95 protein-coding genes, 7 pseudogenes and 1 riboswitch are annotated in these 96,833 nt (G+C 59.3%); of the genes and pseudogenes, 52 read left to right on the plus strand and 50 right to left on the minus strand.

Going from position 1 to position 96,833, the window contains the following annotated elements; translation table 11 throughout:
• Positions 1-6 precede the first annotated feature (6 nt).
• Positions 7-516 (minus strand): transposase, encoded by a 510-nt coding sequence (locus tag WA237_RS16945; protein ID WP_336099173.1) that lies wholly within the window; start codon positions 514-516, stop codon positions 7-9.
• A 180-nt stretch (positions 517-696) separates the two neighbouring features.
• On the opposite strand from WA237_RS16945, the gene WA237_RS16950 reads away from it, so the two are divergent.
• The 4 genes from WA237_RS16950 (at position 697) to scpB (ending at position 4,725) form a co-directional block, all read left to right on the plus strand.
• Positions 697-2,325, plus strand: a complete 1,629-nt coding sequence (locus WA237_RS16950; RefSeq protein ID WP_286907415.1) for a transposase family protein — start codon at positions 697-699, stop codon at positions 2,323-2,325.
• A complete protein-coding gene (locus WA237_RS16955; RefSeq protein WP_286907413.1) occupies positions 2,303-3,160 on the plus strand; it encodes a TniB family NTP-binding protein in 858 nt (285 codons plus the stop codon). The genes WA237_RS16950 and WA237_RS16955 overlap by 23 nt, the downstream gene beginning before the upstream one ends.
• On the plus strand, positions 3,157-4,092 hold the full coding sequence (locus tag WA237_RS16960) for a TniQ family protein (RefSeq protein ID WP_336099175.1): 936 nt from the start codon (positions 3,157-3,159) through the stop codon (positions 4,090-4,092). Before WA237_RS16955 ends, WA237_RS16960 begins: the two co-directional genes overlap by 4 nt.
• Positions 4,093-4,206: 114 nt before the next feature.
• A complete protein-coding gene (scpB, locus tag WA237_RS16965; RefSeq protein WP_336099037.1) occupies positions 4,207-4,725 on the plus strand; it encodes an SMC-Scp complex subunit ScpB in 519 nt (172 codons plus the stop codon).
• Positions 4,726-4,820: 95 nt separating this feature from the next.
• Here the strand turns inward: scpB and WA237_RS16970 are convergent, their stop codons facing one another.
• From WA237_RS16970 to WA237_RS17005, 8 genes and pseudogenes are all read right to left on the minus strand, one after another.
• Positions 4,821-5,660: a hypothetical protein gene (locus WA237_RS16970; RefSeq protein WP_336099039.1), complete on the minus strand. Its 840-nt coding sequence runs from the start codon at positions 5,658-5,660 to the stop codon at positions 4,821-4,823.
• Positions 5,661-5,673: 13 nt separating this feature from the next.
• Entirely contained in the window at positions 5,674-6,591 is a 918-nt protein-coding gene (locus WA237_RS16975) for a nucleotidyl transferase AbiEii/AbiGii toxin family protein (protein WP_336099041.1), read from the minus strand.
• Positions 6,581-7,411 carry a type IV toxin-antitoxin system AbiEi family antitoxin domain-containing protein gene (locus WA237_RS16980; protein WP_336099043.1) on the minus strand — a complete coding sequence of 277 codons (831 nt, stop codon included), beginning with the start codon at positions 7,409-7,411 and terminating at the stop codon, positions 6,581-6,583. The genes WA237_RS16975 and WA237_RS16980 overlap by 11 nt, the downstream gene beginning before the upstream one ends.
• A 246-nt stretch (positions 7,412-7,657) precedes the next feature.
• A complete protein-coding gene (locus WA237_RS16985; protein WP_336099177.1) occupies positions 7,658-7,855 on the minus strand; it encodes an IS1096 element passenger TnpR family protein in 198 nt (65 codons plus the stop codon).
• Positions 7,856-7,891: 36 nt separating this feature from the next.
• Positions 7,892-8,851: an IS5 family transposase gene (locus WA237_RS16990; RefSeq protein WP_336099044.1), complete on the minus strand. Its 960-nt coding sequence runs from the start codon at positions 8,849-8,851 to the stop codon at positions 7,892-7,894.
• A gap of 32 nt (positions 8,852-8,883) precedes the next feature.
• A complete protein-coding gene (locus WA237_RS16995) occupies positions 8,884-9,486 on the minus strand; it encodes a replication initiator protein A (protein ID WP_336099046.1) in 603 nt (200 codons plus the stop codon).
• A gap of 366 nt (positions 9,487-9,852) precedes the next feature.
• Entirely contained in the window at positions 9,853-10,404 is a 552-nt protein-coding gene (locus WA237_RS17000) for a hypothetical protein (RefSeq protein WP_336099048.1), read from the minus strand.
• 17 nt (positions 10,405-10,421) lie between these two features.
• Positions 10,422-11,111: pseudogene (locus tag WA237_RS17005) on the minus strand (type IV secretory system conjugative DNA transfer family protein); the annotation flags it as partial.
• A gap of 333 nt (positions 11,112-11,444) precedes the next feature.
• Between WA237_RS17005 and WA237_RS17010 the strand changes: the two are divergent.
• The gene (locus WA237_RS17010) at positions 11,445-12,818 is read left to right on the plus strand and encodes an aminotransferase-like domain-containing protein (protein WP_336099050.1); all 1,374 of its coding nucleotides are present in this window, start codon (positions 11,445-11,447) and stop codon (positions 12,816-12,818) included.
• Between the two features lie 10 nt (positions 12,819-12,828).
• On the opposite strand, the gene WA237_RS17015 is transcribed toward WA237_RS17010, so the two are convergent.
• A complete protein-coding gene (locus WA237_RS17015) occupies positions 12,829-13,590 on the minus strand; it encodes an SDR family NAD(P)-dependent oxidoreductase (protein ID WP_336099051.1) in 762 nt (253 codons plus the stop codon).
• 164 nt (positions 13,591-13,754) lie between these two features.
• On the opposite strand from WA237_RS17015, the gene WA237_RS17020 reads away from it, so the two are divergent.
• The 14 genes from WA237_RS17020 to WA237_RS17085 all read left to right on the plus strand — a co-directional run bounded on the left by WA237_RS17020 (position 13,755) and on the right by WA237_RS17085 (position 27,750).
• Complete coding sequence (locus tag WA237_RS17020) at positions 13,755-14,078, plus strand: NIPSNAP family protein (RefSeq protein ID WP_336099052.1); 324 nt, start codon at positions 13,755-13,757, stop codon at positions 14,076-14,078.
• Entirely contained in the window at positions 14,075-14,947 is an 873-nt protein-coding gene (locus tag WA237_RS17025; RefSeq protein ID WP_336099053.1) for an FAD binding domain-containing protein, read from the plus strand. The genes WA237_RS17020 and WA237_RS17025 overlap by 4 nt, the downstream gene beginning before the upstream one ends.
• Positions 14,944-15,450 carry a (2Fe-2S)-binding protein gene (locus WA237_RS17030; protein ID WP_336099055.1) on the plus strand — a complete coding sequence of 169 codons (507 nt, stop codon included), beginning with the start codon at positions 14,944-14,946 and terminating at the stop codon, positions 15,448-15,450. The genes WA237_RS17025 and WA237_RS17030 overlap by 4 nt, the downstream gene beginning before the upstream one ends.
• Positions 15,440-17,845, plus strand: coding sequence for a xanthine dehydrogenase family protein molybdopterin-binding subunit (locus WA237_RS17035; RefSeq protein WP_336099056.1), 2,406 nt, complete (start codon positions 15,440-15,442; stop codon positions 17,843-17,845). The genes WA237_RS17030 and WA237_RS17035 overlap by 11 nt, the downstream gene beginning before the upstream one ends.
• Positions 17,842-18,819, plus strand: a complete 978-nt coding sequence (locus tag WA237_RS17040) for an amidohydrolase family protein (RefSeq protein ID WP_336099058.1) — start codon at positions 17,842-17,844, stop codon at positions 18,817-18,819. The genes WA237_RS17035 and WA237_RS17040 overlap by 4 nt, the downstream gene beginning before the upstream one ends.
• A 13-nt stretch (positions 18,820-18,832) precedes the next feature.
• Positions 18,833-19,297 (plus strand): CoxG family protein, encoded by a 465-nt coding sequence (locus WA237_RS17045; protein ID WP_336099061.1) that lies wholly within the window; start codon positions 18,833-18,835, stop codon positions 19,295-19,297.
• On the plus strand, positions 19,294-20,097 hold the full coding sequence (locus tag WA237_RS17050) for an alpha/beta fold hydrolase (RefSeq protein WP_336099064.1): 804 nt from the start codon (positions 19,294-19,296) through the stop codon (positions 20,095-20,097). Before WA237_RS17045 ends, WA237_RS17050 begins: the two co-directional genes overlap by 4 nt.
• A gap of 1 nt (position 20,098) precedes the next feature.
• Complete coding sequence (locus tag WA237_RS17055; RefSeq protein ID WP_336099066.1) at positions 20,099-21,550, plus strand: NAD-dependent succinate-semialdehyde dehydrogenase; 1,452 nt, start codon at positions 20,099-20,101, stop codon at positions 21,548-21,550.
• A gap of 41 nt (positions 21,551-21,591) precedes the next feature.
• Positions 21,592-22,692: a TRAP transporter substrate-binding protein gene (locus WA237_RS17060; RefSeq protein ID WP_336099069.1), complete on the plus strand. Its 1,101-nt coding sequence runs from the start codon at positions 21,592-21,594 to the stop codon at positions 22,690-22,692.
• An 81-nt stretch (positions 22,693-22,773) separates the two neighbouring features.
• Positions 22,774-23,976, plus strand: coding sequence for a cytochrome P450 (locus WA237_RS17065; RefSeq protein ID WP_336099071.1), 1,203 nt, complete (start codon positions 22,774-22,776; stop codon positions 23,974-23,976).
• Between the two features lie 12 nt (positions 23,977-23,988).
• Positions 23,989-24,312, plus strand: a complete 324-nt coding sequence (locus WA237_RS17070) for a 2Fe-2S iron-sulfur cluster-binding protein (protein ID WP_336099073.1) — start codon at positions 23,989-23,991, stop codon at positions 24,310-24,312.
• Positions 24,313-24,314: 2 nt separating this feature from the next.
• Positions 24,315-25,541 carry an NAD(P)/FAD-dependent oxidoreductase gene (locus WA237_RS17075; RefSeq protein ID WP_336099075.1) on the plus strand — a complete coding sequence of 409 codons (1,227 nt, stop codon included), beginning with the start codon at positions 24,315-24,317 and terminating at the stop codon, positions 25,539-25,541.
• On the plus strand, positions 25,538-26,113 hold the full coding sequence (locus WA237_RS17080; protein WP_336099076.1) for a TRAP transporter small permease subunit: 576 nt from the start codon (positions 25,538-25,540) through the stop codon (positions 26,111-26,113). Before WA237_RS17075 ends, WA237_RS17080 begins: the two co-directional genes overlap by 4 nt.
• Positions 26,113-27,750, plus strand: coding sequence for a TRAP transporter large permease (locus WA237_RS17085; protein WP_336099077.1), 1,638 nt, complete (start codon positions 26,113-26,115; stop codon positions 27,748-27,750). Before WA237_RS17080 ends, WA237_RS17085 begins: the two co-directional genes overlap by 1 nt.
• Positions 27,751-27,900: 150 nt before the next feature.
• Here WA237_RS17085 and WA237_RS17090 read toward each other — a convergent pair.
• Together WA237_RS17090 and WA237_RS17095 are read right to left on the minus strand one after the other, a co-directional pair.
• A pseudogene (locus WA237_RS17090) lies at positions 27,901-28,089 on the minus strand (IS3 family transposase); the annotation flags it as partial.
• A 158-nt stretch (positions 28,090-28,247) separates the two neighbouring features.
• Positions 28,248-28,859 (minus strand): recombinase family protein, encoded by a 612-nt coding sequence (locus tag WA237_RS17095; protein WP_047998388.1) that lies wholly within the window; start codon positions 28,857-28,859, stop codon positions 28,248-28,250.
• Between the two features lie 120 nt (positions 28,860-28,979).
• Here WA237_RS17095 and WA237_RS17100 point away from each other — a divergent pair.
• Together WA237_RS17100 and WA237_RS17105 are read left to right on the plus strand one after the other, a co-directional pair.
• Positions 28,980-29,354, plus strand: a pseudogene (locus WA237_RS17100) (DUF4158 domain-containing protein); the annotation flags it as partial.
• Positions 29,355-29,526: 172 nt separating this feature from the next.
• Positions 29,527-29,688: a hypothetical protein gene (locus WA237_RS17105; RefSeq protein WP_336099079.1), complete on the plus strand. Its 162-nt coding sequence runs from the start codon at positions 29,527-29,529 to the stop codon at positions 29,686-29,688.
• Between the two features lie 962 nt (positions 29,689-30,650).
• Here the strand turns inward: WA237_RS17105 and WA237_RS17110 are convergent.
• From WA237_RS17110 to WA237_RS17160, 11 genes are all read right to left on the minus strand, one after another.
• Positions 30,651-31,091 carry a hypothetical protein gene (locus tag WA237_RS17110; RefSeq protein WP_336099080.1) on the minus strand — a complete coding sequence of 147 codons (441 nt, stop codon included), beginning with the start codon at positions 31,089-31,091 and terminating at the stop codon, positions 30,651-30,653.
• 169 nt (positions 31,092-31,260) lie between these two features.
• Positions 31,261-31,977 carry a DNA-processing protein DprA gene (locus WA237_RS17115; RefSeq protein ID WP_336099081.1) on the minus strand — a complete coding sequence of 239 codons (717 nt, stop codon included), beginning with the start codon at positions 31,975-31,977 and terminating at the stop codon, positions 31,261-31,263.
• 68 nt (positions 31,978-32,045) lie between these two features.
• Positions 32,046-32,345, minus strand: a complete 300-nt coding sequence (locus WA237_RS17120; protein ID WP_336099083.1) for a hypothetical protein — start codon at positions 32,343-32,345, stop codon at positions 32,046-32,048.
• On the minus strand, positions 32,293-32,961 hold the full coding sequence (gene parA / locus WA237_RS17125; RefSeq protein WP_336099084.1) for a ParA family partition ATPase: 669 nt from the start codon (positions 32,959-32,961) through the stop codon (positions 32,293-32,295). Before parA ends, WA237_RS17120 begins: the two co-directional genes overlap by 53 nt.
• Positions 32,962-33,021: 60 nt before the next feature.
• Entirely contained in the window at positions 33,022-33,522 is a 501-nt protein-coding gene (locus tag WA237_RS17130) for a replication initiator protein A (RefSeq protein WP_336099086.1), read from the minus strand.
• Positions 33,523-33,542: 20 nt separating this feature from the next.
• Positions 33,543-34,502: an IS5 family transposase gene (locus tag WA237_RS17135; RefSeq protein ID WP_336099044.1), complete on the minus strand. Its 960-nt coding sequence runs from the start codon at positions 34,500-34,502 to the stop codon at positions 33,543-33,545.
• A gap of 63 nt (positions 34,503-34,565) precedes the next feature.
• Positions 34,566-36,068 (minus strand): TonB-dependent receptor plug domain-containing protein, encoded by a 1,503-nt coding sequence (locus tag WA237_RS17140; protein ID WP_336099087.1) that lies wholly within the window; start codon positions 36,066-36,068, stop codon positions 34,566-34,568.
• A 125-nt stretch (positions 36,069-36,193) separates the two neighbouring features.
• A riboswitch (cobalamin riboswitch) is annotated at positions 36,194-36,407 on the minus strand.
• Positions 36,408-36,716: 309 nt separating this feature from the next.
• On the minus strand, positions 36,717-37,886 hold the full coding sequence (locus WA237_RS17145; RefSeq protein ID WP_336099089.1) for a M24 family metallopeptidase: 1,170 nt from the start codon (positions 37,884-37,886) through the stop codon (positions 36,717-36,719).
• The gene (locus WA237_RS17150) at positions 37,876-39,069 is read right to left on the minus strand and encodes a diaminopropionate ammonia-lyase (RefSeq protein ID WP_336099091.1); all 1,194 of its coding nucleotides are present in this window, start codon (positions 39,067-39,069) and stop codon (positions 37,876-37,878) included. The genes WA237_RS17145 and WA237_RS17150 overlap by 11 nt, the downstream gene beginning before the upstream one ends.
• Positions 39,066-40,217 carry an amidohydrolase gene (locus WA237_RS17155; protein WP_336099092.1) on the minus strand — a complete coding sequence of 384 codons (1,152 nt, stop codon included), beginning with the start codon at positions 40,215-40,217 and terminating at the stop codon, positions 39,066-39,068. The genes WA237_RS17150 and WA237_RS17155 overlap by 4 nt, the downstream gene beginning before the upstream one ends.
• A 133-nt stretch (positions 40,218-40,350) precedes the next feature.
• Positions 40,351-41,097: a GntR family transcriptional regulator gene (locus tag WA237_RS17160; RefSeq protein ID WP_336099093.1), complete on the minus strand. Its 747-nt coding sequence runs from the start codon at positions 41,095-41,097 to the stop codon at positions 40,351-40,353.
• A 199-nt stretch (positions 41,098-41,296) separates the two neighbouring features.
• Between WA237_RS17160 and WA237_RS17165 the strand changes: the two genes are divergently transcribed.
• Both WA237_RS17165 and WA237_RS17170 read left to right on the plus strand, forming a co-directional pair.
• Entirely contained in the window at positions 41,297-41,977 is a 681-nt protein-coding gene (locus WA237_RS17165; RefSeq protein WP_336099095.1) for a maleate cis-trans isomerase family protein, read from the plus strand.
• A 26-nt stretch (positions 41,978-42,003) separates the two neighbouring features.
• Positions 42,004-44,454, plus strand: coding sequence for a GcvT family protein (locus WA237_RS17170; RefSeq protein WP_336099096.1), 2,451 nt, complete (start codon positions 42,004-42,006; stop codon positions 44,452-44,454).
• Positions 44,455-44,579: 125 nt separating this feature from the next.
• On the opposite strand, the gene WA237_RS17175 is transcribed toward WA237_RS17170, so the two are convergent.
• Positions 44,580-45,074, minus strand: coding sequence for an Lrp/AsnC family transcriptional regulator (locus WA237_RS17175; protein ID WP_336099097.1), 495 nt, complete (start codon positions 45,072-45,074; stop codon positions 44,580-44,582).
• A 184-nt stretch (positions 45,075-45,258) separates the two neighbouring features.
• Here WA237_RS17175 and WA237_RS17180 point away from each other — a divergent pair, with 184 nt between their 5' ends.
• From WA237_RS17180 to ehuA, 4 genes are all read left to right on the plus strand, one after another.
• A complete protein-coding gene (locus tag WA237_RS17180; RefSeq protein WP_336099098.1) occupies positions 45,259-46,107 on the plus strand; it encodes a transporter substrate-binding domain-containing protein in 849 nt (282 codons plus the stop codon).
• Positions 46,108-46,172: 65 nt separating this feature from the next.
• A complete protein-coding gene (gene ehuC, locus WA237_RS17185) occupies positions 46,173-46,838 on the plus strand; it encodes an ectoine/hydroxyectoine ABC transporter permease subunit EhuC (protein ID WP_336099100.1) in 666 nt (221 codons plus the stop codon).
• 3 nt (positions 46,839-46,841) lie between these two features.
• Positions 46,842-47,507 carry an ectoine/hydroxyectoine ABC transporter permease subunit EhuD gene (gene ehuD / locus WA237_RS17190; RefSeq protein ID WP_286909056.1) on the plus strand — a complete coding sequence of 222 codons (666 nt, stop codon included), beginning with the start codon at positions 46,842-46,844 and terminating at the stop codon, positions 47,505-47,507.
• 2 nt (positions 47,508-47,509) lie between these two features.
• Positions 47,510-48,325, plus strand: a complete 816-nt coding sequence (ehuA, locus tag WA237_RS17195) for an ectoine/hydroxyectoine ABC transporter ATP-binding protein EhuA (protein WP_336099103.1) — start codon at positions 47,510-47,512, stop codon at positions 48,323-48,325.
• 33 nt (positions 48,326-48,358) lie between these two features.
• Here the strand turns inward: ehuA and WA237_RS17200 are convergent, their stop codons facing one another.
• Positions 48,359-49,243, minus strand: coding sequence for a LysR family transcriptional regulator (locus tag WA237_RS17200; protein ID WP_336099104.1), 885 nt, complete (start codon positions 49,241-49,243; stop codon positions 48,359-48,361).
• A 122-nt stretch (positions 49,244-49,365) separates the two neighbouring features.
• Between WA237_RS17200 and WA237_RS17205 the strand changes: the two genes are divergently transcribed.
• Genes WA237_RS17205 through WA237_RS17235 form a run of 7 tightly spaced genes read left to right on the plus strand, consistent with a single transcriptional unit; the run spans position 49,366 to position 57,632 of the window.
• Positions 49,366-50,508 (plus strand): M24 family metallopeptidase, encoded by a 1,143-nt coding sequence (locus WA237_RS17205; protein WP_336099105.1) that lies wholly within the window; start codon positions 49,366-49,368, stop codon positions 50,506-50,508.
• On the plus strand, positions 50,508-51,302 hold the full coding sequence (locus WA237_RS17210) for a maleate cis-trans isomerase family protein (protein WP_336099107.1): 795 nt from the start codon (positions 50,508-50,510) through the stop codon (positions 51,300-51,302). Before WA237_RS17205 ends, WA237_RS17210 begins: the two co-directional genes overlap by 1 nt.
• 22 nt (positions 51,303-51,324) lie before the next feature.
• The gene (locus tag WA237_RS17215; protein WP_336099108.1) at positions 51,325-52,596 is read left to right on the plus strand and encodes a sarcosine oxidase subunit beta family protein; all 1,272 of its coding nucleotides are present in this window, start codon (positions 51,325-51,327) and stop codon (positions 52,594-52,596) included.
• Between the two features lie 12 nt (positions 52,597-52,608).
• Positions 52,609-52,893 (plus strand): sarcosine oxidase subunit delta, encoded by a 285-nt coding sequence (locus tag WA237_RS17220; RefSeq protein WP_336099110.1) that lies wholly within the window; start codon positions 52,609-52,611, stop codon positions 52,891-52,893.
• Positions 52,890-55,841, plus strand: coding sequence for a sarcosine oxidase subunit alpha family protein (locus tag WA237_RS17225; RefSeq protein ID WP_336099112.1), 2,952 nt, complete (start codon positions 52,890-52,892; stop codon positions 55,839-55,841). The genes WA237_RS17220 and WA237_RS17225 overlap by 4 nt, the downstream gene beginning before the upstream one ends.
• On the plus strand, positions 55,834-56,454 hold the full coding sequence (locus WA237_RS17230; RefSeq protein ID WP_336099114.1) for a sarcosine oxidase subunit gamma: 621 nt from the start codon (positions 55,834-55,836) through the stop codon (positions 56,452-56,454). The genes WA237_RS17225 and WA237_RS17230 overlap by 8 nt, the downstream gene beginning before the upstream one ends.
• 8 nt (positions 56,455-56,462) lie before the next feature.
• Positions 56,463-57,632 carry an aromatic ring-hydroxylating oxygenase subunit alpha gene (locus tag WA237_RS17235; protein ID WP_336099116.1) on the plus strand — a complete coding sequence of 390 codons (1,170 nt, stop codon included), beginning with the start codon at positions 56,463-56,465 and terminating at the stop codon, positions 57,630-57,632.
• A gap of 284 nt (positions 57,633-57,916) precedes the next feature.
• Here WA237_RS17235 and WA237_RS17240 read toward each other — a convergent pair whose 3' ends face one another.
• Positions 57,917-58,228, minus strand: a complete 312-nt coding sequence (locus WA237_RS17240; protein WP_336099118.1) for a hypothetical protein — start codon at positions 58,226-58,228, stop codon at positions 57,917-57,919.
• A gap of 836 nt (positions 58,229-59,064) precedes the next feature.
• Entirely contained in the window at positions 59,065-59,376 is a 312-nt protein-coding gene (locus WA237_RS17245) for a hypothetical protein (protein ID WP_336099120.1), read from the minus strand.
• Between the two features lie 695 nt (positions 59,377-60,071).
• On the opposite strand from WA237_RS17245, the gene WA237_RS17250 reads away from it, so the two are divergent.
• The 5 genes and pseudogenes from WA237_RS17250 to WA237_RS17270 form a co-directional block, all read left to right on the plus strand.
• Positions 60,072-60,479 (plus strand): MbcA/ParS/Xre antitoxin family protein, encoded by a 408-nt coding sequence (locus tag WA237_RS17250; RefSeq protein WP_336099121.1) that lies wholly within the window; start codon positions 60,072-60,074, stop codon positions 60,477-60,479.
• Positions 60,473-61,189, plus strand: a complete 717-nt coding sequence (locus tag WA237_RS17255; RefSeq protein ID WP_336099123.1) for an RES family NAD+ phosphorylase — start codon at positions 60,473-60,475, stop codon at positions 61,187-61,189. The genes WA237_RS17250 and WA237_RS17255 overlap by 7 nt, the downstream gene beginning before the upstream one ends.
• 134 nt (positions 61,190-61,323) lie before the next feature.
• Positions 61,324-61,898, plus strand: a pseudogene (locus WA237_RS17260) (IS6 family transposase).
• Positions 61,899-62,424: 526 nt separating this feature from the next.
• On the plus strand, positions 62,425-62,874 hold the full coding sequence (locus tag WA237_RS17265; RefSeq protein ID WP_336099178.1) for a DUF3394 domain-containing protein: 450 nt from the start codon (positions 62,425-62,427) through the stop codon (positions 62,872-62,874).
• Between the two features lie 44 nt (positions 62,875-62,918).
• Positions 62,919-63,255, plus strand: a pseudogene (locus WA237_RS17270) (SMC-Scp complex subunit ScpB); the annotation flags it as partial.
• Positions 63,256-63,373: 118 nt separating this feature from the next.
• Here WA237_RS17270 and WA237_RS17275 read toward each other — a convergent pair.
• Together WA237_RS17275 and WA237_RS17280 are read right to left on the minus strand one after the other, a co-directional pair.
• Entirely contained in the window at positions 63,374-63,697 is a 324-nt protein-coding gene (locus WA237_RS17275; RefSeq protein ID WP_336099124.1) for a hypothetical protein, read from the minus strand.
• A 259-nt stretch (positions 63,698-63,956) separates the two neighbouring features.
• Positions 63,957-64,139 carry a TRAP transporter large permease subunit gene (locus WA237_RS17280; RefSeq protein WP_336099179.1) on the minus strand — a complete coding sequence of 61 codons (183 nt, stop codon included), beginning with the start codon at positions 64,137-64,139 and terminating at the stop codon, positions 63,957-63,959.
• On the opposite strand from WA237_RS17280, the gene WA237_RS18685 reads away from it, so the two are divergent.
• Positions 64,118-64,381, plus strand: coding sequence for a hypothetical protein (locus tag WA237_RS18685; protein ID WP_442970282.1), 264 nt, complete (start codon positions 64,118-64,120; stop codon positions 64,379-64,381). The two genes, WA237_RS17280 and WA237_RS18685, sit on opposite strands and share 22 nt — an antisense overlap.
• A 686-nt stretch (positions 64,382-65,067) precedes the next feature.
• Here WA237_RS18685 and WA237_RS17290 read toward each other — a convergent pair.
• The 4 genes from WA237_RS17290 to trpS form a co-directional block, all read right to left on the minus strand.
• Entirely contained in the window at positions 65,068-66,762 is a 1,695-nt protein-coding gene (locus tag WA237_RS17290; protein WP_336099125.1) for a hypothetical protein, read from the minus strand.
• A gap of 13 nt (positions 66,763-66,775) precedes the next feature.
• The gene (locus WA237_RS17295) at positions 66,776-66,997 is read right to left on the minus strand and encodes a hypothetical protein (RefSeq protein ID WP_336099127.1); all 222 of its coding nucleotides are present in this window, start codon (positions 66,995-66,997) and stop codon (positions 66,776-66,778) included.
• Between the two features lie 313 nt (positions 66,998-67,310).
• Positions 67,311-67,496, minus strand: coding sequence for a recombinase family protein (locus WA237_RS17300; RefSeq protein ID WP_336099128.1), 186 nt, complete (start codon positions 67,494-67,496; stop codon positions 67,311-67,313).
• A gap of 162 nt (positions 67,497-67,658) precedes the next feature.
• Positions 67,659-68,726, minus strand: coding sequence for a tryptophan--tRNA ligase (trpS, locus tag WA237_RS17305; protein ID WP_442970279.1), 1,068 nt, complete (start codon positions 68,724-68,726; stop codon positions 67,659-67,661).
• A 68-nt stretch (positions 68,727-68,794) separates the two neighbouring features.
• On the opposite strand from trpS, the gene WA237_RS17310 reads away from it, so the two are divergent.
• Positions 68,795-69,406 carry a RidA family protein gene (locus WA237_RS17310; protein ID WP_336099130.1) on the plus strand — a complete coding sequence of 204 codons (612 nt, stop codon included), beginning with the start codon at positions 68,795-68,797 and terminating at the stop codon, positions 69,404-69,406.
• Between the two features lie 206 nt (positions 69,407-69,612).
• Here the strand turns inward: WA237_RS17310 and WA237_RS18690 are convergent, their stop codons facing one another.
• From WA237_RS18690 to WA237_RS17325, 4 genes are all read right to left on the minus strand, one after another.
• Entirely contained in the window at positions 69,613-69,870 is a 258-nt protein-coding gene (locus tag WA237_RS18690; protein ID WP_442970280.1) for a winged helix-turn-helix domain-containing protein, read from the minus strand.
• A complete protein-coding gene (locus WA237_RS17315; RefSeq protein ID WP_336099131.1) occupies positions 69,870-71,591 on the minus strand; it encodes a SulP family inorganic anion transporter in 1,722 nt (573 codons plus the stop codon). Before WA237_RS17315 ends, WA237_RS18690 begins: the two co-directional genes overlap by 1 nt.
• Before the next feature lie 76 nt (positions 71,592-71,667).
• Entirely contained in the window at positions 71,668-71,928 is a 261-nt protein-coding gene (locus tag WA237_RS17320) for a helix-turn-helix domain-containing protein (protein WP_336099133.1), read from the minus strand.
• A 358-nt stretch (positions 71,929-72,286) separates the two neighbouring features.
• Positions 72,287-74,554, minus strand: coding sequence for a Hint domain-containing protein (locus tag WA237_RS17325; protein WP_336099135.1), 2,268 nt, complete (start codon positions 74,552-74,554; stop codon positions 72,287-72,289).
• Between the two features lie 187 nt (positions 74,555-74,741).
• On the opposite strand from WA237_RS17325, the gene WA237_RS17330 reads away from it, so the two are divergent.
• From WA237_RS17330 to WA237_RS17355, 6 genes are all read left to right on the plus strand, one after another.
• Positions 74,742-75,581 carry a LysR family transcriptional regulator gene (locus WA237_RS17330; protein WP_336099137.1) on the plus strand — a complete coding sequence of 280 codons (840 nt, stop codon included), beginning with the start codon at positions 74,742-74,744 and terminating at the stop codon, positions 75,579-75,581.
• A gap of 464 nt (positions 75,582-76,045) precedes the next feature.
• Entirely contained in the window at positions 76,046-77,083 is a 1,038-nt protein-coding gene (locus WA237_RS17335; RefSeq protein ID WP_336099139.1) for an NAD(P)H-dependent flavin oxidoreductase, read from the plus strand.
• Positions 77,080-77,787 carry a 5-formyltetrahydrofolate cyclo-ligase gene (locus WA237_RS17340; RefSeq protein WP_336099140.1) on the plus strand — a complete coding sequence of 236 codons (708 nt, stop codon included), beginning with the start codon at positions 77,080-77,082 and terminating at the stop codon, positions 77,785-77,787. Before WA237_RS17335 ends, WA237_RS17340 begins: the two co-directional genes overlap by 4 nt.
• Positions 77,788-78,016: 229 nt before the next feature.
• Complete coding sequence (locus WA237_RS17345; RefSeq protein ID WP_336099141.1) at positions 78,017-78,436, plus strand: hypothetical protein; 420 nt, start codon at positions 78,017-78,019, stop codon at positions 78,434-78,436.
• Positions 78,433-78,963, plus strand: coding sequence for a plastocyanin/azurin family copper-binding protein (locus WA237_RS17350; protein ID WP_336099142.1), 531 nt, complete (start codon positions 78,433-78,435; stop codon positions 78,961-78,963). Before WA237_RS17345 ends, WA237_RS17350 begins: the two co-directional genes overlap by 4 nt.
• Positions 78,960-79,661 carry an RNA polymerase sigma factor gene (locus tag WA237_RS17355; RefSeq protein WP_336099144.1) on the plus strand — a complete coding sequence of 234 codons (702 nt, stop codon included), beginning with the start codon at positions 78,960-78,962 and terminating at the stop codon, positions 79,659-79,661. The genes WA237_RS17350 and WA237_RS17355 overlap by 4 nt, the downstream gene beginning before the upstream one ends.
• A 692-nt stretch (positions 79,662-80,353) precedes the next feature.
• On the opposite strand, the gene WA237_RS17360 is transcribed toward WA237_RS17355, so the two are convergent.
• On the minus strand, positions 80,354-80,503 hold the full coding sequence (locus tag WA237_RS17360) for a hypothetical protein (protein ID WP_336099146.1): 150 nt from the start codon (positions 80,501-80,503) through the stop codon (positions 80,354-80,356).
• Positions 80,504-81,202: 699 nt separating this feature from the next.
• Here WA237_RS17360 and WA237_RS17365 point away from each other — a divergent pair.
• Positions 81,203-82,441 (plus strand): APC family permease, encoded by a 1,239-nt coding sequence (locus tag WA237_RS17365; protein WP_336099147.1) that lies wholly within the window; start codon positions 81,203-81,205, stop codon positions 82,439-82,441.
• 275 nt (positions 82,442-82,716) lie between these two features.
• On the opposite strand, the gene WA237_RS17370 is transcribed toward WA237_RS17365, so the two are convergent.
• The 3 genes and pseudogenes from WA237_RS17370 to WA237_RS17380 form a co-directional block, all read right to left on the minus strand.
• Positions 82,717-83,907, minus strand: coding sequence for a hypothetical protein (locus tag WA237_RS17370; RefSeq protein ID WP_336099148.1), 1,191 nt, complete (start codon positions 83,905-83,907; stop codon positions 82,717-82,719).
• 280 nt (positions 83,908-84,187) lie between these two features.
• A pseudogene (locus WA237_RS17375) lies at positions 84,188-84,283 on the minus strand (DUF2493 domain-containing protein); the annotation flags it as partial.
• A 7-nt stretch (positions 84,284-84,290) separates the two neighbouring features.
• Positions 84,291-85,340, minus strand: coding sequence for a nucleotidyltransferase family protein (locus tag WA237_RS17380; protein ID WP_442970281.1), 1,050 nt, complete (start codon positions 85,338-85,340; stop codon positions 84,291-84,293).
• 468 nt (positions 85,341-85,808) lie between these two features.
• Between WA237_RS17380 and WA237_RS18695 the strand changes: the two are divergent.
• A pseudogene (locus WA237_RS18695) lies at positions 85,809-86,138 on the plus strand (hypothetical protein); the annotation flags it as partial.
• Here WA237_RS18695 and WA237_RS17385 read toward each other — a convergent pair.
• The 6 genes from WA237_RS17385 to WA237_RS17410 form a co-directional block, all read right to left on the minus strand.
• Positions 86,051-87,811, minus strand: coding sequence for a SulP family inorganic anion transporter (locus tag WA237_RS17385; protein ID WP_336099149.1), 1,761 nt, complete (start codon positions 87,809-87,811; stop codon positions 86,051-86,053). The pseudogene WA237_RS18695 and the gene WA237_RS17385 overlap by 88 nt on opposite strands.
• A gap of 7 nt (positions 87,812-87,818) precedes the next feature.
• Positions 87,819-88,736 (minus strand): MBL fold metallo-hydrolase, encoded by a 918-nt coding sequence (locus WA237_RS17390; protein ID WP_336099152.1) that lies wholly within the window; start codon positions 88,734-88,736, stop codon positions 87,819-87,821.
• Positions 88,736-89,176, minus strand: coding sequence for a YeeE/YedE family protein (locus WA237_RS17395; protein WP_336099154.1), 441 nt, complete (start codon positions 89,174-89,176; stop codon positions 88,736-88,738). Before WA237_RS17395 ends, WA237_RS17390 begins: the two co-directional genes overlap by 1 nt.
• Position 89,177: 1 nt before the next feature.
• Positions 89,178-89,612 carry a YeeE/YedE family protein gene (locus WA237_RS17400; RefSeq protein WP_336099156.1) on the minus strand — a complete coding sequence of 145 codons (435 nt, stop codon included), beginning with the start codon at positions 89,610-89,612 and terminating at the stop codon, positions 89,178-89,180.
• A 267-nt stretch (positions 89,613-89,879) separates the two neighbouring features.
• Complete coding sequence (locus tag WA237_RS17405; protein ID WP_336099158.1) at positions 89,880-91,088, minus strand: NAD(P)/FAD-dependent oxidoreductase; 1,209 nt, start codon at positions 91,086-91,088, stop codon at positions 89,880-89,882.
• Positions 91,089-91,196: 108 nt separating this feature from the next.
• Positions 91,197-91,874, minus strand: a complete 678-nt coding sequence (locus WA237_RS17410; RefSeq protein ID WP_336099160.1) for a hypothetical protein — start codon at positions 91,872-91,874, stop codon at positions 91,197-91,199.
• A gap of 260 nt (positions 91,875-92,134) precedes the next feature.
• Between WA237_RS17410 and WA237_RS17415 the strand changes: the two genes are divergently transcribed.
• Positions 92,135-93,220, plus strand: coding sequence for a hypothetical protein (locus WA237_RS17415; RefSeq protein WP_336099162.1), 1,086 nt, complete (start codon positions 92,135-92,137; stop codon positions 93,218-93,220).
• Between the two features lie 62 nt (positions 93,221-93,282).
• Positions 93,283-93,546: a hypothetical protein gene (locus WA237_RS17420; protein ID WP_336099164.1), complete on the plus strand. Its 264-nt coding sequence runs from the start codon at positions 93,283-93,285 to the stop codon at positions 93,544-93,546.
• A gap of 84 nt (positions 93,547-93,630) precedes the next feature.
• Here the strand turns inward: WA237_RS17420 and WA237_RS17425 are convergent, their stop codons facing one another.
• Together WA237_RS17425 and WA237_RS17430 are read right to left on the minus strand one after the other, a co-directional pair.
• Complete coding sequence (locus tag WA237_RS17425; RefSeq protein ID WP_336099166.1) at positions 93,631-94,059, minus strand: YybH family protein; 429 nt, start codon at positions 94,057-94,059, stop codon at positions 93,631-93,633.
• 76 nt (positions 94,060-94,135) lie between these two features.
• Positions 94,136-94,771 carry a sulfotransferase family protein gene (locus WA237_RS17430; RefSeq protein WP_336099168.1) on the minus strand — a complete coding sequence of 212 codons (636 nt, stop codon included), beginning with the start codon at positions 94,769-94,771 and terminating at the stop codon, positions 94,136-94,138.
• Between the two features lie 128 nt (positions 94,772-94,899).
• Between WA237_RS17430 and WA237_RS17435 the strand changes: the two genes are divergently transcribed.
• Positions 94,900-95,856, plus strand: coding sequence for a LysR family transcriptional regulator (locus WA237_RS17435; protein ID WP_336099170.1), 957 nt, complete (start codon positions 94,900-94,902; stop codon positions 95,854-95,856).
• 13 nt (positions 95,857-95,869) lie between these two features.
• Here the strand turns inward: WA237_RS17435 and WA237_RS17440 are convergent, their stop codons facing one another.
• Positions 95,870-96,655, minus strand: coding sequence for an SDR family oxidoreductase (locus tag WA237_RS17440; protein WP_336099172.1), 786 nt, complete (start codon positions 96,653-96,655; stop codon positions 95,870-95,872).
• Positions 96,656-96,833: the final 178 nt, after the last annotated feature.

Genomic DNA, 96,833 nt, shown 5'->3' on the forward strand with positions numbered 1-96,833 from the left:
GTGGGTCTACTCATGCATCGCAGCTACCACGCTGGATTCACGAAATGAATCCCTCACGCGATTTGTGCAACAGAGCCCATATCCGTTCCCACGTTTGCTGATGCCAAGCAGGTTTTGTTTGCCGCCTGATGAATGTTCAGCCGGAACGAGGCCAAGCCACGCTGCCATGTCTCGCGCCTTCTTGAACTGTTTGCCGTCTCCCGCCGCTGCAACAAGTGCTGTCGCACCGAGTGGTCCGATACCGGGGATCGTGAGCAGGCGTTTGATCGTCTCATCGCTATGCGCAATAGCTTCAATTTCTTTAGACAGCTCGGCGATACGGCGTTCCAATTGATCGAGATCGTCCAACAAACTGGTGAGCAAGGTGCGCATCGCACCCGACAGATCATTCTCTTCATTGCCGAGATGGCGGCGGATGTCTGAATGAAAGCCACCAGCGCCAGTGCGCATCGCCAAACCATACTCGATGCAAAACGCGCGCGCCTGGTTCATGAGGCCCGTGCGATTACGTACCAGCCGATCCCGGTGTCACTGTTCCCTAATTAATCAGAATCGTGTCTGAAATTATCCTATGAAATCAATGGTGGTTTGTACCCTTAATTTTCATATTGTACCGTTAATTACCATACTGTACCCTTAATTGCCGTACGGTCTGAGTTGTGGATAAGTGTCGGCCTATTGGGGCGGGGGATTTGAGTGGCAAACGAGCGTATTGCGAAACACCGTGCAGCGGTTCTTCGGCCGATCCTGGAGCTTGAGAAGCGAGGCGAGCCGATCAGCGCCGCTATCGGTGATGCCGCCTGGGAATTGGGTTTGGCAAAGAGCCACACCTGGTCGCTCTACCGGCGTCTCAGAGAGAACGATGCACGTGCCACTGCGTTGGAGTTGGAACGTCGAGGGCCGAAACCGGGATCGAGACGGATTGCTGAAGACGTCGAAATCATCATCGATGAGAGCCTGCAAAGATACTATCTGGTCCGCGAGCGCTCGAGCTTTCTTCGCATCTGGCGTGAGATCCGTGCCGAGTGCGAGGCGAAGGGGTTTCAGCCCCCGACCCGGAGAACGGTCAAAGCCCGTTTAGACGCTATGGATCAACGAGAGGTCTTCCGGAAACGGCGCGGGGCGCAGGAGGCTGACAAGGTCTTTGCCGCGCGTCCTGGCCGACTGGAAGTTTCAGCCCCGCTAGAAGTCGTTCAGATCGATCATACGATTTCGGACATCACGTTAGTCGACCAAGTCAATAGACGGCCGCTTGCGCGCCCCTATCTGACGGTTGCGATTGATGTTGCGACCCGGATCGTTCTCGGGGTCCATGTCACTTTCGACGAGCCATCTGTCTTGTCGATCGCCCTATGTCTCGATCATTGCGTGCGCCGGAAATCGGTGCACGTGCCAGGGACACTGGAAGAGGTGGGTTGGCCGACGGCGGGCATTCCGAAGGCGATCCACGTTGACAATGCGCAGGAGTTCCACAGCGACGCCTTCAAAATGGCCTGCGAAGATTGGGGCATTTCTATCGACTATCGTCCGCTTGGCGGCAAACACTACGGTGGTCATGTCGAGCGCTTGATCGGGACGACCATGGGCGCCGTTCATGTGCTGCCCGGGACTACACATTCCTCAATCGTCGAAAAGGGCGACTATGACAGTGAGAAGCATGCGGCCCTGACACTGACCGAGTTTGAGGATTGGCTTCATTTGGAAATCTGCCGATACCACAATACGGTTCACGAAGCTCTCGGACGAACGCCGCTTGCAGCATGGGCGGAGATGGGCGGGGATACTGCGGGACGGCAGGTTGTCGACATAGAAGCCTTTCGGACAAGCTTCCTGCCCTTCGAGTGGCGCCAGCTCGGGCGCACCGGGATCACGCTCTTCGGGGTCAATTACTGGAGTGATGCCTTCGCGTCGTTGGTTGGACGCGGGCAGGGTAAGGTACAGGTGAAATACGATCCGCGAGACTTGTCGCAGGTCTGGGTCATCACCGATGATGGCCGCGTAATCTCGGCGCGCTACCGGGATCTCAGCCACCCGCGGATATCGCTTTGGGAAAGTCGGCGGGCGCGAAAAGATTGGCAGGACAAACATGGTGGCCGGATCAACGAGCGGGTCCTATTCCAATTGATTGACGCGCAACGGCGGCTAGCTGAGGCGGCGCGCCAGAAGACGCGGACTGCCCGGCTGGAAAACGAACGAGGTGCTCGGCTTCCGCGGCACCAACCGCGCCGCGATCCATCGCGCGAAATGTTCGCGATCGACACGGGCAACCCTGATCTGCCAACCTATGAGATTGATGAGTTTAATGACCCCAGAAGAAAGAATTGACCGTATCCGCGGCGATCATTGGATCGCGTTCGACCGTGCCACGATTGTTCTCAACCGATTGACCTCCCTCATGGAAATGCCGCAACAGAGCCGGATGCCTGGCCTAATGGTCTATGGGAGTTCTGGCATCGGCAAGACGATGATCGCCAAACGCATGGCCAGCAAGTATCCCACGCAGTACAATGCCGATCTGGGCGTCACGAAGACACCCATCCTGCTGGTTCAGGCGCCGCCCGCGCCGGATGAGCGCCGGTTCTATCAACACATCCTGTCGACGATCGGCGCGCCGATGTGGGGGCGTCACACGGTGTCCGAACTTGAGGTGCGCGCGCTCAGCCATCTTCGAGACATGCACCTGAAAATGCTGATGATAGACGAAGTGCATAACCTGCTTGCCGGCAGTTACCGGGAGCAACGCCGGTTCCTGAACATGCTACGGTTCCTGTCCAACGATCTCTGCGCGTCGCTTGTCGTCTTCGGTGTCAACGAGGCCCTCGAGGCCGTCCGCGGCGACGACCAACTGGCCCGTCGGCTGGACGAACACTACCTGCCGCTCTGGGAGGACGACGTGGAGTTCTCCCGTCTGATCCAGACGTTGATTGCCGCGATGGCACTCGAGCAGCGGTCCGGCCTTACTGTGGCGTCGCTTCGGTCGATACTGAAGGTTACCGGGGGCGTGACCTCGCGCGTGTTCATCATGATCAAGTCCCTGGCGATCGATGCGATCGAGACCGGAGAAGAGCGGATTACCGACGAAGCGGTTCAAGCCTGGCAACCGGTTTGGACGAAGCACGCCTGGAACATCCCTCGCCAGCCCGCCGCTGCATTCGGGTGACTGTCAGACCGCTACCGTTTCGACCTCCACCCAGTCACGATGAGCTTCTGTCCAGCTGGATCGGGCGATTGGCGAAGGCCAATCACTGCTCCGCTGAAGAACTTTGCGGCTATCTCGGATTGGGGCAGGGCAGGGTGCCGGAGCGTATCAACGATCTCGGACAGGTGGACTGGGTCCGCCTCTGCTCGGCAGTTCAACGGACCCGGCATGAGATTGCCGCCATGACCCTTCCGGATGCGACGCATCATGCCGTGCGATACGTGTCGCTGCATTGCTTCCAGCATTGTCCGGGGTGCGCGGAGCAAACGCCCGGTCTCACTCTTCGTCATTGGCGCTTCGCGTGGTCGATGACCTGCGAAACCTGCGGTCAAGCCCTCGTAGCCAAGTATCCAGTCAAAGGTATCTCAGGCAGACTACGTGCTCGAGCTGTACGCGGCTCGGAAGCTCTGAGGGCAGCTGTTGCGAACAACGATCACAGACGGTTGCGTCGGATAGATTTGACCCTGCATCTCATGACAGTGCTGGGGACTGGGCATCTGGGGTCACTCACCTCCAAGAACGAGCATGAAAGGTTACTGGCTCTTGCCGCGGTCAATGTCGGCACGACCCATCCCTTGTTGGGTGCCGCCATCATCCTGCGAGGAAACGACGGGGCGGCCCAGGAGTTGCGCCGCGTCTTTCCTCAACATCGTCGGGTGATAGAGCGCATCCGCGCAATGACGCAGGACCTCGATCGACGGCTTCCTGAACTTTGTGAAATCGCGCATCCGACCGGGCATGAAACATATAGATCGTGCCGCTCAAATGCATCGGAGAGCGCTTTGCAGGCAGCTCGTCAGGCCATCTCAGAGCTTGGACACGACGCAAATCGTCATGCGCTTCTTATGCGCGCCGATACCATTTGGAGGCGACCTGATGGTGACAAATCCTGACGCGCGTGGCCTGTGGACATATTGTAATTAAGGGTACAGAAACTCCCCAAAATACACCGAATCCGCAGATTCCGATTAATTAGGGTACAGTGACAGCTGCGCTGGCGGGAATGGATGCGGCGGATCGAGGCGGTGCTCTTTGCCTCTGCGACCCCGGTGCCGCGCGAGGATCTGGCGCGGGTGGTGGGGCAGGGGGCCTCGGTCGATCTGCTCATCGGGGATCTGGCGGAAGTATTGACCGATCGTCCTTATGAAATTGCCTGCGTCGCTGACGCTTGGATGTTGCGGACGCGACCGGCCTATGCGCCGGCAATCCGTGCGGCGGCGGATGTGGGCGCTCAGCGCGTCGATCTGAATGAATTCGACATCGCCGTTCTGGCAGCCATCGCCTATCACCAGCCGATCACCCGCGATGGGCTCAGGGACATCTTTGGCAAGGAGATCAGCCGCGAGCTGATCGGCCGGCTGCATGCGCGAGAGCTCATCGGCACCGGGCCACGATCCCCCCGCCGCGGCGCGCCCTATACGTTTGTGACGACCGAGCAGTTCCTCGTGGCGTTTGATCTGGAGACTCTCGCGGATCTGCCAGAGCGGGAGCAGTTGGAGGACGCAGGTCTGGATGGCGGGTCATAGGTATGGTGGCGGGCTGGCGATCCCCTTGTTGGCCAAACGGTGAGGCATGTCGTGGACATTTCGTGACACTCCCAATCGTGACTTGTTGAGACAACTCAGGCTTCGATCCTGAGCCCTCTGAACAGAGCTTCCCAAGGGTCCCCATCCTCGGTCATCGCGCCCGGTTCCAGGTTTGCCAGGTTCTCGTCGATGACTGCGTTGTGGTAGTTCTTGAGCCAGCTGTATTTGCGCCGCACCGTCGCGTTGGGACTGTCGGCGAGACCGGTCTCCACCAACGTTTTGTGCCTACCCAGAAACTCGATCCAGCCGGCGTATTCGCCGTCGAGCTCGCTGAGACTGGCGCGAAGATAGTCGATGTAGTGGAGGCCTGACTCGTCCTGGCGCAGGAGGTTGTTCAGGTGACGCTCTTCATCCTCATAAGAATGTCCTTCCCGCCAGAGCGTTTGGTCCTGCCGGTGGCGTTCGATGACATCTTCATGGATCGCAATGCGCGGGAAGATGACCTCGCCTTCTTCCATGAAATAAGCCTGAACGAGGGCAGGCCCAAACACCGGACCACTGAAGTCGATGCCGAGATGCATGGGGCCGATCGTCATCGCGCCGCGCACTAATATGCCATTTGCCACGCATTCGATCTGGATGTGCAGCAAATCGATGAGTTCCCAGACCAAAGGACCGGCCTGGTACTGAGTTTCAATGGTTCTGGTTCTGACGATCGCATCAGACACAATCTCGGCATGGACTTCGCTGATCATCCGCATTTCATCGGAACGGGTCGGTGGCGTGGCATCCCCTTCGGATACCCGACGAAACATCGAAAGCAAGTGCCTGATCTCCGCGCCGCTTCTCGTGTGCAGAAGGTTCCGGAAGCCGAGGACATCAAAAAAGGTCACAAGGCATTCTTCATAGTCGGGATCGTTCTCAAAATCAGTCATCTATCATCCATCATCAGCCGAGGAGCTTTTCTAACTCTTCGCCTTGGGCGGCGTGCTTCTCGGGGTTCTCTGCTTTCAGCTTGTTCACGTTGATCAGCTTCCATCTGACCGCTGGAAGCTCGGCCGCTTGTGGGCGGTCGATCGCGTCGAAGTCAGGATCGCCTTCATGCAGGGTTCTCAGAAACCTCTTCGCGTTTTCATCCATGCGAGATTGGATGTCCCCAATCAGGCGGTCGCGCGTTGCGACCAATTCCGCAAGGTCGACCGCTTCCTTCGTCATGCCTTCGAATTCTCGCGCATAGGGTTGATCCAGATCGATCAGGTTTGGGTTCAGCAGTTCGTGCGGCGGGCGTGGTGAACTCGCGACGTAGATCAGAAAGGTGCGGAACAACGCGTCGGTAAACCCTTCGTTCTCGTAGAGCAGCTTGACGTCATAGAGATCCCGCGGGTGCTGGCGATCGACGGCCGCATGTAGCTTACCGCCGAACAAATCTTCGAAGGAGACGATGTTGATCGTCGCGTATCCGAACTCTTCTTCGACGGCTTCCGAGACTTCGCGTTGTTCCGGATCATGCACGACGCCGCGGGTGACGGGGGAGGTTTCGATCTTGATTTCGGCTGCGCCGAGGCGTGCGAGCGCGCGTGTGGCGCCTCCGCCACCGCCCGCAATACGCTGCGCTTTGGCGCCGGTGATGCCGCCTTCGATGGCAGCGGCAATCCGGTCCATCGCGTCGTTGATCTCAGCGAGGCTTTCGGCGCGGTCTTTGACAGGCAAATAGGTCAAATCGATATCGACCGAGAGGCGCGGAAGGTCGCGATAGAAGAGGTTGATGGCCGTCCCGCCCTTGAGAGCAAATATTTCCTCCTTGGCGACATATGGGAGTATCCGCACGAGCAGCGCCACTTGGGCGGCATAGTCTTCACGCGCCATCACCACGTTCCTTTCTGACAAACTCTTCGGGCACCATGATCCTGTAGCGCGGATGTATCTTGCCGCCTTTGACCAATGCGCGATCCCCGCTGCCGAGGTCGAACTCTTCCGGATCGAGACGCTTGCGCCAGGCATGGTCGTGGCGGTCGGCGAACACGAAGAACAGGCGTTTGACCTTGATCTTCTTACAACTTCTGAGCAGTGCCGAGAGGGTTCTCGGGCGCAACGTAGTCAGGCTTTCGAACGCCATGTCGAGGTTGTGAAAGCTCTCCTGATCCGGCAACTCGTCCAGCGCTTCGAGGATCGCGCGTTCTGGCGAGGACATCACCAGTTTCCAGTCCCATGGCAGGGACGATGCTGTCTCGTTGAGATTATCTCGCGCGTCATTGACACCCAACTCTGGATCGGTGATCAGCGATACGCTGCGTGTGCGGAGTTCGGCGTTGAGCGGCAGTTTTTCGAGCCAGTTGGGGATTTTTGAGCCGTAGAGCCAGACCGTGCTTTTGTCGCCGAGGGAGAGATAGTGCGCATAGCCTTGCAGGCCCAATGCCGTCGCGCCCCCGATGTGGACAGGGTAGCGCATGATGTGCTGGAGCGAGAGCAGGCAGGTCTTCCAGTCGAGGGTCTTCGTGGTGGCGCTGCTTGGTGAGGGGCGGCGGAAGACGCCGCGGCCAAGGCGTTCCAGCCAGCCGCGTTGGACATAGGCGTAGGACGAACGCCGGCCTATCCCGTGGTGCTCAAGCCAGACGGAGTCCACGAGGAACCCCGTGGGGACAGCCTCAAGAAGACTCTTTAGTTTTTCGTGTTCTTGTCCACTCATATACGACACAATGATGTATTTTTAAAGAGGGCGCCACTTGTTTCTGTGAAAACCTGTGAGATAGTCCGTCAAGGATCGACAAATTCTGAAATTCTCAAAGAAGCTGGTGGTTGTCGGCTCGGAAGCTTACCAGCAAAGCAGAGCGTGGATGCCCTCGAATAGCTGAAAAGCCACCCGGCCATTCGGATCGAAAAGTTGGAGCTTTGTGCCCATGTCGAAGCAGCTGCGCCAAACCAGAGTCAGGATTCACTTTCGATTGTGGCGTTCTTTTGCCCATACAAACATCGCACCGACGGCAGCATTGGCTTGCTGCGCGCTGAACACTTCCGGTTCGAACGCGCCGGCCCATTGCTTTGTTTCACGATGTTCCGGGTGGTGTTTGTCGGTCAGCGCGTCGAGAAATTCTTCGTAAGAGTAGGGTCCGCCAGACCGCGTTGCACGAATAGCGGTTGGGCCGCATTTGCCCCTTTCCCCGGTTCGTTATGCGACACGCTCATAGGCCGCACGACCGAGACGGGTCATGCGGTTGAGGGCGTTGACAGCGATGCGGGCTTCGGTTGTCTGGGTCTCCATGTTGCGGCTGCGCAGTTCCAGTCCGATGACCTGTTTGTATCGCCCGATCTGGGCCTCGCCGCGCGATCTCTGACCATAACCGGTGGCCTTCTGCCATGCCATTCGGCCAGTTTCGGTTATCATGCCGATATGGGCGTTACGTGCCTGGCAATCTCCGGGAACGGCGTTCTTCGGCGGCGGAATAATCAGCTCGACATCCGGGCCAAACGCGTGCCGGATGGTCGCGGCGGTTGGTACACCATCATAAGCCCCGTCACCGATGAAACGGCGCACCGGACCGGACACCTCGGCAAGAAGGTCGGGCAGAGCGCCGGTGTCCCCGACCTGCTGGGGTGTCAGGCAGGACGCCACAAGCTCGCCGCTCTCCAGATCGTAGCCGATATGCAGCTTGCGCCATATCTTGCGGGCCTTCGGCAGCCCGTGCTTCTCACGCATCCACTCGCGGCCACCGTGGACACGCAGCCCTGTGCTGTCCACAACCAGCGCGATCGGACCACTGGCTGTCCGGGTGTCGGGCGCGATCTGAAGCGATGGCGCACGCCGGCAAAGCGTCGAAAAATCCGGCACGGGGAGGTCCGTCTGCATGAGCCGCAGCAGACTGCGGACAAAGCCCTGCGTTTGGCGAAGCGGTAAGCCGAACACGGCGCGCAAGGTCAAGCAGGTCTCAATCGACAGATCAGAATATCGTTGTTGACCACCGCGCTTGCCGGAGCGCACTGCGCACCACCGAGACACCGCGTCTTCGCTGAACCAGACCGTCACGTCACCACGCTGGCGGAGCGCCTCGTTGTATTCGGCCCAGTTCGTCACACGGTACTTTGCCTTCGCAAACTTATCCCGCCGCGACGCGTTGAATTTGAAAGGCATCCCAGCATCCCGCAGTCAAATCAAAGGACCAGCTACGCATCGGAAACGATTTGTGCAACACGCTCGTTCAGCGTCAGAACGTGGTTGTTCTCTATGGCGTCGAAGACCCAGTCGGACAGGGTAATCTCGACATCCTGCATCCGCCCGTCGCGCGTCTCTCTTACGATTTCCGCAGACTCAATGAGACCGAAGACCCTGAAATACTCCTTTCCGCCCTGGCGGATATTCGTTTCGATCTGCGTGCCTTGCAGTCGTCGGAGTGCGTCCTTGAGCAGCTTGTAGCCTTGACCCGAAGCCTGCCGGTTCGTCGCTACGAGCAAATCATGCGCCTTGAACCGCAGCGTCCGACTAACCGTTTGCCCTTCATTGAGCGCGGCCATGCACTGGCTGATGCAGTAAATCAGCACATCACGGTCATGCACAGTGGCCAGACCGTACCGGGACGGCGACACTTCGATGAAGTTCTCGCCATTCTGATACCGCCGAGGCTTCATGTCCGGCTTAGTCGAGAGGGTGAAAACCGGGTGTTCCATCGAGGCCATGTCGCCTTTTGGGACGGCATCCACGATGTCGCACACGAACAGGTCTTTTTGCGGATGACGGTCAGGCAGCAGCGGGGAGCGTGAATTCGTCATTTCACACACCGCCGAGCACGTTCGAGATTCGTCATTTCACACACCATAGGTTACTATCGTCATTTCACACACCGCTCGTCAAGACTCGTCATTTCACACACCAAAGCGCCTGTGGATAACTTTTGGGGGATTCGTCATTTCACACACCGGGATTCGTCATTCTACACACCAAGATTCGTCATTTCACACACCAGACGTTCTGAATATGGTAAATTTTACAAATGCTTACAGGCCAAAATCCACAGTGTAACTCTATTATAACTCTATTTAACTCCCCTTGAACTTCTTCCCACAAACCCACATTACCACAATATGATGCGCCACTACCCGACAGCCTTCAAAACTCAAGGCATATGACCTCAACACTCACCGCTGGTAGAACACGCAGGCATCGACGCCCGTGGTTGTCGTCGTCCAAGAAGCTCCAAGGACAGCGCACATGGAAGCGTTGCTTGCTAAGAAACGAGGAAGCGTCACCGTTAGGGCAAGAGCCAGAACGACAGCACCCAGACCAAACCATGGAAGACGGCTTTTGAAGCGTTCCAGCTTCTGTTCCCGTTCCCAAAGCTGGCGCATGGTGTCCGACCTGACATCCTCTGCTTTCCTGAGAACCTCCTGAGTGTGGTTGGAGGCCCGGAGCAGATCACCGGCCATTTGACCAACGCGGGTCAGGGTATCGCCGATCCTGCCCTCGATGGTCGCGCCGACAATCTCGCCATAGTGTTCCGGGTTCGTCTGCTTTTGGGCAGCGAAAGCGGCAGAGCGCGCTTCCGTCGCCATCTTGTTCACCCGGTCGAGCACCCGTGTCTGATCATCAACCCGGTCCGAGATGCTGGCGACCGCCGTGGCGAGAAGATCGAGCGTCTCGCGCAGATCGTCATCTGAAAGCGGGACAGGGGAGGTGGGCGTGTCAGACATGGCGGTTTGCTTTCAGGTTATCGGGCTTCAGGCGTGAACAGCCCGGCAAATTCAGGATCGACGTAGTAGCGCAGTTTTTGCGCGACGGCGGTGGCCTGTCCCTGGACGCGCAGGAGCTGACGATCCGGGGGAAGTTGCATGATTTCATCGGGGGTGAGCAGATCGCGGCCCGTGAGGTTGTTGCTGAAGCTGGGGCCATCACCGGGTTTGAAGCTGTCGGTCTGGAATCCGGTGGTTTCCTGACCGATCATCTGGCTCAGCCACTTGGCTGTCTCAAAATCATTCACTCCGAAGACCTGTTGCACCCCGGCATTGGCAATGAATGTGCCCGCGCGTTCGCCGTAGAGGTCCTTGAGTTGGCTCATATCCTGCAGAATGGGCCAGAGCTGCAGCCCATAGCCCGCCATCAGCCCCATGGCGCGCTCCACGGCCTCCAGACGGCCTAGGGCGGCAAACTCGTCCAGGAGGAACAGCGTGGGCGTCTTGAGGCGCTGTGTGCCCCCCTGAGCGTCTGAAGGGCCGCTCAGGGGCCTCACGGACGCCTCAGCGTCCCGTGCGATGTCCTGAAGGGCCTGAGACACCAGAAGGCGCAGCCAGCGGCTGTAGGCGTCCATCCGGTTCGGTGGCAGCACCAGAAACACCGAAGCGATCCGGTGGCGCAGATCGGAAAAGTGGAAATCCGACCGCGATAGCACTTTGGCAATGCGCGGGCTGTCGAGAAAATGGGGAGTAGCTCAGATTTTGAAGAACAGGCTCCGCTAGAGTTGCCAGATCGCATTTAAACTCTTTGCGGCCAGCACTTTTCTATGAAGTACAACCCGTAGCTAGGTCTCGATCCCGACCCGCTCGCTGGAAACTAATCGGCAAAACCGCCGTGCTTCGAGCGTTCTTTTTTTGCTGACGTCATTAACCACACGACGGTGGCGTGTCTTCATCAGACTGAACGAGGCCATCGCTTCCGCATGCTGCTTGACTTTATACGATTGATGCATTTCCTCCAAGATGCTAACAATTGATCTAGGACAATTCGGAGTGCTGCGTTGAACGTATGGGTGCCAAGCGTCACAGGCGACGAGAAGCCACTGTATCAGGCGATTGTAAATGCGCTTAAAGCCGACATTCGAGAAGGGAGTGTCGCGCATGGGACTCGTCTTACGCCCCAGCGGGACCTCGCGGAGCAGCTCAACATCAGCGTCGGAACAGTGTCGCGTGCCTATGCCGAAGCCGAACGACTGGGAATTGTCACCGCCGGGGTCGGGCGGGGAACTTTCGTCAACGTTCAGACGCAAGCAAACTCTGCGCCTGCTGCCGCATCGGCGCGCCCTTGGAACTTTGCATTGAACGCTCCACCGCAAACCGGCGAAGATTCGGAAATTGCCCGTTGTCTCGCTGAGATCGGTGCTGAAAACCGGCTTGCGTCGTTGTTGGACTACCTCCCGCATGCCGGACACCCCGACCATACTGCTGCGCTGACACCGGTGGTCGCCTCCGTCGGGTTGGCCCTCGGGACAGATGATCTGCTGCTTACGCCGGGAGCACAGCACGGGCTGTACATCGCACTGCGTCTGGCCGCTGAGCAAGGCGGCCCCATTGCGACCGAAGCTTTCACCTTTTCAGGGCTGACCGCCATCGCAAAACTGGGCCGGCATAGTCTGGCCGGCGTCGCTGTGGACGATGATGGCTTGCTTCCCGAGGCCCTGAGCGAAACGTTAAACCGCAGCGGGGCCAAAGTGCTCTATGCAACACCGACGTTGCAGACACCAACCGGGACGGTCATGTCTCAGCAGCGCCGAGAGTCTGTGGCGGCAGTTCTCCAATCACGCGGAACCTGGCTGATCGAGGATGATGCTTATGCTTTCTTGCCTGATAAACCGGTCGCACCCATCTCCGCACTGATCCCGGATCAATCTTTCTATATTACCAGCTTCGCAAAGTCTTTGGCGCCCGGTCTGCGCCTTGGGGCATTGGTGCCGCCGAAAGCCTTGCGCGACCGTGCTGCGATGGCAATGCGTGCCACGGGTTGGATGGCGGCCCCGGTCATGGCAGAGGTCGTCACCCGCATGGTTCGGGATGGCTCCTTTGATGCGCAGGTTTCAGCCAAACGGATCGTGGCAAAACGTCGTACAGGCATCGCGCGTGACTTGCTGGATGGCCTCATGCCCTTTGACACGTCGACCGCCGGTTACCACGTCTGGGTCCAGCCGCCGGACACCAGCCAACTCCTGTCGATACTGAACGCGGCCAGCGCCCACGGCATCACGCTTGCGCCGCCGCTGGTGGCCAAGACACCTGATCCGATTACACCGGGCCTACGGCTCTGTCTTGGCGGTTTTGCAACGGACGAAGATCTTAGTTGCGCGTTGGGTGCGGTGGAGCGGGTCATCCGCTCCGCCACAGAATTATCCTACGTTTAAGCCAGCGGGCTCAGTGCATCACTGATCCGCCGTCAACGACGAGTGTCTGACCGGTTGCAAAGCCGCAGCCATCGCCTGCAAAAAACAGCAGAGCGCCGATCAAGTCATCGGGTTCCATGTCCCGCTTGATTGCCCGCGTTGCATTGATGGATTCCTTGACTTCGGCCCAGTCCGGATGGTTTTTAATGTTGTCACTCATCACCAGTCCCGGAGCGATTGCGTTGCAGATGATCCCGTCATTCGCCAATTCGCGGGCGATGGAGCGAGTCAGCGCGACGACAGCCCCTTTGGACGTTACGTAATGCAACATCATTGGCGTGCCCTTGAATACAGTGGCTGACGCAATGTTTACGACGCGCGGCGCATCTGACTTTCGCAGAAGGGGCAGGGCGGCGCGAATGCTTTCCCACGGGCCGCGCACGTTAACGTCCATGACTTTCATCCATTCCGCAGGGTCGATCTGATCGAACGGGCGCATGTTAAGCGTACCGAACAAAGCCGCATTATTGATGAGGCTGTCGATACGACCATGCTGATCGCCGACAAAAGTCATCAGCGCGGCCATGGACGCTGCATCCGTAATATCGGCGGCCTTGCCTGAAGCTGTGCCACCAGCATTTTGAATTGCTGTGACGGTCTCCGCCGGATCGGTGATGTCCGATGCGACGACACTTGCTCCAGCCTCGGCCAAGGCCATGGCGTATGTGCGCCCGATACCCTGTGCCGCGCCGGTGACGACGGCAACGCGACCGCCTAATGGCTTTGAATTCATAATCAATCCCCCCTTCTTGACTTGGCGCAAAATAGATCAAAGCGCCCTCTGTCTGCTAGAGTGCACTAGTTCAAAAATAAGTTCAATCTTATTGTTGCAGTAAAATACTGTAATTGTTACAGTTCAATTGGATGGTGAGTCGTGGGCTTGGGAGGGCGCGCATAGTGATCGAAGAGTTTAAAGTATACGAATCGACCCCCGGAAACTTCGAGAAGATGCGCGACCGGTTTATCGAGGAGGCAGCTCCTCGGTTGGCGCATCATGGGGTTACGGTTGTATTTGCGTGGGAAGAACACGGCGATGCGCCACGTCTCATCTACCTGACCCGCGCGACATCCGAGGATGCGCTCAAGGCCGGGTGGGCCGCTTTCGGCGCCGACCCGGGCTGGAAAAGCATCAAGGTGGAGAGCGAGCTTGATGGCCCGCTTCTCGCACAGCAACGTTCCATCCGCGTTCGCGCTCTGCCTCTTGATGGAGGGTCCAAATGAAGGCCGCCGCATTCGATTATATACGCGCAGCGAGCGTCGACGAGGCTTGCGCTGCGCTCGCCGCCGACCCCGACGCGCGCATCATAGCAGGTGGCCAGACACTGGTGCCGATGATGGCAATGCGCCTGGCCAGACCTTCAAAGATTGTCGATATCTCGCGCATTCCCGATCTGGTTGGGATCGAGGAGCGGGGCGAAGAGCTGCAGATAGGGGCAGCCACCCGTCAGCGCGCTGTTGAGCTTTCTAGCACAGTTGCGAAGCGCCTGCCCTTATTGGCCGAAGCGATCCAGCATGTCGGGCATCTCCCGACGCGGCATCGTGGAACGGTTGGAGGCTCTATTGTGAATGCCGACCCCTCAGCTGAGATCCCGCTTGTTGCTACTATTCTTGATGCAACCTTTCATTTCATCGGGCCCTACGGCGTTGAGCAGATGACACCAGACGAATTTTTCATCGGGCCGATGCTGACCTCGCTGCCCGAAGGCGCCTGTCTAACGCGGGTCGACTTCCCGATCTGGGATGCGCCACGTCTTGGCATCGGGTTCGAGGAGATCAGCGCTCGTAAATCCGACTATGCCTATGTCGCGGCGGGCGCGCAGGTAGCGTTGGCCGAAGACGGCAGCATTGATCGCGTAGCTCTCGGCCTTGGTGGCGTAGAGGACAGGCCCGTCTCGCTAGATCTCTCTGCGCTGGAAGGGGCGATATGGAGCGCCACGGCGGCGAGGGATTTGGTTGCCGCGGAGATCGCCGATTTCGATCCGCTTGACGATCTGCACGCCAGCGCAGCCTACCGGTCTCGCGTGGCCGTGACGCTTGGCCTGCGCGTTCTGGAGCGGGCTGTCATCGACGCAAAGGGAGAACCGGTATGAAAATCACGTTAAGTGTCAACGGGCAGGATCACGCGCTGGAGGTCGAGCCCCGCGAAACCCTGCTGGATGTCCTGCGCGACAGACTGCGCCTGACCGGCGCGCATGCCGGTTGCGAACATGGTGTTTGCGGCGCGTGCACTGTGATCGTCAATGGCGCAGCGGTACGGTCTTGCCTGATGTTTGGTGTGCAAGCTGAAGGTGACCACATTCAGACGATCGAAGGCATGGCAGACGGCCCGGGCCGTTTGGGTGTCCTGCAGCAGGCTTTTGTCGACACGCATGGTCTGCAATGCGGTTTCTGCACGCCCGCGATGATCCTGTCAGCGGAAACCTTGCTGCGTGACAACCCCGACCCATCCCATGAAGACATCGTCGAGGCGATCTCCGGCAATATTTGCCGCTGCACAGGCTATGGCCAGATCGTCGAGGCTATCGCGCTGGCTGCTGCTCGTTTGCGGCAAGACTCCGCGCTTGCACTGAAGGAGACCGCCGATGCCCGATAGCAGCAACCTGGAGGCACCGCGCGCCTTCAAATACATCTCACAAAACCGGACCGTGGCCGAGGATCGCCGCTTTGTCGCCGGGGCAGGGCGCTATGTTGGCGATTTGCAGATCGACGGCATGCTGCATGTGGCACTTGTAGCGTCGCAGCATCCAGCGGCAAAAATAAACGGGATCGACGGAACAGCAGCTCTGGCGATGCCCGGCGTGCATTACGTGCTGACCGGCGAAGAACTAGCTGCATCGGTTGAGCCGATGATGAACGGCCTCGACACGCCCGATGTCCGCCGTTTTGCACTCGCGGTGGGTCAAGTCCGCTATGCTGGCGAATGGGTCGCCGCCGTGGTGGCCGATAGCCGGGCGTTGGCCGAGGATGCCGCAGAAAAGATTGCCGTCGATGTAACGCCACTGGGTTTTGTGCTTGACCCTGAAGAGGCCTACGCAGGTGAAGCTACGCCGGTACATCCCGCACACGGCTCCAACATTCTGCTCGACAAGACCTTTCATTGGGGCGACGTCGATCAGCACTTCGCCGCCGCTGATCAGGAATTGAGCTTTCGCGTGCACTGGGGACGTAATTCCACCGTGCCGATCGAACCCTTTGGTGTCGTCGCGAAATGGGATGCCTGGGAAGAGGTCCTCGACGTCTGGGCCTCAATCCAGATGCCAAAATACCCCGACCAAATTTCCCGTGCGCTGCGGATGCCGACCAATGGCGTGCGTGTGCATCAAGACGTGGATGTCGGCGGCAGCTACGGCGTCAAGCGCGGGATCAAGCATACGGTTCTGGCGGGCTACCTGGCTCGCAAGCTGTGCCGTCCGGTGCGTCTGATGGAAGACCGGCTCGAGAATATGCGCGCCGGCGACGCCCATGGGCCAGACCGCATCTTCGACGTCGATGTTGCCTTCGACAATGATGGCCGCGTGCGATCGATGAAGATGCGTGCGCTTGACAACGCGGGTGCCTACGCGGGCCGTGCGCCGTTTCAATTGGGCAAACCCATTGGTGCCATCGTCGGCCCCTATCAGATAGAGAGCGTGCGGTACCAGGCGATTTCCGTCACCACAAACAAGGCCGCACAGGAGGCTGTGCGCGGTTTCGGGCAGGCGCCGACAAACTATGCCATCGAGACAGCGATGGATCGGATAGCGGCGCATCTGGGCCTTGACCCACTGGACTTGCGCCTGCGCAACTTCATCCGGTCAGATCAGTTTCCCTACGAAATTCCTTCAGGCACACGCTACGACAGCGGCGATTATCACGGGTTGGCCGAGAAGGTCACAGCGCATGCAGACTACGACGCGCTGAAGGCGGAACGGGATCGATTGCGCGGCGAAGGTATGCTGGCGGGCATCGGGATCGCAGCTGTTCTAGAGCCTTCGGGCGGGAATTCGTCGTTCGAGCCGCTGCTCAACCCCAAGAACAAGACGACGACATGGATGGATTCCTGTCGGATTAATGTGGATGCGCTTGGCCATGTAACCGTGACGATCCACACAACGTCATCAGGGCAGGGGCATGAGACGCTTGTCGCTACAGTGGTTGGTGAAGTGCTTGAAATCGACCCGGACAAAATCCGCGTCGTGCGCCCCGACAGCCTGTCGAGCCTACCGTCGAACACGCCGGTCGGCAGTCGCATGGCGATCATGTTGGGCGGTGCGGCTTTCCATGCGGCCAATGCCCTCAAGGACAAGCTGCTGGATATCGCAGCGCATGATCTGGGCAGTGATCGGGACCTGCTGGTTTATGATGGCGGACGTATCACAGGCGCTGGCGGTACGCTGGAGTGGTCCGATTTGGTCGATATGGGCCACCGGCGTTTCCATGATTTGCCAGACGGCATGACTCCGGGGCTTGAGGCGAGCCACGTTATGCAGGTGCCGACGGGCGATGCTCTGCCAAAGGACGACCGGGTGCAGATGTATCCCTGTCACAGCTTCGAGTTGCACATGATCCTCGTGGCGATTGACCCGGAAATCGGCAAGCCGGATATCCGCCGCTATGTCATTGGTCATGACTGCGGCACAGTCATTAATCCGCATATCGTAAAAGGCATGACCCTGGGTGGCATCGCCCATGGGGTCGGCGCGGCCCTGCTGGAGGAATTCGTCTATGATAGTGGCGGGCACCTCGCGACGCAGAGCTTCATGGACTACTTGCTCCCGTCGAGCCACGAGATCCCCCATGTAGAGATCGTGCATCAGGTCACGCCATCGCCGCTGACTGTATTCGGTCAGAAGGGGTCTGGCGAAAGCGGCTATTTGGGCGCTGCCGCGGCTGTCAGCAACGCGATCAACGCCTCCGTACGTCATCTCGACATCTCATTTGAAAAACTGCCCATCCGCGTGACCCATATCGGGGACGCCGTGGCCGAAGCGCAGGAGAAACGCGCATGATTATCGACGGGCACGCCCACCTCGTTCCACCCGCGCTCTTGGAGGCCGTACGCGACCGCCGGTCAGAATTTGCCTCTACAGAGGTGATCGACAAAGACGGCTCGGTCGCCTTCGCTTTTGCTGGAGGCAAACCTACGAGACCCGTCGCTGGCAAGCTGAGCGATCTGGACAAGCGGACCGCATGGATGGATGCGCAGCGAATAGATCGTCAGGTATTCGCCGGATGGTTGGACATGTTCGGTTACGAATTGCCAGCAGAGGAAGGCGCTATATGGTCGCGCATGATCAATGACGCGCTTATCGCTCATGGCAAGGCCGATGACCGGTTTATACCGATGGGTACGGTCCCGTTACAGGACGGCAAGGCGGCAGCGGCAGAGCTGGAGCATCTTGCGGGTCAGGGCGTTAAAGGGGTGATGATCGGCACCCAGCCCAAGGGAGTGGGCGGCGTTCTGGATGATGGCGCCCTCGATCCTTTCTGGGAGGCGGCGCATCGGCTCGGTTCCGTGATCACGATTCACCCAGTCTTCGACAGCGGTGACGCGCGAAATGGCGACTACGGTATGAACAACGCAGTAGGCCGGATTACAGACACTTTGATCGCCGTCTCGCGACTGATCTATGCAGGCCATGTGCAGCGGTTTTCCAACGCGAAGATCGTTGTGGGCATCGGCGGCGCCGCGTTGCCTTATGCACTCGGCCGTTTGCGCCGCAACTACAAGATGGACCCCGAGAACTTGGCCGATCCGGATGTTGCGGTGCGCGGCATGTATTACGACACCATCGTGCAGGATCATGGCGCGCTGCGCCTGCTGATCGACACGGTCGGCGCGGATCGATTGATGATGGGATCGGATATGCCCTTCCCAATCGGCGATCTGGAACCGCTGGATTTAATCGCAGCGCATGATTTCACTGATGCCCAGCGGACATCGATCAACGGCGGGCTCGTAGCCCGGCTTCTGGACTTGTAGGGAGAGCGAACCCATGGAACTGGCGATCAAGGGCGAAGAAACCATCGAAGCCAGCGCGGAGGCGCTCTGGGAGGCATTAAACGACCCAGAGGTGCTGACCCGCTGTATCCCCGGCTGCAAGCAGATGATCCCGGAAGGCGAAGACGCCTATAGGCTCGAGATGGAGCTGAAAGTGACCGCGGTGCGGGGATCTTTCGGCGGCGATATTGCACTCAGCAATAAGGTTGTACCACAAAGCTGCGACGTGACGGTGTCGGGCTCCGGCTCGCTGGGTACCGGCACCGGCAAGGCACGGTTTGAACTGGTCCCGGTAGACTCCGGCACCACACAGCTTCTCTACGAAGGCTCGGGCGAAGTGGGAGGACTGGTTGCCGGTGTCGGTCAGCGCGTCCTGAAATCTGTTTCCAAACACCTGATTGGCAAGTTTTTTACAGCGCTCAAAAAAGACTTCGCCGCAAAATCGGATCAGGCGGCATGAGCACAGCAAAACTACAAACCAGAGACGGTTTCACCCTTAAAACCCGCGTTTCCGGTGCAGGCATTCCGGTCGTGTTCAGCAATTCCCTCGGTGCGGACCTGAGCATGTGGGACGAGGTGGTTGCAGCTCTTGACGGGCGTGTCACTGCGGTCACCTATGACACCGCCGGTCACGGCGGCTCCAGCAACGGTTCCGGCACCTTGACCCTGGAGGCTTTGACGGACCACGCGATGGCGATCGCAGAGCGTCATTCCGAAGGGACATTCCTCTTTTGTGGTCTTTCGCTTGGCGGGTTGACCGGTATGAACTTGGCCGCACGCAAACCAGACGCGCTCGGCGGCATGGTTCTTGCAAATACCGCCACCGCTTTTCCACCAGCTCAGATGTGGATCGACCGGGCCGAAGCCGCTCGGGTCGACGGCATGGCTGATTTGGTTGGACCCACGCTAGATCGTTGGCTGACGCCTGCTTTCCGTGAAACATGGCCTGAGAGGGCCGAGGCAATTGCCAGTATGATCGCCGCGACGCCGGCCAAGGGCTATGCGGACTGTTGTGAAGTTCTTGCTGCGTCAGATGTATCGGCGCTCTTGCCGTCTGTTAGCTGCCCGACTGTCGTGATCGCCGGCGAACATGACCCTTCAACGCCGCCCGCCCGCGCCGAGGAAATCGCCGCCGGAATATCGGATGCGCGCGTTGAGATCGTTCCGGCGGCGCACCTGTCCTCTCTCGAATGTCCGGACCGCTTTGCCGAGATCATCCTGTCCATGGCCGATAAGGCGCAACAGAGAAGGGTTGCATGAGATGAAAGACCTCCCACAGACGCCGTATCCGGACACCGGCTTGCTCTTGGATGGCGAATGGAAAGCTGCGACTGATGCAGCCTCCGTGCCGGTGATCAACCCGGCAACCGGTGAGGCAATCGGCCATGTCGCCAAGGCCAGCGCCGCAGACCTTGAGAACGCTGTTGTATCTGCTGAGAAAGCGTTTGGCGCGTGGAAGCAATCCACCCCGCTGACCCGTTCCGCTGTTCTGCGCGGCGCAGCGGCGCTGCTGCGGGACCGCGTGGATGAGATCGCGCCGATCATGACGCTGGAACAGGGCAAGCCGGTGGCCGAGGCGTGCGCCGAAATCATGGCTTGCGCTGAGATTTTCGAGTGGTTCGCCGAAGAAGCGCGCCGCAGTTACGGTCGTATCGTACCATCACGCCTGGATGGATCGCTGCACATGGTACTGAAGGAGCCCGTTGGCGTGGTCGCCGCATTCACCCCCTGGAATTTTCCGATGAGCCAAGCCGCGCGCAAGCTAGGCGCGGCCCTCGCGGCGGGTTGTGCGGTTGTCATCAAGCCGCCGGAAGAGACCCCAGCCTCTCCAGCGGCCCTTATCCAGACGCTGATCGACGCAGGCTTGCCTGCAGGCGTGGTGAATGTGGTCTACGGCGTGCCATCGGAAGTCAGTGAGGCGCTTATCCCACACCCAAAGGTGCGCAAGATCTCCTTTACCGGGTCTACTGCCGTGGGCAAGCTGCTAGCCTCCATGGCGGGCGCACACATGAAGCGGATCACGATGGAACTGGGCGGCCATGCGCCTGCGCTGGTCTTTGACGATGCCGATCTGGAGCGTGCAGCTGACGTGCTGATCACTGCCAAATTTCGCAACGCCGGACAGGTCTGCATCGCGCCGACACGATTTCTGGTACAGCGCGGGGTTTATGACCGGTTTGTGGACTTGCTGAAGGAGCGGATTGAGGCACTGCATATGGGCCCGGGCATTGCGCCCGAAACCTCCATCGGAGCGCTTGCCAATCCCCGCCGCGTGGAAGCGATGAAAACGCTGGTGGCCGATGCCATAGAGCAAGGGGCGCGTTGCCTATGCGGCGGCAATGCCGGAGAGGGCAAAGGCTGGTTCTACGCGCCAACACTTCTGGTCGATGTGCCGCAGATGGCGCGCGCGATGAACGAAGAGCCCTTCGGCCCGGTCGTTCTTGTTGCGCCTTTCGACACCACCGAAGAGGCTATCACCGAGGCCAATCGACTGGACTACGGGCTTGCTGCCTTCGGCTTTACCGCTTCGCTGGAGCGCGCCGAGGCCATACGCACCCGGGTGCAGGCTGGCATGGTCAGCATCAATCACTGGGGCATTGCTTTCGCCGAACTCCCGTTCGGTGGCGTCAAGGACTCGGGCTACGGTTCGGAGGGGGGGCTCGAGGCAATCGAGTCGTATTTGAATACGAAACTGGTCTCGCAAATGGCGTGATCCATCGCCCTGCAAAGGGGCAAATCAAGAGGGAGGAAAACATGACTACATTCAACAAGGGGCGGCGGCAGATGTTGCTGACGGGACTCGGGGCCACGGCCGCCGCAGGCCTGGCGGCACCCGCCATTGCACAGTCCAATCCGTCGATCACATGGCGCATGCCCACCACCTTCGGGCGCAACCTGATCGCGCTGTATGGCTCGGCCGAACGCTTTAGCGCCGTGGTCAACGAGATGACGGAAGGGAATTTTAACATCCAGTGGTTCGGTCCGGGTGAACTGGTCCCGCCGCTTGGCGTGGCCGATGCAGTCTCAGAAGGCACAGTGGAAATTGGCCAGACGACAGGTTTCTACAATGTCGGCCAAGATCCCACCTGGGCGCTGGCGACGGGTCTTGTCTTTGGCATGAACGTACGCGGCCATGCGGCCTGGCTCGTGAACGGCGGCGGCAACGAGTTGATGCAAGATTTCTTTACAGAGCAGGGTGTCCACGCGCTTTTCACGGGCAATACTGGCGCGCAATCCGCAGGCTGGTTCCGTAAAGAAATCACCTCAATGGATGATTTCCAAGGTCTTCGGATGCGCATCGCCGGGCTTGCCGGGCAGGTCTTTGCCGAAGCCGGGGGCAGCCCGCAGCAGATCGCACCGGGCGAGATTTATACAGCACTTGAGCGTGGCACGATCGACGGTACGAAATTCACATCGCCGATCGACGATGAACAGCTCGGCTTTGCCCGCGTGGCGCCGAACTACTACTGGCCAGGTTGGAACGACGGCGGTGCGGCAGTACACACCTTCGTTAATCTCGGCCTTTGGAACGACCTACCGCCGCACTACCAGACGATCCTGACCGCAGCGGCTTCCCATGCGGCTGAATATATGCAGACGAAATACGACGCCGAAAACCCGGCGGCGCTGCGGCGGGTGCTGGATGCCGGTGCTCAGATCAAATTTCTGCCGCCCGACGTTATCAACGCGCTGAGCGAGGCCTCGGACACAGTCTATGGCCGGATCGCGTCCGAAAATGCGCGGTTTAAGGAAATTTACGATCATTACACGGCCTACCGGCAAGATCTCTACTTCTGGTGGCGTGTTTCGGAGCTTCCTTACGACACCATGATGGTGCGCAAGCTCTTCTCATAGGCGCGATCATCGCCTCGCGGCCACTTCCTGGTCGCGCGGCTCCCTATCTCTCCAACAGACAGACAGACCGGAGGACGGCCCATGCTGGATTCATTTTCCAAAAGCGCTGCACCATCGACTCAGATTGATCCATTCAGCCGCGACTACATTCTTGACCCCTATCCCTATCACGCACAGTTGCGCGAGATAGGTCGGGTTGTCTGGCTTGAGAAATACGGCTGCTGGTGCCTGCCAAAGCATGACGAAGTCAAGGCTTCGCTCATGAACTGGCGCGGCTTCAGCTCTAGTGCCGGTGTGGGCCTTGCCAATTTCCACAAGGAAAAGCCCTGGCGGCCACCCAGCGTGTTGATCGAGGCGGATCCGCCCGAACATACGCCGCGCCGGGCCGTGACGGGCCGCGTCATGGGAGCTGCAAATATCAAGCGCATGCGCCCTCAATTCGAGGCGAATGCGGCGGCGATGGTCGACAGAATTCTCGACGCAGGGACGGTGGACGGCTTTGCGGATGTGGCCAAGGAATACGTTCTCAAGGTCTTTCCCGATGCGGTCGGGGTGGCCCCCGGCGACCGTGACAATCTTTTGTTCTACGGTTCAATGGTGTTCAACGCCTTTGGTGTGCTCAATGACATCTTTGAGGAATCGGCCCGCCATGCGGCCCCGCTTACCGATTACATTCTGCAGGCCTGCAAGCGTGAGAACTTGACAAAGGACGGATTTGGCGCGCAGATCTACGAGGCTGCGGACAATGGCGAAGTCACCCATGACGAGGCCTTCATGCTGGTGCGGTCGCTCCTTTCCGCTGGGGTCGATACCACGATTTACCTGATCGCCAATGCCATCTGGTGCTTTGCCAAATACCCGCAGGAATGGGACAAGCTGCGCGCCGATCCGACCCGCGCCCGCGCCGCCGTTGAAGAGGTGCTGCGGTTTGAGTCACCCTTCCAAGGCGCCTTCCGCACAACGGGCGAAGACATGGAGGTGGCCGGTATCAAGATGGGGGCCGAGGAAAAGGTCTTTATCGTGTTGGGTTCTGCCAACCGGGACCCTGACCGTTGGGACAATCCGGATGTATTCGACATCGACCGCAAGACCGTCGGTCACATGGCCTTTGGGGCCGGCATCCACGGTTGTGTTGGTCAAATGATTGCACGGCTCGAGGCAGAATGCTTCGTGCAGGAACTGGCGCGGCGGGTCTCGAAGATCGAACTGACCGGTACGCCGATACACAAGGTGCACAACACGATCCGCGGCTTTGAAACGCTGCCGGTTCGCTTTGTTTCGTAAGGACAAGATACCATGACAAAGATTCACTTTCAGCACCCCGACGGTAGCGTCACCGAGATCGAAGGCACCGATGGCGATAGCGTCATGCAAACCGCGCTGGACAATGACGTAGACGGGATCGTCGCGGAATGCGGCGGCTCGGCCATGTGTGCGACCTGCCATGTCTATGTCGTTCCGGAATGGCGCGACAAGCTGCCCGCGATGAACGAGACCGAGGACGCCATGCTCGAGTCCGCTTCCGAAGAGCGGACAGAAGGCAGCCGGCTTTCCTGTCAGATCCCGCTTTCGCCTGACCTAAACGGGCTGCGCGTGATCCTTCCCGCAACGCAGGTCTGATCATGGAGTCTGGGGTTGTCATCGTCGGGGCAGGGCAGGCCGGGCTGCAAGCGGGGCTGTCGCTGCGCGAAGGAGGGTATTCTGCGCCGATCACGCTGATCGGGGACGAGGCTCATGCTCCTTATCAGCGCCCGCCGCTGTCCAAAACCTATCTGGCCAGCGATGTTGCTCCCGACACTTTGTTTATCAAGCCGCGCGCGGCTCTGGCATCCCGTGACATCACATTGCGCGACGGCACACGGGTCACGGCCATCGACCGCGACGCCCGGACAGTGACGCTGTCGTGTGGTGACGTTTTGGCGTTTACCTCGTTGATCCTTGCCACCGGGACACGCAATCGCCTGCTTCCCTTGCCTGGTGCCGAGGCGAAGGGCGTGCACGCGCTGCGCGGTGTCGATGACGCGCAGGCCTTGCGCGAGGCCCTGGGCGCGGCTCGCCGCGTTGCCATCATCGGCGGCGGCTTCATAGGGCTGGAGATCGCGGCAAGCCTGCGCAAGCGCGCCATCGCCGTCTCGCTGTTCGAAGCGGGTGACCGGCTTTGTGCACGAGCCTGTCTGCCGCAGACTTCCGAGCAGTTGTTTATGCATCAGAGGAACATCGGCACGGACGTCAATATCGGTGCGCAGATCGCGAGGATCGAAACCGAAGCGGGCAGGGCCGTCGGGATAGCCTTGCAAGACGGACCCATCGTACCGGCGGACCTCGTTTTGGTCTGCATCGGCGTGGTACCGAACACGGAACTGGCCGAAGCGGTGGAGCTGCCTTGCGATAATGGTGTTGCGGTCGACGCGCATTTGCGCACCGCCGACCCCGACATCTATGCGATCGGTGATTGTGCAAGCTTTCCTTGCCCGGATCACGGGCGGCGCGTCCGGCTGGAATCGGTGCCCAATGCCACTGCGCAGGGGCGTTACGTCGCGGGCTCTCTTCTGGGGCAGGACGCGCCATTCCGTGCGTTCCCGTGGTTCTGGTCCGATCAAGGTGATCTGAAGCTGCAGATGGCGGGCGTGTCCGACCCGCAAGGCTCAGTGGACCGGGTCGCCACCGCGAACGGGCAAGTGATCTTTAATTTTTCGGCTGGCCGGCTCTGCGCCGTGGAGTGTATAAACGCGCCCGCGGAATTTGTGACCGCGCGCAAACTGGTAAGCACTGGCGCGGCCCCCACTAGAGAAGCCTTGATTGAGGCTGACTGGAACCTGCGTGCGCTGGCCAAGGTCAAAGCAGCATGACTGGGCTTTTGCGCCTGTGCGCCGGCATCGACACGCTGAACACCGCGATCGGCCATGCGATGCGATGGGCGGTGCTTGCCGCCGTACTGATCAGTGCGGTGAACGCGGTAATGCGCCGAGTCTTCTCCATGTCCTCCAACGGGTGGCTTGAAGTACAATGGTATCTTTTCGGTGCGGTCTTCTTGCTGGCTGCGGCGCACACCCTTCGCCGCGATGAACATGTGCGGATCGACTTTCTATCTTCGCGAATGAAACCGCGTACCTTTGTAAGGATGACATTGTTCGGGCATTTGTTTTTCCTTTTGCCCTTTTGCCTTGTCATGCTGTGGCTATCGGCGCCTTGGGCTTTATCGTCCATTTTGTCCGGTGAAACTTCGGCAAACGCTGGCGGCCTTCCGCTTTGGCCGGCAAAGGCCATTGTCCCGCTTGGATTTATCCTGCTGAGCCTGCAAGCCATCGCAGAAATCATCCGCAGCAACGCCCGCCTTTCCGGCGCGCTGCCGCTGGTTGAACAAAAGGTAGGGGCGCATCAAGGCATGGCCTCCGCACGCCAGAACGAAGGACGCTCCTGATGTTTATCGACCTTATCGCGCACAACCTTGCGCCGATCATGTTCATCACTGTGATGGCTATGCTGCTTCTGGGCTACCCTGTCGCCTTTACTCTGGCCGCGGGCGGTCTGGGCTTCTTCGTCATCGGTGTCTGGCTGTCTGACTATTCTCCCGAAATCGGCCTGTCGTGGGAGCTTTTGGGTGCCCATCCCGAACGGGTCTTCGGCATCATGAGCAATGAGACCTTGCTGGCTATTCCGTTCTTTACCTTCATGGGGCTGGTGCTTGAGCGGTCAGGTATGGCTGAGGACTTGCTGAAATCCATCGGGCAGGTCTTCGGCCCCGTGCGTGGCGGCCTTGCCTATGCTGTGGTTGTCGTGGGCGCACTCTTGGCGGCGACAACCGGTGTGGTTGCAGCGAGCGTAATCGCGATGGGCCTGATCTCTTTGCCGATCATGTTGCGCTATGGCTATGATAGGGGCGTTGTTGCTGGCTCCATCACGGCGGCAGGGGCATTGGCGCAGATCGTGCCGCCTTCTCTGGTGCTCATCGTTCTGGCCGATCAACTCGGACGCTCGGTTGGGGACATGTATCTGGGCGCGCTTTATCCCGCGTTGATCCTTGTGGGCGCCTATTGTCTTTACATCTTGGCACTCGGCGCATTCCGGCCCAAAAAGGTTCCGTCCTTGCCGCCGGAGGCGCGTAATTTTGAGGGTGGTTTGGGCTCGCTCCTCTTCGTGGTCGCCGCGGCCGTGGTAGTCTATTTCGCGCTTGAGACGTTATCCATGGCTAGTGTGCGAGATGAGGTTCGTACTGTCTGGGCCGGTGCGTTCGCGGCTGCGCTCGCTCTTGGCGCCTGTCTCGCCGAGCGGAAGTACCGGTTCGGAATGATCTCTGATTTGGCGCAATCGGTTATCATCGCCCTATTGCCACCCTTGGCGTTGATCATGCTCGTACTCGGGACAATCTTCCTTGGGATTGCGACGCCGACCGAGGGCGGCGCGATGGGTGCGGTCGGCGCATTGGTGATTGCTGCGACCAAGCGCCGGTTGACTCGTGATGTGTTACGCGAAGCCTTGGACTATACCGTCCGTTTGTCGGCCTTTGTCATGTTCATCCTACTGGGTGCGCGTGTCTTCGCGCTGACCTTCTACGGCGTGAACGGCAACGTCTGGGTTGAGGAATTGATGCTTGCCTTGCCTGGCGGTGCGACAGGGTTCCTCATTTTCGTGACGATGCTCGTCTTTATCTTGGGTTGCTTCCTGGACTTCTTCGAGATTGCCTTCATCGTCGTCCCATTGCTGGCACCGGTGGCGCATGTGCTTGGGATCGACCTGATCTGGCTCGGCGTCATCCTGGCGATCAACCTTCAAGCTTCGTTCCTGACGCCGCCCTTCGGCTTCGCGCTGTTCTACCTCAGATCCGTCGCTCCCGTGGGACGATGGCACGACGCTGAAACCGGGCGCGAGTTCGACGGCCTGACCACCGGGCAAATCTACCGCGGTGTGGTGCCGTTCATTGCCATCCAAGTGGCTGTGATCGCCTTGGTGATTTGGCAGCCGGAGCTGGTCACGCATTACGCGGATATCGAGCCTACACAGGAAGGCTCTATCGATTTTGGAAGCGGTGACGGTGGGTTCGAGTTGCCAACCTTTTAGAAATAGGGCCCAAGGGAGAGAGAAATTGAAAATAGTTTTGGTACATGGATCGTGGCACGATGGCAGCCTGATGGAGCCGCTTGCCCAATGCGCTCTGAAGCTCTGACGGATTGAACCGCACCGGGTTTGCCGGAGGCCGATTGATGTAAGTTACGCTGCCATTGTTTCAGTTTCCAGAGCTGCGTAGAAGTTGGCTTCGGCTTCTGCTGGCGGGATGTTTCCGATGGGTTCCAGCAGGCGGCGGTTGTTGAACCAGTCGACCCATTCGAGGGTGGCGTATTCGACGGCGTCGAAGCTGCGCCAGGGGCCACGTCGGTGGATGACCTCGGCCTTGTAGATGTAACGGCCTGCAATCATCCTGAGTTCGGCTTGCAAACATCGTGATTTTTGGCCCGGATTATTTGCGTCTATCCTGGGTGCCGAACCCGCATTATTTGCGAATGAGCCCGAATTGTTTGCAACCAGGGGTCTGATGCCGGAGAGTGCAGTATCCTACGCTAAGCGCTGAGAACCCGTTTCCCGTAATCGCGTAGATTGCCGTTCGGGTCGACATATCTGTAGAGCGTGACTGGTTTCACCCCGAGCTCTTTGCAGAGTTCTGAAACCGACGTATCGCGACTGGCCATAGCGGCCTGCGCCATTCGCACCTGCGCTTTTGTCAGAGCAAACTTCCTTCCCCCCTTTCGGCCGCGCGCGCGGGCTGCTTGGAGCCCGGCCATTGTGCGTTCGCGGATCAACTCGGTTTCAAATTCGGCCAGCGCTGCAAAGATGCCGAATGACAGCCTTCCAGCCGCAGTCGTTGTATCAATCTGCGCCCCTTGCCCGGTGAGAACCTTGAGACCGACGCCACGCTCGGACAGCATGCTGACGGTTTTGACAAGGTGGTGGAGGCTACGCCCCATACGGTCGAGCTTCCACACAACCAGGACATCGCCCTTGCGCAATGCCTTGAGGCAGGCCTCAAGACCGGATCGGTCATCCTTCTTTCCAGATGCTAGGTCCGAATAGATCTGGCCTTCTTCGACCCCTGATCCGATCAATGCATCTCGCTGTAAATCGAGGGACTGGCTGCCGTCGGCTTTCGAGACCCGTGCATAGCCGATCAGCATGTTTCACAAACGTTCGTTTGAGACGATCTGGAAAACGACGCGCTTTCAGCCATCCGAACAATTCCCTATTCAGTATCTTAATCATCAATACGCAAACCATATGTAGAAAGCAAAAGGAACATGGCGCATCGTACTATCCTCACCGAGCGTCAGCGCTCAGTACTTTTTGATCTTCCGACCGATGAAACGGCGATGTTGCGCCACTACACCCTTGCGGACGACGATCTGGAAATCATCCGCGCCCGCCGCCGCCCCCACAATCGTTTTGGGTTTGCTCTCCAGCTTTGCGCATTGCGCTATCCCGGTCGGTTGTTGACCCCGGGCGAGGTCATTCCAATGGAGATCACGCGCTTCCTGGCTGCGCAGCTTGGGCTGAAATCAGACGATCTGGCTGGATATGCAAGCCGCGAAGAAACGCGTCATGAACATCTGGCGGCCCTGCGGGATCTCTATAGCTACAAGATGTTCACTGGCCGAGGATCGCGCGACCTGAAGGCCTGAGCGGCATTGGTTTCTCTGCCCAGCTCGGGGTTGCGGTCGCCGGGTTGCCATCCTCTACGGCGGGGCAATCTTCGCCTGCCGCCATTGCTACCGGCTCGCCTACCCTTCTCAGCGCGAAAAGCCAGGGGATCGAGCTGCACGGCGGGCAGATCGCATCAGGGACAAAATGGGCTGGCCTGGTGGCATCCTGGAAGGCGGCGACTGGGGCAAGCCCAAGGGAATGCACTGGCGCACCTATGAGCGGCTTTGCCGGGAACACGACGCCCTGTCAGATCGCGCCCTGGTCGGGATCATGGATCACCTGAACCGCCTGTCCGGTCGTTTCTAAAATAGAGAGATTTAGAAGGGTGAAGGTGGCAAGAAATAGGAACGTTAACTTCACACGCGGGCGAGCCGTCGCCCTGCCCTGTCGCGTCGGAGGCTGTGGGAAGGTGGCAAGAAATAAGGGCGCTTTCTTCGCATACCAGTCAGCTCGAAAACCGGCTGATTTGCCAAGGCATAACCCGTTTTAAAATGAAGGTGCGACATTGGCAGGATATGCCGCTTGTCTGCGGGTTTTGTCCGACCTGCCCCGCGCCCAAACCGCCCCGATAAATGGGGTCGGTTCGGTCTGGGCGCTTTCCTGAATGCTGGAAAGCACGGTGGTGTTTTTCACCGGCCAGACAACGGCTTGGCCGCTAACCTGGGCCGGTTTCCGGGAAGGGGAGTTAAAATCGGAAAATCGTTACTGGGGAACGGCTTGGCGAAGCAGGAAGCGCCCTTCGCCACTTCTGCTTGAGCAGAACGCTTTACTTTACGGCACTAATAATGCCAGGGGCAGCCTCTTGCTGTCCGGCGGCCCCTTTGGGCCAACACCATTGTTTCTCGGAAACGTATGAGACCGCTTGCTGAACAGCTTCAGGTGGAGGCCTGTACTCTCGACGATTATGCCATCAGGCGGAATACGCGGCACGAACATCATGCCCTCGCGATGCGCCACTTGGGGCTTTCCCCTTGAGCAAGTTGACCGCGCCCTGAAGCGCAATGCGCTCCCTGGTGTCCGCATTGAACACGGGCGGTTGGGAGCACGTCATTCTATCCGGCGACTTCGATTGGCATTCTGGAGCCGCAGACCGCAAAATTGCGCGACCACTGAACATCAGGCCAGCCAGAGACTGGGGAACCTGATTGTGTTCGCTGAAAGTTCTTCCTTAGCGTGGTTCTACGAAGAAACCTTCCGATGGGGCCTGCTTGTCTATGCTCTGAAGGTTAAAACAGTCACAATTACCACACAAACCCACATTTGTGCATTTATGGGTCGCGATGCGTTTTACCCGATGGATAACCCACAATGATGCCGGTGGACGGGTCCACTATCTTCTCGATGTCGTCTTGGAGGCCCTGCGTCCGTATCATCGCGAATATTCTGATTTCCGCGTTCGGGCAGACCGCTCGGAGCAATTCCGCACAGGCGAAGCTTGTTCGCCCCATCGTCAGCACGTCATCCACAATGGTGATTTTGTCCGGCACGAAGAACGGGCGTTCCGCCTCGATGCTATCAAGGTGAACCGGTACAAGCGGCCTTTCAGCCGCCGGAGAGTTAGAAGAACGCGGCACCGCTTTGGTCCGCGTCAGGTAGGTTTGCACCTCCTGGCCAAACCCGTGCTCGTGCAAAACATCGCAGATAACCTTGGCAGGCCATAAAGCGCCATCCGGCAGGGGCGCGGAGCGGGGTGCAGGCACCAAGGTCACATCCGACCCTAAGAATGGCCCAAGGACAGCCGATTTGGAATCTTGGAGGTGTGGAACTGCGGTTCCGAGAGTATGCAGCTTGCCCGCCTTGACCGCGCCACAAAGCGTCCGAGACTTTCGGGATAGGTCGGATTTGCCGCGCGGGGAATAATTGGCAAACGTGCCATACTCATAGCTCGAAGGCACGAACGCCCCCGGCTGTGTAGTTTGGGATATCGAGCAGGATATCCGGCAGGTTCTCACGGCGCAAAACCTGCGCCCCATACTCGATAAGCTGCTTTGGCCAGGTCAGGTTCGGGTCAGTTGCGACGTTCTCAAGGAGGTAGAGGTCGCGCCCAAGCCGAATTGCTTCCCAGCCCTGGTGGCGCGTCCCGCTCTTCTCGCTTGCCTCGATAACGATGGTCGCATCGCAGATGAGCGCCATCGTCCGATTGCGGCGCGGGAAGTTTTCGCCCCTGCCCGGATAACCTTCGGGAAACTGTGAAATCGCAAGGTGGTTGCGCTTTATCTCTTCGAGCAGCCCCGCGTTCTTCGCCGGATAGGCCTTGGACAAGGGGGTTCCAAGTACGGCAATGGTGCGTCCGCCCTCTTCAATCGCGGTTCGATGCGCCACCGTGTCGATGCCTTCGGCCAGACCGCTCACCACGATGATGCCTTGCTCTACGAGTGCCCGCGTCACGGCCTTTGCGCGTTTGATGCCGTCCGGCGTGGCCTTGCGAGAGCCAACGATTGCCACGCGGGAGCCTTCGGTCAGCAACGAGGGATCGCCCGCCGTGTATAACACGTCCGGGGCGTTCTTCTCTTCCACCGGGCCAAGTGGCCCAAGGGCTTCTCTCGTTCTTAGCTCTGCGTGCATTTCCGTCCTAGCGATGCCTTTTTGTGTCACCGCCCTCCCCTTTGTTTTTACATCACAAATATGGTTTAGTGCAATTTTTCACACAAACCCACATTTGTTCATTTGCGAGTTATTCCCGCCTCGTCTTCAAGTTCCTTCGTTCGCGCCTCGATGTATGCTTGCAGTTCACCGACCATCTTTCGGTCGGTCGCACTACAAGCGGTCTTGAAGCGCGTGTGCAGGCTGGCCGGTAGGTCGAGGCTCAGGCGCTTTGTCGGTTCATCCGTTGCCGCAGATTTCGCCACCGGCTTCGATGTCCGTGTCGTGTCATGCCCTGCCCCGCCTCGCTCGAATGCGAGGATTTGGTCATCCGTGGGCTGCTTTGGCTTCGGAGCCGCTGAAAATGTCTTCTTCGACATACCGCTCAATCTCTTTCGTTAGGTGTTCAATCTCACGGGCGGCATTGCTATCGCCTGCCCACTCGAAAATCGTTTGCCCCATGGTCATGCCTTCCGCGAAGGCGACCCGTTGCTCGATTTCGCTTTCCAAAATCGGCAAGCCCGCCTCTGCGGCCATGTTGCGGATATCCCGACCAATCACGGTTTTCCCTATTTTGCGGGAAACCACAAACCCACATTTAAGGGTTGGTTTGAATTCTTGCGCTTCCTTCACTTGGCGCACCGTCAGGTCGGATGCCCAAGTCGAAAGACCCGAAGGCTCAATCGGCAGCCCGACGAAGTCCGAGGCCACGATACAGGACCGGGCTATCTCTTCGGCATGGGGTGGCCCGTCGATGATTGTGTGGTCGTAATCTTGGGCCAGCTTGAGCGCGTCCCGTGCCATGTTCGCGCGCGCCATGCTCACGACCTGGAAGGGCGCATCTTCGCGCAGGCTCGCCCATGTCGTAGCCGAGCCTTGCTTGTCCGCGTCTATCAGCAACACCCGATGTCTCTGGCGTGCCAAGCAGCCCGCCACGTTCACCGAGAGGGTGGTTTTGCCGACGCCGCCTTTTTGGTTCAGGAAAGAAATTATCATGAATCAATCTCACCACATTCGTGGGAATGCGTAAAGGCACAAACCCACATTTGTGCGTACCTAGCGCTTGTACGCACCACGTTTCTTGCAGAACGCCAAGAAATGCTTGTCCGCGTCCTTCACGTCGATGGCCTTGTCGTAGACCCACGACCGCCACTCGCTTTCGAGCACATAGACATCCCAGCCAGGCGCGAGACGCCGTGCCTCATCGTGCGTGTCGAGCTTTTTGAACCGCAAAGCTTGGAAGGGCAGGGCGACGACCGACTCAGCCGCCTTGGGACGGAAGACGACATTGTCCCCCTCGATGCTCATCACGTAATCGGGCATGTGGTCGTGCGCGGCATCGTCCTCGATAATCTTGCCAAGCAGTCGTCGGAATTCTTTCGTGGTCGAACCGGAACCACACTTGTCGCGCAAGAGCTCGATGCCGCACTTCCATTTTGGCTGTGACCCGCAATGCTTTCGCGCCAGCTCGTAGAGCCGCCGTTCGAGGGGCTTGCGAAGGAAAAAATATTCTTTGTTCAGCGTGACCGCGTTGCACGAATAGCGGTTGGGCCGCATTTGCCCCTTTCCCCGGTTCGTTATGCGACACGCTCATAGGCCGCACGACCGAGACGGGTCATGCGGTTGAGGGCGTTGACAGCGATGCGGGCTTCGGTTGTCTGGGTCTCCATGTTGCGGCTGCGCAGTTCCAGTCCGATGACCTGTTTGTATCGCCCGATCTGGGCCTCGCCGCGCGATCTCTGACCATAACCGGTGGCCTTCTGCCATGCCATTCGGCCAGTTTCGGTTATCATGCCGATATGGGCGTTACGTGCCTGGCAATCTCCGGGAACGGCGTTCTTCGGCGGCGGAATAATCAGCTCGACATCCGGGCCAAACGCGTGCCGGATGGTCGCGGCGGTTGGTACACCATCATAAGCCCCGTCACCGATGAAACGGCGCACCGGACCGGACACCTCGGCAAGAAGGTCGGGCAGAGCGCCGGTGTCCCCGACCTGCTGGGGTGTCAGGCAGGACGCCACAAGCTCGCCGCTCTCCAGATCGTAGCCGATATGCAGCTTGCGCCATATCTTGCGGGCCTTCGGCAGCCCGTGCTTCTCACGCATCCACTCGCGGCCACCGTGGACACGCAGCCCTGTGCTGTCCACAACCAGCGCGATCGGACCACTGGCTGTCCGGGTGTCGGGCGCGATCTGAAGCGATGGCGCACGCCGGCAAAGCGTCGAAAAATCCGGCACGGGGAGGTCCGTCTGCATGAGCCGCAGCAGACTGCGGACAAAGCCCTGCGTTTGGCGAAGCGGTAAGCCGAACACGGCGCGCAAGGTCAAGCAGGTCTCAATCGACAGATCAGAATATCGTTGTTGACCACCGCGCTTGCCGGAGCGCACTGCGCACCACCGAGACACCGCGTCTTCGCTGAACCAGACCGTCACGTCACCACGCTGGCGGAGCGCCTCGTTGTATTCGGCCCAGTTCGTCACACGGTACTTTGCCTTCGCAAACTTATCCCGCCGCGACGCGTTGAATTTGAAAGGCATCCCAGCATCCCGCAGTCAAATCAAAGGACCAGCTACGCATCGGAAACGATTTGTGCAACACGCTCAGGCCATATAGAGCGAAAACCGTTCTGACATCGAGTACAGACCCGACAGCTCGATCCCCTTAGAGGTGGTTGTGCCAGGCACCTGATTGTAACAACCAAAGCCGCTGCCACAGGCGACAGCGGCCGGGTCATAATCAATCAGGTCTTCGACATCGGTATAGAACAGGGTTGCCTTTATCGAGCCGCGCCCAACGAATGTCTTTTCGACGCCGAGCTCATAGCTCAAGCTATGCTCGGGCTGCAAAGATGGGTCGCCGAAGGCGCTGAATCTTTCGTACAAGGAGGGCGCGCGATACCCCGTACCGACCGAAGCACGTACCGCAAGATCGTCCTGCGGGCGGTAAACAGCCGTCAGGCGCCCCGTAACCTGACCACCAAAGCTCGAGTTTTCATCGTGACGCAACGAGGCTGACAGATCGACCTGATCTGACGGGCTGATCAACAGCTCAGCCATGATGCTGGTATTGTCTTCAGAGCCACGGACCGTGCCGGAATTGACCTCTTCCTGCGTGTGGTCGAGACCAAGATTGAGCGATGCCGACGCGGTCAGTTGGGCGCTGCCCAAATAGGAAAGCGACCAGCGTTCGCCTTTGAACCGCGGGGTCGCGCCACCGGGATCTTTGCGGTCGATATCGAAATAGGCATAGCTGAGCGTATGCGTGATCGCCCCCGTATTGAGCTCGGTAAAAAGGCGCGCACCGCGTTCTTTCGAGGACAACGTTCCAGACGAATCCAGCGCGAAGGCGGAGCGATCAAACTCGCTCCGACCATCGCGATAGAGCAAAGCGCCGCCCACCGTGACGGCATCGGTAACGACATATTCCCCGGTGAGGTGAAGCGTGGATTGTTCGAACCCGTCATTTTCCGTATTGAAGGACTGCGCTGAGATTCCCTCCGATTCCATACGCCCATAGCTGAGGGCGACAAAGCCGCGCTCGGTTCTATGTCCGAGGCTCAACGATCCACTGTAGGTATCGAAACTGCCGGCCTCCGCTTGCGCGCGGCCTGAAAAGCCGAGCTCGGAAGGCTCAAAGGTCGTGATATTGACGACACCGGCAATCGCCTCCGATCCGAAAATAGCCGACTGCGACCCTTTGAGCAGTTCAATACGTTCGACCCCAGAAGCGGTGAACCCGCCAAAGTTAAACTGATTTTGTGTGCCCGATGGGTCGGACACATCAATACCATTGATGTGCACCCCGACATAACGCGCAGGCAACCCGCGCACCTGGATCGTACTCAGCGCCCCCAAGCCACCATTACTGATCAGGTTCACACCGGGAAGGCGTGCGAGCCGGTCGATCACGCGGGTGTCGTTCTGCCCCGCCTCAGCCCCTTCCAATATCTCGATATTTGCGCCGGTATGGGTCTGTTCGACAGGCAACAGAGAGGAAACTTGAACGATGATCGGCTCAAGATTAAAGGTAAGCTCCTGTGCAAAGGCCGGAGCTGCGAAAACAGCAATGCTCGCCGTTAAGGGCGCTATGGAATAGCGTGTCATAATTAATCCTCCAACCGCGACAATCGCGGCAGTCGTTGAATTAACTGACGGAAGAAAACAAACCGTCAGCGGTGCAAATGCCACCACGACGGAAGGTCCGTAGGCCATGACGCGCCCCGCGCCCGGACTGGGTGATCCCTTCGGCAGGTCTCCTGACTCGCGGGTCGAGGCTCGGTCGGGTCTTCCCACTGTGGTGTTCACAGCAGTGACAATTTCCGACTTCGCTTACCGCTTACAGTTGCGGGGGCAGTTACGGCCTTGGCAGATCACAGATCTTGCCGCACCGTATTCCCTATTATCCAGATCACGATGATCCAGACCGAAGTGCGAAATGCTATATCGCAGATCATCAACCTAGGGAAGACGGAATCAAGCGGTTGCACCTTTGGAGGGCCCGAGCTGGGCCTGTGGCAGATGCTAAACAGAGGCATCGCCGATAAGCAGTCGACATGCGTGCTTAGAATGAAATGCGCCGATCGGACGGAGGTCTTGAGCGACAGGGCTGTCTCATCACAAGCCCCTCCTGGGGCTGCTAAGCCTGAGCCATCATTATTCTCAATAATAAAAGCTTGGCCTGATGGCCGGGGAGCCATTATTCAGGCTGCTGCCCAAATCCAACGGGGGCCAGTTTCCCGCCCCCCGCCGAGATCAGATCACCGGCAGTTCGGGGGCGGCGCGTTTGGTCAGGAGGCGGCCGCCCTCGGGCGTCACGACGATGTTTTCCTCATGAACCATCATCCACCCATCCCCGTAGGAGAGCGAGGGCTCCAAGGTCAGCACCATGTTCTCCTGCAGCAACGTGTCGACGCCGGCCATATGCGAGGGCTGTTCCGTCAATTGCATGCCCAACCCGTGACCTAGCCGGCCGATGTCACCACCGCTGTCGTCCAATTCGGAAATGACTGCGGTCATGGCGGAAAACAGGTCATGACAGCTATTGCCCGGCCGCGCGGCGTCGAGCCCGGCCTCGGTGGCACGCCACAGCACGTCATAGGCGCGTCGGGCATTGTCATCGGCGTGGCCGATGGCCCAGTTCCGGTCGAAATCGCAGTAGTAGCCATCCCAGACACAGCCGGTGTCGAGCATCAGCACATCGCCTGCGCTCAGCGGGCGGCGCGAAGGCGGCGAGATGCAATCGGCATAGCCTCCCTGATCCGCTGCGCCGACCACATAGGGGGCGTCATCCGCGCCCTGCGCCAGCGCTTCGCGGCGGAAGCGGCGGAACAGCTCTTCGAAGGGAAGCCCCTCGCTCACCATTTCGGGAACCTGCTCGAAGGTGGCCGAGCCGATAGCGCAGATATGGGCGAGCTTTTCGATCTCGGCGGGTGTCTTGACCATGCGGAGCCCCTGAACAAGCCCGGTGGCATCCGCGATCTCGAGCCCGGGCAGGGCGGCGAGCAGCCGTTCCCAGTCGCCCAACGGCATCCGAAGCAGCGTTTCATGGCCCTTGAGCACCCCCAAACGGGACTTCGCTCGGGCGAGCGGCATCAACAATTCTGTCAGAAGGCTAACGCCGTCATCCTCGGGCACGGGGGCCGACCAGGTCCGCACCTCGTCGAGCCAGGACCGCCGCATAAGCTCGGCGCCGATTTCAGGGATCACGGCCACGGGTTTGCCCTCGGCCGGGACAAAGACGAACCAGGGCCGGGTCGGGCTCTGCCAGAAGAGGGTCTGGAAACCGGTGAAATACCGCACCTCGGGTTCGGTCATCAGCAGCAGGCCGTCGAGCCCGTCCTTGGCCATCAGCGCCTGGGCGCGTTTGGTTCTGGCTTCGAATTCCGCGTTGGGAAAGCCTCTGTCGAGCGTATTAGGCTGCATCTCGCCCCTCCATGATCATCTCGAAGATCGCCGGGTCGGTGACCCCTTCGGATCCGATCAATAGCACCCGGGAGGTGCTGTTGAGCCCCAGCTTTTCCGACAAAGCGGCATCCTGGCGCGACGCGATCAGCGCGGCGAGCCCGGCGACGGCGCTTTCACCCGCTTCAATGGTGGGGTCACCGCCCAGCGGACGTGCCAGCAACCGCACGCTCGGGGCGACGAGAGCCTCGGGGATGGTGAGAAAATCGCTGGCCTCTTCGGCGAGGATTTCCCAGGCCATCTCGGACGGTTCGCCGCAGGAGAGCCCGGCCATCAGCGTTTCCTGTTCGATGGTGACATTGGTGGCCTTGCCGGTCTTGGCGCTCTCGAAGAGGCAGGCGGCGAGTTCGGGTTCGACGATGACCACACGCGGCGAGGCGTCGCCCCAATATTGGCGCAGGCCAGCCACCACGCCGGCCGCAAGGCCGCCGACGCCCCCCTGCAGGAACACATGGCTCGGGGCGTCGTTCAGGGCCTCGCAGATTTCCTGAACCATGACGCCATAGCCTGCCATCACGTCACGCGGCGGCATCGAATAGCCGGGCCAGGAGGTGTCGGAAACCACGAACCAGTTGTTCGCCTCGGCTTCGGTCTTGGCCAGATCGACCGAGTCGTCATAATCGCCCGCGATGCGGATGACCTCGGCCCCCAGAGCGCGCATGGCTTCGGCGCGGCCTTCGCTGACCTCGGCGTGAATGTAGATCCGGCAGGGGGCGCCAAAGCGCTGGCAGCCCCAGGCCAGGGATCGGCCGTGATTGCCGTCGGTGGCGGAGACGAGGGTGATTTCGGCGCAATCGTCGGCGTGTTTGCCATTGCGGATATCGGCGAGGGGCACGTCCCGGCCAAGCTTGGCCGAGATTTCACGCTGCAGCACGCGCAATGCGGCATAGGAGCCGCCGAGCGCCTTGAAACTGCCGAGGCCAAAGCGCGGGCCTTCGTGTTTATAGAGGATCTCTGCGACGCCGATCGTCTGCGCAAGCGCGTCCAGCGAGACCAGCGGGGTCGGCTCGTAGCCCTCCCATTGGGTGATCTCGTCACGGGCGGTGGCGAAATCCTCGCGCGAGAGCACGTCTTCGGCGGCGGTGCCGGTTTTGCGGGTGGCGGCCACATGGGCCACGGCGCCGCTGGGCAGGAGATTTGTCATTCTTGGTCCTTTCGGTGGGGCAGGCGGCTCCGTACCAGATCGGCCCAGAAGGCCGCGCCAATGGGCAGGAGCGCGTCGTTGAAATCGTAATCCGCAGCGTGCAGCGGTTGGCCATGGGGGCCGGTGTCACCATTGCCGAGCAGGATGAAACAGCCGGGCACGGCGTTGGCGAAATGGGCGAAATCCTCGGAAAAGCTCATCGGGTGGCGATCAGGGATCGTGTCCAGTCCGCGCTTTCGGGCGGTGTCGATCACCGCCTCGGTCGGGATCTCTGCGTTGATCACCTCGACGAATTCGGTGTTGAAGCTCATCGAAGCCTTAACGTTATGGGTCGCGGCGACGCCGTCGACGATCTGGCGCATGAAGGTTTCGATTGCTTGCCGGTCCTCGGGGAGACGGGCGCGGACATCGCCTTTGAGCGTGGCGTGACCGGGGAGGACGTTGCGTTGACCATCGGTCAGGAATTCGGTCACCGAGACGACGGCCCCGGCCCCTGGGGCCAGCTTGCGCGAGACGATGGTTTGAAGGGCAAGCACCATTTCAGCGCCGACGGTGATTGCATCGACACCGACATGCGGCATGGAGGCGTGGCCGCCCTGGCCAGAGATCTCGACTTCGAACAGGCTCTCGCTGGCGCAGATCTGGCCTTTGCGGGTCGAGATCTGACCGAGCGGGGCGCCGGGCAGGTTGTGGATGCCGTAGACTTCTTCGATGGGAAACCGATCGAGAAAGCCCTCGTCGAGCATCGCCTGGGCACCCAGCCCGTGTTCTTCGTTGGGCTGGAAGATGAACACGACGGTGCCGTCGAAATCCTCTGTGTCGGCGAGCAGTTCTGCCGCACCGAGGAGCATGGTCAAATGGCCGTCATGACCGCAGGCATGCATGACGCCGGGGGTTTGCGAGACATAGTCATGGGTGCTCATCTCAGAAATCGGCAGCGCGTCCATATCGGCGCGCAGGCCGATCGCTCGGTTGCCGCTGCCAGCGCGGAGGATACCGACGACGCCGCGCCCCTCATGCACCTCGAGCCCGAGGTCGCGCAGCCGTGCCGCGATCTGGGACTTGGTGCGATCCTCCTGAAATCCCAATTCGGGATGGCGATGGAAATCGCGGCGCAGCGCGGTCAGTTTGGTAGGGAAATCGGCCATTGCGCATCTCCTGAAGTGTTTGGCGTCAAGATAGTCAAAGCGGGCGTTTTTTTACGTCAAAGTTTACCGCCAATGTGACGTTTGCAGTCTGAATTGACGGGCTTGGTGATTTTTTTCGGAAGGCATTTAGGTATCAGCCCAGTTCACCCACGATTGCCTGGGCCGAGAATTCAGCCAGTTCGCCGCGCCAGATCTGTGACCCGAAGCAAAAGGCGCAGCCGTCGCTGTCGCGGATCACCTGTTCGAGCGTGATGCCGGGATGATAGGGCGCAAGCCCCAGCAAGCTGGCCTCGCCAGGCTGCATGGCGCGCATGCGGATGGTGATATCGCCGGTGCGGGCCGAGATCCCGTAATACTGCTCAAGGAGCCGGGTGCTCGATTGCCGCAGATCGTGTCCGAGGAGATCGGGAAAGCGGCTGGCGAGCACATATTCGGTTTCGAGAAAAGCGGCATGGCCGTCGGTGCGAAAGAGCCGCGTGTAGCGGTGCAGAGGGGTCGCCTCGGGCAGTTCGAGCGCGCGAGCAAGACGCGCGTCGGCAGGGATCGTGCCATGCGACACCAGCTCTATGTCGAGCGTATCGCCGCAGGCCTGAGCCTTGGCTGCGAAACTCACCATGTCGGAGATGTTGTAGGTGATCCGCTTGGGCGAGACGAACCGCCCCTTGCGGTCTTCGCGGTAGCTCAGCCCTTCGGCATCGAGCGCCTCTAGGGCGCGGCGGGCGGTCATCCGGCTGACATCGAAACTCTCCGCGAGCGACCGCTCTGATGGCAACGGTGCATGAGCCGCGAGTTCGCCGTTGAGGACCCTGTCGCGCAGGTGATCGACGATCTGACGGAAGATAGGTGTCTCGGCGGTGGCGTCTGCAGAGTGCTGCGGCATGGGGGTCCTCGAAGTTTTCTTTGACTAACATGAAAGCTGGTATATACCAAGTATCCAATTGGTATATACCAGATGAAATTCAATTGGGTCATCAGAGATGAACGACGCGCAACATATTGAAACATTGGGATTCGCGACCGACGAGGGGCTCGGATCAAACGCCCGAATCGGGTTGATCGTGTTGCAGACGGATCAAACGATGGAGCATGAGCTCTCGAGTCTGCTGCGAGACGAGGGGGTGGCGCTTTACCATGCGCGCATTCCCAACGACACCGAGGTGACGCCCGAGACATTGCGCCGGATGGAGCAGGACCTGCCGACCGCTGCGGCGTTGCTGCCGGGCAATTTCGGCTTTGACGCCATCGGCTATGGCTGCACTTCCGGCACCACGATGATCGGCGAAGCGCGCGTGTCCGAGATCCTGCGCGCGACGCATCCCACGGCCCGGACGAGCAATCCACTGAGCGCCTGCAAGGCGGCGCTGGCGGCGCTGAGAGTGCGGCGGATCGCCCTGATCACGCCCTACGCCCCGAACGTGACGCGCAAAATGCAAGACAATCTGCAGGCGGCCGGGATCGAGATCAACGCCGTGGCTACCTTTGATCAGGGCGATGATTTCGTCGTGGCGCGGATCACCTCGGAGGCGATCCGCGACGCGATCCTTACCATCGGGGCGCGTGACGATTGCGATGCGGTCTTTGTCTCCTGCACCAGCCTGAGGGCGCTGCCGGTGATCGCCGAGACCGAGGCACAATTGGGCAAACCCGTCCTGTCGAGCAATCAGGTGCTGGGATGGCATCTGGCGCGGCTGGCCGGGTTGACCGCCGACCGGCCTGAGGCCGGCCAACTCTTCAAGACACAACTGGTCGCGCATAGCTGACCGAAATTCTGCAAGGGCACTCTGTCATGGCTAAACAAATTCCCTCTCACGCTCAGGTCGTCATCATCGGCGGCGGCATTCACGGCTGTTCCGTGGCCTATCACCTAGCGAAAGAGGGCTGGAAGGATGTGGTCCTTCTTGAACGCAAACAGCTGACGTCGGGCACTACCTGGCATGCGGCCGGTCTCGTCGGTCAATTGCAGGGCAGCCATGCCACCACCGCCTTTGCCAAATACGGTATCGAGTTGCTGCAGGAGATCGAGGCCGAGACCGGCCAGAACCCGGGCTATCGCCGCTCGGGGTCGATTTCGATCGCGGTCAATGACGAGCGTCACGCCGAGCTCAAACGCAAGGCGGATTTTGCCCGGCTGTTTGGCATCGAGGCCCATGCCATGTCGACGGAAGAAATCAGCGAACGCTGGCCGCTGATGAACCCGGAGGGGGTGCTTGGCGGGATTTACATGCCGAGCGACGGCTCGGCTAACCCGATCGACCTGACCCAGGCGCTGGCCAAGGGGGCACGCATGCATGGTGCGCAGATCTTCGAACAGATCAAGGTCGAGGAGGTGCTACTCGAGAACGGCAAAGCGACAGGTGTGCGCACCAGCGAGGGCACCATTCGCGCCGATGTCGTGGTCAATTGCGGTGGCATGTGGGCCCGCGAACTCGGTCAGCAGAGCGGGGTCGGCGTGCCGCTTCATGCCTGTGAGCATTATTACCTCGTGACCGAGGCGATCCCGGATCTGCCCGCGGATTTGCCGGTTCTGCGGTCCTATTGCGATGGCACCTATTGGAAGGAAGATGCCGGCAAACTGCTGTTTGGTTTTGCCCATTTCCATGCCAAGGCCTGGGCCGAGAAAGGCATTCCCGAAGAGTTCGAATTCGACAGCCTGCCCTTTGTCGAAGATGATGTGATGGATGTGCTCGAGCTTGCGATGAACCGGGTTCCGCTGTTGCAGGAGACCGGCATCCGCACCTTCTTTAACGGGCCGGAGAGCTATTCCTACGACGGGCGTTTTACCCTCGGGCAGGCACCGGATATCGACAATTACTATGTCCTCGCCGGGGTCAATTCGACAGGCATTCAATCCGGCCCCGGTGCCGGTCGGGCGCTGGCGCAGTGGATCATGAAGGGGCATCCGCCCATCGATCTGTCGGAGATGGACCCGGCGCGCTGCGAGGCGTTTCAGGCGCGTGATCCCTATCTGCGCGAACGCTGCCCTGAGACGCTCGTTCTCACCTATGCGATGCATTGGCCACACCGCCAGCGCGAGACCGCGCGCAACCTGCGCCGGACACCGTTTCACCATGCGCTCAAGGCGCGTGGCGCCTGTTTCACGGAAGTGCAGGGCTGGGAACGTCCGGGCTGGTTCGCGCGTGAGGGCATGACCCCTGAGTATCAGTATAGCTTCTATCGTCAGAACTGGTTTGACTGTGCTCAGGAAGAGCAAAAGGCCGCTCGTGAGGCGGTGGCGATGATCGATTATTCCATGCTGGGCAAGCTGATGGTCGAGGGGCGAGATGCCGAGAGCTTTCTTCAGCGGGTGTGCACCAATGACATGGCGATGCCGGTGGGCAAAGTGGCCTATACGCTGATGCTCAACCCGCGAGGGGGCATCGAGAGCGACGTAACTGTGGCCCGCCATGGTGACGAGGCCTTTATGGTGATGAGCTCGATTTCGCATACGCGTCGCGACTATCTGCACCTGCGGGATCAGATTGCCGAGGGCGAAGACGTGCGGTTGCGTGATGTGACATCTGCCTATGGGGTTCTGGGGTTGATGGGGCCGAAGAGCCGGGAGGTCCTCGCCGAAGTGTCGGATATCGACCTGTCAAACGAGGCCTTCCCGTTCAACAGCCTGCAGCGGTTTTACGTCGGTCACGCAGACGTCTTCGCGCAGCGTCTGTCTTATTCCGGCGAGCTTGGCTGGGAGATCTTTGTGACCCCGGATTTCGCCGAACATGTGTTCGAGGTGCTGGAGGCGGCGGGCGAGGCGCATGGGCTGCGGCTCATCGGTGGCGAGGCGCTCAATGCGTTGCGGATCGAAAAGGGCTTTGTCCATTGGGGCCATGACATGGCCTATACCGAGGCGCCGCATCAGATCGGCCTGGGCTTTGCCTGCAAGCCGAAGAAAAGCATCTCCTTTATCGGGCGCGATGCCTATCTGGCGCGCAAGGACGAAAACAAGGGGCCGTTCCTCCTCTATCTCAAGCTCGAAGAGCCCGAGCCCCTTCTGCACCACAACGAACCGGTTCTGCGCGACGGGCAGGTGGTGGGTTATGTCACCGCCGGGGCCTATGGTGCGACGCTCGGTTCGGCGGTTGGGCTGTGTCTGATTTCGCCTGCGGATGACGGAAAAGGGAAAGTCGGTCTGGCCGAGGGGGCCTACAGCGTGCTGGTCGAGGGGCGCGAAGTCCCGGCCACTGTCAGCCTCCAGCCGTTTTACGATCCGAAAAACGCGCGAATGTTGAGCTGAGGCGACGGTGGTCAGCGGGGCGGGCGGCCGATGCCTTCCGCCTGCCGGCCATCGGAGTATGTGACAGAGGCGAGGACCAAGTTGAAGGGTCCGTCACAAAGGGGAGATGGCCGGTGAATACGGTCTCACAGGATGTCGAGGGATACCTTGACCCGATCCATGACGATGGAGGATGTGAATTTGTTCACGTTGGATTCGTCAAAGAAACACTCTTGGGTGAATTCCTCGTATTCCTTGATGTTATTGACCACGACAACAAGGATGAAATCGGCCTCTCCGGTCGTGTAGTAGCATTGCTGCACCGCTGGCACATTGCGCATCTTGCGTTTGAAATTCTCGAGATGCATGCGGTTCTCGCGCTCCAGCATGACCTGAACAATCACGGTCATTTCGCGGCCGAGCTTGGCCGGAGAGAGCACCGCGATCTCGTTCTCGATCACGCCGCTTTCGCGCAATTTCTTGAGCCGTTTCTGCACCGCGGGCGGCGACAGACCGATGGTCTGACCGAGCGTTTCGGCGGTCATTCTGGCGTTCGACTGAATCAACTTCAGGATTTCGAGATCTTTATCATCCATGACGCGATTAAAGTCGCTGACAGAACGTTTGACAATATAATTCATCACAAACGCAGAAATATTGATCAATTTCGGAATGAAATTTCACCTATACGTTCCTATAGGCATGGCAGGGGAACCCGCAAATTGCGGACCAGTACGGAGAGAGAGCAGCGCCCGCCAGGCCAACGAAAAACAACCGTTGCAGTCCGTACAGCTTGAGTACCGCATCACTTACAAGGAGGATCAGATGCCTATTAATGTACTAAAGACCATCATTCCGGCCGGTATCGTCCTGGCTGGTTCCGCACTTTCGGCAATGGCCGGTCCGTTGATGGACCGGGTCGAAGCCGGCGAGCCCATCCGTATCGGGTTTTCCAACATTCCGATCTTTGGCTATCCGGATGAGAGCGGCGCGCCCAAGGGCTTTGTCAACGACATCGCGATCGGCATTCTGAACGAGATGGGTTACGACAATGTCGAAGCCACCGTGACCGACTGGGGCGGGCTGATCCCGGGGCTGAAGGCCAACCGTTATGACATCGTCACCGGCGGGCTCTACATTCTCAACAGCCGCTGTGAAAACATCTCCTTTTCAGAGCCGATTGCCACCACTGGCGACAGCTTTCTTGTACCGGCTGGCAACCCGAAGGGGCTGAGCAGCTACAAGGATGTGTTGGCCAATGAGGGCACCGTTCTGGCGATGTATTCCGGTGCCAACACCGTCGAGGCCGCGCGCCGCGAGGGTCTGAGCGATGCGCAGATGATGCAGCTGCCCGGGCCGACGGAAACGCTCGCCGCGATGAAGGCCGGCCGCGCGGATGCGGCGGCACTGACATCGTTCGAAGCCGTCTATCTTGCCGATCAGTCCGAAGGGGCGTTCGAGACCACCGATCCCGGCGCGCTGCCGGATTGGACGCAGAACTGGGTCGGCATCGGCTTCCGTTTTGAAGACGAGGATTTCCTGAAAGAGTTCAACGCTGCGCGCGATCGCTATCTTGGCTCTGAGGACATGCTCGCGAAGGTCAAGGAATATGGCTACGTCGAAGCCAACCTGCCGGGCGACACCACCACGGAATGGACCTGCGCCAACCGCTGACCTGAAACCTTGCGGCGGTCCCTGAGGGGCCGCCGCTCAGATCCCCTGTGAAACGGATCTTGCCCATGACCCTCCTCGACTTTCTTGCCCAGTACTGGCCGCGCCTGTTGTCAGGCACAGGGGTGACCATTGCCCAGTTCTTTCTGTCGGCGGCGCTTGGCATTGCGATCTCGCTTGCCATGGCTTTGATGAAGCTTTCGCAGAACCGTGTGATCCGCGGCGCGGCCATCACCTATATCGAGATCTTTCGCGGCACGTCGCTGCTCGTTCAGCTTTACTGGATCTTCTTTGTGCTGCCGCTCTTTGGCGTGAGCATCGACAAGTTTACCGCAGGTTATGTGGCGGTGGGCATGAATATCGGCGCCTATGGGGCCGAGTTGGTCCGGGGCGGCATCCTGTCAGTGCCACGGGGGCAATGGGAAGCGGCGTTGGCCATCAACATGAGCCCTGCGCGGCGGATGTGGCGGATCATTCTGCCGCAGGCGTTGGTCAATATGCTGCCGCCCTGGGGCAACCTGATGATCGAACTGCTCAAGGGTACGGCGCTCGTGTCGCTGATCTCGGTGGCCGACCTGATGTTTCAGGCCAAGCAGATCAATGGCTCGACCTTTCTCTCGGCGCAGGTCTTTGGCACCACGCTGGTGATCTATTACGTCTTGGCGCGGTTCATGGTGACCCCGTTCATGCGCTGGTTGGAGCAGGCCATGGCCCGCAAGCTCGGAAAGGTGTGACCGATGTTTGACTGGAAATGGGAATTTGCCTGGGAGATTCTGCCCCGGCTTCTGGTCGCCACCGGCAACACGCTCTTGGCGGCGGGGGTCGGCTATGCAATCGCTCTGGTGCTCGGGCTCGTCTTCGCGCTGGCGCAGCGCACGCCTTACCGGCCGCTGACCTTTGTGGTGCGGGAACTTGTCGAGTTCATCCGGTCGACGCCGCTGCTGCTGCAGATCTTCTTTGTCTTTTTCGTCGGGCCGCAAATCGGCCTGCGCCTGAGCCCCTGGACGTCTGGGATGATCGCCATCGGTCTGCATTATGCCTGCTACCTCTCGGAGGTCTATCGCGGCGGCATCGAAAGCGTGCCGAAGGGCCAGTGGGAGGCGGCGACCGCTCTCAACATGACCATCGCGCAGAAATATCGGCGGGTGATCATTCCGCAGGCCATTCCGACGGCGCTGTCGGGCATGGGCAATTACCTTGTGGGCATCCTCAAGGATACGCCGATGCTCTCGGTGATCGGGGTTGCCGAACTCATCCATGTCGCAAATGCCATCGGATCGGAGCATTACCGATTTCTCGAGCCGATCACGATGGTGGGTATCATCTTCTTGGCAATCTCCCTTCCGGCAGCGGGCCTGATCCGGCTGTTTGAGGGGCGTGTACGCCGTAAACTGGGATTGTAACTATGCTGGACAAGACTGGCTTTCCTCTCGAAATCACCGGCGACACCAAACCGATGGTAAGCTTTCGCAAAGTGCGCAAATCCTATGGTGCGCTGACCGTTCTCGACGATCTCGATCTCGACATCGCCGAAGGTGAGATGGTGTCCATCATCGGCCCATCCGGGTCGGGCAAGACCACCGTTTTGCGGATGCTGATGACCCTCGAGCAGATTGATGACGGGGTGATCTATGTCGATGGTCAACCACTGACCCATATGCCGAAACAAGGCCATCTGGTGCGGGCGAACGAGCGGCATCTGCGCACCCGGCGGGCCGACATCGGCATGTGTTTTCAGCATTTCAACCTTTTCCCACATATGACGGTGTTGGAGAATTGCATGGAGGGCCCGGTGCATGTGCTGGGCCTGTCCAAGGCGGAGGCGCGCGACCGCTCGGAAGAGCTGTTGGAGCTGGTCGGGATGATCTCGAAAAAGGATCAGCGGCCGTCGCGGCTCTCCGGCGGACAGCAGCAGCGCGTGGCGATTGCCCGTGCGCTGGCCATGCGGCCCAAGGTGATGCTCTTCGACGAGGTGACTTCGGCGCTGGACCCCGAAGTGATCGGCGAGGTGACCAATGTCATACGCAAGCTCGTTTCGGAACATAATCTGACGATGCTCATGGTGACGCATCAGATGGGATTTGCTCGCGATATCTCTGATCGTGTGTGTTTCTTCTATGGCGGCAAGATCGAAGAGCAGGGGCCGCCGGCCGAGCTCTTTGGCAACCCGCAGCGGGAGCGCACTCAGCAATTCCTCAGTGCGGTCAGAGAAGCGGTCTGAGAAGCGGTTCGAGACCGGGAGAAGATCGGCGCGTCAGAGCGGGATCCCGACATCCCTGATCAGGTCGCGGATCTGCTTGGTCAATTGTCCGTTGCGCCAGATGACAAAATAGCTGCGGCCCGTGGCGAGGCGATACGCCTCGAGCGCCACGAGCCGCCCGGCGTCGATCTCGAACCGCAGCACGTCGGGACAGCCCAGCGCGAGCCCCCGGCCACGAATGGCCGTGTCGAGCGTGCTGCCATAGGAGCCCAGATTGACCTTGGTTGCCTGGTCGATTTCCGCATGTCCGGTGAGCGTGGCGAAATCCCCCCAGTTGACCCATTTCGGAGTCAGCTTGTCAAAATCGAGAAGGGTTGCCGATCCGAGATCGCCGGAGCGTCGCGCAACCTCTGGCGCGGCGACCGGGAGCCAGGTTTCCTCGAAGAGGAGCGCGCCGTCCCAGCCCGTCGGAATGTCGGGCCCGTAGAATACCAAAGCATCGGATTCGAGCGCGAAAAGATCAGCATCCTTGTCGGTCGAGGTGAGCGTGACCGGCGCGGCATCGCGTCCGAGCAGGTATTCGTTGATCCGCGGCGTCAGCCAATATTGTGAGACCGCGACATTTGCCCCCAGCGACAGACGACCCGTGCCATGGGTGCGGCGCAGCTGTTGCAAGCATGAGTTGAGGTAATCCAGAGCCTCGCCTGAGTTGGTCGCCAGAACCTTGCCGTTCCGGGTCAGTGAGAGGCGGCGGCCGTGGCGGTCGATGAGGGGCATACCAAGCCAATCCTCCAGCACCTTGATTCTCTTGCTGACTGCGGCCTGGCTTACGTTGAGCTCTTCGGCGGCACGGGTGAAATTGCCGTGACGGGCCACCGCCTCGAAGAACAGGAGATAATCAAGAGGCGGGAGGGCGCGGCGGTAATTTTTCATAACCATAGGCTATCATACTCCCCTACGATATGTCACTTTGGAAAGCGCAGTGGGAAACGTAGTATTTTGAGGAATGCAGCGGCCAGAGACCGGCTGCGATGCCCGTCAACCTTCTTCAGGGAATGCCAATGTTCACCGACCGACTGTCCCGCTTTCAAACGAAACTGGCCGAGGCCGGGATCGATGTTGCGCTGATCACCGATGACGACAACGTTTACTACCTCACCGGTTATTATGATTATCTGCATATGGAATTCGGGCGCCCGACGATCCTCGTGGTGCCCAAAGACGGCGACACGCTGTTGATCACGCCGACCATCGATCTCAACAGTGCCAAGGCCGCGGCTCGGGTGGATCGCATCGCGCCCTGGAACGACGGCATGGGCAACGAATGGCGCGAAGAACTGCCGGCGGCGGTACGAAGTGCCGGGCGGGTGGCCATTGAGCCGGGGCATATGCCGCCGCCGGTACGCAGCTATGTCAACGATCTCGTAGCGGCCGAAAAGATCACCAGCGCCACGCCGATTCTGGCCGAAATGCGGATGATCAAATCGGCAGAGGAGTTGCAGCTCGCCCGCCATGCGGGAGAGGTGGCAACAGCGATGATGCAGGCCGGACGCATGGCGATTGGCGATGGGGTACCGGAATTCGAGGTGGCGATCGCGACATCGCAGGCAGGCACCCGCAAGGCCGCTGAACTGTTGGCTGCGCATTACGATGACGGGGACATGTCGCCCAACACCCATTTCCTGCAGATCATGGCCTCGGGCAAGGATATCGTGAAGACGCATCACCGCGCGTCAACCCGTATCATGCGCAAGGGCGAGCCGGTGTTTCTGTGCTTTTGCGGGATGACCAATTTTCACCGCTTCAAGCTCGGGTTTGACCGGACATTCTGGATTGGTGACGCGGCCCCCGACCAAGTGGCGGTCTATGAGGTGGCCGTGGCGAGCCAGAAGGCGGCGCTCGACGCGCTGCGGCCCGGCGTGACAGCCGAGAGCGTTCACGCGGCCTATGCCGAGGTGATCCAGGAGGCGGGTCATGAATACCCGTTCCGCTGTGGTCGTGCGACCGGGTTCAGCTTTCTCGAGGCGCCGCAGCTGGTGACGGGGGACACCACGGTGATCCAGCCCGGCATGGTTCTCGCGGTGGATGGCTCGGTTTCGGTCGAGACATTCCGCGCCCAGGTGGGCGACAGTTTCATCATCACCGAAGACGGCTGGGAACCGCTGACATCCCATCCGAAATCCGTAGACGAGGTCATTCTCTGATGTTCCAGCCCGGTCAAACCATCCAGTCCAAGCCCCGCAGCCCCGAGATGAACGCAGGGCGTCATCATCGTGCCAAGTTGGGCTTTATCCTGATGTCCACGGACCCGAGTGCCGAGGCAGATTTCAAGGACATGGCACCCGAGGGTGTCGGCGTCTACATCACGCGTCTGAAAACCGACGATCACACAACGAATGAAACGCTGGCCCGTCATATCGAGCATATGGCGGACGCCGCCGCGCGCATTCAGCCCGAAGCCAAGCCGGATGTCGTCAGCTACAGCTGCACCAGCGGCTCCATCGTGATCGGCGAGAACCGCATTTTTCAGGAAATCCGCAAAGGTGCACCCTGGGCGCAGCCCATGTGTCTCGTGCAGGGGGTTCTGGATGCGCTGCATGAGCTGGGCGCGAAAAAGCTCGTGGTGGGCACGCCCTATCTGGACGAGATCAACACCGCCGAAGCAGAGTTTCTCGTCGAACGCGGATTTGACGTGCTGGACATTCAGGGCCTTAACATCGCGAGTGGCTGGGACATGGGTCTGGTCACCCCGGCCTATTGGAAGAAATTTGCGCTCGAGATCGACCAGGCGGAGGCGGATGTGATCTTTCTCAGCTGTGGCGGGGTGCGGTCGCTGGAGGTCGTTGAAGAGATCGAACAGGCCACCGGCAAGCCGGTGATCACCTCGAACCAGGCGCAGATGTGGTCCTGCCTGCGACGGGCCGGGATCATGGATGAGCTCGAAGGCTTCGGACAGATTTTCAAACATCCGGGCCGGGTGCTCAAAAGCACCGTCTGAAACACCGACAAGGCAATATTAAATGACCCGATTTTCCGGATGGAATGTCCTTTGGCAGGGGATGACCGGCCAAAAGGGCTGGTCTCGGCAATGGCGCGACCCGCAACCGAAGTCACATTACGATGTCATCATCGTGGGCGGCGGGCTGCATGGTCTTGCCACCGCCTATTACCTGGCCAGGAACCACGGCATCCGCAATATCGCGGTGCTGGAGAAGGGCTGGCTTGGGGGCGGCAATGCCGGGCGCAACACCACCATCGTGCGGTCCAACTACGCCCGGCCCGGCAACCGGGAATTCTATGAGCATTCGCTCAAGCTCTGGGAAAACCTGAGCCACGATCTGAACTATAACGTGATGTTCAGCCAGCGATCCCATATCGCGCTGCTGCACAGTCCGGGGGCCATTGATGGCGCGGCGCGCAATTATAATACCATGCGGCTTACCGGCACGCCGGATGCCGAGATATGGGATCTGGACCGGCTGAAACAGGCGGTGCCGCATCTCAACTATGCGCCAGATGCCAGATTTCCGATCATGGGCGCCGCCGTTCAGACACGGGCCGGGACAGCGCGCCATGATGCCGTGGCCTGGGGCTATGCGCGCGCGGCGGATCGGGTCGGCGTCGATATCGTGCAGAACTGTGCGGTCACCGGGGTTGAGCGCACGGCGGGGCGGATCACTGCGCTGAACACGTCGAGAGGTCGGATCACGGCGGGTAAGGTCGGGTTCGCCGTTGCGGGCAACACGTCGCGCCTGTGGAGCATGGCCGGGCTCGGGCGGTTGCCGATTGAGTCACACAAACTGCAGGCCTTTGTGTCAGAGCCTCTCAAACCGCTGCTTGATCAGGTGGTCGTCTTTGGCATGGGCGGGGCGCATTTCTACATCTCGCAATCCGACAAGGGCGGGATGGTCTTTGGCGGCGATCTCGACTGGTACAAATCCTACGCCCAGCGCGGCAACCTGCCCATCGTACAGGACGTGGCCGAGGCGGCGATGTCTGTCATGCCCTGCCTTGGCCGGGTCAAACTGTTGCGACATTGGGCCGGGGTGGTCGATATGTCGATGGATGGCAGTCATTTCATCTGCCGGACGCCTCTCGACAATCTCTATCTCAACACCGGCTGGAACTATGGCGGGTTCAAGGCCTCACCGGCGTCGGGGTGGTGGTTCGCCGATCTCATCGCCAATGAGCGCCCTGCGCCGATGATCGCCAATTTCGATCTCAAGAGATTTGAGCGCGGCCTTCAGATTGATGAGCGCGGCGCCGGTCCCGATCCCAAATTGCATGGATGAAGTGAGTTTAGCATGATCCGGATTTCCTGTCCTTTCTGTGGCCCGCGTGACCATGCCGAGTTCAGCTATGGCGGCGACGGCTCGATCACCTACCCGGCGTTGGATGCGCCGCTTGAGGCATGGCACGACGCGGTGTTTCTGCGCGAGAACATCTGTGGCCGACAGGTGGAGACATGGCAGCATGTGCATGGCTGCCGTCTGTGGCTCAAGGTCGAGCGGGACACGATGACCCATGAAATCTACAGCGTCACCCCGGCCCAAGCCGCGCTGGCAAAAGTTCTGGAGGGCGGGGCATGACCGTAAGGCGTCTGGACCAAGGCGGGCGGATTGATCGCGCCAGGCCCCTTAATTTTCGCTGGGATGGCAAGGATCTCACGGGCTATGCCGGGGATACGCTCGCCTCTGCCTTGATGGCGAATGGCGAAACCGTGCTGGGGCGCTCGTTCAAATATCACCGGCCGCGTGGCATCATGTCCGCGGGTGTCGAGGAATCCGGTGCCATCCTGTCTGTCGGCCAAGGCGCGCGGCAAGAGCCCAACGTCAAGGCGACGATGCAGGAGCTCTTTGAAGGGCTCGAGGCCCGAGGGCAGAATGCCTGGCCCAATGTGCGGCACGATCTGGGGGCCGTAAACGGTCTGTTTGGTCGCTTTCTCGCGGCGGGGTTCTACTACAAGACTTTTATGGGCGTGCCGCTCTTTGACTGGGGACGGGGCACCGGGCTGTGGATGAGATACGAGACGTTGATCCGCAAGGCCGCCGGTATGGGCCGGGCGTCACGAGAGCCTGATCCGGACCAATATGATCATGCCCATGCCTATTGCGATCTGCTGGTGGTTGGGGCTGGACCGGCGGGGCTGCGTGCGGCGCTGACTGCGGCAGAGGCCGGGCGAGACGTGATCCTGGTTGAACAGGATTTCGAGCTTGGTGGTGATTTTCTCAATGATCCGGCGACTGAACCAGAGCGTGCTGCGTTGGTTCAGTCGATTGCGCGGGCTGGTGTGCGGGTGATGACGCGAACCACGGCCTTTGGGCTCTATGACACGAGTGTTGCGGGGCTTGTGGAACGTGTGACGGATCACCTTTCGGCGCCAGCGACCTATCTGCCACGACAGCGGTTTTGGACCGTGCGGGCCGCGGCCACGGTGCTTGCGACCGGAGCGTTGGAACGGTCTGTGGCCTTTGGCGGGAATGACCGGCCCGGGGTGATGACCGCCAATGCCGGGCGCAGCTATCTCAACCGCTTTGGTATTTTGCCCGGGGCGCGGATCGTAATCGCCACCACCAACGACAGCGTCTATGCGGCGGCAGGCGAACTCACGGCAGCGGGGGCGGAGGTGACCATCGCCGAGGCGCGGGCTGAGCCCGGTTGTGACCTGCCTTCTGGCGTTGCTTTGCGCACGGGCGTTGCCCCGTTGGAGGCCCAAGGACGGGGCAGGATACGCGCCCTGCAGTTGGCGCGATCCAACGGGACGGGGTGGCAAGCGGCGGGGCGCGAAACCTGCGACCTCTTGCTGGTGTCGGGCGGTTGGTCGCCGGTCGTCAACCTCGCATCGCATCGGGGGGTCAAACCCGAATGGGACGCCGAACAGGCCTGTTTTATCGCCGGTGACGGCGACGAACCCGTCTACATGGCAGGGTCCGCGGCCGGGGTTTGGAGCCGCGAGGCCTGTGAAACCTCGGGTGTGGAAGCCGCCAAGCGGGCCATGGGCGTCGCGTCCAATCCGCCAGCCGCCGGTGGTTGGGCGGCACCGATCAAGCCGCTCTACGAGGTGCGGCTGCCGGGGCGCAAGACCAAGGCCTTTGTCGATCCACAACATGACGTGACCAGTTCGGATGTGCGTCTGGCGCATCAGGAAGGCTTTGTCTCGGTCGAGCATCTGAAACGCTACACCACACTGGGCATGGCCACGGATCAGGGCAAGATGGGAAATATCATTGGCCTCGCACTGATGGCCGAGGCGTTGGGCAAGGAGATCCCGGCGGTGGGCACCACGCGCTTTCGCCCACCTTATACGCCGGTGGCCATAGGGGCTTTGGCCGGACGCAACGTTCATGGCCATTTCAAACCGCTGCGCCGCACGCCTTTGCATGATTGGAACCTGCGGCAGGGTGCGACCATGACCGACGCCGGGCTTTGGCACCGGCCATGGTATTTCGCCGAACCCGGCGAAACCCTCAACGATGCCTATGTGCGCGAGGCGACGATTGTGCGTGAGACCGTGGGCATCTGCGATGTGAGCTCGCTCGGCAAGATCGCTGTCCAGGGGCCGGATGCGGCGGAGTTTCTCAACCGCGTCTACACCAATGGCTTTGCCAAGCTGGCGATCGGCAAGGCGCGGTATGGGATCATGTTGCGCGATGACGGGATGGTGATGGATGATGGCACCACCTGGCGGCTCGGCGAGAGCGATTTCCTGATGACGACCACCACGACAAACGCGGGGCGGGTCATGGTCTGGCTGGAGGAGTTGTTGCAGCTTCGCTGGCCCGACCTGAAGGTTCATCTCACCTCGGTGACCGATCAATGGGCTGGCGTGTCGGTCGCGGGTCCGCAATCGCGCACGGTTGTGGCGGCCTGTCTGCGCGATCCGGATAGTGTTTCGCATGAGACGCTGCCCTTCATGGGCGTTGCGCGGGTGGTGCTGCGCGACGGGACCGAGGGGCTGATCGCCCGGATCAGTTTCTCCGGGGAATTGGCGTTCGAGCTCTATGTTCCAGCCAACCACGGAGCGGCGATGATGGAGCGGCTGTGGATCGTGGCGGGCGGTCATAAAGGCTGTCTTTATGGTCTGGAGGCGCTAGGGACGTTGCGCATTGAAAAGGGCCATGTGACCGGGGCCGAGCTCGACGGTCGGGTGACGATCCGCGATGCGGGGCTTGGCGGCATGGCCTCGACCAAGAAATCCTATATCGGCAAGGTGTTGCAGGATCGACCCGAGTTGCAGCAACCGGATCGGCCGCGCCTCGTCGGTATCCTGCCGAAAGATCGCAGCAAGACGTTCAATGGCGGGGCGCTGCTCTGCAAGCCCGAAGCGCTCAGCGGATTTGGCGAAGGCTGGGTGACAGCGGTGACCCATTCGCCTGCGCTCGGCCATTGGATCGGGCTGGGCTATATTTCGGGCGGCCCTGATCATTGGACCGGGCAGCCGGTCTTGGCCGCAGACCCGGTGCGCGGCGCGCCGGTCGAGGTCGAAATCGTCTCTCCCCATATGTTTGATCCTGAAGGAGTAAGGATGCATGGCTGATCAGGTGACAGCATTGCGGGTCTATCATGATCTGGGCGAAGAGGCCGCCGGGAGTGGCCGGCCCGGCCCAGCTGGGGTGAGCCTGCGGGAAGTGTCAGGCTTTTCGCTGACCCAGTTCGCGTGCTGGCCCGACACATTGATCGAGGTTGGCGCGATGGCGGCGCGGGCCGCGGGCTGTGACGCGGCGCCGGGACCGGGACAGGTGGCAACGGGGGCGCGGGGAAGTTTGCTCCGGGTCGAGCCGCTGAAATGGTGGTTGATCCGCGAGGCAGACAGCGCGCCTATCGCGGACATGCCCGCCGAGCTCGGCGCGGCACTCGAACTCTCTTCGGCCCGGACATGGGTGCGGGTCGAGGGGCCGGAGGCGAGCAGGTTGCTCAACCATTTCTTGCCTCTCGACCTAAGGCCAGATGCGTTTCCGCGTGACCGCGTGGCGTCGACGGCGTTTCATCATGTCGGCATCACCCTCTGGCGGAGCGGAGGGGCGTTTGAACTGGCCCTGCCACGCAGTTTTGCGGCCTCGCTCTGGAAGCTCCTGGTCGACAGCGCCCGGCAATACGGATTGGTCACAGGGGAAGCCGCATATGCGCTTGCGGATGGAGGTGAGAAATGAGTCCACGTATGTCTGTCAATGAATTGCTGGAGGCAGTCGCCCGCAACGCGGCCCTGCCGGATGAGCTGGCCGAAGCGACGCCGCCGCAGGTCTATACCTCGCCCGAGTTTCTCGAGCTGGAACTCGACGAAATCTTTAATCATGAGTGGTTTTGCGTCGGCCGGGAGGATGAATATGCGGCTCCCGGCGACTACCGCGCGACAATGATCGGGCGCGATCCTGTCATCGTTCTGCGTGACCGCGATGGCATCCTGCGCGCGATGTCGAACGTATGCCGGCATCGCATGGCCAGCCTTCTTGAGGGGTCCGGCAATATTCGGGGCCGGATCAGCTGTCCCTATCATGCCTGGACCTACAATCTGGATGGCCAGCTGATCGGGGCCGCCCATATGCGCGAGAATTTCAACAAGAAGGACGTCTGCCTGCCGCAGTTTCAGGTCGAGATCTGGCAGGGCTGGGTCTATGTTTCGCTAGATCCCGATGCCGCGCCATTGGGGCCGCGGTTGGCCAAGCTGTCAGAGCGGCTGGAAAATTACCAGTTGTCGAAGTATCGGACTTTGTTTCGAGCCGAAGAGATCTGGGACACGAATTGGAAGATTCTGGTTCAGAATTTCACTGAAGGCTATCACCTCTTTGTGGCGCATGCTCAGACGATTGAACCCGCGATGCCGACCCGCCTGGCCAATGCCATGCACGGTGGCGCGGCGTATAGTCTCTATGAACAGGGGCGCGTGCCCGGCAAGTCCTACGAGCGCAATTCGGACATGGTCGTGGACAATCCCCTCTTGACCGAGGAAGAGCGCAACAAGGCGGTATTGTCAGCGATTTTCCCGTGTCATGTGATGTCGGTGACCGCTGAGCGAACCTTTTGGCTATCCGTGCAGCCCTATGGTGTGGATAAGGTCAAAGTGTTCTGGGGGGCGGATCATTATCCCGGCGCCGTGCCCGACGATCCGGAAGAACGCGCGGCATATGCGGCCGAGTTGAAAGCGGGTTTCGACCGCATCAATGACGAGGACAAACCGATCATCGGGGCAATTGCACAGAACGCCAAGGCGCTGGCGGCGAAGCCTGGGCGGTTGTCCCCGAAAGAGCGCACCATCTGGTATTTTCAGCAATATTTGGCAGCCCAGTTGGCCAAAAATCCTGAGACAACCAAGAGCCCAAGACAACATTGAGCGATTTTCTGGCTTGAGTTGCGGATCGTGGTTGAACGGGAGGGTTGCCGGCGATCAGTTCCCCGTAGGGATCATGGTTATAATTCTATCTTCTCAATGTTTGGGGCTCGACTGACAACGCCTCCAGAAATTGCGCGTTGAGAACGCGGTTCAGATGTTGAAAAGTTTCATTAAGGATGAGGTCTCTCGCGGGGAGCAGGAAAACAGAGATGCTGAAGGGCAAAAAGCCGGGCCCCGGTAGAGGGCCCGGCCAGATGGATTTGAGGGTCTGCGGGAGCGGCCGCTTAAGCTGCCTGCAGATAGGCTCCGAAGAACTCTTCAAGGGTGTCATACTTGCGGTGTTTCTCAAGCCATTGCATCGCTTCAGGAATGGTCAGCGGGGTAATTTTGGCGCCGCCGATCATATTGCCATCGCCCTCATCGATTGCATAATGTGAATGCAATCCGCCTTCCCCAGCGATAAACCAGCGTCCATTCTCCGTGGTATAGAGCTCTTCCTGAAACCAATTAGAATGGTTGTTGGTTTTATGGCGCACCGATGTGATCTTGTCTGCTGCGTCGGTGTCATAGATGATTGAATTAAGTATAACTTTCATTTTATTGTCCTGTCTTGTTACACCTCCTACATATCACCCAAAGATTAACTCGACGTTTAAGGATCGCGGATTTCGCCTTCATGGCTGATTTTTCTGCCGTCAGCCGTGCCGTGCGATGGCGCAAAGTGCCAACGAGCTTGCGGCATGCTCGATGTTCGCCCAGGTTGCGGCACTCACCGAGGTAGAAACAGGGGGCTATAGGTGCAGTCTATTACCTGAACCTGTAACGCGAGATAGCTTGGCGTCGTCTAAGCCCGGTTTCGCCAGCGCCGGGCATCAGCTGTCACAAGCTTCGAGAGGCACGTTGTGCGCTTTTCTATTGATTGCCCCTACAGGCAAAGCGCCGAGCGGAGAACATATTGATAGGCTTCGTGTCAGCCCCCATGCCGTGCGTGCATCGCGGCTATGATGCGGCCGCCGAGATGTTTTTATTGAGGTGTTGGCAATTCGCCCATAAAGAGAGCGCAGAAGGTGATAGGTGAGGAATCCCGCGTCACTTTCTACCTCCCTGTTGGACTAGGGCCGAGCTTGTCTCGGCCATTTTTTTCCGAAGCCAATCGCGGTTCTCCAATCGAGGTTTCCTGGCGCAGAATTCAGCGGGCGTGTTGGACAGCACGCAATGCTATTTTACATGCGCAACATTTTTGCCAAGCTGTCAGGGAAGATCCATACGATGGGTATCAGGTCAGGCCGGCAAAACCTGTAGAATAGAAAGGGATGAATATTATTGATTTGGAAGCAGCTCTCTTAATGCTCGCGCCTGCCCAAGGGCAATAGGGCCGGGCCCCAATTGGGAGCCCAGCCAAAAGGATCGAAGGATCTGCGAGAACGACCGATTAGGCCGTCTGCAGATAGGCTGCGAAGTACTCCTCAAGAACGTCGTATTTGCGGTGCTTCTCAAGCCAACTCATCGTTTCAGGAATGGTCCGCGGCAAAAGATCGCTTCCACCATTCATGTTACCCTCGCCCTCATCGATCGCATAATGTGAATGCGATCCGCCTTCCCCAGCGATAAACCAGCGTCCATTTTCCGTAGTATATAGCTCTTCGTGAAACCAACTGGAATGGTCGTTGGTTTTATGGTGTACCGATGCGATCTTGTCTGCTGTGTCAGTGTTGTAGACGATGGCGTTTATAATTTTTTTCAATGTGAAGTTCCTCTGTTTTGTGGCTTCGACGCCTTACCTATCGCCAAAAGTTTAACGCAGGATTTAGGGATCGCGGATTTTACCTTCTCGTCGGTTTTTGACATTCGAGTTCGTCTTGCCGCAGAGAATGACAGAACCGCGGCACCCTTGTTGCCGAAGTCCGGCTTCAATCCATCACGGCCAGTCAGATCGAAAAATCTGACATTTCCTTCAGGAGGTTAGCAGAGATTGCGCGTGCTTGGCCGTATCCAAGGAGAAGAGAGGTGGTCGCGAGATTTTGGAGCGCCCATTCAATGGCATCGTCGACTAGCAATCCGCCAAAACCTTGATGACGATGCGTCGGAGATCGCCTTGCTGGCTCATTGGATAGCCGGTGCCCATACAAAGCTTCGCCTGCCTAAGCGCCGCCGAGGACAGCGCAACGCCATCTCTGCAAATACTTTGTCGGTGGATCGTGCTGGGTTCAGGCACCCCAAACTGTCGGTCATTTTTTCATTGATGGAAACCAACCTAGATGAACCGTTGCGCCCCGGTGATCTGGCCCAGTCGGTCAATATCTCGACCCGGCAGTTAGAGCGGTGCGCTTGGCTGGGCAGGGGGGTTACTTCCACTCTCTGGGTTCATCAAACATTAATGCAGCGCTTGTATTGCCAAATGGCATTATATTTGCTATTGCATGCCATAAGGAGAAAGCTATGCTTCAACCAATTGCAACCCGTGCGCCCGATTTCGTTCCTGATCAGATCACTGATGAGGAGGGTGGGGCAATGCTGCGTGCAGTGCTCCACCTGTTTGGAAAGTGGGAAATTACCGATGAAGAGGCGTCGGTGCTTCTCGACCTTCCGGTGCGCACCTATCGACGCTGGAAGGCCGGCCAACCTGGTCGACTTGACCGGGACATGAAAGCCCGTCTGTCCAACCTCCTCGGCATACACAAGGCACTTCGCATCATCTTTGCCGAGCCAGTAAGAACCTATATCTGGATCAAGGCTCCGAATGAGGCCTTTGACGGTCGTTCGGCGCTCGACATCATGCTCGGAGGCGAGCTGACTGATCTCATGCGCGTGCGCCGCTATGTCGATGCGGAGCGAGGGGCTTGGTAGTTGAGATCACGGATGTTCCAGTCAATCACCTTCTTTGGGAGCTCGGTGTCAGGATCATCCGGAGCGTATTTCCCCCGATAGATCTGTTCGAGGATATCGCCGAACCGGAGGATTGGCCCTTGCTCATCTCGGCCGAGCAGAAGACCAATCCACGACTGATGGAGACAATTGGCAACATCGACCTTGTTCCTGCCGAGCGAAGGGTAGGGGGTTGGGGGGCAAGTTACCTCATGGCGCCCTTCACCCACACAAGCACAGACAGGCCAAGCCGATTTTCGGACGGTCGTCTTGGCGTTCTTTATATTGCGAGCGATTTTGAAACCGCTGTTCATGAGACCTGCCATCACCACGCGCGTTTTATGGCGGCCACAAGCGAGGCGTCGGGCTGGGTGTCGCAGTTTAGGGAACTGTTGATCGGAGTTGATGCAAATCTGCATGACATACGGGGTGATTTGCCCGACCAGAGCAGCCTGCTCGATCCTGATGATTATTTTCAGGCGCAACTGTTTGGTGCTCAGCTAAGGGCCAGCGATTCAGACGGAATAGTCTATCCAAGCGTACACGGAGACGGCGACTGCGTGGGTCTCTTCTACCCGGATCTTGCGCACAATCCGACACAAGGGCGTCATCTCGACTACCATTGGGATGGAGAGAGTGTCGATCTCATCCGAGATGCGACGACAGGCGACGTCTTCCGGATTGTTCGCTAAGCACCGAGTCGAAATACGCAATGGATGCAAAATTGGGGTGTTTTACAGGGCTCTGTTGCAAAGTTTTGGCTGTTGTCGTGCATGAGTGTAGCGTGTGGATGGCTTTCGGTCCCATCTAGTCGAAAGATCAGCTCATGATCTTCTTTAAAGGCGCACAATATCCCAAGGATGTGATCCTCTTTGCTGTGTTCTTTCACCTTCGAGACGGCGTGTCGTACCGTGATCTCGAAGAAATCATGTCCGAGCGCCGCGTTGCGGTAGATCACACGACGCTAAACCGTTGAATGTAAAATACGCTAGTGCAATTGCAGATGTTGCGCGCAGACGAAAGGGACCGTGCGACCGTTCTTGGAGAACGGACGAGACTTACAACAAGATGAAAGGCAACTGGGCCTATCTCTATCGAGCCGTCGACAAGCACGGCAACACGCTTGATTTTATGCTTTCCCCGCGACGAAACAAACCCGCTGCGACAAAGTTCTTTGCCAGGATGCTGGAGGTCAACCGGCTTCCGAGGAAGATTGTCATCGCCAAAAGCGGAGCTAACACGGTTGGCATCAAAGCCATAAACAAGATGCTGAAAGGCTTTGGTTGTCCGATCCCAATTGAGGCTGCACTGGACGGAACCGAAGTGACGCACATGATCCGCAAAGGCCAAATCATGCCAGGAATCTGCCCGTTTCGTCAATTTGCAGAACTGTCGGCATAAGCCGCGGGTTCGGTTTCATCTCTTCGGTCAGTAAGAAACTTTGCAACAGATCTACTGCGGCACCTATAATGCAACGATGATTATGGACGACGGAACAGCCTACGCCGCCTTTTTCATCGTTAAGCCTCACAAGGGCAGATTCGATGTCATTCGCCACGAGCTACGTCTTTTTGTCTAAAGAGCCCGCCACGGCCCGCCCGCCGGTAAACGGCCAAAAGGTCAAGATCGCTGGGGTAATCAGTCAGGCACTCATGGGCAGAAAAGTCAAAAATTGTAGACGCTAGAAAGACCTAAGGAGCCACCTTTGCAGGCAACTCCTTGGTTATCTCGGCGCTCTCTTCGGCCTAGGCCTTATCCACTATTCCAATTGGACAACGTGCGTTGCGGAAGGAACCTCACAGCCGATCTGGTGTCCTTATGAAGGAAGATATAGCTACAAACAGGTTACCAATCAATCGGTTACCGTGGATAGCTTTGCGGGGGCAGCAGTGGGCAGCTCCGACCCGATGAATACCAGTGTACAGGCATTTTTCTACTCGGTTCGCACAGCTGCTGCGGCCGGGTTTTTGCTGGACCGGTTCAAGCGGTCGCCCCGGAGACCATCCTGACAGTGGTGGAACAGGCAGGGGATGATGCGCAGATCCAGATGTTGATGGAGGGTGAGAACTTTAGCGGCGATGTCGTGCAGAGGGTTGTGGCGATCCCGCTGGGAGCGTCTGGGGCAAGCGGCGAAGATCGGCTGCTGGAGGCCACCGGGATGGAGATGCGCTTTGATCCCGATGGGGTCTATGTCGACAATGTTGCCTTTGACAGCCCGGCCCAGAAATGGCGAGTGGATTTCGACTGGGTCGTACTTAAATTTAATAAGCCCAACACGCTCATGGCCAATGAGTGGTTCTATGTTCCGGCCTACGGCTTGCTGTTCCTCTTGGTGCTCTGGCAACTGGCGCGTCGCCGCAAGGAGGAGAGGGGATAAGAGGGCTAGGCGCGAAGTAGGGGGCTCAACCAATCTGTGACGCGGCGCCAACGATCTATGTGACAGCTGATGTAAGCGATCAGCTGGTCGATCTGAGCGCCTTTGGCATTGCCGTCTTGGCTGCCATCTCCTACCACCAGCCAATCACCCGGGAAGGGCTGAAAGATATCTTCTGCAAGGACATCAGCCGCGACCTAGTCGACCGGCTGCATGCATCGGGAACTCTTCGGCCCCGGACCAAGATCACCGCGTCTATGCACGACCTATACCTTTGTGATGATCGAACAACTTCTGAGGACGTTTGATCTGGTGACACTGGCAGCTTCGCCGGATCGGGAACAGTTGGTGGATGCGGGGGTTGGTGGCGTGGAAAGAGAGTAGGCTCGTATGAGGAAGAGGGCCGTTTGCTTCAAGCTTGCGGCCTAAATCTGAAAGGCAAAAAGCCGGGCCGGGGCAAGGGCCCAGCCAAAAGGATTGAAGGATCTACGAGAACGAGCGCTTAAGCTGCCTGCAGATAGGCTCCGAAGAACTCTTCAAGGATGTCATACTTGCGGTGTTTCTCAAGCCAATGCATCGCTTCAGGAATGGCCAGCGGGGTAATTTTGGCGCCGCCAATCTTATTGCCATCGCCCTCATCGATTGCATAATGTGAATGCAACCCGCCTTCCCCAGCGATAAACCAGCGTCCATTCTCCGTGGTATAGAGCTCTTCCTGAAACCAATAAGAATGGTTATTGGTTTTATGGCGCATCGATGTGATCTTGTCTGCTGTGTCGGTGTCATAGATGATGGCATTTATAATGGTCTTTATGTTACTCTCCATATTTAAAGACACCTCCTACATATCACCCAATGATTAATCGAAGTTTAAGGATCGCGGATTTCAGCCTTCTTGGCTGATTTTCCTAGACGCAGGTAACGCCCGCAGCTTCGGTGGGTGAAAATATGCCGGATTAAATGACGCCAAGATCGAACACCGGCGTCAAGAGCGCACAGCCGCCGCGCACTGTGGTCTTTCGCACCAGCGCCGAGTCAAATTTCCCTTTGGCGCGCAGCCCGTGGCGGATGCAAAACCAATAGATTTAGATCGCCATCAGGACCGCGATCAGGATGCCAGCGATGATCCCCGCCAGGAACAGTTTGCCCACATCCTGTTCTGCTGAGGCCGCATACAGGATCATCGGAATGGACGGCGGTATGACGAGGGCGATCGCGCCCGCCGACACGGCTAGGACCGCTTCACATCGGGCATTACGCAGGCTCACTTGCAAACCGGCGGCTCTATCAAAACAGCCATGGCCAATTCCTGCTGCTAGCGGACACGCAGGCCCTGACCGACAACGCCCATGATCCGGCAAAAGTACGGCGCAGCGTGATCGAGATCCCGCTCGCCAAGCAGACAATTTATGCAACAGTCCCGATCAGACAATCCAATCGATCAAAAAGCAGGATTCCCCTTAGTTTTAAGGTGTTTCAGGGGCGTCGGACTTTTTGGCTTCTCTTATGATTGGCATAGCCTGGCCAGAGGCCGCTTGGGCGGTAGCACAGGCTTGCCATGAACTCTTTCAGAAAGGGGAGCGAAGGGTCAGGCCAGGGCCCGCGGCAAAAAATAGTAATTTCCCCACCTCTCCACGGGCTCTCACCTCCGTTAGGTCACGGGACCCCTCGCTGGGGCCCGTGTAGGGCTCTATCCCTCACTCTTTTCGTTCTTAGGGGCTTCGGGACCATCTATGGGCAAAGGTATGCTCCTACAGCCTTATACTGCGCCTGAGCGCAGCTCATGAGATCAACCGATAGGGCAGGGGTCAGGCAGCCCAATAAAATAATGGGTTTCTGAGGTGTCCGATTTTTTGGCGTCTAGTATGAATGGCATAGCCGGGCCACGGGCCGCCTGGGCGGTAGCACAGGCTTGTCATGGAAACCTTTTGGAAGGGGGGCGGAGGGTCAGGTCAGGGCCCACGGCAAAAAATAATAATTTCTCTACCTCTCCACGGGTCCTGACCTCCGTTAGGTCACAGAACCTCTCCCAGAGCCCGTATAGGGTCCTATCCTTCACTCTTTTCGTTCTTAGGGGTTCGGGACCATCCAGGGGCAAAGGTGTACTCCTATAGCCTTATACTGCGCTCAGGCGCAGCTCATGAGATCAACCGGTAGGGTAGGGGCAGGCAGCCCAGGAATGGGCTCTGAGATCTCTTAGAACGGCACTTCGCCGAGTGCCAGCCGACGCGCCGGCATGGCGGTCTCGTGATCGAACAGTGGAATATCGGCGGGAACTGAATCGTCCACGTCCACCGGAGCTACAGCAGGGCGGGGGGCCGGGGTCTTCCTGAAGGATCGAAGCCTTTCAATAACACCAAAACTCTTTTTAGAGCGATTTGGTGAGCTTTTGGGTCTGTCAGGTGTCTTCAGCTGCAAAACATTATCTTGAGCTTCTGAGGGCTGTTTCTGGGGATCCTGAAGCGGTTCAGCGAGCTCGACCTTGGCGGCCGTCTGGACTTGGCTAAAGGTGAGCCCGGTTTTCGCGGCTATCCCCCGCAGCGAGAGGCCGTCACGAAGCAGGCCCTGAACCAGGCGAGCTCGCTCCTGTTTCATCTTTTCCTTGGCTTCCCGCTTGGCGCGATCGCCGCGGACCTCTTCTTTGTAGACCCGGTCTTTCACTTTTCGGCGGGCCGCCTTTCGACCGTCATCAGCAAGAGATACGAGGCCCAGGATGTCCATTTCGTCCGGGGTGATAGCCAGGTTCCGGATTAGGGTCTCGGACCGGTATCGATAGCGAGGATCAACGGAATGGCCGTTGAACTCGATGCGCTCGCCGGCTTCAGCCATCTTGGCGCGCTTGAGGTTTGCCGAGACCATCGATCGGATTTCTTTAGCGGTGAGATCCGGCGCCAGGCGGCCGGCGATCTCGATCATCTTGGAGTAAAGAGCTCGATGCCCATGGCGGAAGGCCAAGCATGCAGAAATGTGAAAAATGAAGAGATCTCTCTGGCCGTCGGGGATCCCGTCGGGGTGACGGTGCTCCGCCAGCCGGATCATCTCGTCGGCGCGCATCTGATGGATTTCCGAAATCGAGAGCCCGCCCTTATTGTGTTTACGCTTTGTTCTCTTGGCTTTGGTTTTCTTGGCCTTGGCCTGGGCTTTGATGGCTCGACACTCCTCGCGCGAGAGGGGCAGCACCTGGTCGGCGAGATCATCGAAGCAGTATCTGGAGCCGTCATTGATCAACAGATCTACTTCGACCACCTCGCCATTCTTGCTGTTGATGGACCCGGCGACCCGGAAGATCCGGCTGGTATCGAGTGCCATGGTGTCGGCGCCAAAGGAGGCGAGAGCTTCCTGAAGGTGCGTCTGGACTGCTTTCCAACGCGGGCGGGCTGAGCGAGCCTTTTTGCGGGAACCATTTGTTTTCTCTTTTTCCTTTTTCGGGATAGAAATGGGATCAATAGCCCAGATGAATTGGAAGCCCCGGCCAGATCTCACGGTCATGGTGGGGGAGGGGATCTTGAGCTCCTTGAGGTGATCGAGAGCCTCTTTGACAACCTGGGCCACAGGCTTGTCCTGGTGCGCGGCCATCTTATAGAAATCGCAGTCGATGTAATTGGCATTCAGCCATGCCAAGCTTTCGTCTTTGCGGGACTCCCGGAAAAGATTTTGTGAAACATAGAGATCTGTGATCTCTGGATCTGAGAGGAGAGCGAATGCCTTCTCAAAGATATCGCCGACCTTCACACCATCTTGATCGAACTTTCCGCCCTTATAGAATCCGAAGAAGACGTTGGACCAATTGAGTTTGGAAGCCCCGAAAAGGATTTGGAGGTGATTAAATGAGGCATCGCCCGTTGATCGGGGGCCTTTCTTTTCCTCAATTTTTACCGCACCACTGCGCATTATTTAACAAACCTTAATTTTTAAGGCTGCCGAGGGCGCGCGCTCGACGCTGCCGAGGCGTGGCAAGATCTTCTCGCCTCATAATATTCATCGTGGTCAGCCATTCGGGGCTGAGGATCGCTTCCCAAACCCTGACGTAGACCGTAAAGCCCAGGTCGCTGATAATGCGGGCATGATGATGGATCGCCTCGATCGACGTCCCGAGATCCTCGATCTTCTGCAAATTGATCCGCATCTCGGATCCTTCCTCTGTCTTGTCAGTTCCCGGAACTGCTACCATCGGAAAGTTAATCTCCATTTTATTCAGCGGCCTCGCCGGAGATTTCTCCGTTTTTGATGCGATGCCGAAGTCGCAGCTCGGCCCGTGACATCCCGAACTTCTCCCGGAGGCAGAGCGTGCTCGTGGACGCGCCGGTGCGACGGGCGATCTCTGGGGACTTGATATCTGTTGTGCCGAGCGGCTCCGCGATCTGATCGTGGTCTGTCCAGGGGCGAGAGCCCTTGTATTTGCCCTTCTCCGTGGCGAGATCGATCCCCTAGACTTGGCGCTAGCGGATCACCGCACGCTCGAATTGGGCGAAAGAGCCCATGATGTGCAGCTCAAACTCTGCCATCGGATCCGATACATCGGCGACGAATGTCAGGTTTTCCTTCAGGAATTTGATCGCGGCCCCCTTGCCGTTGATCTCGTCGACGATCTTGGTGAGATCGTTGAGGCTCCTGACCAGGCGCATCCATCGTCAGGCGCTCGCCCCGTTGCGCCCGCCCACGCTGGCGGGTCAGAATGGTCTTCACGCCAGTTCCATCAATGAAGACAACGCGTTCGGGTAACCGATGCCTGAAAAGCCGTGCAGCGCGCGAGGCAGATCTCGTCCGCCTCGCGCGCCTTTGCACTCCTACAATTGGAACAAACCTAAAGCGCTCACCACCTCGCGCTTGGTCGCCTCAGTGCGCGCCCGCGCCCGTTCCGTGCCCTCTTTGATCACCTCAAGAATGTAGCCTCGATCCTCGGAGAGCTGTCTCCTGCGCGCGCGAATTGGCGCAAGAAGGTCTTGAAGGATAGCTTCCAGACGCGCCTTGATCTTGCCATCGCCAAGCCCGCCGCGCTCGTATTGCCTCTTGAGCTGAGCAAGCTCGTCCTGGTCGGGGTCGAAGGCATCAAGATAGGCGAAGACCACGTTTCCCTCAACACGGCCTGGGTCTTCGATGCGCAGGTGGTTGGGATCGGTGAACATCGCTTTGACAGCAGCACGGATATCGTCAGGCGAGGCGGAGAGCGGAATGGCGTTGCCGCCGGATTTCGACATCTTGGCCTTGCCATCGATGCCGGGCAACCTCCCCGCCTTGGGGATGATCGCCTGGGCTTCTGGCAGCACGGTGCTGCCCGCCGTTGCGTTGATCCGGCGGACAATCTCATTCGTCTGCTCGATCAGCGGAGCCTGATCCTCGCCGACCGGTACGACCGTCGCCTTGAAGGCCGTGATGTCCGCCGCCTGTGCCGCCGGGTAACAGAGAAATCCGGCGGGAATATCGCGGCCGAACCCGCGTGCGCGTATTTCATCCTTGATCGTCGGGTTCCGTTCGAGCCGTGCGACCGTGACGAAGTTCAGGTAGAACATCGACAGCTCGGCCAGCGCCGGAAGATGCGATTGCAGGCAAATCGTCGTGCGAGTGGGATCAATGCCCACAGCCAGATAATCGAGCGCGATCTCGATCACGCTGCGTCGGACTTTTGCCGGATCATGGGTGTTGTCGGTCAGGGCCTGCGTGTCCGCTAGTAGCAGGAATTGGTCATGGCTGTTTTGATAGAGCAGCCGGTTTGCAAGTGAGCCTGCGTAATGCCCGATGTGAAGCGGTCCTGTCGTGCGGTCGCCTGTCAAGATTATTGGTTTGTTCATTTTGCGTGTTCTCATCAAATGAGAGGCCGCGCATCGGGAAGCTTGGAAAACAAAAAGACCGCCCATGCGGCGGCCTCGGAATACTATTGGTCATCCGGCCACCTTGTCAGGAGGCCAGCCACCAAGTCATTGCGATGATAGTCGTGTTTTCCATGGGCGACTGCCTATCGGCAACGTGGCCGTCCGTCAATCGTATCTTGGAGGGGAATGACGGCTGCCAATGGATGCAGCGCAGCCTCCTCAAATCGGCTATTCATGCATTCTCGAAGGTTGAAGGTCGTTTGAGCGAGACGAAGCTGACTTATCGAACATTTTCGCTTATTATTGTCCTAATCATAGTGGGGGGCGACATGGACCACCAACGGCAGTTGATTTCGAACGGCAACCCAATGGAGGAGATCGTCGGCTTCAGTCGTGCGGTCCGAGTAGGTCCTTACATTTCTGTGGGTGGCACTGCGCCTGTTGATAGCGATGGAAAGACCGTGGGTGTGGGGGACGTTTACGCTCAGACCAAGCAATGTTTCGAGATCATAAAGGCAGCTCTCGAACAGGCTGATTCCGGTCTTCATGATGTAGTCCGCACGCGTGTCATTTTGACAGAGATCGATAATTGGAAGGCCGCCATTGAAGCACGAAAAGAGTATTGCAGGGACGCCCGTCCGGTTGACACCATTATGGCAATCAATCGCTTTGTGAATCCGGAATGGCTTGTGGAAATCGAGGTCGACGCTGTAGTCGCTGATTGATGTGGCAAATCTTCCCGCTTCGGGCGTAAAGCCGACATGCGGCGCTGCAGAGGCGGTGGCACGATCTGGATGTGCGCCAGATATAGACACCCTAGGAAGGAAGTCGACCCAAACCCGACCTTACTGATACCGTCAATATGCCGTGGTTGCAGGCCGCAATTGAGTTCCCCCACTAAAGCGGTTCGCCCCGATATCGCCTCTTATGATCATGGATCTGTTGTCGACTTGACCGCCCGCTCCCAAATTCGCGTACAGGCGACCCGTTCGGCGGGCCGAACAAGCCCATCTCGTTCCATCCGGCGCAGTAGGTGAAGGATCCCGCTGTTGCTCATTCCCAACGCGTCGCGCAGTTCCGCCTGAGTTCGCGGACGTTCAAGCGCGCCAAAGACAAAGCGCCTGCGCGCTTCGGCTTGGCTGTTCCGACGACGGGGCCTTCGATGATTGTCTCCAATAGGACCGGGCATTAGGTCGCCTCTTGATCGCCATCGGCGCCATTGACTACCCGTATCAATGCCTCGTCCACCGTGGCGACATAATGAACAAGTGGACGCTTCAGGCCGTGGGTGACGAACACACGCTGAACTTCAGGAGTAGCGCCTGTGAGCCAGAGTTTGACGCTCTGTTTCTGCGCCTTTTGTGCTAGGCTCTCGATCATGTTAGCGCCGGTCGAGTCGAGGAACGGCACGGCCGAGAAGTCCACGATCAGCGCTTTGTGGGTGTCCTGAATGCGGTCGAGGACCGACCCAATCGAGGCCGTCGCGCCAAAGAACAGCGCACCAGTGATTCGGTAGATGACTACGTCAGGGTTCGCAGCCAGTTCCTCGTGGTAAACACCACGCGGGTTGGCGACATCGGCTTCGTCGCGACCGACAAAGGCGATGTCCGTCGCAACCTCTGTCGTGCGGCTCATACGGTGAATGAAAAGAACGGAGCCGAGAGCGAAGCCGACGATGATGGCCTGGGTTAGGTCTCGGAAGATGGTGAGGAAGAAGGTGGCGCCGAGGACTGTCGCCTCGCCCCAGTCCGAGCGGACTAGGATCGCGATGGCCGATTTCTCGATCATATTCCAGGCCACGACGGCCAGCACTGCGGCGAGCGCCGCCAGCGGAATGTAGGAGGCGAGAGGTGCCGCGACGAGCATGAACAGCAGGATGAACAGCGCGTGCAGCATGCCAGCAACTGGGCCATGCGCCCCCGCGCGGACATTGGTCGCGGTCCGCGCAATGGTGCCGGTTACGCAGAAGCCGCCAAACAAAGAAGAGCCGATATTGGCTACGCCCTGCGCTATTAGTTCGCAATTCGAGCGGTGGCGGCGACCGGTCATGCCATCAGCGACGACAGCCGATAGTAGCGATTCAATGGCTCCCAGCAGGGTGAAGGAGATTGCGGCAGGCAGGACCGCGAGTATTGCCTCCAATGAGAGTGAAGGAAGGTTCGGCGCGGGAAGTGAGGAAGGTATCCCCCCGAACTTCGTGCCGATGGTCTGCACAGGTAGGGAGAGAAATCCGGACGAGGCTCCGGCAAGTCCAACGGCAATCAGCATGCCAGGCCAGTGCGGACGCCAGCGTCGCAGCCCTAGGATGACGGCAATCGTGGCGACAGACAGGCCGAGCGTCGTCGGTGTCAGGCTTTCCCGTGCCTCCCAGAGCGCAGGGATCTTCTTCAGCAATTCGCCCGGTTCATGCGCCAACGTCAGACCGAACAACTCTTTAAGTTGGCTAGCGAAGATGATGAAGGCTATCCCAGCCGTGAACCCCACCGTGACCGGAAAGGGGATGAATTTGATGAAGATGCCTAGGCGCAGGAAACCTAAGGCCGCGAGCATCAGCCCTGATAGAAAAGTGGAGAGAATCAACCCTTCCATCCCGTGCTGGGCCACGGTGGAGGCGACCAGTACGATGAAGGCACCGGCCGGACCGCCGATCTGGAAGCGCGATCCGCCAAGGAGCGACACAAGGAAACCGCCGATGATCGCCGTATAAAGCCCCTGCGCCGGGGTCGCGCCCGACGCGATAGCGATGGCCATAGAAAGGGGCAATGCCACGATGGCGACGGTCAACCCGGCGATGGCGTCTGTCCGCAGCTGCGTCAGCCCATAGCCTTCGCGCAGAACGGTCACGAGTTTCGGGGTGAAGAGCTCAGCGAAGCTTGCAACGTCTGTTTGTCTAGTCGTCTGGTCTTTCATCTTTGGCCGCACCTTTGGGAAGGGAGCGGCGGGATCGTCGGCTTGGTGTCGGCGGTCACCGTCGCGGATTTAGCGATTAGTGTTTCGGCGGAGGCTCCTTCAGTCGGACACCGCGTCCGCTTGCCGAGCTGACCGCACCTTCTCCGATGAGCTCGATCCCGGCGAGTTCGAGCGCGGTCACGACCTTAGTAAGACTATCGACGACACCGCGCACATTGCCGCTGCTTGCCTCCATGCGCTGGATCGTCGGCACGGAAAGGCCCGCCAGTTCGGCTAAAGTCTTCTGGTCGATGCCGAGAAGGGCACGCGCAGCGCGCATCTGAGGTCCGGTGATCATGCAACATATCCTGAATGGGATAATAGATCTTTAGTTTACGGATAATGATATGTCAAATATCAGTTTAGCGAGGTCTGGGGTATGAGCGCAATATGTTCACGAAGCTCTACGTGGCGAGTGCTAGCAGTGAGCCGAGTGCGCCAATTCAACTCTTGGAGATCAACCCTGTTGCTGCAGCGAGGGAAATTGCGGCTTTGGTCCCAGAATGCATTCTGAGGTGAAACTTTTCGACTTGAGAAAGGAGTAAGCGGACTTTCCAAGCGTCATGCCGGGTACGAATTTCTTAAGTATAACTGGATTATTGCGAATTTGCCAAATGCAGCCTCGGGCAATCCCGATATGGTTTCTACGCCTCTCCTCAGAGCTCTAGCCGAACAGGGGCCGTAGTCGGCAGCAAGAGCCGCGCTTCATGGGGTTTGAGACATTGACGGGCGGTCCTACCAAAAGCATTTGGATTAGCTCTCAATTCAGGGAAGACGCTAAACATTTCCTCGCGTGATTGGTCAGAAATCGCCGAGATTCCAACATCGCCTGCGTGAAAGCTCTCGGTGGCTGCGCCATCGGCATAGATTACATGATGTTGATCAAGCATCAGGTGGAAATAAGTCACTGTTGCCTGCGGAGCCACAACCACATCACGCCCATCGATCAGATACTTGGCAGCGACCAGAACTTCGTGGAAACCAAACAAAATTTCTGCCTTGTAGCCGGTAAAAAGCAGGCGATGCTGTGGCGACACAAGCAGGTCATCGGTCGCGCCGTCTAGCACATGCGCGGCGATAGAAACTGGGGCACACTTGTCCACGCCTGGAACCGATCGGTGACCTATCCAGCGGATGGGTTGGGGCCCGTGATCGCGGGTGATCACCATGTCGCCAGTGCGCAACGTCTCAATCGCCCGCTCGCCATGTGGGGTCAAGATCCGCGCGCCCGGGGTGAAGCAGATGATGTTTTCGATCTCCGAGAAGGTTACGACTGTGCCATCTGCCAGCGTGAAATTGCCCGACAATCCGCCTGTGGCATCGTTGAGATTGGTGAAATTGATGTCCGAACGAGTTATATCGGAAGTGAGACGCAGTGTGTCGCCATTTGTCTCGTCGCCTTCGCCGCCGACAATCGTGATGGTCCCCATACCTGTCTCGGCAGGTGTTTGGATCACAAATAGATCATCGCCATCTCCGCCATAGAGCGTGTCATTCTCACCCGCAATCAATGTGTCATTGCCACCCTCACCAAATACAAGATCGGCCCCTTCACCGCCATCGAGGATATCGTTGCCGGCGATGCTGTCGGTGCCTACAATCAGAGGACTGGTGGCCAGATCTTGGACTGCACCGCCCGGAGGGGTCACACGCCCTGATAAGACGTTGCCGCCCTGGTTCTCCCAGTAACGCACCTCGATGGTGTAGCTTTGACCCTCTTCCAGCGTGACCTCGCCCCAACGGGCGGTCGCGGCTTGATGGTAGTCGTTATTGAGAAATGTTCCGGTCGTAGCATTCTGATTGGTAAAGGTGACGGGGTTGCCCTGGCTGTCGAAAATGCGAAGGGTCGAGCCATCGTCCGAAGTGGTTTCAAACCGATAAACCCCATTTTCTGAGGCGATCAAGGTAGAAGTATAGATGATTCCGTAGTCGTTTGGATCATTTTGCCCCGTCGCCTGTTGGCCGTGGCCTGTGACATCGAACCCGGCAGCCGTGCCAGAGGCCGCAAGTGTGCCGCTTTCGATGGCGAAAGCCTGTCCGTTGGCCGAGGAAAAATCACGGGTGAAGACCTGATAGCTCCACCGCTCCGCCGGACCAGCATCGCCGTAAAGCACATCATTACCCGCACCACCATCTAGACTGTCATCACTCGCACCGCCGATCAGCGTATCGGCTCCATTCTGGCCAAGGAGAGTGTCGCTTCCTGCTTGACCACTTAAAGAATCATTGCCCGAGCCGCCAGAAATCGAGTCATTGCCCAGACCTGCCAGCACGGTGTCGTTGCCCGCGCCGGCGTTGATCACGTCATCGTTGAAGCCCGGACCGCTCAACCCGTCGCCATTGTCGACGCGATCCGATCCGGAGGTGGTCGGTTCGACATAGTCGGCATCAATAAGATCACTGCCAGAGGTGCCATCAATCACCCCGTCATCCCAGCCTTGAAGAAGGCGGTTGCCGCCGAGGTTGGTATTGGTGCTGGAATTGACGCTGTCCAAGGTGATCGACACAATCGGTCCAGCCTCGTAAAGGCTTGAATCTGCATTACTGGTGATCTCTGGGGCCAGAAACAGTTCGCCCGTCGTAGACTGTGCAATAACCGCTGTCACCGCCGCCGTGGTTCCATTGGCATAGGTGATCGTGGCGTTGAAGACGCTCAACCCATCAAAGGTAAAGGTTTGGGTCCCATTGCCGATGTTGGTTGAGAACGCGTCGTTCGCGGCATTGTTGTTCATGTCTAGCGCACCAGCCGCGCCACCATTGTCTATGGTAGTCACACTGGTAATGTGCTGATAGAGCGGATCGCCAGCGGTGCCATAACTCTGGCCGACAAACAACTGAGCATCCTCAGCACTACTATTGCCCTCAGTGGGGTCCAACACAAGGGACTCATTGCCCAAATAAATCCAGTTGAATGTGGTAGGCATTGCGCTCGCACTCTATTGCATTCAAGAATGCATGCTCATTTTTTGCGGCCGAATTTTGTGTAATTTCAGGCAAATTAATGAGAATTCAGGCAGGCGTCCTTCGACTGAGTATCCCGGGTATCAAGATGATCGAAAAGCGAATATAATTAGTATTTGATATCGAGTGTTGCGATAAATGTGGGACGCCATGAATACCGAGCACGCCAGGACCTTCCTTGCCGTGGCCGATGCCGGCAGCTTTGTCGCGGCCGCAGAGCGATTGCATGTCACCCAATCAACTGTCAGCGCCAGAATACGAACCCTTGAGGATACGCTTAAGTGCCGGCTTTTCGTCCGCAACAAATCCGGTGCCTCCCTTACCAATGAGGGAGGGCGTTTTTTGAAGCACGCCAACGTGATGGTGCGTACATTCGAGCAGGCACGGCAGGATATCGGCCTGCCCAAGCATTTTCGAGCACGAGTCAATATCGGGGCCCGGATCGGCCTGTGGGATGGTCTTATGCTAGATTGGTTCAGCCAAATGCAGTGCGAACACCCGGATATCTCTTTCAGGGCCGAAAGTGCCTTTGAACCGGAGATCATGCAGGGACTGGTGGACGGGCGGCTGGAATTCGGGATCATGTACACACCGCAACACCGGCCCAACCTGAAACTTCAGCGGTTCATGACGGACCAATTGGTCATGGTGACATCCGGTCCCGACGGCGTTTTGAAGCTAGATCAATATGTGCATGTGGATTGGGGCCCGGAATTTGATGCCCAGCTTGCCGCCAGCTTTGCCGAACTCCCCGGGCCGGCAACCACCGTCAACATTGGCTGGCTGGGCATTGAGGTCTTGGGGCGCCGCTCGGGATGTGGTTATTTTCCCCGGCGGCTGATCGAAAGGCACCTTCAAAATGGGAGCCTCAGCCTGGTCGAGAATGCCCCGACCTTCGAACTTCCCGCGTGGATACTGGTTCGTGAAGATCGCAATCACACATTGTTGGACCCGATGATCGCCAACCTTCAGGAGATGGCGGGCAGGTGAGCAGTACAGCATCGCTGATGCCGCCCACTTTGCGCCGGGGGCAAAGGTCGCCATGCCTCGGCAAGGCGATGTGCCGGAGATAGAATGGCGCATCTGTCAGTCGGGGTCTGAGCACTTAACATGACAAAAGCCGATTTCATTAACGAAAAAAATTCGCTTTCACGATCCTGGTACATGGGCAAAACTTGTTTTGCCGGATCAATTCGATGAGCCGTCAAATCACTTGCGACTTGCGCATCCGAATTTGGCTGTGGAATTTGGACGGGCTGGCCGGCCAGCATGGTTGGGAATGGTGTCAGTTGCGGGGCGGAACTTGCGACGCACGAGGATAAGCTGTGCGAGCTTGCCGGATAGGCGCGCAAGGGTGTCGTCACGCTGCTTTGTGCCTCGAATGACGAGAAATATACCAACGCCATCGTGCGGCGGGATTACCTGCAGCGATGGCTAGAGCGGGAGAAGCAGACATGACAGACCGGCGAGAAGCCCCGCTACACACACCGCTTTGTGATCTGCTGGGATGTGACCAGCCGGTGCTGCTGGCTGGGATGGGCGGCGTTTCCCGTTGGGAACTGGCCGCCGCCGTTACCAACGCGGGCGGCTACGGAATGTTGGGAATGGTACGCGAATCTCCGGACCTGATCACACGGGAAGTCACTGCCATGCAGGCAGCAACCGGCCGGCCCTTTGCCGTCAACTTGATCCCGGCGGCGACCGAGCCACTGCTGCTTGATGAGCAAATTGCCTGCTGCCTCGATCTTGGCGTAACCGCCTTCTGCTTCTTCTGGGACGTGATGCCCGATGTGGTGGCGCGGGTGAAACGCGCGGGCTGCCTCGTCCTGCATCAGGTCGGCACGGTTGAGGCGGCACGGCTTGCCGAAAAGGCCGGGGCGGATGTGATTATCGCGCAGGGCGTCGAGGCGGGTGGTCATGTGCACGGCCGATACCCCGCCTTCGCGCTGGCGGAACAGATCCTTGCGCAGACCGGCCTGCCGGTCGTCGTCTCCGGCGGGATTGCGACAGGTAAAGGGCTTGCCGCCGCGTTGGCGATCGGGGCCAGCGGTGTGCAGTGTGGCACCGCCTTTCTGGCGACCGAGGAATCCTTTGCCCATCCCTATCACAAGTCTCGCATCGTCGAGGCCTCGGGCGACGATACCATACTGACCGATGCTTTCGTGCTGAACTGGCCGAAGGGGGCGGCGGTGCGTGTGATCGCCAACAGCGTGACCGACGGACTCGACGGCACCTATCTGGGCCACGACCCAGACAAACTGCCGCGTGAGACCATCGCCCATGACGATGATCAGCCTCGCCTGCGCTTCAGCACGGATTCACCCCTGCGCACGACCACCGGCAATCTGGAGGCAATGGCGCTCTATGCAGGGCAGGGCGCGGGAGATATTCTTGAGATTGTACCCGCCGCGACACGCCTGACCGATATCATCGCACAGGCCCGGCATATCCTGAAAGGTACCCCCCATAACGATATCACGTCCCCCTCATGAGCGACGAGTCCAAGAGCTTCCGCTGCCAAAGCGGCTTTTCCTCCCCGCCCTGCTATGCTGCCGAAGTCGCACCGGATTACTTCGACCCGCTTGCCACTGATCCCGCACAGGCGCGCGATGTGGCCCGTTGGCGCAAGGTAGAACGCACCCGCTTGCGCGATGCGCGCTTGGCGATGCCGGTCACCGAGCGCAAGGAGACTGACGCGGCGCTGGCCGGGCATTTACGGCAGGTGTTGCAAGACCGCTTCGACGGGGCGCGGGGCATGGTCTTTTCCGCCTATTGGCCGATCAAGGGCGAGCCCGACCTGCGCCCGCTGATGACCGAGTTGCACGAGGACGGCGTCACCGTCGCCTTACCGCTGGTGGAAGCCAAGGCGGCGCCGCTGACCTTCCGCCGCTGGACACCCGAAACGCGCATGGTGCGTGGCGACTGGAACATTCCAGTTCCGCCCCCGGACGCGCACGTCGTGACGCCCGACATCGCGCTTGCCCCCCTCATCGGCTGGACGCCGGATGGCTATCGCCTCGGTTATGGGGGGGGGTATTTCGACCGGACGCTGGCGGAGCTGACCCCGAATCCCTTTGCCATCGGCATCGGGATCAAGACAGCGCAACTCGCGATCATCTATCCGCAACCCCATGATATTCGCCTCGATCTCATCCTGACCGAGGCTGGGGTGATGTTTGGCCGGGTAAGCGATTGAGCACTATTGCAAAACTGATGCGAGCCTGTTTTTCCAGAGTTTGACAGCTCAAGTATAGCCCTCTTTCGTTGATCGTTTCTCGTACTTTCTGGTTGCGAATTGGCGTTCCAAAAAGAGCCCTGTACCGATCGAAATCAGAAGGATTTCCGGGAACCTTTTCTTACTCGCTGCATCCAATGGCCAGGTGACGACAGAGCGCACCGTAAGCAAAACAGAAAAGGACACCCTCATGATCAAGCAATTCCTCCTGACTTCGAGCCTCGTTCTGGCCTCCTCGACGTTTGTAAATGCCCATGATGAAGAGGCCTTGCGGCAATCTCCTCCCGGTACACCCTATGTGCAGGTCAGCGACGTGCTGCCACTTCCCGAGTTTATTCCGGGCTTGGGTACACTTTTCGTCAATCCTGAAACCCTGCCGGCAGGCCCGTTCCTTGCCTACGACCATGACGGCAAGCTTTCGGCCTCAATCTACATGACTCCGCTGGAGGGCCTTCAGGCAGGGACCGCCTACGACGGTCTTGGGATTGGCTCTCACACGGTGAGTTCGGTCGACATCTACTACAATGCTGGCCATCCGGGCGTCGAGAAGCCCCATGCGCATGTTGTGCTCTTCCACGACGCCAATGCAAAAGGACGGCTTGCGCAATGACCCGCATTAATCGTCGACACATACTCCTCGGGGGCGGCGTCACAGCCGCCCTCGGGATCCCTTTCCAGGCCCTCGCACAGACCAGGGTGGAGATCAAAATGCGCGGTACCTCCCGTGGAGAGCGAATCTGGTTCGACCCGATTGGTCTCGCGGTGGAGCCTGGCACGACGCTACGGTTCACGAACCGGGATCCGGGAAACAGCCATACTGCAACCGCCTATCACCCGAAGATCTTCGGCCGGACGCGGCGCATACCCGCATTTGCTGAGCCTTGGAACAGCGACTTTCTGCTCCCTAACGAGAGCTTTGAGGTCACTCTCACGACGCCGGGCGTCTACGACTACTATTGCCTCCCACACGAGATGGCGGCGATGGTCGGCAGGATCGTTGTCGGCACACCGCATCATGCCGGCTGGGAAGGCCCCTCCCGGGAACGCGACGGCGTCTCTATCGAGGTTCTCGCGGCGCTTCCGGAGGTCGAGGCAATTCTTGCGACAGGCAGCATCGGCTTGGAGAACAGGTCATGACATCACAGATGAAGCCTCTGCCCAATCCTGCTCACGATGCGACCACACCCGAAGCCGGCCTTGTCCGGGGTGCGCGCGAAGGCAACGAAGCGGCAGTACGTGAACTGATCCGTCGCCTGAATCCTCGCCTGTTTCGGGTTGCCCGCGGCATCGTCTCCAGTGATGCCGAAGCGGAAGACGTGGTGCAGGATGCATACCTTGCGGCCTTTGCCAAACTGGACAGCTTCCGAGGGGAAGCGAGCTTTACAACCTGGATCACGCGGATAACCATCAATGGCGCGAAGATGGAGCGTCGGCGCGATCGTCCATACGAGGCGTATGATACCGTGGCCGAAGATAACGCATCCCATATCCTGACTTTTCCCGGGCAGGGTGGTGAGCCGGTCGAGGCCAGCATCGGCCGGTCGCAGATCCGTGCCCTCGCCGAAAAGGCAGTCGCCGACCTGCCGCCTGACCTGCGGGTTGTCTTCATCTTGCGCGAAACCGAAGGGTTGAACACAGCCGAAACCGCCAAGGCGCTGCATATAAACCCGATAACGGTGAAAACACGGCTGTTTCGTGCGCGACGCCGGTTGAGGACCGCATTGGAAGAACAGGCCCGCGGCGGCTTCGAGGCGATCTTTCCGTTTGACGGCCAACGCTGCGTTCACATGGCGGACCGGGTCGTTGTCGCACTTAAGGACCTCGGGGGGCTCTGACATGAGACCGATACTTCTAGAAATGATTGCGAACGCAGCGGCGACTGATGAAGCCGCGAAGAATTCCGCAGAAGGACAAGGATATCCCGCGCTCAACCGCGACTATCCGCGGGACTTCACGCCTAATGCGACCGATGATCCCTGTGCATCTCCTTCTCGATTGATCCAATAAGTACTATGTATTTCTAAATTACAAATTTCAGAAAACTTTTGCAAATAATCGGAAACAGTTGAGCCCGGCGACAGGCAGGCGTTTGCATGTTGGCAGTGGGCACCCGACGGGTGCAAAGGCAGCAGAAATTGCGGTGCGAGCGCGTGGGCGGAGGAAATCGAATGCGCGGGTTTGGCTCAAATCTGGCTGAGGGCGTTGCGGCACCTTTGGCGCTGTCCGGGTGTGCGTCAGAGTGGATACCAATGGGCGGAAGTGGCCTTTAGCAGACATTGACCGAACCTTGCGTCGCCGCGCTGCAGCCCCTCCGAAGCAGACATCGGAATAGTTGCGTAGCATTTTGGCCCGTTCGAAGTCGTCGATGCGGACTTTCAAAGCTCAAAACCCAACGGCCGCTTCTGTCCATTATTTGCGGAACGGGCTAACCCACGATCTGCATTGCGTTGATCGCAGGCTTCATGCGATGCCTCCCAAAAAATGAGGTGCTCGACTGACCAATTTTCTTACTCTTGTCTGGGCTATTTTAGTTGGTTTCGCGATAGCCGTAGGAGCTACTCTTGTGCTCGGAGGTGATCCCTTTTTCCGGATTTTTGCAGAGCGCGAAAAGCGAACCTTCCCTGTTTGCCAGCGCAGTCTCTTCACTTTTCTCGGCGACAACCTCGAGTGGAAACATTCGGTAGTTCCAGCGCAATCTTACGAGGTGGTTTGAGGCTACGTTGCGGGTGTCGCCAACGAATACGGAACAATCACAGACATGTGGCACACATTCGAAGAAGGGCGACTGGTTTATACGGACACGGAAATCCCCGACGCCACCCACACCGTTGAGTGCGTGCGCTACAATGATCCCCCGCAAAACCACCACTCGCGTGGCTGGCTTCTAATAGATAAAGATCTCCTTTGCGAGATGCCGACGCAAGGTGTGCCACCGCGGCGCGACTAGGAGGCACTGCGAGGAGAAGTGGGCGTTCGCCGCAACTCCGCCAGGCCGACTCATGCGGAAATGCTATGGAAAGCTGACATTCGTCCGGTGCGCAGCATGAGTCACTCTGGGTTCGAAGCGGACTTGCGGCGCTGCGGCATCTTTCCAATTGGGCAGGCGCAGGCCAGCCTCGCTCACAGCCCAGAACCACCGGCCGCCGAAGAGTTCGGATTTTGAGCCGCAGCCCGCTTTGTTAACATTCGCTGCGAGCGCGAAACCAACGTCCGTTCGGTCGAACACTCTGCAGTACAATCTTAGCTATGAATGCGCGGGCAGGACTGTCTGTTTACCGGCCTAATCAAAGTTAAACCCTTCACGCACGCAACGCGTTCGATCATTCTGGAGTAAACGTGCTGCTTTTCAGGAAAGCTCTATAAGGATTTACTTGCAATGACCGCGCCCGACAGCCAGGCGATTGAAGCGAACCATGGGGAGAAACTGCGCCGCTCTCTAACCACGCCCTTGCTCACGCTCTATGGGCTCGGTGTTACTGTCGGCGCTGGCATCTATGTACTGGTGGGGACAACAGCGGCCGTGGCCGAAGCCTACGCCCCGGTCTCTTTTTTGATTGCAGCTATTGTCGTTGCTTTTACAGCTTTTTCATACGCGGAGCTATCAACCCGGTACCCCGTAAGCGCTGGTGAAGCAGCGTATGTCGAAGCTGGATTTAAGTCCGGTTTGATGGCAACCCTTGTTGGGTTGGCTGTTGCGTTGTCAGGCATGGTCTCGGCAGCCGCTGTCGCCATCGGAGCAGCATCATATCTCCAGGGGATGATAGTAGCACCTCACTGGTTGCTGACTGTTGTAGTGGTCGTGTTGATGGGGCTCATCGCGTTGTGGGGCATCACTCAGTCGGTCATCGTAGCCGCGATTATCACCCTCATCGAAATCTGTGGTCTGATCTTTGTGTCTATCTGGGGCTTCGGTATGTCCGGATCTGTCGGCATCGATTTTATTGACATGTTACCTCCACTCATTGGACCGCATTGGATGGGGATTGGCGCGGCCTCGCTATTGGCGTTCTTCGCGTTTGTCGGCTTCGAGGACATGGCGAACGTTGCGGAAGAGGTTAAGGACCCCGTGTCGACCATGCCCAAGGCCATTGTTTTGACCTTGGCAATCGCGACTATGCTATATTTGGCTACGACAACCGCTGTACTTATGGCTGTGCCGCTAAGCAAACTGGCCTCGTCCTCAGCCCCACTTGCACTGGTCTTTGAAATGGCCCCCCTGGGCATACAGAAAAGCTTTGCTATCGTCGCTATCGTAGCGACGGTAAACGGTGTTTTGATTCAAATGATCATGGCGTCGCGGGTACTTTATGGCTTGGCAGATCGAGGGCACATGTTTTCTGCTCTAGCCATCGTCAGTAGGAGAACACAAACTCCGGTTGTCGCGACGCTCTTGGTGATGTGCATCATAATACTGCTGACTTTGGCCCTCCCAATTGACGAGCTGGCAGAACGTACGTCACAAATCGTTCTTTTGGTATTTATACTGGTGAACGCCGCACTAATACGGCTGAAACTGAGAGGCGACGATGAGCCCGACCATTTCAGCGTTCCGATAGCGGTGCCCCTCTTGGGGGTACTGACCAGCTCGCTTCTGTTCGGTACAGCATGGCTTTGACTGCTGCGCCGACATTCGTGCATACCGTAGAAAAGGTTAAAGCGGGCTTAGAGCTGACTTGTGGCTTTGCGGCGACGGATCCGGCACCTAGATGCGCGTCCAGTCGGGTACAACATGGCGGAGGTCAACTAAACCGGAGATTGGCCATGAGATGCCATTCCTTGTCACAGCTTCGACAAAGCAGCCCTTTTGTCCCAATTGCAGCGTTAGGTCGTCACCGGCAACGGCCCTGCAGGAGAAGGCGACATTGGCATCAGGATTTGGAACGCCCTAAATTACTCAACCGGTGTTCCAAATAATGCCATCGCAAGGCCCAATAGACTAACAGAACCAAAGAGAGCCACGTGTGCCGAGTTGTTGCATCGCCAAGCACGGAGAGCAGCGATGCCTCCCTGAATTGCGTAATACAACGCAAAGGCCCTAGACGCATAGCTTATAATCTCAAAAAGATTTGCAGTCCAAGTAAGTAAGATTCCTACGCCAACCAGTAACGCATACGCAGCGCGCTCTGGGACAACGCCTTTTGTGACTTCGGCAATTAGGCCACCCGACCCACTGGTATCTGCAATTGCAGCGCTGAACTGGGCGCTGAGCGCGGCGGCGACCAATAATAACGGTAGGATCGGTGCAACAATCCGCATCAGATTAATAATCGCAGTCTCGTTCAAAAACTGAGGTTCACTTTCAAACGCATAGGTAAGAAGCAAAATGTAGACGCAGTAAATGCCTGTAGATATCCACTGTGCCAGCTTCATTGACTTGATACGCATCCGGGCATCGTAGGTCGACCCAAGGTAACGTGACGTTTCGAACCCTTGCACAGTCACTATCAGACCCGCCATCAACGTCAGGCTCGCCCAACCGGTGACCTCTGGCGCATCAAACTGCAAGGCGCCTTGATTTGCTACGTCCCCGAAATGCACGGCCAGCCCGAGCAAAAGACCTGCGATGATCGCCAGTTTCAAACCAACTGAAGCCTGCTCCAATCGCTCTAGCGCTGAATAGCCACGCGTCAATCCTGTGAACAGGATCAGCAGGAAAACTGCCGTGGTCAGCAAGTTGGCGTGAAAATCGTCGTCAAGCTCTGTTAGACTTACTCCAAAGGCTCCAAACAGATTGAGGTAGTAGGCAACGGATATGATGAATGCGAAGGCGAGCACTAGGGAAGCCGTGGCTTCAAGCCCGTTGATCACCCGTGACGAGGAGGGGTCCGTTTCAATAATGGCAATGTTAAACCGAATAGCGCTTCCAAATAGATAGGCCACCACACACAAGCCAGCCATTACAAGCGGTGCAAACCCGCCATAGCTAACATCAAGGATTGGCCCCAGAATCAGAAAGCCGCTACCTATGATCGACGCCAAGGGAGTGATCGTCGCTCGCCAGATAACCGAATTGGCGACCCGAGGCCAAATCAGTATCGCACCAGTGAGCGTAACAATTGCGAGAATAGCGGTGTTCAGCATGGGGGGACAAAAGCAGATAGAACGCGGCGCGGCAACATGGCTAAGCCTAGGGGCGCTAAAACTCGAATTTCTTGTCAATGCCGCCCAGAGGAAAGAAGTGTACTTGCTTAAGGTTGCTTTCCGGGCCGCCTCAAGATCGTCCTAGGGTGGCCCAACCTCGTCAGAGGATTTAGTCTTGGGGATGGCGGTGCCGGCCGCCGCAGCCTGTCGATCTTGCGTGACCGACCGCACGCGCCATGAGAAATGACGATAGGGCGGCGCCAAGCGCGACCCCCTCTCTTCAATCCTGCGACGCCGTCTTCGCCGGGTCCGAAACCCGCATGACCGTCAGGCCTTTCGCTTCCGCCTTCTGTCCGAGGTTCTGTGCGACCCCGTTGCGGTAATCACATTCCCAACCCGCCGAGGATTAGTTTCGTCTCAGGCATCCGCTTCAGTGAGTTGCCAATATGCTCGCGCCAGCGTCGGCCAACCTCCAGCGCGGTAGCATAGGCGCGGGCCAGATCATCGGGACGGTCCTCGGCCATCACCTCGATGAGAAAGGCTGCCTGCTCGCGGTCCTTCGCGGACTTGAGGCTCCCCGCTCCGTCACGCCTTCGATTGGCAATGATCAGCTTGTGGATCGCATAGCGCTCTGGACGCGGAACCTGCACGAGTATGCCAGATCGATAGATCGCCGCGGCATGGATTGGTTCGGCAATCAGGAAGTTGAGATAGTTCAATCCTTGAGCGTTCACGCCCAATGCTGGCAGATCACGGATAGTCTCATCCCCGAACGCAGGTGTCAGAAACTCGACCAACTGGCCGCTCCCGCCTTGGGACCATCGCCAGGTCCGACCTTGGTCAAGAGCCGGTAAGGGATCAAATTTGAGCGCGGAGAACGTCTCGGCCAAACCCGGGTCGACCTGATCCTGCAACGCCACGCTCAGTTTTTCGAACTGGGCGATGTCGATGTCGCCTGTATTGGCCATGCCCCCCAAAGGCAAACGAACACCCAGCTCGCCCTCATAGAGCCGGAAGGCATTCGTCCCGACGATGGTGCCACCCAGCCGGAAGGTCCCGGCTGTCGCCATCGCCGACAGGATGGACCCGGTCGCCCGGTCGGTGGGCGTCATGCCTTCCGCCCGCAGAAGTCGAACGAGCCGCGACCGTTCCGCCTGCCGCTCTTTGGCCGTTGCGCGCAGCTCTTCGATCTGGTCGATGCGCGCGCGCGTCTCGTCGCTGTCTTCGCCGATATAGGTGAACCGCATCTCCGTCCCGACACGGCGCGCAGCATACCAATAGGCCTTGTTGCCGCGCTCCTTGAGCGTCGGTTTGCCCTCAACACCGGACAAGGCGTCATCCTTCAGGAGCCGTACCAAATCGGTGTGGGCGCTCACTGCGATACTGCTGAGAGAAATCATGCCTATCAATTCCAAGTTTTGCTTGGCACGCATATACCTATCAGAAAATAAAAAAGCTAGGCAAAAAGACGTTAAGGCACCACCAAGTCCATGAGGAACGACGAAAGGCCCGCGCCAAGCGCGACCCCCTCTCTTCAATCCTTCGCAGTCTGCCGGAGGAAAAGGCGCAAAACATTTAGGTGGGTGGCGGCAGTACCCGCGAAGACTTCGTTGGCTTTCGCACCGAACGGGATACACAACTCGGCATGCCGAGGCTTATACTACCATCACCTCAGGTGAATATGCGTGGGGGTGATGTTCCGTCGGACGCGAAGAGAAATCTGTTGCTCAAAGTGCCCTTGAACCGCCTGTGAGACAAGCGGCCCCTGTAAATTAGTTGCAACGCCCGCACCCCTATTTGCGCGGCGTCGTGCCTAGAGACACAGGGCCCGCATCGCCGGAACGATCGCAGGCAGCTCGAAACCATGCGGCCAGGCCGCGCGGTTCTAATCGGACCAATATTCCTTCAATATTCAAGTTGTCGGGTCGCGTGGTGCGAATGCGACGCTCCCTTTTCGTGGCGATCGCGAGTTTGGTTCATTCTGTGCGTTGGCGTTTGGCGATGGGGCCGTTCCTATTGCGGCGTTTGGGTTTTATTCTGAGAAAGACATATCGGCGAGCGCCAGACTGATCGAGCGCGCCAAGCCTTTGGATGAGAGCTTGTCGGCGGATCGGTCGCAAGGGGGTTATGAGCGCTGCGGTCTTTATAGAGCGTCCCGAGCGCCGGTTGCCTCAGAATGCTGCCCGTTTTCAGGGGCAAGGGAAATAGCGGCCTCGTGCTGGCTCAGATAGACTTCGCCGGTCAGGGCGTCGAGAAAGCGGCTGCGTTTCAGGCGGTCCATGACCGGGCCTTTGACCTCGCTCAGATGTAGGCGGATGCCGGCATGGTCGAGGCGCGTGTTGATCGCCTCCAGCGAGTCGAGCGCCGAGAGGTCGATTTCATTGACCGCAGGGAACATCAAAATCACATCGGTCAGCTCCGGCTTGTCCGCGGCGAAGCGCAGCAGCTGATCTTCGAGAAAGCGCGCGTTGGGGAAGTAGAGGCTTTCATCCACCCGCAGCGACAGCACATGCGGCTGGGTCTCGACCTCATGGCGGCGCACATTGCGGAAATGCTCGGTCCCCGGGACGCGTCCGACCACGGCCATATGCGGGCGCGAGGTCTTGTAGAGATGGACGAGGATCGACGTGATGACCCCGGCGCTCACCCCAGCCTCGACGCCGAACAGAAGCGTCAGCAGGATGGTGACGCTGACGGCGGCGAAATCGGCATGGCTGAAGGACCAGGCGCGTTTCAGGATCGAGAAATCGACCAGGCTGAGCACTGCGACGACGATCGTGGCGGCCAGTGTCGCCTTGGGCAGGAAATAGATTAGCGGCGTCAGGAACAGCGCGGCGATGGCCAGCCCCAAGGCTGTAAAGGCCCCGGCGGCCGGGGTTTCTGCCCCCGCATCGTAATTCACCACCGAGCGCGAGAAGCCGCCGGTGACGGGAAACCCACCGGTAAAGGCCGCGCCGAGATTGGCGCTGCCCAGACCGATCAGTTCTTGGTCCGGGTCGATCCGCTGGCGTTTCTTGGCGGCCAAGGTCTGGGCGACCGAGATGCTTTCGACAAAGCCAATGACCGAGATCAGCAGCGCCGGCATGAGCAGCTCTGACAGCAGGGTGGGCGAAAAAGACGGCAGGGTGAGCGGCGGCAGGCTTTGGGGCACCTCGCCGACGATGGCCACGCCCTTGGCGTCCAGATCATAGGCCCAGACCGCCAGCGTGGTGCCGACTATCGCCAGCACCGGCCCCATCTTGGCCCCGGTGTCGGCCAGGCGCGGCCCAAGCCCGGCGCGGCGCAGCAGGGGCTTGAGCCCGCGGCGGACCCAGAACAGGAAGGCCGTGGCCGTGACGCCGAGTAGCAGGGTGATCAGGTTGACTTCGCCCAGATGCGCCCAGAGGCTGGCGATGATCGTCACCAGCGTGTGGCCCTCGGCCTGGATCCCCAGAATATGGCGCAGCTGGCTCGCCGCGATGAGGATGCCCGACGCCGTGATGAAGCCAGCGATGACCGGATGCGACAGGAAATTCGCCAGAAACCCGAGCCGAAGCAGCCCGAGCGCCAGCAAAATCGCCCCCGAGAGAAAGGCCAGTGTCAACGCCGCCGTGACATAGCCCGCGGTGCCGCTGGCTGCGATATTGCCCAAGGCCGCCGCTGTCATCAGCGAGACCACCGCGACCGGCCCCACCGCTAGCGCCCGGCTGGTGCCGAAGATCGCGTAGAGAACGATGGGGGTGATAGAGGCATAGATCCCAGCCTCGGGCGGCAGGCCGGCCAGCAGCGCATAGGCCAGCGATTGCGGGATTAGCATGATGGTGACGATCACGGCCGCCACCATGTCGCCGGTGAACTTGCCCCGGTCATAGCGCCGTCCCCAGTTGAGGATCGGCAGATATTGCGCGAGCGGAGGGAGGGTCATCTCTGGCTTAGTCGAAGCGGTTTACGGGCAGCTTGAGGTAATGGTTGCCATCTTCCTCTGCCGGGGGCAGGCGTCCGCCGCGCAGGTTGATCTGCAAGGCCGCGAGAATGCGGTTCGGCAAGGCCAGCGTCGCGTCGCGCTTTTGGCGGCGTTCGATGAAGTCTTCGCGCTTGGTGCCGTCCTTGACGTGGATGTTCTGCGCCTTGTGGGTGTCGACCGTGGCCTCCCACATCGGCTCTTTGCGGTCGTCCGTGCCGTAGTCGTGACCGATGAAAAGCCGGGTGTGGCCGGGCAGGGCGAGGATGTCTTGGATCGAGTCCCAGAGCTCATGCGTCTTGCCGCCGGGGAAATCCGACCGCGAGGTGCCCGCATCGGGCTGCATCAAGGTGTCATGGACGAAGGCTGCGTCGCCGCAGACATAGGTGATCGACCCCAGGGTATGGCCGGGCGAGAGCATGATCTTGACGTCCAGATCGCCGATCTTGAAGCTCTCGCCTTCTTGGAACAGGCGGTCAAAATCGCGATCCGGGTCAAAGGCCTCGGGTAGGTTGTAGAGATCGGCCCAGATCTTGGCGATCTCGGGCACCAGCGCGCCAATGGCGTTGGGCGCCCCGGTGCGCGCTTTGAGATGGGCGGAGGCCATGACGTGATCCGCGTGGGGATGCGTGTCGAGCACCCATTCCACGGTTAGGCCGTTCTCGGCCACGAGATCCAGCACCTGATCCATGCTCTCCTGCGAGAAGCGATAGTTCTTCGGGTCGAAATTCCACACCACGTCGATCAGCGCGGCGTTCTTGGTGATCGGATCGGCGCAGATGTATTGGATCGAGCCGGTGTCAGGCTCGTAGATGCCCCAGACATCGGGGCTGTTAGGGCCGGTCGACGGGGAATGGCGCACGACGGGGCTGTTCAGAGGGTCGCTCATCAGGTGGCTCCTTCTTTCGCGGTCGGGGTCAGGTCGGGTGTGTGACGGGCGACCCACATGCCGATGAGCATGGCGGGCACGAAGATCAGCGTGCCGCTGGCCGCGAGGGGCAGGGCGGTCAGCGCCGGTCCGGGGCAAAAGCCCCCGAGCCCCCAGCCAATGCCGAAGAGCGCCGCGCCGGTGATCAGTTTCGGTTCGAGATCACTGCGGGTGGGCAGGCGGAATTTCTGGTCGAAATAGGGGGTTTGCCGGTTTGCGAAGAGCAGGGCAAATCCCGGGGCGGTCACCGCGATGGCACCGCCCATCACGAACGCGAGGCTCGGATCCCAGCTACCGAAAAGGTCGAGAAAGTTGAGCACCTTGGCCGGATCGGCCATGCCCGACACGATCAGGCCGAGGCCGAAGAGGAGGCCGGAGAGCAGGGCGAAGATCTGTTTCATCTCAGGCTCCGATCACGTGACGCAGGAGGAAAACAGTGGCAAAGGCGGTGGCCATGAAGGTGAGGGTCGCCACGATCGAGCGCGCCGAGCCGCGGCTGATGCCACAGACGCCATGGCCCGAGGTGCAGCCATTGCCATAGGTCGCGCCGAAGCCGACCAGCAGACCGGCGAGACCCATGAGGAGAGGGTTCGACGGCACCCATTGTTGCGGCCAGCCCCCCGACACAAAGAGCCAGAGCGGCGCGGCCAGCAGCAGACCCAGCACAAAGAGCGCTGCGATGCCTCGGGCCTCGCCATCGCTGTCGCGGGCAAAGAGTTTGGAGGTCAGGCCGCTGATCCCGGCGATGCGACCGTTGGTGGCCATCAGCAGCACGGCCGAGGCCCCGATCATCATGCCGCCGCCAAGCGACAGCCACGGGGTGAATTCGGTTTCCATATCCCAACTCCTTTAGACGCGGGTGCGTGGAGCACAATGTAGTCCTCCCACATAATATTCAAGGATGTGAATGTGAGTGCTGTGCACAAGCGCCATGGCGCGCGCGGCCCGCGACGGCCCGCATCAATCCCCCTCCTTTGACGGATCAACCGGGGGGCGCGCCCAAAGGTTCCTTTGGCGCGGGCAGGGGAGTTGGTGGGCGTTGGTGGGGGTTGGCGGAGGTTTTGCACCTCCGCCGCGCGCCCCGGTTTGGGTGTGGTGTGGGGATCAGGCCGCGACGGTCTGATCCAATATGTTCGCCAGGTTCTCTGGGTCAAAGAACTCTTCGACCCCCACGGTCCCTGCGATGACCCCGAGATAGCGGCGCGTCTGGGCTGGGTTGTCTTTGAGCGCGCCGATGAGGGCCATCGCGTCTGGCGGCGGCGGTGCCAGCCTGCTCAGGTCGCAGGTCAGCCCGTACATGGCACGGGACATGGCGTCGCGTTCGCGGCCGAATTGGCGCAGTTCGGCGTCCAGATTTGACCCCCAGGACAGGCCACGGGCGATCGCGCGGGCGAGGATTTCCCCATGCAAGAACGCGTCGGTCATGCCCTGCGCCGTGATCGGATCCTTGTGATAGCCCGCATCCCCCAAGAGCGCCCAGCCGGCGCCCGAGGCGGTTCGGTAGAACCCGTCCAGCAGCGCGCCGCCAGCATAGCGGCCGACCTGTTTGGCGGGGGCCAGGCGGTCTGCCAGCCAAGGAATGGTTGCCACGGCCCAGTGGTAGGATCGGTCAACATCCTTGCGCACATCCGAATAGAGCGCCTTGGGCCAGGCCACACCGATGAAGGTCAAGCCGTCATTGGTCGGCGCGGCGACGGCAAACAGGCCGTCGCGGATGAACAGCCTCGGATGCGTCAGGTCAACACCGCTCCAGTAGCCATAATAGAAACAGGTCTCGGCGGCGCGGGCGTCATAGCGTTCGGCCCCCACCGTTTTGGCAAGACGCGACCGGGCACCATCGGCCCCGATCACGACGCGGGCGCGGATGTCCTCTGTCTTGCCGCTCGCCAGTTGCGTGCGGATGCCGACGACACGCCCGTCCTCGATCAGGGGTTCGCTAAAGCTGACGCCTTGCCGCAGCTCCGCGCCGGCTGATACGGCGTGTTCGGCCAGCATCGGGTCGAAAATATAGCGGCGCGGGGCATAGGCGGTGGTATTGCCGTCCGGCCCGGCCTCGGGCTGACCGGTGAGCACGACCGGACCGAAATCGACCGACACCTCTGTTTGTGCGGGCGCGCCGAGATCCGCCAGCGCGGGGCCCAGACCAAGGCGGTTGAGGCAGGACACACCGGCCGGATGAATGTAATGCCCCGAGAGGGTATCGCTGGGAAATGTGCTGCGATCTACAATCGTCACGTCAAGATGGTCGCGCGCGAGCATGAGGCCCAGCGCTGAGCCGGCGCAACGGGCGCCGATGATAACAACGTCTCTCATTAAAATTTTTCTCCAATTTTGCGCGCGCGGTTCGCGGCGCATGTGGTCTCAGACCCAGCCGAGCAACTGCGCGTCGCTCAGCCGGGGGATTTCAGGGGGTGGGTCAGCTCAGGAGCTGGTGTGTCCGTGGGCCGTGCCGGTCTTGTGAAATTCGCAGGTCACCGAGGGGTTGAACTGGGCAAAGACCCCGTTTGTGTTTTCCCGGTAGAGCCAGACGTGGCGGTCGTAATGCGGCTCGAACCCATGGGCCTCGTCGATCTCGGTCGCGGGGTCGTCGCGCATCAGGTCATAGGCCACGCCATGAAACGACGGTGCCTCGGTATTGCCCGCCTTTGTCCAGGCGTCGATGAAGACGAGATTTTCAACCGCGGCCAGTTCGAGCGATCCATCCTCTTGCGGATCGTAGATCAGGATCGACGGCAGGTTGAAATCGACATGGGTGCCGGTGCCGTCCACCCGTGGATTGGGGGGCGCGGTGATGCCCAGCAGATCGGGCCGGAAGTAGTGGATGCCCATCCCGCCCAAGGCGCGAGGATGCCCCATCATATCCGCCATTTCGCAGGTGTTTGTGGGCTCGGCGATATAGCCCTCGGCCAAGGCCACATCGACATCGCGGAACCTTTCCGTGGCTTTGCGCACCTCGGCCAAGGCCAGTTCGCCCGGCGCCGGGGTGGACGAGGCATCGATCCGCCGCGCGGTCTCGGCATCGAGCGGGGCGGCGGGGAGGCTGGCGGCAGTTGCGCAAAGCACAGCCAATGCCCCTAGGGGCATGTAAAACGTTTGCATGGTAATTTCCTGTTGGTTCAGGGGGGTTTCATCGACCCCCAAGATGACGGATGGACCTTCGATCTTCTGTGTCGCCCGATCCCATCCGAAACACCGGTTGACGTCGGTGTCATAGCAAGCCCGGTTTTCCGGGTCTCTCGTCGGAATTCGTCGGAACTTTCCGGGCGATTTCGACGATGATTTTGCGAGAAATGTAGTATGCTGTGACATACGAGATGTGGGCGCTTGAAATGGAGAGGAACCAGGAGTTCAAACGCGCCGTGGCTGATCGTGTGCGGGACTATCTTGCACGCGCGAGGATTTCGCGCGAACAGTTTGCGTTCCGGACCAAGCTTGGCAAATCCACCATCGATAAGTTTCTGGTGGGTCTTTATTCGACCCTTTCCACCGTGGCGCAGGAGACCGGTCTCGACCTGAGCGGAGCGATACATGTCCCCGCGCTGGCCGTGCAGGGCGATGCGTTCGATGTCTCACCGCCGCCGGTGTTCGATGGGCCCTCTATTGCCGTTTTGCCGTTCGAGAACCGCGGCGCCAGCGAGTATTTCGTCGACGGTATCGTCGAGGATGTTATCACGGCCTTGGCGCAGGTGCCTCGGCTCTTTGTCGTCGCGCGGACGTCAAGCTTTAGCTATCGCGGGCTGCACCGCGATGTGCGGCAGATCGGTCAGGAACTCGGGGTGCGCTATGTGCTGGAAGGCAGTGTGCAGAGCGAGCAGGGCCGGGTGCGCGTGACGGGGCAGTTGATCAATGCCACCACCGGCGGGCATCTCTGGGCGGATCGGTTCAACTATCCGCTGGATGACATTTTCAAGCTGCAGGACACGATCACCGAATGCGTGGTCGGTGCTATTGCGCCGATGATGCTCGAACAGGAGATCGCGCGCCAGCGCAGCAACTGGCCGACCAATGTCTCGGTCTATGATCAGTATTTGCAGGCGCTCGCCCTCATTCGGCGCGTGACACGTGAGGATAATTTCGAGGGGCTGAAGATCATTGACGACATCCTGCGGGCCGAGCCGCATTATGCGGTCGCCTCTGGCCTCGGGGCCTGGGGCTATGCGCTGCGGATTGCGCAGTTTTGGTCAGACGATCCCGAAGAGGATCGCGCGCGCGGGACGGCCATGGCGCGCGCCGCGCTGGTCGATGGGCAGAGCGATGCCGAGGCGCTGAGCCGGGGGGGTATTCGCTGGCGTGGCTGGCCTGTGAGTTCGAGACCGGACTGGCCGCCATCGAGAGGTCTATCCAGCTCAACCCCAACGACGCGGTCGCCCTGTCGCATGCAGGCTGGGTCAAATGTTACCTCGGTCGCGGGGCGGAGGCCTTGCAGGATTTTGAACGCTGCCTGAGGATCTGTCCGCTGGAGACAACGCGATTTCGAATATACGCCGGCAAGGCCTTTGCGCATTTCATGCTCGATGAGTTCGATCAATGCCTCGCCTGCGGGCAACAGGCGTTGGACCTCAACCCGAGCTTTACGCCCTCCTATCGCATCCTCTGCGCGGTGCTTGTGGTGCAGAACCGCCTAGAAGACGCCCGCGCCATCGCGGATCGTTTGCTGACATTGGTGCCCGGCTTCAATCTCTCCATCGAGCGGGCGATCTTTCGAAATTCAGGCCGCTTGGAGGATCTTCTCAGGCCGATGATGCAGGCGGGCCTGCCCTATGGGGATTGAGCGAGGGTGCTCTGCCCTCGACCCATGGGATGCGGGCGGCCGGAGCCGCCCGGGTTTTCGTCGGAGGGTATGTGACAGGAGAGGTCAGGCGGCCTTGCTCAGGCGTTTGAGGATGCTCAGAATGTCCTCGGAGATGTCGGTGTGGTGATGGGCGAGCTTCCAGGTGCCATTGGCCCGCCGGTAGACGTTGGTGACGCGCTGATGAATTGTCGCCTCGTGGCCGCCGAGGACGATGGTGCCGGTCTCGAGGCCGGTTTCGACCGCCAAGTCGGTGCCGAGGTCGATCCTCTGATCTGACAGCCGGATCTGGCCGCCGCCGGCGATCTCGGCGACTTTGGCAAAGCCCGCGACGATCGTGTCATAGCCGAGGTCGCGGCCGCCGATCGGGTGTTGCGCCCAGGCGCCGTCGGTTTGCGCCCAGGCCTCGGCCATGGGGACGGCGTCGCCTGCGGCCATTTTGTTCAACGCGTCATAGAACCTCGTCGAGGCCGCACGGATGTCGTTCAAAGACATGGTCTTTCCTTTCGTGTGACGGCGCGGATCTGTGCCCTGTCGGGCAGGGTGCCGCGTCTTGGGTGACATTCTCAGGTTAGCCTGCTGCCTCTTCGATGCCGGATTTGACCGAGGCAAAGAACTCGGCCCGTTTGTTGGTGTTGGGGTAGGGCTCGTCCGGCACCGCGACGCCGAGATAGCGGCAGAGCGGCTCCCATCCGTGGCGCGGGTGAAACAGCAAGGCGCGGCCGTCTTTTGCCATGTCGCGGGCCTTGGCCACGTTGGCGCGGTAGGCCGCGAGGATGCCGTCGCGATCTGTGCGCCCGCCGAGCGCCCGGTGGATGATCACCTGTTCGAGCATCTCGAACCAGGCCCGGCGGTCTTCGGGCCATGCGGCCCGGTCGAGGATGAGCGGCAGGATGGTTTGCGAGAAGCTGCCATACCAGTCTTCGGGGTCGCGTTCGGAAAGGATGATCCTGGCGTCCGGGCTAGCGGCCAGAACATCGGGCCAGAAGGCGGCGACGGGAAAGTCGACCGCCGCGCGGTAGCCTGCGAAGAGGCATGTGTAGTCGGGCCGCCCCTCTGCCGCATCTGCCCAGAGCCGGATCTGTTCGGCATTGCCGATGACTTCGGACATGTGGTGACAGGGGCCGAAGCCCAGTTTTTCTAGCGCGGCTTTCAGCGAATAGGTGCCGGTCCGTCCAAAGCCCGCGCCGATGATTTCGAGTGCCATAGCTGGTGAGCTCCCTTTAGGAACAGGCCTATATGAATAGGTCTGATCGGGATTGCCGATATATGCGTTGATATGGTTAGATTGCCGCCAGATATGAGGTTTTGTCGAACGAAACGTTTGCATATGCCATGAATGAAATTGATTTATATCGCGTCGACCTCAACCTTCTCGTGGTTTTCGAGGTGCTGATGGAGACCCGGAGCGTGACGGCCACCGCGCAGAAGATCGGGCGCACGCAATCTGCCGTGAGCCATTCTCTTGCCCGGCTGAGGGACCAGCTCGGCGATCCGTTGCTGGTCCGGGTCGGGGGCAAGATGCAGCCCAGCCCCTATGCCGAGATGATCATCGCGGATGTGCGGCCCATTCTGCGGAGCATCCGCCGGGTCATCACGCCGAGGGACCTGTTCGATCCGGCGACAAGTGACCGTATTTTCCGCATCGCGATGCCGACGCTCACCAAGGTCATTGCCGAGGTGTCGGCCCGCGTCGAGGCGGAGGCGCCGCATGTGAAGATCGAATGGCTGCCCGCCCATCGCGATGTCTATGCGGCGCTGAGCGAAGGGCTGATCGACTTGGCCCATCTTGGCGGCGAACCGCGGCTGCCGGATGGGTTGGAACAGCAGGTGATGGAGCCATTCTCTTGGGTGACCTTCGCGCGGCGGGATCACCCGGCCTGTGCCGATTGGGGGCTGGAGGCCTGGCGGAGATATCCGCATCTCATGGTGAATGTGACCCAATCCATGCAAAACCCGTTTCCCGTGGCCGCGCAGGACGATCCCGGCTCGCGGCGGGTCAGCGCGATGATCGGGGATTCCGCCGGGGTTGCCTCGTTGCTCGCAAAATCGGATTTTCTCGCGACGTTTCCGGCCATTCTGCTGGCCTGGGATATGGAGGCTTTCGGATTGCGGGCGCTGAGGCCGCCGGTCGATCTCGGGTCGGTTCTGGTGCGGTTTTTCTGGAGCGCGCGGCTCGCCAATGATGCCGGGGGGTCATGGATCCGCTCGATCGTGATCGAGAGCTATCGCCGGGTGCAGGCGGAGGCGGAAGCAAAGCTCTCGGGCGAGAGGCTCATCGCGCCGCTCTGATATGTCGTTTGTGTCAGTCTGTCTTGGGTGTCGCCGCCGAGCCTGCGAGCAGGCCGCCGTCGATGTTGAGTTCGGCCCCGGTCATATAAGCCGCCTCGTCCGAGGCCAGCAGAACGGCGAGGGCCGCGATCTCCTCCGCATCGCCGAACCGGCGCAGCGGCGTGTCCGCGACAAAGGCCGCCATGCGCTCCGCGCGGTCCGGGCCGGTGCCCAGCATCGGTTCCCACATCGGGGTCAGGATGGCGGCGGGGTGGATCGAGTTGCAGCGGATGTTCAACCCTTGCTCCGCGCAATAGAGCGCGACCGATTTGGTATGGTTGCGTACGGCGGCCTTGGATGAGGCATAGGCCGCCGCCGCCGGGATGCCGACGAGGCCCGAGCGGGAAGAGATATTGATGATCGACCCGGCACCCCGGGCGCGCATTGCCCGGATCGCGTAGCGGCACCCGAGGAAGGTTCCGTCGAGATTGACCGCATGCACCGCCCGCCAGTCTTGCAGGCTGGCAGTTTCGGGGTCATGGGGCCGCACACCCTCTTCAAAGCCGGTGATCCCGGCGTTGTTGACCACCACGTCGCATTCGGGCCAGGCTTTGGCCAGCGCCTCCCAGTCTTGCTCGGACGCCACATCGAGGCGCATCGCTTGGCCGCCGATGTCGTGGGCCAGCGCGGCGGCGCTGTCTTCGTCCTTGTCGGTCACAATGACGGTGGCGCCTTCTGTGGCGAAGGCCCGCGCGATCGCGGCCCCGATGCCGCGCCCGGCGCCGGTGACGATGCAGGTCTTGGTGTTCAGACGGGGCATGGGGGTCCTTTCTGGTTTTGGTGCTGCGGCGCAGCGCTTCCCAGTGAGTTTCAAAGGTTTACAAATAGAATTAACATAACATCGATTACGCGAGATTTGGATGTAGCCGCAATGCAATAATGTCACCCATGAGCAATTCAGAAGTGTCACTCTCCTCGCAAAACGATGTGAGGATAAG

Source organism: Roseovarius sp. CH_XMU1461 (assembly GCF_037027165.1).
GTDB lineage: Bacteria > Pseudomonadota > Alphaproteobacteria > Rhodobacterales > Rhodobacteraceae > Roseovarius > Roseovarius nubinhibens.

Bases quoted from the DNA above. Each gene is read 5' to 3' on its own strand.
- WA237_RS17015 (WP_336099051.1), bottom strand. From the start codon at position 13,590: ATGAATTCAAAGCCATTAGGCGGTCGCGTTGCCGTCGTCACCGGCGCG.
- WA237_RS17215 (WP_336099108.1), top strand. From the start codon at position 51,325: ATGACCCGATTTTCCGGATGGAATGTCCTTTGGCAGGGGATGACCGGC.
- WA237_RS17155 (WP_336099092.1), bottom strand. From the start codon at position 40,217: ATGGCCGATTTCCCTACCAAACTGACCGCGCTGCGCCGCGATTTCCAT.
- WA237_RS17250 (WP_336099121.1), top strand. From the start codon at position 60,072: ATGCTTCAACCAATTGCAACCCGTGCGCCCGATTTCGTTCCTGATCAG.
- WA237_RS16955 (WP_286907413.1), top strand. From the start codon at position 2,303: ATGACCCCAGAAGAAAGAATTGACCGTATCCGCGGCGATCATTGGATC.
- WA237_RS17050 (WP_336099064.1), top strand. From the start codon at position 19,294: ATGAGCACAGCAAAACTACAAACCAGAGACGGTTTCACCCTTAAAACC.
- trpS (WP_442970279.1), bottom strand. From the start codon at position 68,726: ATGGGCGGTCTTTTTGTTTTCCAAGCTTCCCGATGCGCGGCCTCTCAT.
- WA237_RS18690 (WP_442970280.1), bottom strand. From the start codon at position 69,870: ATGCCCGGTCCTATTGGAGACAATCATCGAAGGCCCCGTCGTCGGAAC.
- WA237_RS17180 (WP_336099098.1), top strand. From the start codon at position 45,259: ATGCCTATTAATGTACTAAAGACCATCATTCCGGCCGGTATCGTCCTG.
- WA237_RS17200 (WP_336099104.1), bottom strand. From the start codon at position 49,243: ATGGTTATGAAAAATTACCGCCGCGCCCTCCCGCCTCTTGATTATCTC.
- WA237_RS17370 (WP_336099148.1), bottom strand. From the start codon at position 83,907: ATGCTGAACACCGCTATTCTCGCAATTGTTACGCTCACTGGTGCGATA.
- WA237_RS16970 (WP_336099039.1), bottom strand. From the start codon at position 5,660: ATGACTGATTTTGAGAACGATCCCGACTATGAAGAATGCCTTGTGACC.
- WA237_RS17000 (WP_336099048.1), bottom strand. From the start codon at position 10,404: ATGTCTGACACGCCCACCTCCCCTGTCCCGCTTTCAGATGACGATCTG.
- WA237_RS17430 (WP_336099168.1), bottom strand. From the start codon at position 94,771: ATGGCACTCGAAATCATCGGCGCGGGCTTTGGACGGACCGGCACCTAT.
- WA237_RS17230 (WP_336099114.1), top strand. From the start codon at position 55,834: ATGGCTGATCAGGTGACAGCATTGCGGGTCTATCATGATCTGGGCGAA.
- WA237_RS17070 (WP_336099073.1), top strand. From the start codon at position 23,989: ATGACAAAGATTCACTTTCAGCACCCCGACGGTAGCGTCACCGAGATC.
- WA237_RS17295 (WP_336099127.1), bottom strand. From the start codon at position 66,997: ATGCGGATCAATTTGCAGAAGATCGAGGATCTCGGGACGTCGATCGAG.
- WA237_RS17330 (WP_336099137.1), top strand. From the start codon at position 74,742: ATGAATACCGAGCACGCCAGGACCTTCCTTGCCGTGGCCGATGCCGGC.
- WA237_RS17380 (WP_442970281.1), bottom strand. From the start codon at position 85,340: ATGCGTGCCAAGCAAAACTTGGAATTGATAGGCATGATTTCTCTCAGC.
- WA237_RS17130 (WP_336099086.1), bottom strand. From the start codon at position 33,522: ATGCGGCCCAACCGCTATTCGTGCAACGCGGTCACGCTGAACAAAGAA.
- ehuC (WP_336099100.1), top strand. From the start codon at position 46,173: ATGACCCTCCTCGACTTTCTTGCCCAGTACTGGCCGCGCCTGTTGTCA.
- WA237_RS17365 (WP_336099147.1), top strand. From the start codon at position 81,203: ATGACCGCGCCCGACAGCCAGGCGATTGAAGCGAACCATGGGGAGAAA.
- WA237_RS17145 (WP_336099089.1), bottom strand. From the start codon at position 37,886: ATGCAGCCTAATACGCTCGACAGAGGCTTTCCCAACGCGGAATTCGAA.
- WA237_RS17220 (WP_336099110.1), top strand. From the start codon at position 52,609: ATGATCCGGATTTCCTGTCCTTTCTGTGGCCCGCGTGACCATGCCGAG.
- WA237_RS17170 (WP_336099096.1), top strand. From the start codon at position 42,004: ATGGCTAAACAAATTCCCTCTCACGCTCAGGTCGTCATCATCGGCGGC.
- WA237_RS17240 (WP_336099118.1), bottom strand. From the start codon at position 58,228: ATGAAAGTTATACTTAATTCAATCATCTATGACACCGACGCAGCAGAC.
- WA237_RS17340 (WP_336099140.1), top strand. From the start codon at position 77,080: ATGAGCGACGAGTCCAAGAGCTTCCGCTGCCAAAGCGGCTTTTCCTCC.
- WA237_RS17385 (WP_336099149.1), bottom strand. From the start codon at position 87,811: ATGACCCTCCCTCCGCTCGCGCAATATCTGCCGATCCTCAACTGGGGA.
- WA237_RS17045 (WP_336099061.1), top strand. From the start codon at position 18,833: ATGGAACTGGCGATCAAGGGCGAAGAAACCATCGAAGCCAGCGCGGAG.
- scpB (WP_336099037.1), top strand. From the start codon at position 4,207: ATGCGGCGGATCGAGGCGGTGCTCTTTGCCTCTGCGACCCCGGTGCCG.
- WA237_RS17095 (WP_047998388.1), bottom strand. From the start codon at position 28,859: ATGCTGATCGGCTATGCACGGGTCTCGAAAGCCGACGGCAGCCAGTCC.
- WA237_RS17420 (WP_336099164.1), top strand. From the start codon at position 93,283: ATGCTCGATGAGTTCGATCAATGCCTCGCCTGCGGGCAACAGGCGTTG.
- WA237_RS17175 (WP_336099097.1), bottom strand. From the start codon at position 45,074: ATGAATTATATTGTCAAACGTTCTGTCAGCGACTTTAATCGCGTCATG.
- WA237_RS17335 (WP_336099139.1), top strand. From the start codon at position 76,046: ATGACAGACCGGCGAGAAGCCCCGCTACACACACCGCTTTGTGATCTG.
- WA237_RS16980 (WP_336099043.1), bottom strand. From the start codon at position 7,411: ATGAGTGGACAAGAACACGAAAAACTAAAGAGTCTTCTTGAGGCTGTC.
- WA237_RS17425 (WP_336099166.1), bottom strand. From the start codon at position 94,059: ATGTCTTTGAACGACATCCGTGCGGCCTCGACGAGGTTCTATGACGCG.
- WA237_RS17025 (WP_336099053.1), top strand. From the start codon at position 14,075: ATGAAGGCCGCCGCATTCGATTATATACGCGCAGCGAGCGTCGACGAG.
- WA237_RS17060 (WP_336099069.1), top strand. From the start codon at position 21,592: ATGACTACATTCAACAAGGGGCGGCGGCAGATGTTGCTGACGGGACTC.
- WA237_RS17390 (WP_336099152.1), bottom strand. From the start codon at position 88,736: ATGAGCGACCCTCTGAACAGCCCCGTCGTGCGCCATTCCCCGTCGACC.
- WA237_RS17075 (WP_336099075.1), top strand. From the start codon at position 24,315: ATGGAGTCTGGGGTTGTCATCGTCGGGGCAGGGCAGGCCGGGCTGCAA.
- WA237_RS17165 (WP_336099095.1), top strand. From the start codon at position 41,297: ATGGAGCATGAGCTCTCGAGTCTGCTGCGAGACGAGGGGGTGGCGCTT.
- parA (WP_336099084.1), bottom strand. From the start codon at position 32,961: ATGATAATTTCTTTCCTGAACCAAAAAGGCGGCGTCGGCAAAACCACC.
- WA237_RS17325 (WP_336099135.1), bottom strand. From the start codon at position 74,554: ATGCCTACCACATTCAACTGGATTTATTTGGGCAATGAGTCCCTTGTG.
- WA237_RS17210 (WP_336099107.1), top strand. From the start codon at position 50,508: ATGTTCCAGCCCGGTCAAACCATCCAGTCCAAGCCCCGCAGCCCCGAG.
- WA237_RS17405 (WP_336099158.1), bottom strand. From the start codon at position 91,088: ATGAGAGACGTTGTTATCATCGGCGCCCGTTGCGCCGGCTCAGCGCTG.
- WA237_RS16990 (WP_336099044.1), bottom strand. From the start codon at position 8,851: ATGCCTTTCAAATTCAACGCGTCGCGGCGGGATAAGTTTGCGAAGGCA.
- WA237_RS17035 (WP_336099056.1), top strand. From the start codon at position 15,440: ATGCCCGATAGCAGCAACCTGGAGGCACCGCGCGCCTTCAAATACATC.
- WA237_RS17320 (WP_336099133.1), bottom strand. From the start codon at position 71,928: ATGATCACCGGACCTCAGATGCGCGCTGCGCGTGCCCTTCTCGGCATC.
- WA237_RS17300 (WP_336099128.1), bottom strand. From the start codon at position 67,496: ATGCGCCTGGTCAGGAGCCTCAACGATCTCACCAAGATCGTCGACGAG.
- WA237_RS17030 (WP_336099055.1), top strand. From the start codon at position 14,944: ATGAAAATCACGTTAAGTGTCAACGGGCAGGATCACGCGCTGGAGGTC.
- WA237_RS17355 (WP_336099144.1), top strand. From the start codon at position 78,960: ATGACATCACAGATGAAGCCTCTGCCCAATCCTGCTCACGATGCGACC.
- WA237_RS17205 (WP_336099105.1), top strand. From the start codon at position 49,366: ATGTTCACCGACCGACTGTCCCGCTTTCAAACGAAACTGGCCGAGGCC.
- WA237_RS17310 (WP_336099130.1), top strand. From the start codon at position 68,795: ATGATAGTCGTGTTTTCCATGGGCGACTGCCTATCGGCAACGTGGCCG.
- WA237_RS17275 (WP_336099124.1), bottom strand. From the start codon at position 63,697: ATGGAGAGTAACATAAAGACCATTATAAATGCCATCATCTATGACACC.
- WA237_RS17080 (WP_336099076.1), top strand. From the start codon at position 25,538: ATGACTGGGCTTTTGCGCCTGTGCGCCGGCATCGACACGCTGAACACC.
- WA237_RS17410 (WP_336099160.1), bottom strand. From the start codon at position 91,874: ATGCAAACGTTTTACATGCCCCTAGGGGCATTGGCTGTGCTTTGCGCA.
- WA237_RS17150 (WP_336099091.1), bottom strand. From the start codon at position 39,069: ATGACAAATCTCCTGCCCAGCGGCGCCGTGGCCCATGTGGCCGCCACC.
- WA237_RS17440 (WP_336099172.1), bottom strand. From the start codon at position 96,655: ATGCCCCGTCTGAACACCAAGACCTGCATCGTCACCGGCGCCGGGCGC.
- WA237_RS17345 (WP_336099141.1), top strand. From the start codon at position 78,017: ATGATCAAGCAATTCCTCCTGACTTCGAGCCTCGTTCTGGCCTCCTCG.
- WA237_RS16975 (WP_336099041.1), bottom strand. From the start codon at position 6,591: ATGGCGCGTGAAGACTATGCCGCCCAAGTGGCGCTGCTCGTGCGGATA.
- WA237_RS17065 (WP_336099071.1), top strand. From the start codon at position 22,774: ATGCTGGATTCATTTTCCAAAAGCGCTGCACCATCGACTCAGATTGAT.
- WA237_RS17120 (WP_336099083.1), bottom strand. From the start codon at position 32,345: ATGTCGAAGAAGACATTTTCAGCGGCTCCGAAGCCAAAGCAGCCCACG.
- WA237_RS17135 (WP_336099044.1), bottom strand. From the start codon at position 34,502: ATGCCTTTCAAATTCAACGCGTCGCGGCGGGATAAGTTTGCGAAGGCA.
- WA237_RS17290 (WP_336099125.1), bottom strand. From the start codon at position 66,762: ATGCGCAGTGGTGCGGTAAAAATTGAGGAAAAGAAAGGCCCCCGATCA.
- WA237_RS17315 (WP_336099131.1), bottom strand. From the start codon at position 71,591: ATGAAAGACCAGACGACTAGACAAACAGACGTTGCAAGCTTCGCTGAG.
- WA237_RS17400 (WP_336099156.1), bottom strand. From the start codon at position 89,612: ATGGAAACCGAATTCACCCCGTGGCTGTCGCTTGGCGGCGGCATGATG.
- WA237_RS17160 (WP_336099093.1), bottom strand. From the start codon at position 41,097: ATGCCGCAGCACTCTGCAGACGCCACCGCCGAGACACCTATCTTCCGT.
- WA237_RS17235 (WP_336099116.1), top strand. From the start codon at position 56,463: ATGTCTGTCAATGAATTGCTGGAGGCAGTCGCCCGCAACGCGGCCCTG.
- WA237_RS17360 (WP_336099146.1), bottom strand. From the start codon at position 80,503: ATGTTTCCACTCGAGGTTGTCGCCGAGAAAAGTGAAGAGACTGCGCTG.
- WA237_RS17350 (WP_336099142.1), top strand. From the start codon at position 78,433: ATGACCCGCATTAATCGTCGACACATACTCCTCGGGGGCGGCGTCACA.
- WA237_RS17140 (WP_336099087.1), bottom strand. From the start codon at position 36,068: ATGACACGCTATTCCATAGCGCCCTTAACGGCGAGCATTGCTGTTTTC.
- WA237_RS17040 (WP_336099058.1), top strand. From the start codon at position 17,842: ATGATTATCGACGGGCACGCCCACCTCGTTCCACCCGCGCTCTTGGAG.
- WA237_RS17105 (WP_336099079.1), top strand. From the start codon at position 29,527: ATGGGCTGGCCTGGTGGCATCCTGGAAGGCGGCGACTGGGGCAAGCCC.
- ehuD (WP_286909056.1), top strand. From the start codon at position 46,842: ATGTTTGACTGGAAATGGGAATTTGCCTGGGAGATTCTGCCCCGGCTT.
- WA237_RS17225 (WP_336099112.1), top strand. From the start codon at position 52,890: ATGACCGTAAGGCGTCTGGACCAAGGCGGGCGGATTGATCGCGCCAGG.
- ehuA (WP_336099103.1), top strand. From the start codon at position 47,510: ATGCTGGACAAGACTGGCTTTCCTCTCGAAATCACCGGCGACACCAAA.
- WA237_RS16995 (WP_336099046.1), bottom strand. From the start codon at position 9,486: ATGACGAATTCACGCTCCCCGCTGCTGCCTGACCGTCATCCGCAAAAA.
- WA237_RS17055 (WP_336099066.1), top strand. From the start codon at position 20,099: ATGAAAGACCTCCCACAGACGCCGTATCCGGACACCGGCTTGCTCTTG.
- WA237_RS17085 (WP_336099077.1), top strand. From the start codon at position 26,113: ATGTTTATCGACCTTATCGCGCACAACCTTGCGCCGATCATGTTCATC.
- WA237_RS17395 (WP_336099154.1), bottom strand. From the start codon at position 89,176: ATGAAACAGATCTTCGCCCTGCTCTCCGGCCTCCTCTTCGGCCTCGGC.
- WA237_RS17435 (WP_336099170.1), top strand. From the start codon at position 94,900: ATGAATGAAATTGATTTATATCGCGTCGACCTCAACCTTCTCGTGGTT.